105 protein-coding genes (2 of these 105 cut by a window edge) are annotated in these 113,332 nt (G+C 59.6%); 54 read left to right on the top strand and 51 right to left on the bottom strand.

Annotated elements, in window-relative coordinates; all coding sequences use genetic code 11:
- From MWH26_RS17885 to MWH26_RS17860, 6 genes are all read right to left on the bottom strand, one after another.
- A protein-coding gene (locus MWH26_RS17885) for a T9SS type A sorting domain-containing protein (RefSeq protein WP_247975346.1) crosses the window boundary here: on the bottom strand, positions 1-189 show its beginning. It extends 1,506 nt beyond the left edge of the window; only the first 189 of its 1,695 coding nucleotides appear in the window; the start codon lies at positions 187-189; its stop codon lies off the left edge, out of view.
- A gap of 402 nt (positions 190-591) precedes the next feature.
- Positions 592-3,519, bottom strand: coding sequence for a DEAD/DEAH box helicase (locus MWH26_RS17880; protein WP_311136873.1), 2,928 nt, complete (start codon positions 3,517-3,519; stop codon positions 592-594).
- Between the two features lie 509 nt (positions 3,520-4,028).
- The gene (locus tag MWH26_RS17875; RefSeq protein WP_247975345.1) at positions 4,029-5,258 is read right to left on the bottom strand and encodes an FtsX-like permease family protein; all 1,230 of its coding nucleotides are present in this window, start codon (positions 5,256-5,258) and stop codon (positions 4,029-4,031) included.
- A 51-nt stretch (positions 5,259-5,309) separates the two neighbouring features.
- Complete coding sequence (locus MWH26_RS17870; RefSeq protein WP_247975344.1) at positions 5,310-5,708, bottom strand: hypothetical protein; 399 nt, start codon at positions 5,706-5,708, stop codon at positions 5,310-5,312.
- A gap of 71 nt (positions 5,709-5,779) precedes the next feature.
- Complete coding sequence (locus tag MWH26_RS17865; protein WP_247975343.1) at positions 5,780-6,589, bottom strand: class I SAM-dependent methyltransferase; 810 nt, start codon at positions 6,587-6,589, stop codon at positions 5,780-5,782.
- 99 nt (positions 6,590-6,688) lie between these two features.
- On the bottom strand, positions 6,689-7,135 hold the full coding sequence (locus tag MWH26_RS17860) for a ribosome-binding factor A (protein ID WP_247975342.1): 447 nt from the start codon (positions 7,133-7,135) through the stop codon (positions 6,689-6,691).
- Between the two features lie 234 nt (positions 7,136-7,369).
- Between MWH26_RS17860 and MWH26_RS17855 the strand changes: the two genes are divergently transcribed.
- Complete coding sequence (locus MWH26_RS17855) at positions 7,370-8,785, top strand: hypothetical protein (RefSeq protein ID WP_247975341.1); 1,416 nt, start codon at positions 7,370-7,372, stop codon at positions 8,783-8,785.
- Between the two features lie 221 nt (positions 8,786-9,006).
- Here the strand turns inward: MWH26_RS17855 and rpiB are convergent, their stop codons facing one another.
- The 3 genes from rpiB to glyA all read right to left on the bottom strand — a co-directional run bounded on the left by rpiB (position 9,007) and on the right by glyA (position 11,866).
- Positions 9,007-9,435, bottom strand: coding sequence for a ribose 5-phosphate isomerase B (gene rpiB, locus MWH26_RS17850; protein WP_247975340.1), 429 nt, complete (start codon positions 9,433-9,435; stop codon positions 9,007-9,009).
- Between the two features lie 124 nt (positions 9,436-9,559).
- On the bottom strand, positions 9,560-10,417 hold the full coding sequence (gene tatC / locus MWH26_RS17845) for a twin-arginine translocase subunit TatC (protein WP_311136872.1): 858 nt from the start codon (positions 10,415-10,417) through the stop codon (positions 9,560-9,562).
- A gap of 156 nt (positions 10,418-10,573) precedes the next feature.
- Complete coding sequence (glyA, locus tag MWH26_RS17840; RefSeq protein WP_247975339.1) at positions 10,574-11,866, bottom strand: serine hydroxymethyltransferase; 1,293 nt, start codon at positions 11,864-11,866, stop codon at positions 10,574-10,576.
- A 477-nt stretch (positions 11,867-12,343) separates the two neighbouring features.
- On the opposite strand from glyA, the gene MWH26_RS17835 reads away from it, so the two are divergent.
- From MWH26_RS17835 to MWH26_RS17825, 3 genes are all read left to right on the top strand, one after another.
- On the top strand, positions 12,344-14,590 hold the full coding sequence (locus tag MWH26_RS17835) for a beta-1,3-glucanase family protein (RefSeq protein WP_247975338.1): 2,247 nt from the start codon (positions 12,344-12,346) through the stop codon (positions 14,588-14,590).
- Positions 14,591-14,823: 233 nt separating this feature from the next.
- The gene (locus MWH26_RS17830) at positions 14,824-15,336 is read left to right on the top strand and encodes a hypothetical protein (protein ID WP_244694237.1); all 513 of its coding nucleotides are present in this window, start codon (positions 14,824-14,826) and stop codon (positions 15,334-15,336) included.
- Positions 15,337-15,447: 111 nt separating this feature from the next.
- A complete protein-coding gene (locus tag MWH26_RS17825) occupies positions 15,448-16,251 on the top strand; it encodes a hypothetical protein (protein WP_247975337.1) in 804 nt (267 codons plus the stop codon).
- 201 nt (positions 16,252-16,452) lie between these two features.
- Here the strand turns inward: MWH26_RS17825 and MWH26_RS17820 are convergent, their stop codons facing one another.
- The 3 genes from MWH26_RS17820 to MWH26_RS17810 form a co-directional block, all read right to left on the bottom strand.
- Positions 16,453-17,151, bottom strand: a complete 699-nt coding sequence (locus MWH26_RS17820) for a metallophosphoesterase (RefSeq protein ID WP_247975336.1) — start codon at positions 17,149-17,151, stop codon at positions 16,453-16,455.
- Positions 17,152-17,233: 82 nt separating this feature from the next.
- Positions 17,234-17,449, bottom strand: a complete 216-nt coding sequence (locus tag MWH26_RS17815) for a hypothetical protein (RefSeq protein WP_247975335.1) — start codon at positions 17,447-17,449, stop codon at positions 17,234-17,236.
- Positions 17,450-17,525: 76 nt separating this feature from the next.
- On the bottom strand, positions 17,526-18,032 hold the full coding sequence (locus MWH26_RS17810; RefSeq protein WP_247975334.1) for a hypothetical protein: 507 nt from the start codon (positions 18,030-18,032) through the stop codon (positions 17,526-17,528).
- A 368-nt stretch (positions 18,033-18,400) separates the two neighbouring features.
- On the opposite strand from MWH26_RS17810, the gene MWH26_RS17805 reads away from it, so the two are divergent.
- Together MWH26_RS17805 and MWH26_RS17800 are read left to right on the top strand one after the other, a co-directional pair.
- Entirely contained in the window at positions 18,401-19,558 is a 1,158-nt protein-coding gene (locus MWH26_RS17805) for a zinc-dependent alcohol dehydrogenase (RefSeq protein ID WP_244694231.1), read from the top strand.
- A 12-nt stretch (positions 19,559-19,570) separates the two neighbouring features.
- A complete protein-coding gene (locus MWH26_RS17800; RefSeq protein ID WP_247975333.1) occupies positions 19,571-20,086 on the top strand; it encodes a hypothetical protein in 516 nt (171 codons plus the stop codon).
- A 93-nt stretch (positions 20,087-20,179) separates the two neighbouring features.
- On the opposite strand, the gene MWH26_RS17795 is transcribed toward MWH26_RS17800, so the two are convergent.
- Positions 20,180-21,406, bottom strand: a complete 1,227-nt coding sequence (locus MWH26_RS17795) for a multidrug effflux MFS transporter (protein WP_247975332.1) — start codon at positions 21,404-21,406, stop codon at positions 20,180-20,182.
- A gap of 270 nt (positions 21,407-21,676) precedes the next feature.
- On the opposite strand from MWH26_RS17795, the gene MWH26_RS17790 reads away from it, so the two are divergent.
- The 7 genes from MWH26_RS17790 (at position 21,677) to MWH26_RS17760 (ending at position 27,668) form a co-directional block, all read left to right on the top strand.
- Positions 21,677-21,937, top strand: a complete 261-nt coding sequence (locus MWH26_RS17790; protein WP_244694228.1) for a 4a-hydroxytetrahydrobiopterin dehydratase — start codon at positions 21,677-21,679, stop codon at positions 21,935-21,937.
- 157 nt (positions 21,938-22,094) lie between these two features.
- Positions 22,095-22,823, top strand: coding sequence for a 16S rRNA (cytidine(1402)-2'-O)-methyltransferase (rsmI, locus tag MWH26_RS17785; protein WP_247975331.1), 729 nt, complete (start codon positions 22,095-22,097; stop codon positions 22,821-22,823).
- Positions 22,824-22,830: 7 nt separating this feature from the next.
- Positions 22,831-24,540 carry an apolipoprotein N-acyltransferase gene (gene lnt, locus MWH26_RS17780; protein WP_247975330.1) on the top strand — a complete coding sequence of 570 codons (1,710 nt, stop codon included), beginning with the start codon at positions 22,831-22,833 and terminating at the stop codon, positions 24,538-24,540.
- 131 nt (positions 24,541-24,671) lie between these two features.
- Positions 24,672-25,466: an inositol monophosphatase family protein gene (locus MWH26_RS17775; protein WP_247975329.1), complete on the top strand. Its 795-nt coding sequence runs from the start codon at positions 24,672-24,674 to the stop codon at positions 25,464-25,466.
- A 142-nt stretch (positions 25,467-25,608) separates the two neighbouring features.
- Entirely contained in the window at positions 25,609-25,809 is a 201-nt protein-coding gene (locus MWH26_RS17770) for a FeoB-associated Cys-rich membrane protein (protein WP_247975328.1), read from the top strand.
- A gap of 133 nt (positions 25,810-25,942) precedes the next feature.
- Positions 25,943-26,281 carry a hypothetical protein gene (locus tag MWH26_RS17765; protein WP_244694222.1) on the top strand — a complete coding sequence of 113 codons (339 nt, stop codon included), beginning with the start codon at positions 25,943-25,945 and terminating at the stop codon, positions 26,279-26,281.
- Positions 26,282-26,372: 91 nt separating this feature from the next.
- The gene (locus MWH26_RS17760) at positions 26,373-27,668 is read left to right on the top strand and encodes an erythromycin esterase family protein (RefSeq protein WP_247975327.1); all 1,296 of its coding nucleotides are present in this window, start codon (positions 26,373-26,375) and stop codon (positions 27,666-27,668) included.
- 122 nt (positions 27,669-27,790) lie between these two features.
- Here MWH26_RS17760 and MWH26_RS17755 read toward each other — a convergent pair whose 3' ends face one another.
- The 3 genes from MWH26_RS17755 to MWH26_RS17745 form a co-directional block, all read right to left on the bottom strand.
- Entirely contained in the window at positions 27,791-28,765 is a 975-nt protein-coding gene (locus tag MWH26_RS17755) for a hypothetical protein (protein WP_247975326.1), read from the bottom strand.
- Between the two features lie 132 nt (positions 28,766-28,897).
- Positions 28,898-29,569, bottom strand: coding sequence for a helix-turn-helix domain-containing protein (locus tag MWH26_RS17750; protein WP_247975325.1), 672 nt, complete (start codon positions 29,567-29,569; stop codon positions 28,898-28,900).
- A gap of 315 nt (positions 29,570-29,884) precedes the next feature.
- Positions 29,885-30,910, bottom strand: a complete 1,026-nt coding sequence (locus MWH26_RS17745; RefSeq protein WP_247975324.1) for an SPASM domain-containing protein — start codon at positions 30,908-30,910, stop codon at positions 29,885-29,887.
- Positions 30,911-31,241: 331 nt separating this feature from the next.
- Between MWH26_RS17745 and MWH26_RS17740 the strand changes: the two genes are divergently transcribed.
- On the top strand, positions 31,242-31,604 hold the full coding sequence (locus MWH26_RS17740; RefSeq protein ID WP_247975323.1) for a hypothetical protein: 363 nt from the start codon (positions 31,242-31,244) through the stop codon (positions 31,602-31,604).
- 75 nt (positions 31,605-31,679) lie between these two features.
- On the opposite strand, the gene MWH26_RS17735 is transcribed toward MWH26_RS17740, so the two are convergent.
- Positions 31,680-33,134 (bottom strand): TlpA family protein disulfide reductase, encoded by a 1,455-nt coding sequence (locus tag MWH26_RS17735; protein ID WP_247975322.1) that lies wholly within the window; start codon positions 33,132-33,134, stop codon positions 31,680-31,682.
- Positions 33,135-33,426: 292 nt separating this feature from the next.
- On the bottom strand, positions 33,427-34,815 hold the full coding sequence (gene radA / locus MWH26_RS17730) for a DNA repair protein RadA (RefSeq protein ID WP_244694213.1): 1,389 nt from the start codon (positions 34,813-34,815) through the stop codon (positions 33,427-33,429).
- 184 nt (positions 34,816-34,999) lie between these two features.
- Between radA and MWH26_RS17725 the strand changes: the two genes are divergently transcribed.
- The 4 genes from MWH26_RS17725 to MWH26_RS17710 all read left to right on the top strand — a co-directional run bounded on the left by MWH26_RS17725 (position 35,000) and on the right by MWH26_RS17710 (position 39,854).
- A complete protein-coding gene (locus MWH26_RS17725) occupies positions 35,000-36,397 on the top strand; it encodes a sensor histidine kinase (protein ID WP_247975321.1) in 1,398 nt (465 codons plus the stop codon).
- 60 nt (positions 36,398-36,457) lie between these two features.
- Positions 36,458-38,113: an FAD-dependent oxidoreductase gene (locus MWH26_RS17720; protein WP_247975320.1), complete on the top strand. Its 1,656-nt coding sequence runs from the start codon at positions 36,458-36,460 to the stop codon at positions 38,111-38,113.
- Positions 38,114-38,364: 251 nt separating this feature from the next.
- Positions 38,365-39,192, top strand: a complete 828-nt coding sequence (locus tag MWH26_RS17715; RefSeq protein ID WP_247975319.1) for a metallophosphoesterase family protein — start codon at positions 38,365-38,367, stop codon at positions 39,190-39,192.
- A complete protein-coding gene (locus MWH26_RS17710) occupies positions 39,192-39,854 on the top strand; it encodes a hypothetical protein (RefSeq protein WP_247975318.1) in 663 nt (220 codons plus the stop codon). Before MWH26_RS17715 ends, MWH26_RS17710 begins: the two co-directional genes overlap by 1 nt.
- Before the next feature lie 452 nt (positions 39,855-40,306).
- Here MWH26_RS17710 and MWH26_RS17705 read toward each other — a convergent pair whose 3' ends face one another.
- The gene (locus MWH26_RS17705) at positions 40,307-41,677 is read right to left on the bottom strand and encodes a lysophospholipid acyltransferase family protein (RefSeq protein ID WP_247975317.1); all 1,371 of its coding nucleotides are present in this window, start codon (positions 41,675-41,677) and stop codon (positions 40,307-40,309) included.
- Positions 41,678-41,980: 303 nt separating this feature from the next.
- On the opposite strand from MWH26_RS17705, the gene MWH26_RS17700 reads away from it, so the two are divergent.
- The gene (locus tag MWH26_RS17700; RefSeq protein WP_247975316.1) at positions 41,981-42,793 is read left to right on the top strand and encodes a tetratricopeptide repeat protein; all 813 of its coding nucleotides are present in this window, start codon (positions 41,981-41,983) and stop codon (positions 42,791-42,793) included.
- A gap of 261 nt (positions 42,794-43,054) precedes the next feature.
- Here MWH26_RS17700 and MWH26_RS17695 read toward each other — a convergent pair whose 3' ends face one another.
- From MWH26_RS17695 to MWH26_RS17675, 5 genes are all read right to left on the bottom strand, one after another.
- Positions 43,055-44,128, bottom strand: coding sequence for a proline iminopeptidase-family hydrolase (locus tag MWH26_RS17695; RefSeq protein ID WP_247975315.1), 1,074 nt, complete (start codon positions 44,126-44,128; stop codon positions 43,055-43,057).
- A gap of 161 nt (positions 44,129-44,289) precedes the next feature.
- The gene (locus tag MWH26_RS17690; RefSeq protein WP_247975314.1) at positions 44,290-45,396 is read right to left on the bottom strand and encodes a chorismate mutase; all 1,107 of its coding nucleotides are present in this window, start codon (positions 45,394-45,396) and stop codon (positions 44,290-44,292) included.
- Between the two features lie 184 nt (positions 45,397-45,580).
- Complete coding sequence (locus MWH26_RS17685; RefSeq protein WP_244694204.1) at positions 45,581-46,426, bottom strand: prephenate dehydrogenase; 846 nt, start codon at positions 46,424-46,426, stop codon at positions 45,581-45,583.
- A gap of 232 nt (positions 46,427-46,658) precedes the next feature.
- Positions 46,659-47,858: a pyridoxal phosphate-dependent aminotransferase gene (locus MWH26_RS17680; protein ID WP_247975313.1), complete on the bottom strand. Its 1,200-nt coding sequence runs from the start codon at positions 47,856-47,858 to the stop codon at positions 46,659-46,661.
- 108 nt (positions 47,859-47,966) lie between these two features.
- Positions 47,967-48,800, bottom strand: coding sequence for a prephenate dehydratase (locus tag MWH26_RS17675; protein WP_247975312.1), 834 nt, complete (start codon positions 48,798-48,800; stop codon positions 47,967-47,969).
- Positions 48,801-49,763: 963 nt separating this feature from the next.
- Between MWH26_RS17675 and MWH26_RS17670 the strand changes: the two genes are divergently transcribed.
- The gene (locus MWH26_RS17670) at positions 49,764-50,543 is read left to right on the top strand and encodes a porin family protein (protein ID WP_247975311.1); all 780 of its coding nucleotides are present in this window, start codon (positions 49,764-49,766) and stop codon (positions 50,541-50,543) included.
- 359 nt (positions 50,544-50,902) lie between these two features.
- On the opposite strand, the gene MWH26_RS17665 is transcribed toward MWH26_RS17670, so the two are convergent.
- Positions 50,903-51,052, bottom strand: a complete 150-nt coding sequence (locus MWH26_RS17665) for a hypothetical protein (protein WP_247975310.1) — start codon at positions 51,050-51,052, stop codon at positions 50,903-50,905.
- A gap of 181 nt (positions 51,053-51,233) precedes the next feature.
- On the opposite strand from MWH26_RS17665, the gene MWH26_RS17660 reads away from it, so the two are divergent.
- Both MWH26_RS17660 and MWH26_RS17655 read left to right on the top strand, forming a co-directional pair.
- Positions 51,234-51,869 carry an RNA polymerase sigma factor gene (locus MWH26_RS17660; protein ID WP_247975309.1) on the top strand — a complete coding sequence of 212 codons (636 nt, stop codon included), beginning with the start codon at positions 51,234-51,236 and terminating at the stop codon, positions 51,867-51,869.
- Complete coding sequence (locus MWH26_RS17655; protein WP_247975308.1) at positions 51,856-53,220, top strand: TonB family protein; 1,365 nt, start codon at positions 51,856-51,858, stop codon at positions 53,218-53,220. Before MWH26_RS17660 ends, MWH26_RS17655 begins: the two co-directional genes overlap by 14 nt.
- Positions 53,221-53,401: 181 nt before the next feature.
- On the opposite strand, the gene MWH26_RS17650 is transcribed toward MWH26_RS17655, so the two are convergent.
- Positions 53,402-53,698 (bottom strand): hypothetical protein, encoded by a 297-nt coding sequence (locus tag MWH26_RS17650; RefSeq protein WP_247975307.1) that lies wholly within the window; start codon positions 53,696-53,698, stop codon positions 53,402-53,404.
- Between the two features lie 185 nt (positions 53,699-53,883).
- Between MWH26_RS17650 and fumC the strand changes: the two genes are divergently transcribed.
- The 8 genes from fumC (at position 53,884) to MWH26_RS17610 (ending at position 63,346) form a co-directional block, all read left to right on the top strand.
- Positions 53,884-55,290 (top strand): class II fumarate hydratase, encoded by a 1,407-nt coding sequence (gene fumC, locus MWH26_RS17645; protein ID WP_247975306.1) that lies wholly within the window; start codon positions 53,884-53,886, stop codon positions 55,288-55,290.
- 137 nt (positions 55,291-55,427) lie between these two features.
- Positions 55,428-56,486, top strand: coding sequence for a DHH family phosphoesterase (locus MWH26_RS17640; protein ID WP_247975305.1), 1,059 nt, complete (start codon positions 55,428-55,430; stop codon positions 56,484-56,486).
- 86 nt (positions 56,487-56,572) lie between these two features.
- A complete protein-coding gene (locus MWH26_RS17635; protein ID WP_244698560.1) occupies positions 56,573-57,169 on the top strand; it encodes a GNAT family N-acetyltransferase in 597 nt (198 codons plus the stop codon).
- Positions 57,162-57,569 carry a diacylglycerol kinase family protein gene (locus tag MWH26_RS17630; protein WP_247975304.1) on the top strand — a complete coding sequence of 136 codons (408 nt, stop codon included), beginning with the start codon at positions 57,162-57,164 and terminating at the stop codon, positions 57,567-57,569. Before MWH26_RS17635 ends, MWH26_RS17630 begins: the two co-directional genes overlap by 8 nt.
- A 112-nt stretch (positions 57,570-57,681) precedes the next feature.
- Entirely contained in the window at positions 57,682-58,149 is a 468-nt protein-coding gene (locus MWH26_RS17625; RefSeq protein ID WP_244698548.1) for a DUF6970 domain-containing protein, read from the top strand.
- 100 nt (positions 58,150-58,249) lie between these two features.
- Positions 58,250-58,753 (top strand): DinB family protein, encoded by a 504-nt coding sequence (locus MWH26_RS17620; protein WP_247975303.1) that lies wholly within the window; start codon positions 58,250-58,252, stop codon positions 58,751-58,753.
- A 103-nt stretch (positions 58,754-58,856) separates the two neighbouring features.
- Positions 58,857-59,480 (top strand): thioredoxin family protein, encoded by a 624-nt coding sequence (locus MWH26_RS17615; protein WP_247975302.1) that lies wholly within the window; start codon positions 58,857-58,859, stop codon positions 59,478-59,480.
- 404 nt (positions 59,481-59,884) lie between these two features.
- Complete coding sequence (locus MWH26_RS17610) at positions 59,885-63,346, top strand: Ig-like domain-containing protein (protein WP_247975301.1); 3,462 nt, start codon at positions 59,885-59,887, stop codon at positions 63,344-63,346.
- A gap of 82 nt (positions 63,347-63,428) precedes the next feature.
- On the opposite strand, the gene MWH26_RS17605 is transcribed toward MWH26_RS17610, so the two are convergent.
- Positions 63,429-64,277 (bottom strand): DUF4382 domain-containing protein, encoded by an 849-nt coding sequence (locus MWH26_RS17605; protein ID WP_247975300.1) that lies wholly within the window; start codon positions 64,275-64,277, stop codon positions 63,429-63,431.
- Positions 64,278-64,555: 278 nt separating this feature from the next.
- Positions 64,556-67,633 (bottom strand): AsmA-like C-terminal region-containing protein, encoded by a 3,078-nt coding sequence (locus MWH26_RS17600; protein ID WP_247975299.1) that lies wholly within the window; start codon positions 67,631-67,633, stop codon positions 64,556-64,558.
- A gap of 254 nt (positions 67,634-67,887) precedes the next feature.
- Here MWH26_RS17600 and MWH26_RS17595 point away from each other — a divergent pair, with 254 nt between their 5' ends.
- A complete protein-coding gene (locus MWH26_RS17595) occupies positions 67,888-68,946 on the top strand; it encodes a PorP/SprF family type IX secretion system membrane protein (protein WP_247975298.1) in 1,059 nt (352 codons plus the stop codon).
- Positions 68,947-69,014: 68 nt separating this feature from the next.
- Positions 69,015-70,280 (top strand): SUMF1/EgtB/PvdO family nonheme iron enzyme, encoded by a 1,266-nt coding sequence (locus MWH26_RS17590; protein WP_247975297.1) that lies wholly within the window; start codon positions 69,015-69,017, stop codon positions 70,278-70,280.
- Between the two features lie 92 nt (positions 70,281-70,372).
- Here MWH26_RS17590 and MWH26_RS17585 read toward each other — a convergent pair whose 3' ends face one another.
- A complete protein-coding gene (locus tag MWH26_RS17585; RefSeq protein ID WP_247975296.1) occupies positions 70,373-71,077 on the bottom strand; it encodes a ComF family protein in 705 nt (234 codons plus the stop codon).
- A gap of 209 nt (positions 71,078-71,286) precedes the next feature.
- On the opposite strand from MWH26_RS17585, the gene MWH26_RS17580 reads away from it, so the two are divergent.
- Genes MWH26_RS17580 through MWH26_RS17570 form a run of 3 tightly spaced genes read left to right on the top strand, consistent with a single transcriptional unit; the run spans position 71,287 to position 72,834 of the window.
- Positions 71,287-71,664 (top strand): carboxymuconolactone decarboxylase family protein, encoded by a 378-nt coding sequence (locus MWH26_RS17580; RefSeq protein WP_244698515.1) that lies wholly within the window; start codon positions 71,287-71,289, stop codon positions 71,662-71,664.
- Between the two features lie 2 nt (positions 71,665-71,666).
- Positions 71,667-72,020, top strand: a complete 354-nt coding sequence (locus tag MWH26_RS17575) for a hypothetical protein (RefSeq protein WP_244698513.1) — start codon at positions 71,667-71,669, stop codon at positions 72,018-72,020.
- 43 nt (positions 72,021-72,063) lie between these two features.
- On the top strand, positions 72,064-72,834 hold the full coding sequence (locus MWH26_RS17570) for an exodeoxyribonuclease III (protein ID WP_247975295.1): 771 nt from the start codon (positions 72,064-72,066) through the stop codon (positions 72,832-72,834).
- 94 nt (positions 72,835-72,928) lie between these two features.
- On the opposite strand, the gene MWH26_RS17565 is transcribed toward MWH26_RS17570, so the two are convergent.
- The 6 genes from MWH26_RS17565 to thrA all read right to left on the bottom strand — a co-directional run bounded on the left by MWH26_RS17565 (position 72,929) and on the right by thrA (position 81,183).
- Positions 72,929-74,209, bottom strand: coding sequence for a protoporphyrinogen/coproporphyrinogen oxidase (locus MWH26_RS17565; RefSeq protein WP_244698510.1), 1,281 nt, complete (start codon positions 74,207-74,209; stop codon positions 72,929-72,931).
- 79 nt (positions 74,210-74,288) lie between these two features.
- On the bottom strand, positions 74,289-75,098 hold the full coding sequence (locus MWH26_RS17560) for a toxin-antitoxin system YwqK family antitoxin (RefSeq protein ID WP_247975294.1): 810 nt from the start codon (positions 75,096-75,098) through the stop codon (positions 74,289-74,291).
- Between the two features lie 368 nt (positions 75,099-75,466).
- Positions 75,467-76,147 carry a c-type heme family protein gene (locus tag MWH26_RS17555; protein WP_247975293.1) on the bottom strand — a complete coding sequence of 227 codons (681 nt, stop codon included), beginning with the start codon at positions 76,145-76,147 and terminating at the stop codon, positions 75,467-75,469.
- A 113-nt stretch (positions 76,148-76,260) separates the two neighbouring features.
- Positions 76,261-77,565 (bottom strand): threonine synthase, encoded by a 1,305-nt coding sequence (gene thrC, locus MWH26_RS17550; protein WP_247975292.1) that lies wholly within the window; start codon positions 77,563-77,565, stop codon positions 76,261-76,263.
- An 83-nt stretch (positions 77,566-77,648) separates the two neighbouring features.
- Positions 77,649-78,593 carry a homoserine kinase gene (locus MWH26_RS17545; RefSeq protein WP_247975291.1) on the bottom strand — a complete coding sequence of 315 codons (945 nt, stop codon included), beginning with the start codon at positions 78,591-78,593 and terminating at the stop codon, positions 77,649-77,651.
- Positions 78,594-78,738: 145 nt separating this feature from the next.
- Positions 78,739-81,183, bottom strand: a complete 2,445-nt coding sequence (gene thrA, locus MWH26_RS17540) for a bifunctional aspartate kinase/homoserine dehydrogenase I (protein WP_247975290.1) — start codon at positions 81,181-81,183, stop codon at positions 78,739-78,741.
- A gap of 501 nt (positions 81,184-81,684) precedes the next feature.
- Between thrA and prfA the strand changes: the two genes are divergently transcribed.
- The 4 genes from prfA to MWH26_RS17520 all read left to right on the top strand — a co-directional run bounded on the left by prfA (position 81,685) and on the right by MWH26_RS17520 (position 85,528).
- Positions 81,685-82,755, top strand: a complete 1,071-nt coding sequence (prfA, locus tag MWH26_RS17535) for a peptide chain release factor 1 (protein ID WP_247975289.1) — start codon at positions 81,685-81,687, stop codon at positions 82,753-82,755.
- Positions 82,756-82,895: 140 nt separating this feature from the next.
- On the top strand, positions 82,896-84,407 hold the full coding sequence (locus MWH26_RS17530; protein WP_247975288.1) for a hypothetical protein: 1,512 nt from the start codon (positions 82,896-82,898) through the stop codon (positions 84,405-84,407).
- Positions 84,408-84,414: 7 nt separating this feature from the next.
- Complete coding sequence (locus tag MWH26_RS17525; RefSeq protein WP_247975287.1) at positions 84,415-84,837, top strand: secondary thiamine-phosphate synthase enzyme YjbQ; 423 nt, start codon at positions 84,415-84,417, stop codon at positions 84,835-84,837.
- 103 nt (positions 84,838-84,940) lie between these two features.
- Positions 84,941-85,528 (top strand): hypothetical protein, encoded by a 588-nt coding sequence (locus MWH26_RS17520; RefSeq protein WP_244698497.1) that lies wholly within the window; start codon positions 84,941-84,943, stop codon positions 85,526-85,528.
- Between the two features lie 4 nt (positions 85,529-85,532).
- Here MWH26_RS17520 and MWH26_RS17515 read toward each other — a convergent pair whose 3' ends face one another.
- Both MWH26_RS17515 and gpmI read right to left on the bottom strand, forming a co-directional pair.
- Entirely contained in the window at positions 85,533-86,114 is a 582-nt protein-coding gene (locus MWH26_RS17515) for a hypothetical protein (RefSeq protein WP_247975286.1), read from the bottom strand.
- Positions 86,107-87,654, bottom strand: a complete 1,548-nt coding sequence (gene gpmI / locus MWH26_RS17510; RefSeq protein ID WP_247975285.1) for a 2,3-bisphosphoglycerate-independent phosphoglycerate mutase — start codon at positions 87,652-87,654, stop codon at positions 86,107-86,109. Before gpmI ends, MWH26_RS17515 begins: the two co-directional genes overlap by 8 nt.
- A 145-nt stretch (positions 87,655-87,799) precedes the next feature.
- Between gpmI and MWH26_RS17505 the strand changes: the two genes are divergently transcribed.
- From MWH26_RS17505 to MWH26_RS17475, 7 genes are all read left to right on the top strand, one after another.
- The gene (locus MWH26_RS17505) at positions 87,800-88,201 is read left to right on the top strand and encodes a DUF4783 domain-containing protein (protein WP_244698491.1); all 402 of its coding nucleotides are present in this window, start codon (positions 87,800-87,802) and stop codon (positions 88,199-88,201) included.
- 199 nt (positions 88,202-88,400) lie between these two features.
- Positions 88,401-89,261, top strand: coding sequence for a carboxylating nicotinate-nucleotide diphosphorylase (gene nadC / locus MWH26_RS17500; RefSeq protein WP_247975284.1), 861 nt, complete (start codon positions 88,401-88,403; stop codon positions 89,259-89,261).
- Between the two features lie 99 nt (positions 89,262-89,360).
- Positions 89,361-89,981, top strand: coding sequence for a hypothetical protein (locus MWH26_RS17495; protein WP_247975283.1), 621 nt, complete (start codon positions 89,361-89,363; stop codon positions 89,979-89,981).
- A 68-nt stretch (positions 89,982-90,049) separates the two neighbouring features.
- A complete protein-coding gene (locus tag MWH26_RS17490; protein ID WP_244698482.1) occupies positions 90,050-90,430 on the top strand; it encodes a hypothetical protein in 381 nt (126 codons plus the stop codon).
- A gap of 10 nt (positions 90,431-90,440) precedes the next feature.
- Entirely contained in the window at positions 90,441-90,713 is a 273-nt protein-coding gene (locus MWH26_RS17485) for a heavy metal-binding domain-containing protein (RefSeq protein ID WP_247975282.1), read from the top strand.
- Between the two features lie 122 nt (positions 90,714-90,835).
- Positions 90,836-91,579 carry an SAM-dependent methyltransferase gene (locus MWH26_RS17480; protein ID WP_247975281.1) on the top strand — a complete coding sequence of 248 codons (744 nt, stop codon included), beginning with the start codon at positions 90,836-90,838 and terminating at the stop codon, positions 91,577-91,579.
- Positions 91,580-91,660: 81 nt separating this feature from the next.
- A complete protein-coding gene (locus tag MWH26_RS17475; RefSeq protein WP_244698477.1) occupies positions 91,661-92,392 on the top strand; it encodes a ZIP family metal transporter in 732 nt (243 codons plus the stop codon).
- Positions 92,393-92,775: 383 nt separating this feature from the next.
- Here MWH26_RS17475 and MWH26_RS17470 read toward each other — a convergent pair whose 3' ends face one another.
- The 3 genes from MWH26_RS17470 to MWH26_RS17460 all read right to left on the bottom strand — a co-directional run bounded on the left by MWH26_RS17470 (position 92,776) and on the right by MWH26_RS17460 (position 95,843).
- Positions 92,776-94,356 (bottom strand): OmpA family protein, encoded by a 1,581-nt coding sequence (locus MWH26_RS17470; RefSeq protein WP_247975280.1) that lies wholly within the window; start codon positions 94,354-94,356, stop codon positions 92,776-92,778.
- A 174-nt stretch (positions 94,357-94,530) separates the two neighbouring features.
- A complete protein-coding gene (locus MWH26_RS17465; RefSeq protein WP_247975279.1) occupies positions 94,531-94,863 on the bottom strand; it encodes a hypothetical protein in 333 nt (110 codons plus the stop codon).
- A 56-nt stretch (positions 94,864-94,919) separates the two neighbouring features.
- The gene (locus MWH26_RS17460; RefSeq protein WP_247975278.1) at positions 94,920-95,843 is read right to left on the bottom strand and encodes a DnaJ C-terminal domain-containing protein; all 924 of its coding nucleotides are present in this window, start codon (positions 95,841-95,843) and stop codon (positions 94,920-94,922) included.
- A 182-nt stretch (positions 95,844-96,025) separates the two neighbouring features.
- On the opposite strand from MWH26_RS17460, the gene MWH26_RS17455 reads away from it, so the two are divergent.
- A complete protein-coding gene (locus MWH26_RS17455; protein ID WP_247975277.1) occupies positions 96,026-96,445 on the top strand; it encodes a DUF6799 domain-containing protein in 420 nt (139 codons plus the stop codon).
- Positions 96,446-96,509: 64 nt separating this feature from the next.
- Here MWH26_RS17455 and MWH26_RS17450 read toward each other — a convergent pair whose 3' ends face one another.
- From MWH26_RS17450 to MWH26_RS17440, 3 genes are read right to left on the bottom strand one after another with little or no spacing between them, the layout of a single operon-like run.
- Positions 96,510-96,713, bottom strand: coding sequence for a hypothetical protein (locus MWH26_RS17450; protein ID WP_244698466.1), 204 nt, complete (start codon positions 96,711-96,713; stop codon positions 96,510-96,512).
- A 33-nt stretch (positions 96,714-96,746) separates the two neighbouring features.
- A complete protein-coding gene (locus MWH26_RS17445; protein WP_247975276.1) occupies positions 96,747-97,091 on the bottom strand; it encodes a septal ring lytic transglycosylase RlpA family protein in 345 nt (114 codons plus the stop codon).
- A gap of 56 nt (positions 97,092-97,147) precedes the next feature.
- Entirely contained in the window at positions 97,148-97,975 is an 828-nt protein-coding gene (locus MWH26_RS17440) for a glycoside hydrolase family 25 protein (RefSeq protein WP_247975275.1), read from the bottom strand.
- Positions 97,976-98,097: 122 nt separating this feature from the next.
- On the opposite strand from MWH26_RS17440, the gene MWH26_RS17435 reads away from it, so the two are divergent.
- Complete coding sequence (locus MWH26_RS17435; protein WP_244698462.1) at positions 98,098-98,370, top strand: VF530 family protein; 273 nt, start codon at positions 98,098-98,100, stop codon at positions 98,368-98,370.
- A gap of 113 nt (positions 98,371-98,483) precedes the next feature.
- Positions 98,484-98,807: a hypothetical protein gene (locus tag MWH26_RS17430; RefSeq protein ID WP_188557117.1), complete on the top strand. Its 324-nt coding sequence runs from the start codon at positions 98,484-98,486 to the stop codon at positions 98,805-98,807.
- Between the two features lie 89 nt (positions 98,808-98,896).
- On the opposite strand, the gene MWH26_RS17425 is transcribed toward MWH26_RS17430, so the two are convergent.
- The 3 genes from MWH26_RS17425 to MWH26_RS17415 all read right to left on the bottom strand — a co-directional run bounded on the left by MWH26_RS17425 (position 98,897) and on the right by MWH26_RS17415 (position 101,316).
- Positions 98,897-99,280 (bottom strand): Hsp20/alpha crystallin family protein, encoded by a 384-nt coding sequence (locus tag MWH26_RS17425; protein ID WP_244698460.1) that lies wholly within the window; start codon positions 99,278-99,280, stop codon positions 98,897-98,899.
- A 187-nt stretch (positions 99,281-99,467) separates the two neighbouring features.
- Positions 99,468-100,598 (bottom strand): acyltransferase family protein, encoded by a 1,131-nt coding sequence (locus MWH26_RS17420; protein ID WP_247975274.1) that lies wholly within the window; start codon positions 100,596-100,598, stop codon positions 99,468-99,470.
- Between the two features lie 145 nt (positions 100,599-100,743).
- The gene (locus MWH26_RS17415; protein ID WP_244698457.1) at positions 100,744-101,316 is read right to left on the bottom strand and encodes a GNAT family N-acetyltransferase; all 573 of its coding nucleotides are present in this window, start codon (positions 101,314-101,316) and stop codon (positions 100,744-100,746) included.
- Positions 101,317-101,421: 105 nt separating this feature from the next.
- Between MWH26_RS17415 and MWH26_RS17410 the strand changes: the two genes are divergently transcribed.
- Complete coding sequence (locus MWH26_RS17410) at positions 101,422-101,847, top strand: hypothetical protein (RefSeq protein WP_244698455.1); 426 nt, start codon at positions 101,422-101,424, stop codon at positions 101,845-101,847.
- Between the two features lie 172 nt (positions 101,848-102,019).
- Here MWH26_RS17410 and MWH26_RS17405 read toward each other — a convergent pair whose 3' ends face one another.
- From MWH26_RS17405 to MWH26_RS17390, 4 genes are all read right to left on the bottom strand, one after another.
- Positions 102,020-102,274, bottom strand: a complete 255-nt coding sequence (locus MWH26_RS17405; RefSeq protein ID WP_244698453.1) for a phosphopantetheine-binding protein — start codon at positions 102,272-102,274, stop codon at positions 102,020-102,022.
- Between the two features lie 57 nt (positions 102,275-102,331).
- Positions 102,332-102,916: an efflux RND transporter periplasmic adaptor subunit gene (locus MWH26_RS17400; protein WP_247975273.1), complete on the bottom strand. Its 585-nt coding sequence runs from the start codon at positions 102,914-102,916 to the stop codon at positions 102,332-102,334.
- A gap of 155 nt (positions 102,917-103,071) precedes the next feature.
- Positions 103,072-103,524, bottom strand: coding sequence for an Rrf2 family transcriptional regulator (locus MWH26_RS17395; protein WP_244698449.1), 453 nt, complete (start codon positions 103,522-103,524; stop codon positions 103,072-103,074).
- Positions 103,525-103,702: 178 nt separating this feature from the next.
- A complete protein-coding gene (locus MWH26_RS17390) occupies positions 103,703-104,557 on the bottom strand; it encodes a pirin family protein (protein WP_247975272.1) in 855 nt (284 codons plus the stop codon).
- A 370-nt stretch (positions 104,558-104,927) separates the two neighbouring features.
- On the opposite strand from MWH26_RS17390, the gene MWH26_RS17385 reads away from it, so the two are divergent.
- Complete coding sequence (locus MWH26_RS17385) at positions 104,928-106,001, top strand: NADH:flavin oxidoreductase/NADH oxidase (RefSeq protein ID WP_247975271.1); 1,074 nt, start codon at positions 104,928-104,930, stop codon at positions 105,999-106,001.
- A 193-nt stretch (positions 106,002-106,194) separates the two neighbouring features.
- On the opposite strand, the gene MWH26_RS17380 is transcribed toward MWH26_RS17385, so the two are convergent.
- Positions 106,195-106,593 (bottom strand): hypothetical protein, encoded by a 399-nt coding sequence (locus MWH26_RS17380; protein WP_247975270.1) that lies wholly within the window; start codon positions 106,591-106,593, stop codon positions 106,195-106,197.
- Positions 106,594-107,012: 419 nt separating this feature from the next.
- Between MWH26_RS17380 and MWH26_RS17375 the strand changes: the two genes are divergently transcribed.
- From MWH26_RS17375 to MWH26_RS17365, 3 genes are all read left to right on the top strand, one after another.
- On the top strand, positions 107,013-109,127 hold the full coding sequence (locus MWH26_RS17375; protein WP_244698446.1) for a M13 family metallopeptidase: 2,115 nt from the start codon (positions 107,013-107,015) through the stop codon (positions 109,125-109,127).
- 263 nt (positions 109,128-109,390) lie between these two features.
- A complete protein-coding gene (locus MWH26_RS17370; protein ID WP_247975269.1) occupies positions 109,391-111,541 on the top strand; it encodes a M13 family metallopeptidase in 2,151 nt (716 codons plus the stop codon).
- 94 nt (positions 111,542-111,635) lie between these two features.
- On the top strand, positions 111,636-113,332 hold the 5' portion of the coding sequence (locus MWH26_RS17365) for a M13 family metallopeptidase (RefSeq protein WP_247975268.1). 427 nt of this gene lie beyond the right edge of the window; the window shows 1,697 of its 2,124 coding nt (coding positions 1-1,697); the start codon lies at positions 111,636-111,638; its stop codon lies beyond the right edge, outside the window.

Below are 113,332 nucleotides of genomic sequence, written 5' to 3'. Positions count from 1 at the left end.
TGAAAATAGACCCGCTACCACGGTGTTGCCAGCGGCATCTACGGCGGCGGCATAAATAACGGAGCTGCCGGTGCTGCCCGCAGCATGAGCCGCGGCCCACTGCCAGGTTTGCGCTGATAATTGGGTAGGTAGGGCCATGCCAGCCGCCAAAGCGCCAATGCGTAGCCAACGTGTAGTGCTTGCAGTCATGGGTAGATGAACTAAACCGTGTGAACTACAAGTAAGATAGGGGGTAAATATTTATATTAATAATTAAAATTATGCTAATCTATAAATTGGATAGGAATTAGCTCAACTCAATCAGCGCAGGCAGAGCCTTCATGGTGAGTTAACCGACGTTCACTTAGGCATAAACCAGTGGACATAGTCACAATTGTCGCACTCGTAGCATACAGCACTGGAGTTGGCCCATTCCACGTCAAAAAACGTAGCCGCAGCCGAATGTAGCTGCGCCGAGCGCCGCCAAAACCGGTCGTGGCGGCAAACAACGCAATGCAGCACGTTTCCTTTTATTTCAACTCCTACCGGCTTCGGCGCGTCGAATAATCCCATGCAAGGGTGAAATTTATAACTAAGCCTATTGCCGTATTTCTAACCTAGCAGCTCCTCAATGTCTTCCTTGGTCAGGCTCTTGATGATGGCCTCGTCGGTAGTAATCAGGTCCGTGACGAGCTGAATCTTCTTGTTTTGCAGGGCTAAGATCTTCTCTTCCACGGAGTTCTGGGTGATGAACTTGTAGGTGAACACCGTGCGCTGCTGCCCGATGCGGTGGGCGCGGTCTACGGCCTGGGCTTCCACGGCGGGGTTCCACCAGGGGTCCAGGATGAACACGTAGTCGGCGGCGGTGAGGTTCAGGCCTACCCCTCCGGCTTTCAGGCTGATGAGGAACACGCGCAGCTCGTCGTTTTCCTGAAAGCGGGCTACCTCCTTATGCCGGTCGCGAGTATTGCCATCCAGGTAAGCGTACTCAATTTGCCGCTCATCCAGCGAAGCCCGCACAATATCCAGGTGCTTTACAAACTGGCTGAAGATAAGCACCTTGTGGCCTTCCGAAACCACGCTTTTCACCATCCGAATTACCTCACGCAGCTTGCCCGACTCGTGACTGTACTCCGCGTCGGCCATGCGGGGGTGGTTGGCAATCTGGCGCAACTTAGTTAGGCCCTGCAACAGCATAAACTGGGTGCTGGCCGTGCCGTGCTCCTCAATGCTTTGCAGAATCTTGTTGCGGTAGTAGCTCTTGGTTTCCTCGTAGCAGTGCTGCTGCTCCTCGGTCATGGGGCAGTAGCTCAGGTTTTCAATTTTGTCGGGCAGCTCCCGGGCCACCTGGGCCTTGTGGCGGCGCAGGATGAAGGGCTTGATGAGCGTGTGCAGACGGCGGGTTTTGGCCTCGTCCTTGCCCTTTTCAATGGGCTTCAGAAACTCCTTGCGGAAAAAGGCTTGGGAGCCCAGCAGCCCGGGGTTGATAAACGACATCTGCGACCAAAGGTCCATGGTGCTATTTTCCACGGGCGTACCCGTCAGAATCAGGCGGTGGCGGGAGTGCAGGCCACGTACGGCCTGGGAGGTGGTGGAACCCGGGTTTTTGATGGCTTGCGACTCGTCCAGAATGACGTAGTCGAACTTGTAGGTTTTGAGCAGCTCCGCATCCAGGCGCACAATGCCGTAGGACGTCAGCACCACGTCGTAATCAGCAAACTGCTCCACGTTTTTGTCGCGGTACGTGCCCGTATAAATGAGCAGGCGCAGGGTAGGCGTAAACTTAAAGGCCTCCGTCATCCAGTTGTACACCAAGGAGGTAGGCATCACCAACAGAGAGGCTGCACCCTTGGCAGCGCCGCTTTCCTTGCGTTGTAGCAGCATGGCCAGGGTCTGCACGGTTTTGCCCAGACCCATGTCGTCGGCCAGGCAGCCGCCGAAGTGGTAGTCCTGCACGAAGTGGAGCCAGTTGTAGCCCGCTTTCTGGTAAGGCCGCAGTTCGCCCCGGAACCCAGCGGGTAGGGGCCGGTCTTCTACGGCTTCAAACTCGCGCAGCTTTTCCAGCTTCCGGCTCATCACCACGGTAGCCAGGTTGCCGTTCTGCAGGTCCGATACCAAAGCCAAGTGGTGCTTGCGCAAGGTTAGCATCTGGTGGTGCTCCTCCACGAAGGCAAACAGCTCCAGGTACTGCGTAAACCATTCCTCCGGAATAATGGCAATCTGGCCGTTGGGCAGGCGGTACTCGGGGCGCTTGTTCAGGATGTAAGGCCGCAGTTTGATGAAGGGCACGGCAAACTCACCGAAATGCACCACGCCGTGCACGTCAAACCAGTCGTTGGATTCCGTGATGCCTACCTGCACCGTTACGGCTCCAATAAAGTAGTCTTTGCCCGAGGTAGGGCCTTGCTGCACCGTGAAGCCCAAGCGGGCCAGCTCGTCGGCGTGGTGGTGCAGCCAGCGGAAAGCCGTGGCTTTTTCCAGCACGGCCCGACCGTTGCGCACCTCCAGGGCCCGGTCGCGCAGCTCACTGATGATTTCCTGCTCCCGGTCGAGGTTGCGAATCAGGCGGTGAAAAATGTAGTTGTCTTCCTGCTTTTCCAGCTTCACGCACACGCGCTTGTTGTGGGCAGTGTGCACGGTATGGTCGCCGTAGCGGAAGCTCAAATCGAAGTGAATGTGCTCGGAAACAGCAGCTTCTGCCGTTATCTGGGTTGTGGCGGTACTACCCCGCCGGGCCGGCGCGGCCGCGCGGGTGACGGGCGCCGCTACTACGGTAGCGCCGGGCGCATCCGAGAACGTAAGTTGGGGCCGGGCCACGTAGCGCTCCGAGCGAATATCGAAACCGCGGGCGTGCACATCAAACGATTCCACCAGGGGCGCCACAAAGCGCTGGAAGTAGCTGTCTTCTACCTGCCGGGGAATTACAATGAATTTCTTGTTGAGGAAGGGCTTGATTTTTTTGCCGTCCACATCATTGTGGAAGTTGTGAAGCACATCGTCGAGCAGCAGCCAGGCGGGCTGTTCGCAAACGATTACGGCGTTCTTGTACTGAAAGTCCAGCTTCTGGCCTTGGTACTGAATAGTAGGGAAATAATGCGTGCTATCCTCGTTGCGGCGGAAGTGAAACAGCACGGAAGCCCGCTCCGGAGCCACGCTGATTTCTCGCCACGTCGGCTCGCCATCCTTGCCCATAATGAACACCTGCTTGCCCTGGAGGCGGTCCAGAATCTGGGCCATGCGCTCCTGCACGTAGTAGCAAATGGTTTCCTGCAGGTTCTTGTCGCCTTTCTCGGCGTCGTAAATCTTCAGGAAGAAATCAGCCGGGGTAGTCTTCTTGGCCCAGAACTCCTTAATCACCGCGTCCTGCTGAATCTGGTCGGTGAGGGCAATCAGTTCAAAATCAAGCTCATCCAAGCCATCGGCAAACTCCGGGGCATTCTTAGCCGATACGGTTTGGTGCTGAAGCGTGAGCTGACCCCGCTGATTCCGCTGCACCACGTACGATTCAAAGAGGTATCCTAGATACTCGTGTTCGAGCAATGAATAAACAATTTGAAAAGGCTGTGAAGTGGAAACCTTCATAGTCGACGACAATAATGCAGCGTTGAAAGTAGTAACAAATGCTAAATACCAGTTTTTTTACTAAAAAGTAAAATTAAATCAAAGAATAGTAATATTATTAAGATGAACGTATGCAAATTAGGTACCCAACCGGGCTTTGGCGTCTACGAAGGTAACAGTCTTCTCTTTTCAGAATTATAAATTCTGGCTTATGCACAACGCAAACAGGCAGCCCCCGTGCGGGAACTGCCTGTTTGCGTTGTGCTGATGAATACAGAGGAGCTACAAGGTTACCATTTACGCTCCACGCGGCCGACAGCGTGAGCGTAAATTCGGATCAACTTGCCGGTTATACTGAGTGTAAGCAAAGCAACTCATCCGCATCGTCTGGCTGATCAGGCAGACGATGCGGATGCGTGAGCTACGCCTTTGCCTAGCGCTTGTATTAAGCCAGAGGGACTTTTGGGTTCAGCCGGGTAGGTAGTAGGCTATAGGTTCTCGCGCAGGTCGAGGCTAGCGGCGTTCAGGGCTGGCCTAATGGATACGGCAACCGTAATCAGAATTATGGCCATGCCGGTCAGGGCAATGTCGGAGAACTGCATTTTGACCGGGTAGGAGTCCACCACACTGGTAGCCATACCCATGCCCACCAGATGGAAGGTTTGCTGAAGCCAACAGATACCCACGCCCAGCACTAGGCCCGTCAGGGCGCCCACCTGAGCCACAATAGCGCCTACCAACAGAAACACATTGCGGATGGTGCGGGAACTGGCTCCCATGGCCATCAGCACGGCAATATCCTTGTGCTTATCGATAACGAGCATCGAGAGCGAGAAGAAGATGTTGATGCTGGCAATGAGCAGGATGAAAGCAAAGGTGATGAACACAAACATCTTCTCCACCTTAATAGCCTTCAGCAAACTCAGGTGCTGCTCATCCGAGTCCAGAATTTTGAAGCCCTTACCCAGCTCCCGCTTCAGGTCGTCTTTTACCTGCCCAATATCCTGGCGGTCTTTTACCTTGACCTCCAGGGCCGTGCGACGGTTTTCGTAGTGCAGCAGGTTGCGGGCAAACTCCAGGGGCACGAAGATGTAGCTGTCGTCGACGTGCTGCTCAATCAGAAAAACGCCCCCGGCCAGGATGTTCTGCTCGTTAAAGGCCGTTTCGGGGTTCATGGAAAGGGTCTTCTTGCCCGTGTTGCGCGGGTAAAGCAAGCGCATGGGCGAGAAGCGGTTGTCGAGGGCAATGCTGAGCTCGTGCTGCACGCCGGCCCCAAGCAGGGCATAGTCCATGCCGTCGCGGTGGAGCTTGGAGCTGCCTTCCACCACGGCCGAGTCGATGTTGCTTTGGCGGTAGTAGTTATCCGAAACGCCCTTCATCTTCACCACCATCTGCCGGTCGCGGTACTGCAACAGGGCGTTATCCTCGATTACTTCCGTAACCAGGGCCACGTTGGGCAGCCCCTGGATGCGCTTGATGAGCGGAGGGCCTACCTCAAAGGATTTACCCTGCACGGCGGTAATCACCAAGTCGGGGTCCGATTTGCCGTAGAGGCTGCGCGCCACTTCCTCTAGCCCGTTGAACACGGACAGCACAATGATCAACGCCATCGTGCCTACCGCCACGCCTACCATGGAGATATTGGAGATGATGCTAATAATGTTGCGCTTCTTCTTCGAGAGAAAATAACGCCGGGCAATGAGCAAGGGTACGTTCACGTGCGGGGCGCGGAGGGGCGAGAGGTAGGGTAGGGGTAAAGTAGAAAAGGCTTAGCTAGCACGACGCATAAATTCCTCCAGCCGACGCAGGCGTTCCTCGTGGTTGTTTAGCACCACTTCTTTCAACTCCCGGACGTCCGTCTTAATCGTGCGAAGCTCACCCAGAATAGCTTGGTTGGCTTCCTGCTGCTGGGTGTTGAACTGCTGTTGCTCGGTATTGAAGCGTAACTGCTGGGTATTGAACTGCTCCTGCCGAGCATTGAACTGGATTTGCTGGGCGTTGAATTGTTGCTGATCCGTGTAGATCAACTCAATCTGATGCAGCATTTTGCCTTGCACCTCCGCTACCGTGCGCAGAATGTCATTGGTCTGCTTGATTTCGCCCTGCTGACGATCCATGCGAAGGAGCATTTCCGCTAGCAGTTCAGAAAAATCATTTTTATCAGCCATGGCAAAGGAAGATAGAGGGAAATGGTGCAGCTACATAATAGCAGCAAGATACGCCACCGGGCGGAAAAGGTCTATTTCCAGGCTTTCACAATCAGGCCAGTGCCAGAATCATGTTTGCCGTTAGCGTCGAACCAGTTCAGAATCAGGCAGAATGGGAACGTAACCAGGTAGTAAAACGGCAACAGCAGAAAGAATAGCTTGGATTTGCCCAGCATCAAAATGGGGTATTTCATGCTCAAACGCCACGATACCTGGCCCGGCTCCCCGTAGCTGTAGCGCGCCTCAATGCGTTCAAAACCGGCGGTGCGCAGCTTCTGCTGAATCTCGTGAATGTTGTAACCGTCGCGCACGTGTTCCTCAATAAAGGAGGTTTCGCCGTCGGCGTGCACATCGGAGCCACCTTGGTCTGAAGGGGTAGAGATGAGCAGCATACCGCCATCTTTAAGGGAGGCGTGAATGTTGCGAAACACTTCCACATCTTCCAGAATGTGCTCCATTACGTCCACGGATAGGGCCAGGTCAAAGGAGTTGGGTTGCTGGTACAGTACTAAATCCTGAACGGCGAACTGGGCATTGGTGCGCCCGATTTGCCGGAAGAACTGGTTGGAGTCGGCTACCTGCTCATCTTTCACATCCACGGCCAAAATCTGCCACTTGCGGCTCAGGCCCGACATCCAGTAGGTGTACTGCCCGTAGCCGGAGCCAGCATCCAGAATGTTCAGGCTTTCGTCGGTGCGGCCCTTGGACCACTGGCGCAACTCCCGGTGCACGTGCCAGGTGCGCAGCAGCAGCAAATCGAGCAGGTGATAGAAGAGGCGGCGCAGCAGCGGCGTACGGTTGAAGACTTCGCCAAGCGACTTCTTAATCGGGTCGTAGTACAAGGGGAAAAGGTGAAGTTGAGAAGTTGAGAAGTTGTGAGGCTGAAGAAAGGGAAGAGCATTTCTGCAACTCACCATTCCACAACTTCACAAATTCGCCGTTTACTCATCGTCGTCGGCGAAGAGCTTGGGGCGTTTCGGGCTGCTGCCTTCGGTGTCGGAACCGGGCGTTTCGTTATCGGCTGGGGCGGGCGGAATGTGCAGGTCGCCGAATACCTTGTCCATGTGGGCGGCGTAGGAAGCCGAGTCATCGACGAAGAACACGAGGTCGGGCACGATGCGCAACTGCTGGCGCACGCGCTTGGCCAGGGCCTGCCGGATTACTTTCACGTTATCCTCGACCAGGGTCTGCTGCTGCTCCGCGCTGGCGGTATTGGAGGCAATGAGTAAGCTCAGGTACACGCGGGCTATTCCCAAGTCGGGTGATACGCGCACCAAGTTGATGCCCGGCGGCAAACCCGGAAACAGGTGCGGCAGGTCGCGCTGAAATACGGCGGCTAACTCCTGTTGGAGCAAGCTGGCTACTTTTTGCTGTCGTTTACTTTCCATAAGAATCGGCAAAGATACCGGTTGAGGGTGATTAAGTCAGTAGGTAATTGGTGATGAGGGCGGAAGGAGCTGAAAATAGTTAGCCAGGCTAGCACCGCGGCAGTACTGTGAGCTTAAGGCAGGTAGAAGCCACGTTACTGACGCAACGCCGGGCCCGTGCCTAGCGCGACGCCGGATGCCGTACTTTTACTTTTCGCTTCGGTTTTCTCCGCCTACGTCTCAGGTCTTACTTCCTTGCTGCAATTCTTTAAAAGCTCCCTGCCCACCCGCCTGTTCGCCTTGCTGCTGCTGCTGCTGGCGCTCCGGCTGCCGTTGCTGTGGCTGGGCATTGCCCTTACCCCCGTGGAGCTGCGGGCCCTGCTGGTGGGCGAGCGGCTGCACGAAGGCGCCCTGCTCTACCGCGACTTATACGATAGCACCGCGCCTTTGTCGGCAGCGTTGTTTGGGGCGCTTGATTTTGTTGGGAGCCGGCCGGTGTGGCTCTACCGCATTCTGGCCCTGTTGCTGCTGGCGTTCCAGGCCCTGCGCTTCAACTTCGTGCTGAACCGGGCCGATGTGCACCCCGAGCGCGGCTACGTGGGGGCCCTCACCTACCTGCTCATCGGCAGCCTGACCACCGACCTGGACACCATGTCGCCGCTGCTGCTGGGCCACTCCTTTCTGATTGCTGCCCTGAGCGCCCTGCTGCCTACCTCCCGGGAAGGGTACGATAACCGCCGCCTGTTTCGGGCTGGCTTTCTGGTGGGCGTGGGGGCGCTGTGCTACCTGCCGCTGGCGCTGTTTCTGCTGGTAGGCTTGTTTGCCGTCATCGTGTTTGCGGCCAATTCCTTCCGTAGTTTTCTGCTGCTGGTGTGCGGCTTCCTGTTTCCGTACGCGGTAGCCACCACCTTTTTCCTCTACACGGAATCCTTGCCCGATTTTGCCCAGTTTCATTTGCAGCCTACCCTGCAGGGGCGGGTGCACGAAACCGACGGGCTCCCGCTCTGGGTGCTGCTGCGCCTGCTGGTGCTGCCGGGGCTGCTGGTGCTGTTGGGCATCGGGCGCAGCTTCACTACTTCCCTGGGCCTGGTGTTTCAGGTGAAATTCCTGCAGCTAATGCTGGTGTGGCTGGTGGTGGCGGTGGCTATTGCGGCAGTGGGCCGGGGCATGGCTACTGGCACGCTGGTGCTGCTGCTGCCGCCACTCACGTACTTCAGCTTGTTTCTCTGGCAGAAAGCCCAGCGACGCTGGCTGCCGGAGCTGCTGCTGCTGCTGGTAATTGGGGTCGTGGTGGTGGTGCGGTACCGGGCCGTGCTGCACCTGGAGCAAATTGTGCAGATTCCGGCCGAGAGCCGCTACGCCGTGCAGCCCAATCCGCGCTACGACTTCCTGCGGGGTCAGCGCCTGCTCGTGCTCGGCCCCGACCAACGGCCCTACCTGCATAACCGCTTGGCGACGCCCTACCTCGACTGGGGGCTGGCCCAGGTTGACTTCGGGCACCTGCGCGAATACGACGCCGTATTCCGGCTGGCGCACAACTTCCACGCCGCCCCGCCTCAATATCTCATCGACCAAGCCGGGCTGCTGCCGGAGCTGCAATACAAAGTGCCCGGCATCTTCAGCCACTACCAGCCCACCAACACCCCCGGCGTCTACCGCCTGCAGCGGTGAGATGGTGATTGAGTGAAGTAGGACATTATCATGGCGAGGGTACCGACACCATCTGTTTTATCCAGGGTACTACCCCTTCTACTGTGACAAGCCCTTGACATCCGTGCTGACGTCAAGGGCTTGTCTCGTTTCTAGGCTATTCACAGAAGAGAGGAAGGATAGCGTCGTCGTGCCTCCTCGCCATGACCTGCACTCATTCACCAACTCACAACCTTACCCTCTCACAAGTTGATTTTATCAACGCGGGTTTGGTGGCGGCCGCCTTCAAAGGCGGTGTTCAAGAATTGGCTGACGATGGCGCGGGCGGTTTCTGCGTCGACGAAGCGGGCCGGGACGCACAGCACATTGGCGTTGTTGTGCTGGCGGATGAGGCTGGCTACCTCCGGCTCCCAGGCCAAGCCGGCCCGGATGCCTTGGTGCTTGTTGGCCGTGATGCAGACGCCGTTAGCCGAGCCGCAGAGCAAAATGCCCTGCTCAAACTCGCCACGCTCCACGGCCGACGCTAGGGGATGCACATAGTCGGGGTAGTCTACGGAGTCAGCGGAATGCGTGCCGAAGTCCTGGACCTCGTAGCCGTTGTCGCGCAGCCATTGCAGCAGCATTTGCTTCTGCTCGAAGCCGGCGTGGTCGGAGCCGATGGCAATTTTCATATACTATCAGGGAAAGAGTGGAAATGAACAGGGCGCCGGTACCCAACCGGCTTAAACGAAACATGTGCTGATGCAGCCATTTTCAGAGCACATCAGCACATGGTAGCCACTAGCTTATGATGGGTTACGCTACCCCGTGATTTTCGGCTAACTGGGCATTGAGGGCCGCCGTACGGCCCCGGCTTACAACGCGGGCAATGTTGATGCTCAGCTCGTAAAGCAGAATGATGGGAATGGTTACAATAATCTGGGCCGACACATCGGGAGGCGTAATGACGGCCGCAATTACCAGGATGACCACGATGGCATGCTTGCGGTACACCCGCATGATTTCGGGCGTAATCAGCCCGGCCTTGGCCAGGAAGAACACAATCATGGGCAGCTCGAACACGAAGGCGCAGGAAAGCGACATGGTTGTGAGCGTACTGATGTAGCTCTGCATGTCCATCTGGTTTTCAATGGTAGGGTCTACCACGTAGTTGGCCAAGAACTGGATGCTCATGGGCGCGGCAATGTAGTAGCCGAACAGCAGCCCGATAGCAAATAGCACCGACACAAAAAACACGGCGCCCTGGGAGTTTTGCCGCTCGTGCGGATACAGGCCCGGCTTGATAAAACGCCACAGCTCCCAGAACAGGTAGGGAAAGCCCAGCACCAACCCCACGATAAAAGAGGTGCTGATGTGCATGGTCAGCTGCCCGCTCATTTCGCGGTTCTGAATCACGAAGCCAATTTTATCGATGCACAAGCTGGGCGCGTGCAGCCACTCGCCGGCCCGGCAAAACATCCGGTAGGTCCAGAAGTCGGCGCGGGAAGGCCCCAGAATCAGGTCGTGAAACAGGAAGTCTTTGGAGAAGAAAGCCACCAAAGCAAAAAGCACCACCGCAATAGCCGCCCGGATAATGTGCCAGCGTAGGGCTTCCAGGTGGTCGATAAAAGACATTTCCTGCTGGTCGCCCAGCGCGGGTTGAGTTGGATCCACTGAGTGAAATGGTGAATAGTGAAGTGGCGAAATGGTGAGTAAACCAGCCGGCTCGGAACAAGCGGCAAGAAACAAACGAAAAAACGGGGCAAGAAGATGGGTTCAGCCTGATTTCCCGGACCGAACCCACCACCTCACTATTTCACCATTTCACCGCTAAGCGAAAAGCGGATACTGCTGCATCCACTCGTTGATTTCGCCGCGCACCCGGGCCAGGCGGGCATCGTCGGCGTTGTGGGTCAGCACCTCATCAATGAACCCCACGATGCGGGCCATGTCGGTTTCCTTGAGGCCACGGGTAGTTACGGCGGCCGAGCCGATGCGCATGCCGCTGGTCACGAAGGGCGACTTGTCATCGAAGGGCACCATGTTCTTGTTGATGGTGATGTCGGCCTTGATAAGAGTGTTTTCGGCCAGTTTGCCGGTCAGGCCCTTGCTGCGCAGATCAATGAGCATCAGGTGGTTATCGGTGCCGCCGGAAATAATTTGGTAGCCGCGCTCCACGAAAGCGCCGGCCAGGGCCTGGGCGTTCTTGATAACCTGGTGGGTGTAGTCAGTGTAGGCGTCGCTCAGGGCCTCGCCGAACGCTACCGCCTTCGCCCCGATAACGTGCTCCAAGGGGCCGCCCTGGGTGCCGGGGAATACGGCGCTGTCGAGCAGGCTGCTCATCATCCGGATTTCGCCCTTGGGCGTTTTCAAGCCGAAGGGGTTCTCGAAGTCCTTGCCCAGCAAAATCAGGCCGCCGCGGGGGCCGCGCAGGGTTTTGTGGGTCGTCGTCGTTACGATGTGGCAGTAATCGAAGGGGTTATTCAGCAAGCCCTTGGCAATCAGGCCGGAAGGATGCGAAATATCGGCCAGCAGCAGGGCGCCTACCTCGTCGGCGGCTTCGCGCAGGGCCTGGTAGTTCCAGTCGCGGGAGTAGGCTGAGGCCCCGCAAATGATGAGCTTAGGCTGCTCCCGGCGGGCGGTTTCCTTTACCTTGTCCCAGTCAATGAGGCCAGTTTCGCGCTCCACCCCGTAGAAGGTAGGCTGGTAGAGCTTGCCCGAAAAGTTCACCGGCGAGCCGTGGGTCAGGTGGCCGCCGTGGCTCAGGTCGAAGCCCAGAATTTTGTCGCCGGGGTTGAGCACGGCCAGCATCACGGCCGCGTTGGCCTGGGCCCCCGAGTGGGGCTGCACGTTCACCCACTCTACCCCGAACAGCTCCTTGGCCCGGTCGATGGCCAGCTGCTCAATCTGATCCACGATTTCGCAGCCGCCGTAGTAGCGCTTGCCGGGCAGGCCCTCGGCGTATTTGTTGGTGAGAATGGAGCCCTGAGCCCGCATCACGTGCTCCGACACATAGTTCTCGGAGGCAATGAGTTCAAGACCGTGGGTTTGGCGCTCTTTCTCCTTCTGAATCAGGTCGAAGACGGCGGTATCGAGGGCGAGGGTGGGGGCTTGCGTTTCCATGGCTTCAAAGGTAAGCGTAAAACCTGATGAGGTAATGAGGTTGCCGAGCAGGGTAGCCTAGGCCCTTGGCTGCTCGGGGTGAAACGACCGGCCAGTAAGTACAAAATTTAGGCATGTGATGGTGAGGTAGTCGGCTCATAACGTGTGCAGTAACTGCAATTTTGGGCGTGCGCTTACGGCCCACGGCGCAAACAGAACGCCCCGGCTATGTGCCCTAACGGCAGGCGTAGGTGCGCAGTAAGCGTTGCAGGCTCGGTAGGCTGGAAAAAAGGGCGTTGTTCTTCCCTGCAAAACCCACCTACATTGCCATTGTCCTACTGCCCCGGAGTCACTGTCAACTCTGGGTAGTGGCGCCTGGCGCCCGGACCCTCTCCCGCTCCTGTTCTGCTCTTACACACCTGCTTGCCTCCTACCCTTTCAACGGGTAGTCGGGACCGGTGTGCTTGTTTCTCTCTTCCCACCACAACCATTTCATCTATGAAAAAGCGTACTCTCTATTCCCTCATTCTCCTCTGGCTGAGTGCCTTACTGCCCTGCGGGGCCTGGGCCCAGGGTAGTATTCCGTTTACCATTGCCAACAACTCACCCTTCCCCGACACGGACCTGTACGTGGCCATTGTGGGCATTGATGGGGCCGGCAACCACGTCTGGATAAATGCCGCCAACAGCCAGGTGCTCCCCATGAGCTCCTCCTACAATACCGTAACGGGCCCGACCTACAACGGCAACACCGGGCCCGGCAGCAACTCCAAGTACGCGGCCTGTTTTACCCGGCTGAGCAGCATTCCGAACAAGACCTTTACCCTGCCCTACATTGCGGGGTGCCGGGTGTTTATCTCGCGGGGGCAGCAGCTCTACCTGTACTTCTTTGGCTCGTCGGGGGCGCCCTCGGGCTACGCGGCCCCTAACCCCCTGAACCCGAATGATCCGAACCGGGACATCATGTACGAGTTTGTGGAGCTGACCAACAACCAGTACGGGTTCTTCGGCAATACTACCCGCGTGGATGCTTTCCGCTACCCCATGGGCCTAGAGCTGTTCGGGGCGGGCGGCTACCAGAAGCGCACCGGGGAACTGAAAACGGCCGCCGACATTGTGGCCGCCTACAAAGCCAACGTACCCGCTGAGTTTCAGGGCACGGTGAACAACGCCACCGGCGAAATCACCTTCCCAGCCAAAACGGCCGCCTTTGCCGATGGCACCAACGGCACTACCCCCGGCCCCTACGGCAACTACTTCAAGAGCTATATCGACGCCATCTGGAACAAGTACAAGACCACGGACCTGATTTTCTACGCCGGCAACGCGGGCGTGTTCAAGGGCCGCGTGGACGCCAACGACCGGCTGACGGTAGTGGGCCAGTCGGGTGCTTTTGCGGGCCGCACGGGCATTATCAACGGCCGCCCCACCACCCAAATGGCCTTTGAGGGCAAAGGCTTGCTCGACAACCGCGTCGGCGACGGGGACTGTGACCTAGTAGTGCAAGCCCAAATGACGGCCGCCATTAACCGCCACGTAGTGGACGTAACCACTGCCGCTCCCGGCCAGCAGAACTGGTACGATGCCAGCAAATACTACCAGGCCGCCCCGGCCAACTACTACGCCCGCTTCTGGCACCTGCCTGGCATCAGCGTGGATAACCTCAGCTACGGCTTTGCTTACGACGACGTGAACGACCAATCGGCGACCTTGCACACGCCCCAGCCCACCAAGGTTGTTGCCACCTTCGGCGGTTACGCCGGCACCACAACCACGCCACCACCCGCTACCGGCGTGGCTACCGTGTACAAGGACTGCAACTACACGGGCACGGCCGTGGCCCTGCCCGCCGGCAACTATAACCTAGCCGCGCTGCAAAGCCGGGGCATCCTCAATGATGACGTGTCTTCCCTGAGGGTAAATGCTGGCTACGAGGTAGTACTATATGAAAACGACAACTTCACGGGCGGCACCCTCACGGTGGGTAGCGCCGGCAACGCCTGCCTGGTAAACAACCCCCTGGGAACCAGCAACTGGAACGACAAGACCACCTCCTTGCGGGTGCGCGCCACTACCACTTCTACCTTTAGCGTACTGCTGCAGGCCGAAGCTGCTAACGTGAACAGCGGCATGACGGTAGAAACCACCACCGATACCGGCGGCGGACAAAACATGGGCTTCGTAGATGCCAATGACTACCTGGTATTCAACGCCATCAACTTCCCAACCACCGGTACCTATACCATTGAGTACCGGGTAGCCAGCCCCAGCGGCGGTACCGTGTCGTCAGACTTAAATGCCGGTGCTATTCAGCTGGGCAACACCACCATTCCGGCCACCGGCGGCTGGCAGAACTGGACGACCGTATCGAGAACCGTAACGGTGAATGCCGGCACCTACAACTTCGGCGTATTCGCCCAGACCGGCGGTTGGAACATTAACTGGATTCGGATTACGCGGGCCACGGCAGCCCGCCCCGCGACTATAACCGCGGCAGCGCCCGAAGCCGCTACGGCCGGCACCCAGCTCTACCCCAACCCGGTAGTAAACCGCCTGCGCCTAAGTGGCGGCAATCTAAGCCTGGCTGGCAGTCAGTACCGCATCGTAGACATGCAGGGCCGCACTGTAGCTACCGGCGCCTTCGATGAGGGAACGGCCGAGATTAGCGCCCTGCGGGCAGGCATGTACCTGCTGGTGGTGCGCACGAAAGACCAACAGACAATTACCCACCGCTTCGCGAAGTAAGGGGGCTTTGCGCTTCGGTACAGAAGGCTACCCGTGTGGGTAGCCTTCTTTTTTTCCGGGAAAGGGGTACCCACCGGCAGCCTCACTAGCAGCCAGAAAACTCAGCTATTACGGGCCGAGGGTAAGTGCTCCGGCAGATCGGCCTGCCCACGCTACTCCCTACCGAGTTGAATTGGTCCGGTCATTTTGTCGTAGTGCTTGCGCCGTGTGGCTACTTACGTGTTACTTGCCGAATGAACTCGCCCCAACAGCTTGCCGAAGTCCTGACCAGTCTGCGGATTGGTAATCAGTCGTACCTGATTACCTTCTATGAGCAGAACCGCGACTTATTCGCCCGCTGGGCTCGGCGGCAGCACCAATTGGCACCCGCCGCGGCCCATGAGTTGCTGCGCGCGGTGCTAGTTACCTTCTACGACCAGGTATCCGATGGGCGCCTGACCAAGCTACCCCCGGATGTGCGGGCCTACGTGTACGGACTGGCCGACGAGAAAATCCGCTCGGCCCATACCACTGAAATTCTGCCCAAAAACGAGGCCAGCCGGCGCCAACAACTATTGGCGCTGTTTCAGCAGCTCGGCCTCGACTGTCAGAAAATGCTGATGTACTTCTACTTCCGGGGCTACAACTTCGAGAAGGTGGCCGGTAAGATGGGCTTTGCAAACGCCAACGTGGCCCGCCTGCAGAAAGCCGCCTGCCTGCGCAAGCTCTACGAGCTGCGGGTGCGGGCCGAAGCGGCGGGTGCGTAGCCGCGGGCTGCCTGCTTCTGCGTAGCTTAGCCCCCGATTCGCCAACTTTGTTTTTCTGCTGACGCGCCGGCGGTTGTCTCTGGTGCGTTTGCTTCCCGGTTTTACTTTCTCATGACGCCGCCTGCCTTCGACCTGCGCCCTTACCTGGAAGAGCTGGAACGCTTCGCCGATGGCCAGATGACGCCCCCTGAACAGGCCGCCTTTGAAAAGCGCCTTGAGCAGGACCCAGACTTGTACCGGGCCTACCAGGCCTACGAGCAGTTGGCGGCCGACTTGCGCTGGGTGGCCGGCCACGAAACCCTGCACCAGCGCCTGCTAGCCCTCGACCGCCGCCTGGACCAGCGCCAGGATGCCCTAACCCGCATCCGGCGGCGCCAGCGCAAAACCCAGCAGCAGTGGGGAGCCGTTGTAGTGATGGGCGTAGTGGCTTTACTGGCCTTGTGGCTGGTGCTACGGCCCAGCGCCCCTTCAGCCGAAGCATCCTGGGCCCGCTACTACGTGCCCGAAGCCGGCCTGCCCGACGACGTAGTAAACGAGAGCCGCCGCCCCTTGCTGGCCGAGGCCATGCGCCAGTACCGCGACGGGCGCTACACGGATGCGTTGCACGCCCTGCGACGGGTGCCTACCAGCAGCCTGGGCCAAGATACCCTGCTTTACTACAGCGGCATTATGCTGCTAAGCCAGGAAGGAACAGAGGAAATCCGGGCGGCCCAGCCCTTCCTGCGGCGCGTGGCCATGCAGTCTGGCTCCCAATTAGCCGGCCGGGCCCGCTACCACTTGGGCATGGCGTACTGGCGCAACCAACAAATTACCGCCGCCCGCAACACCCTGCGCGCCGTCGCTAACGATACCCGCAACCCCTACCAAGATGCCGCCCGCCAGCTACTGCGCTCCGCAGCGCTGCCGCAGGAGTGAAGTGAGTGAGCGAAGCAAGGCTAGAATACTCGTATAAAAACCATCTGTCATCCCAAGCAACGCGAAGGACCTTGTCACGCCTGAACGAGTCGTTGTTACGAAGTCGTGCTGACGTGATAAGGTCCTTGGCGCTGCTTGGGATGATAGATGATTTTTAAGCTTATCAACTACTAAATCACCCAATCACCCCACTTCACTGCCTCACCTTACTCCAATGGGGTAGTCGGGCTCGATGTTGGGTTGCAGGTGTAGCTTGTTGGCGTCTAGGTCCAGCGCGGCCAGGTGGTGTAGCTCCGGGTTGTGGCGGTACACGCAGCCGGTATCGAGGCCGATGGCTCCGGCGCGCTGCTGAACCCGTTGCTCTACCTCAGTGGTAGGGGTAGGAACGTGGCCGTGCACCAGGCGGCGGCTCCCAGTACGGGAGGCATCGAACACAAACTCCTTGATGTTGAGCATGGTGTGCCAGTCCTGGCGCATCTGGGCGGGCGGCAAGTGGAAGTTGAAACCCGCATGCACCAGAATAAAGCCCGGAATTTCAAACTGGTACGGCAAGTCGTTGATCCAGCGTAGGTAGCGCTCCGGAATATCCTCGGGTTGCTCCACCCCGAAGCTGCGCAGGGTCAGCTCCCGGTCGGCCACGGAGCCCCAGGTTAGCGTCACTTGGCCTTGGGCCGCGTGCAGCAAGTCTTGGTCGTGGTTGCCGCGCAGGCACACCACCCGGTAGCCCCGCTCCGGCAGCTGCATGAGGTAGTCCAGCACGCCCCGGCTATTGGGGCCTTTGTTTCCGTAGTCGCCCAGCACATACAGCTCATCCTGAGGGCGGAGTTTGAGCTTCTCTTCTACTAAGTGCTGGAAGGACAGGAGGCAGCCGTGTAAATCGGTCGTGACGTAGCGGGCCATAACAATGGGGTAGCAACTGATTGATCGACAAATAAAAAGCACCTGCCCGAGGCAGGTGCTTTTCTTAAAGAAATAGGTTTGGCTACGCGTAAGGCGGCTTGCCTAAATCGGGTTTCTCCAGGTTGCGGTTGGGGTGGCGCTGGGGCGCATCCTGCGCTTCTTGCTCCAGTTGATCTTCTACCTGGTCATCCCGGTCGTTTACGGGTAGGTTGCCGGCGCCTTTGGGCTGCTCGGTTTGGGTAGGGCTGCCCGAGGGGCGCTTCGACTGCTGGTTGGTGTTATTGCTTTTGTACGGCATGGCGTTCGAAATTCAAGTTTGCTTTCGGAAAAGGTAGAGCGGAACATTCGAGAGCCGGGCTGGGCCCGGGCCTGCGCTACTGCACAATGGCCGTATCGGAGGCGTTGGGGTCGGTAAGGTCGGCGTTGGTACCTTGGCGGGCCAGCTCGTCGTTGTTGGGCTGGCGCTGCTCCATTTGGCCCATGCCCACGCGGGAGTTGGGGTTGCGCATTTCGTCGCGGCCAGGACGGTCATCATCGGCATCCAGCTCGTCTACGGGGCGGCGGGGCTGCAAGTCCGGGTCCCGGTCGTCAGGCATGTCGTTGTTTGGTTGGTCTCGGCGGCCTTCTTCGTTGCTCAGAAAGGTCTCCTGCCCAATGCGCTGGTTATCGTCGGCATTTTCATTCACAGAAACGGCCGTGATGCCGCCGCTGCTGTCAGTGCCGTAGCCCTGGGGGCCGCCCATCCGGTCGCCGAAGCCGCCGCGGGCTTCTTCGTTCTTGGGCGGGTTAGCTCCCGGAATGATGTGGCCAGCAGCCAGTTCCTCTTCGGTGGTATCGTCGTTGATGACGCGGATGGGGCGGTCGTTCGGGTCAATTGCCATGGTAAGGGTAGGTAGTGGGTTGGCAGAGAGTATAAGGCATTGTACTAGGGTTGATGCGTTTGGGTTTAGGTTTCGGCCCAGGCAGCAGGTGGCTTGTGCATCAACCAAGCATGTGAACCCTTCAAGGGCGCAATTAGTCAGCAGGCGCTTTTCCCGCTGAGTTCCCGCTGACTTCCTCCGTATTTACCCTCATCTTACTAGGGTATAAATACGGGTTTATATTGGATTTACCTCAGGGTGGCAACCTTGAACATAGAGGTCAGTACTACTTGAGGCCGCTGCCCGGCGCCTTTCCAGCCCACCCCTAACCTGGAAAAGCGCGGGGTAGCGGCCGCCACATCCCACCTGAACCTTAACGCAGGATTCCTATGCTAGCAATGGACTACCGGGGCCCGAAACGGGTCCGCGCCACTGAAAAACCAATGCCCGAAATCAAGCATCCCCAGGATGCTATTGTCCGGGTTACCCGCTCTTGCATTTGCGGTTCTGATTTGCACCTATACAACGGCAACGTACCGGACACGCGGGTTGGGTCGACCTTCGGGCACGAATTCACGGGTATCGTGGAGGAAGTGGGCCCCGATGTAACCAAGATTAAAGTGGGTGACCATGTGTTGGTGCCCTTCAACGTAGCCTGCGGCGAGTGTCACTTCTGCAAGCAAGGCATGTTTGGCAACTGCCATGAGTCGAACACCCAGGCCAGCGCCGTGGGCGGCATCTTTGGCTACTCCCACACGGCCGGCGGCTACAATGGCGGCCAGGCCGAATACGCCCGCGTACCCTATGCCAATGTGGGCCCCACGGTAATTCCGGAAGGCATGGACCCCGATGATGCTGTACTGCTCACGGACGTAGTGCCCACTGGCTACCAAGCTGCCGAAATGGCTGGTATTCAGCCCGGTGATACGGTAGTGGTGTTTGGGGCCGGACCGGTTGGCATTATGGCCGCGCGCTGCTGCTGGCTCTTTGGCGCGGGCCGGGTCATCATCATCGACAAAGAAGATTACCGCCTGGAGTTTGCCAAGAACTACGCTAACTGCGAGGCGTACAACTTCGAAAAGGACATGGACGACCCGGTGGTATTCATCAAGAAAGCCACGGACTTCATGGGGGCCGACTGCGTGATTGATGCCGTAGGCGCTGAGGCGGCCGGCAACGCCATGCAGACCATCACGGGTCGTAAGCTGCTGCTGCAGGCGGGCTCCGCCACGGCCCTGCACTGGGCAATAAACTCGGTGAAAAAAGGCGGCGTAATCTCCATTGTGGGTGTGTATGGCCCAACGGATAACCTGGTGCCCATTGGCAACGTGCTCAACAAAGGCCTTACCATTCGGGCCAACCAGGCCTCGGTGAAGCGCCTGCTTCCCCGCCTGATTGAGCACGTGCAGAATGGCGTCATTAAGCCCAAGGAGCTCATTACGCACCGCATTCCGCTGGAAGAAGTAGCCGATGGCTACCGCATGTTCTCCGCCAAGCTGGACAACTGCATCAAGCCGCTGCTGGTTTTCCCCTCCGCTAACATCTAACGCCGACTGACCATGGAAAATACCACCATTGACCCCAAGAAGCTACCCGGCTGGGGTATAGATGCAAATCCGGAAAACGACCCCACTTACCCCCTGCGTGTGCCGCGCATGAATGTGTCGCAGGACCCCGACCACAAGCACCGGCCGGCCTCCTCGCAACCGGTGGATGTAGAAGTGCTTAAGTCCATTGAGCGCCCGAACGTGTCGGCCGTGTTTGGCGAGTCGGCACCACCAGTGGGGCTGAGCGGTGCCCTGCGGCGCATGGCCTTTAAGTACAGCGAATCGCACTACGGGCACTGGCTGCCCCTGCTGCTCGCCGACCGTGTGAATGTGGTAGAAGGCATCATTGAGGACTTTGCCCACGGCAAGGTGCCCAACATTTTCGCCGAAAAAGGCTACGCCGTGGAGTGGAAGCACAACCGCTCGGCTTTCGTAACCAAAATGGCCACTATTGCCTTGGTAACAACGGGTGCCATTTTACTAATCACCCGCGACAAAGACAAGAAGCGCAAGAAGTACCGCTACTAGCGCCTGCTTGCTAACCGCATAGCCCTGTAAACGACAACGCCCCTGCTGCACAAATCAGCGGGGGCGTTGTCGTTTTTGAGTGAGTTTCGGGCTTTAATGAACCAGCACCCCCGCATCTTCGGCGGCGGCTACGGGCTGCCCGATAACCCGGCGGCCAACCACCTGAATCAGCAGGGCCAGTAGGGCCGAAGCTGCCATGATGGCCACCATGGGCACGGCCGTGTGGGTGTTGAACATGCTAACCCCAAAAGAGGCCAGGGCTCCCACGGCCATTTGGGTGGCGCCCATCAGGGCGGCGGCGCTGCCGGCATTCTTGGAGAACGGGGCAATGGAAAGCGCCGCCGCGTTTGGGTTGGCAAAACCTAGGCAGCACAAAAACAGGAACAGCATAACTACAGTCGCTTCCATCCCGAACCAGCCCAGGCTAGTGCCCAGCAGAAACACCAGCCCAATAACGGATTGGCAGATCATGGCCGCCAGCACAATTTGCTCGCTGCGGTAGTAACGCAGCACCAAGCTGTTCACCTGGCTGGAGCCGATAAAGCCCACCGACAACAGCGCGAAAATCCAGCCGTAGACCTTTTCGCTGGCTCCAAAAATGTCCATGAACACCAGCGGGGAGCCCGAAACGTAAGCCAGAAGTCCACCGAACGTCATGGCGCCGGTAAGGGCGTAGGTAAAGAACTGGGGCTCGCGCAGCACCGACCAGAACGTGGTGAGAATGGGCCGGGGGTGTAGGGAGTACGTCGGGTCGGGCTGGTAGCTTTCGGGTAGCCAGAAGATGCTGGCCAGCAGCATTAGGGCTCCCATGGCAAACAAAACCAGGAATACCGACTGCCAGCCGTAGGCGGCTATCATGTAGCTCCCAACGGTAGGGGCCAGCATGGGCGAAACGCTGATAACCAGGGTAAGCAGGGAAAACACCTTGGGCGCATCCTGCACCGGAAATAAGTCGCGCACCATGGCCACGGCCGCCACCGTGGCGGCGCAGCTGCCCAGGGCCTGCACAAAGCGCAAGGCAATCAGGCTGTCGATGCTAGGAGCCAGGTAGCACCCCACCGAAGCCAACACGTAAAGCAGCAGCCCCACGTACAGCGGCTTCTTACGCCCGAAACGGTCTAGCAGCGGCCCGTAGAGTAACTGCCCCGCCGAAACCCCAATAAAGAAGCTCGACAAGGATAGGGATACTTCGGCTACCGTGGTGTGCAGGTCCTGGGCAATGGCCGGAAAGCCCGGCAGGTACATGTCGATGGAAAAAGGACCCAGGGCCGACAAAGTGCCCAGGATCAGAATCAGAAAAAAGTAACGTTGCTTACTCATGCGAATAGGTAGGACAGGCCACCGAATACAGGCAGCTGTCCAAGAAAAAATCAGAGTTTCGGAAGCGGTTGGGGCTCTAAACCAACGAGAAGCCAAAAAGATTACCGGCCCACCCGGTATAGTGGTTCACGGCCCTACAATGCCCCAAAGGTAACGGGTGAAGGCCGGAGCCGCCTGGTTGGCCTGGCTAGTTGACGCCGGTCAGTCGTTGAATGACAATTTGCGGCGGGTGAAGACTACCTTGCGCTACCGCCTTTACCTGCCTTGCTTATGTGGACTGAACAAGACAACGCCCTTACGCGCACCTTCCGCTTTCAGGATTTCAAGATGGCCTTCAGCTTTATGAGCGACGTGGCCGAGGAAGCGGAGTACCAGGAGCACCACCCGTGGTGGAGCAATGAGTACAACCTCGTGAGCTTCCGCCTGCGCACCCACGACGCCGGCAACACGGTAACGGAAAAGGACCGCAAACTCGCCGAGGCCATCGACCAGCTAGCCGCGGAGTACGGTGGCACGGCGCAGGAGGGGTAGGGAAAGAAGTAAGAGTGAGGAATGACGCATCATGCAGCAGTAGAGCGGGGTGCCTGCCGCGTCCTGCCTGGCGTGCCGGCGGCTAGGTGGTTGGGCCCTCAACACGCTACTAGCAACCGGCAACTACCAACCGGCAACCTCCTGCTACCTTTGAGCTATGGCTGAACCCCAAGAAAAAACGCTTCTGTACCTCGTGCCCACGCCCATCGGCAACCTGGAGGATATTACCCTGCGAGCCATCCGGGTGCTGGACGAGGTAGATACGGTGCTGGCCGAAGACACCCGCACCAGTGGCCGCCTCATGCAGCACTTGGGCCTGAAAAAGCCCATGCTCAGCTACCACCTACACAACGAGCACCAGCAGGTACAGCGCCTGCTCGAACGCCTGGAGAAGGGCGAGACCATGGCCTTAGTGTCGGATGCCGGCACGCCCGGAATTTCCGACCCCGGCTTTTTGTTGGTGCGCGAGTGCCTGGCTCGGGGCCTGAAAGTGGAGTGCCTGCCCGGTGCCACGGCCCTGGTGCCGGCCCTGCTGAAATCGGGGTTTGGGGCGGAACGGTTCACCTTCGAGGGCTTTTTGCCGGTGAAGAAGGGCCGCCAGACCCGCCTCAAGGAGTTGGCTCAGGAAACCCGCACCATGATTTTCTACGAGTCGCCGCACCGCATTGTGAAAACCCTGGAGCAACTCGCCGAAGTGCTGGGCCCTGAGCGCCAGGCTTCTGTGAGCCGGGAACTGACCAAGCTGTTTGAGGAAACCGTAACGGCCCCGCTCGCCGAGCTGGCGGCCAATTTCGCGGCCCGCGCGGCCATCAAAGGAGAAATTGTACTAGTAGTGCAGGGCCACAAGGAAGAACGCACCAAGGAAGACCGTTATACCGAACAATAAGATCATAGTGCTAACGAAATCATCGAATCCCGTGGCCGGCGGCACGCCCGCAGCGGCACCTGCCCTACCCGTTGCGGGACTGAGCTACTGGCTGCCGAGCCTGCTGGCCTTGTTGGGGGCGGCGCTGCTGTGGCTGGGCTGGCCGGTGCACCCGGCCCCGCTGGCCCTGGTACTGTTGGTGGCCTGGGTGCCCTACCTGCGCCTGGAGCAGCTGCTTACGGCGCGCGGGGCCAGCGGCTGGAAGGTGTGGCGCTACAGCTACCTGCTGCTAGTGCTCTGGAACCTGTTCACAACGTACTGGGTGAGTTACAGCACCTTGGCCGGTGGCATTACGGCCGTTATCTGCAACGCCCTGCTGATGAGCTTGCCCCTTACGGCTTTCTACCACACCAAGAAGCGCTTCGGCCCGAAGCTGGGCTACCTCTCCCTACCTATCTACTGGATAGCCTTCGAGCAGCTCCACCTGCATTGGTTCCTGACCTGGCCCTGGCTGACCCTCGGCAATGGCTTTGCCCAGGCCAACCAGTGGGTGCAGTGGTACGAGTACACCGGCTTTTTGGGCGGTTCCATCTGGATTTGGCTGGTGAACTTGCTGGTGTTCTTTGCCATCACGAAGTACCAAGCCTCCACGGCAGCGGGCGCGGTGCCCTTGGCGCGGGTACCGCTTCAGCGCCTGCTTGTGCTACCCCTGCTGGCTGCGCTGGTACCCATAGGAATATCCAAGCTCATTGCCAGTCAGTATCAGGAAAAAGGCCCCATGGCCGAAGTGTTGGTGATTCAGCCCAACGTAGACCCCTTCAATGAGAAGTTTGAGGGCGGCGCTAACTTCATTTCCCATGACCTGCAGCTGCAGCGCCTGCTCACCCTCACCGAGCAGAACCTGACCCCGCAAACCAAGCTCGTGCTCTGGCCCGAAACCTCCCTCGATGAAACCTACTTCGAGGCTGCAATTGAAACCTACCCCAAAATTCAGCGCCTGCGCCAGTGGCTTAGCCAGCACCCCGGCGTGGAGCTGGTAACCGGCCTGACCACCGTGGGCCAATACGGTCCGGATAAAGGCAAGGCCAGCCCCACTGCCCGTTTCCGCGACGACCTGGGCTACTACGACATCTTCAACGCCTCCCTGCACCTGGGCAGCGCCTCCGGCCCCGCCGAATTCTACCATAAGTCTAGGCTGGTGCCGGGGGTAGAGGGCGTGCCGTCGTGGCTGTCAGCCTTCGTGATTGACTTGGGCGGTACGGCCGGCGGCCTGGGCTCCCAGCCCGAGCGCACCGTGTACCGCACGGCTACTCCCGGCCTAAGCGTAGCCCCCGTAATCTGCTATGAGTCAGTGTATGGCGACTTTGTGGGCGACTACGTGCGGCAGGGTGCTTCCCTGATCGGCATCATCACCAACGACGGCTGGTGGAGTGACTCGCCGGGCCACAACCAGCACTTGCAGTACGCCACCCTGCGCGCCATTGAAACCCGCCGCGACATTGCCCGTTCGGCCAACACCGGCATTTCGGCCTTCATCAACCAGAAAGGTGAAATCACGCAGCGGACGGGCTGGTGGGAGCAGGCCGTGAGTCGCGCCACTGTGCACCTGAACACCGAGCAAACCTTTTACGTCCGTCACGGCGAGCTAATTGGCCCCACCTGCCAGGTGCTGGCCGTGCTGCTGCTGGTGCTAACGGTGGTGCAGGCCGTAAGGAGCCGAAAACAATTGACCGCCTAATATCGTCTGTCATCCGGAGCCTACGCGAAGGACCTCTGCCGCCGTGCTACTTCCCAGAGGCAGCCCGTGGTAGAGGTCCTTCGCATAGGCTCCAGATGACACTCTTTTTCTGCGGATACTACCTTCGTTTCATGGATTACAATCAACTCAGCTTTCAGCTTGCGGCCGTCACGCGCCACGCGGGCCAGTTTATTCGTCAGGAGGCCGCCACTTTTGACCGGAGCCACATCGAAAGCAAAGGCGTACACGACCTGGTATCGTACGTGGATAAGGAAACCGAAAAGCTGCTCGTGGCCGGGCTGCGCGAGGTGCTGCCTGAAGCCGGCTTCATCACGGAAGAGGGTACCGAGGGCGCCCACCGGGCCGAAGAGTACAACTGGATTATCGACCCGCTGGACGGCACCACCAACTTCGTGCACGGCCTACCAGTGTACTGCGTAAGCGTGGGCCTGATTCACCACGGCGAGCTAGTGGCGGGCGTGGTGTACGAGGTAGTGCGCGACGAATGCTTCCGGGCTGCCAAGGGGGCCGGGGCCTTCTGCAATGAGGAGCCCATCCACGTTTCCGATGTGCCGGACCTGAACAACTCCCTGATTGCCACCGGCTTCCCCTACACCGATTTCACCCACCTCAACGAATATCTGCAGCTGCTGAGCGCCTTTATTCAACGCTCCCACGGGGTGCGCCGCGTGGGGTCTGCCGCCGCCGACCTAGCCTACGTAGCCGCCGGCCGCTTCGAGGGCTTCTTCGAGTTCAACCTCAACTCCTACGATGTAGCCGCGGGCATTCTGCTGGTGCGCGAAGCCGGCGGCCGCGTCACGGCTTTCCTGGAAGAAGGCGACCCGCTCTTTGGCCGCCAGGTAGTAGCCAGTAACGGCCACGTGCACGAGGAAATGCAAGCCACCATCCGGGAAACCTGGAAGTAAAAAGTATAGCAGTTATAGCTAGTTTCCCTCCTTGGAAAGGAGGAGAACTAGCTGTTGGCTCCATAGCATAGGTAGTAGGGGCGCCCCTGTATATACATGCAGCCGCAAACTTTTCCTGGCGCGTCGTAGTTTTGTGACCATCATGTGGATACAGTACCTCATCATCGCTTTGCTCTTTGCCGGAGCTGTGTTCTACGTCGGGCGCATCTTCTGGCAAGCTTTCTTTTCCAAGGATCAGGCGGGCTGCGCCAAGGGCTGCGGCGGGGCCTGCTCCGTGATTGATGTTGAGCGGCTGCAGCGCACCATTGAGCTGGCCGCCGCCCGCGAAGGCACCGGCCGCTAGCGGCGCAATATTCTTGCTACGGGATATAACCTGCCCCCGTGCTGGCTACGTATAGCCGGCACGGGGGCTTTCCGTTGCTGGCCCTGCCTACCCCCGGAACCTTCCCCTTCCCCGCTTATAAACGCCCCTCATTATGCAAGACAAAGAAGAAGAACGCTCGCTCGTTAACGTAGAAAGAAAACTCAACGAGGAAGGCTTTACGGCTGATTTTAGTGTGCAAAATGGCCGCCTGTACGCCATGAGCGACGAAAAGAAAACCTACGGTCCGGAAGACGTAACGATTGTGGACTTCTACCGCTTCGAAGGGGAAAGTAACCCCGATGATATGTCCATTCTCTACGCCCTGGAAACCGCCGACGGTGTGCGCGGTACGATTTCCTCGGCCTACGGTACCTACGGCGACTCTGATGCCCTGGAGTTTCTGAAGCAGGTAGAAGACTTGGGCAAAAACTTGAGCAAGCGCTTCAAGTAAGCACTGCCACCCTACCTATTCCTTCCCGGAGTGCGCCGCAACTGCTGTTGCGGCGCACTCTTCTGTTTCTGCCCCACCCAATCTCAACGCTATGAAAACTCCCTTGCCTACCCACCCGCTCCGTTCGGCACCCGACCTAGACCCGCTGTTGGATGCCATCGGCGACGCCCGCATTGTCTTGCTGGGCGAGGCCTCCCACGGCACCTCTGAGTATTACACCTGGCGCACGGCCCTTTCCAAGCGGCTAATCCAGGAGAAAGGCTTCCAGTTTATTGCCGTGGAAGGCGACTGGCCCGACTGCTTCAAGGTAAACGCGGCCATTAAGCAAGACGAGCCTACCTACGGCAGCGCCGCCCAGCTGCTGAGCACGTTTAACCGCTGGCCCACCTGGATGTGGGGCAACTGGGAAATTGCGGCCCTTGTGGAGTGGCTGCACCAGCACAACCGCCAGCAGCCGCTGGAGCAGCGCGTGGGCTTCTACGGCCTGGATGTGTATAGCCTCTGGGATTCCCTGCAGGAAATTCTGCGCTACGTGGAAAAGCAGGGCGATGGAGCCGTGCACGCTGCCCACCAGGCTTTCCAGTGCTTTGAGCCCTACGGCGACGACCCCCAGGAGTACGCTCACGCCGTGGCCTTCGTCTCGGATGATTGCCAGGATGAAGTGACGGAAATGCTGCGGGCCCTGCGCAAGCAAGTAGCCGCCGAGCATCCTGATGGCCTGCTGGCGCGGGAGCAGCAGTTCAACGCCGAGCAGAACGCCTTGGTAGCCGTAAATGCCGAGCGCTACTACCGGGCCATGATTAAGGGCGGCTCCGCTTCCTGGAACGTGCGCGACACCCACATGATGGAAACCCTCACCCGCCTGCTCGACCTGCACGGGCCTGATAGCAAAGCCATTATTTGGGAGCACAACACCCACATCGGCGACGCGCGCTACACCGACATGCGCCGGGAGGACATGGTAAACGTTGGGCAACTTGCCCGCGAAGCGTACGGCCGCGACCAGGTGTTTGCCGTGGGCTTTGGCTCCTACCAGGGCTCCGTTATAGCGGGTAAGAAGTGGGGTGCTACCCCCGAGCGCATGACCGTACCGGAAGGCACTCGCGGCTCCTGGGAAAACCTGCTTCACCAGCAATTGCAAGGAGAAAATGCTTTGCTACTGTCCCAGGAGCTGCGCGGCCACGAGGCCTTGCAGAAGTCCATCGGTCATCGGGCCATTGGCGTCGTGTACCGGCCGGAGTTTGAGCGGTTTGGCAACTACGTGCCCTCCGTCATCCCGGACCGCTACGACGCCTTTCTGTTCCTCGACCACACCCGGGCCCTGCACCCCCTACCTACCCCTCAAGACGAGCACACCCCGCCCGACCTGTACCCCTGGAATTATTAGAGCAGAGTTGGCAGCAGAGCATCTGCCATTATAAACGCCTCTGCATAACTACAGTTGTTGATGCGCCCGATAACAGCTTGAACATTACTTCACGGACGGTACTTGGTCTGGTGGGCTTTCACCTACTGCCGCACTACCCCGAAGCGTCCGCCCCGTACGTCGAGGATGATTGTTTGCTGGCTGAAAGGCTCGTTACCTAGCATGCCACCCATACCGGAAAAGCGCATCAGCAAGTTTTCCATCAGGCTAGTGCCTTCCACGTAGGTTACCGTGCCCAGAGGAATGGCGGCCTTACTCAGTTGCACGTCGGCTTCCGTGGCGGTTGTGTAGGTAGTCAGCTGCCGCCCCATGGAGTTGGAAGCAGCCGTTTGGACGGGCGCCTGCGGGCGGGCCATCTGCTGCCAGACAGCCTGACTGGTGAGTAGGGCGAAGGCGCTGCTACCGGAGTCGAAGAGCAACTTCTCAGTTTTGCCCAGCACCTGAGCCGTGAGTAGCACGCGGCGGCTGGCGTAGTCGAGGGGTACGAACTCGGTGCGGGGCAGGAGGCTGTCGGGAGCTTGGGTGCTGAGGCTGAAGCGTTGGCGGGCGTAATCCAGAACCATCACCCGGCCATCAAGCACATCGGCCCCTAGCGTACCAATGATAAAAGGTGCGGTGCTGTCGGCGGGCAACTCGCTGGCGCCGTACGGCAGGGCCCGCAGGCGGCGGGCTTGTACCCGCGCTTGGCCCAAGGTAAAGGCAACGTTATGTAGAGTGTCGGCCCGGGGTAGCAGTGTTTGGGCCGTGGCCGGGTAGTGCCGCCGAAGCACTGCTAGGGAGTTGGCGTAGAGCAGGGAGGTAGGGGCACCAGTATCAAACTGAAGGTAGCAGGTGCGCGGGCAGCCAGGCAGCGTTACGGGCACCAATAGCGCCGCATGGGGCACCACGGGGCGGGCTGAGCCGGCGTACCATACAAACGCACTGGTAGTAGGCAAGCCCGTAACGGCCAGCTGGTTGGCGGCTGGCTCAAACTTCTTGCGCATATAAAAGTAGCCCCCAGCACCACTAACCAGAAGCAGGGCAAGTACGGCGAGCAGGATGTTGCGGAAGAGTTTCATGGCGCATGAAGTGGAGGTGAGTTAATGAGCCAAAGTTGCCCGCTTTCCTACCTGGGTTCGTGCGTCATCTACCCGTCATTTAACCGCCATTTAAAGTAATGCACTGTAAGTCAACATGATGCATCTGGCGCTTCATAGCCGTATCCAGTATAGCTCCAGCCGGCCCTGGCGCAGCTGCCAGCTGTTGTAGCCGATTGTCAGCACGTTCAGGCCGTAGGTAATGGCTACCACGGCCACGTAAACTCCGGGCAGCACGGGGCGGTAGTTGGGGGCTACGCTCAGGTGCACAATTAGCACCAGCAGGAAGGCGAAGAAGCTGCAGACCTGCCACAAAATCTGGAAGCCCAGCACGCGTCGCCCTACCTCTGCCGCGTGCTCCACGGAGTAGCGCCGGGTCCGCCAGAGCCACCAGGGTACTACCAAGTTGAGAAGGGGCACCAGCAAAAAACTCAAGGCGCTTAGGTTCAGCAGCTGCAGAAAGTCGGGGTCGGAGCGCAGCTTTGGGCTAGGAGCCAGTTCCGGTTGGGCCACTAGCACCGGCGTAGCGGCCGCAGCGGGCGGCCCCAGCATGGGGCCGGGCGCGGTTACGGAAGCTACAACCAGCTCCGCGGGTTCCGTTCGGAAGGCTTCCAACGGTACTTCTAGGGCCGTAGCTAGTGCCTGCAGGGTAAAGCCGCGCGGCACCGTGTCGCCCTGCTCTACCCGCTGAATCGTGCGCAAACTCACCCCCGACTGCTCCGCCAGCACTTCCTGCGAGAGGCCTTTACTTTTCCGAATAGTAGCAATGCGGGCGGCCGAGAACATAGAAATCAGGTAGAAGAAGGACCGCCAGCAAGATAGACTTCTCTTGCTATAGTCAGAAGTAGGCCTACTGAGTCAAGGCAGAGCATCTGGTTCGTAGTCGCCCGGTTACTACTGCGCCGTCAGCTGGCAAAAAAACGTGTAATGTGCTCATTATGAGCTTGTTCTCTCTGTGTTACATAGCTCTACCTCAGAGAAGTCTGCTGCTTTCCGGTCTTTTTTGCTATCCGGCCGACCCAGAAGTAAGCCGCTACTACTACGTCTGCCGACTCACTAGTGCCTCAGGGCCCACCCGTTCACCACTTCACAAGTTCACTGCTACCCCCACACTTTGGTGCCTTCAGTGCAGTTGCGGCACATCTCAATTTGGTCGCGGCCTTTGAGCAGGGAGGCGCGGAAACGCTGGTACTTAGAGCCGTGCCAGAGCTGGCGGAAGGTTTGCTGCTTCAAGTCGCCGAGGCGGTACTCGGCGTCTTTATCGAAGCAACAGGGCACTACCAGCCCGTCCCAGGTGATGACGCAGCTGTGCCACATCTTCCAGCAGTGGTTCACTAGCTTGTTCTTGATGCTCCAGGTGCCATCAGTGGCGTTGTTCTCGTAGCGCGAATAGTAGTCGATGGTCGGGATAAGGGGGGAGCCATTGTGGTAGTCGTAGATCTGGGCGGTTTTAAACCACACGTCATCCACTCCCAGCTCCTTGGCCAGGCGTTTGGCTTCGTCAATCTGGTGCTCATTGGGGCGCACCACCAGAAACTGAAACACCACCCGCGGCGTCTGCGACTTTAGCTCCCGCCGCCACTTAATCAGGTTCTTGGTGCCTTCCAGCACTTTATCCAGCTTGCCGCCCACCCGGTACTGCTGGTACACGTCCTGGGTAGTGCCGTCCAGGGAAATAATCAGCCGGTCCAGTCCGCTTTCTACCGTGCGGCGGGCGTTGGTATCGTTGAGGTAGTGGGCGTTGGTGCTGGTGGCGGTGTAAATGCCTTTGCGGGAGGCATATTGCACTAGTTCCAGGAAGTTGGGGTGCAGGTAAGGCTCGCCCTGGAAGTAGAAAATCAGGTACCACAGCCGGGAGGCTACCTCATCAATAGTCTTGCGAAACAGCTCGTCGGGCAGCATGCCGGTGGGCCGCGTGAAGGAGCGCAGGCCGCTGGGGCACTCCGGGCAGCGCAAGTTGCAACTGGTCGTTGGCTCGAAGCTTAGGGCTACCGGCAGTCCCCAATGCCGGGCCTTGCCTGTCAGCTTGCTCAAGATGTAGCCTCCTACTACCTGCGCTCCGTTCCAGACGCGGCTGGGGGTAGCTTTGGAAAAGAAGTTGAGTCCGTCGGTGAGTAGGGAAGCCATGCGGGAAGTAAAGGTACGGCGCCTCGGCTGAGCCGGAAGCAGAGACAGAACAAGCAACCTCTGAATCTGGCTACAATCAGCAGAAATAAGTAGCCTCTCAAAGCTCTTGCCACGCTACAGGCGCCATCATAAGCCTGACATCAGCATCATTTCTGCGCTACCTGATTCTGGTGCCGTTGCTGCCGGCTAACTGCTTAATAAATTGATCTATGCGTGTCTTATTGGAATACTGTCTGCTACGGCTGAATATTGACTTTAGCCAATATAATTAGTTGTATAACCTAAAAATATTGGCCTGCGTTAAAGGGGTATCATCACTTTGCTATTCGCCATGAAAATACCAGTTGAAGCAGGTCAGGAAAAAGGCTTTCTACCCGATGGCCGCCACACGGTTGAAATCACCGATATCCAAGAAGGCACCAGTGAGCACCAGAACGTGCCCTTCTTCGCCGCCCGCATGGAAAATGAAGATGGCTTCATTACCCAGCGTTTTTATACCTCTCCTAACGCCATGCCTATTTTACTTTCCCTGTATTCCGCGGTAGGCATTCAGCCCGAGGCCGGCAAGGATTTAGATACCAAGCAGTTGCTAGGCAAGAAGGTGTCAATTGAGGTAGGGGAGCATAGCTACGCTGACCCGGCCTCCGGCAATGAGCGCACCATTAAACAGGCCACCGGCTTTCGCACAGCCTAATTGCTTGAACCTCATAACACAACAGCGCCGCCCGAATCTCCTTCGGACGGCGCTGTTGTGTTAGGGAGGCAGGAGCTATTTGCCCGTTGGTAGCGTGCTGCTATACGTATTGGCTTTGCCGAACGACTCCTTGATTTCGTCCACGGCGGCGCGGCTGCTCAGGCGCTTAGGCTTGGTGTTAAGAAAGGTGCCATCCTCGGCCAGCAGGAAGTAGCTGGGCACGTCCTGGACAGCGTAGGCGCGGGCAATAGCTGAGCGCAACCCGCCGGCCGTGCGCACGTGCACGCCCGGCAGCCGCTTGCTGACAACTAGCTGCTTCCAGGCGCCCTCATTTTCGTCCAGGGCCACGTTCAGAAACACAATGTTTTTACCCTCAAACTTCTTCGCTAGCTCCGCCGCGTAGGGCAGGTCGCGCAGGGCCAGGCCGCTCGTGGTACGCCAGAAATTTAGGTACACCAGCTTGCCAGCAAACTGCTTCAAACTCACAGTGTCACCTTTGGCTGAAATCAGCTTAAAATCGGGTGCTGGGGCCCCAATGGCAAACGCCTTGTGCGTATCGAAATCCTGACGCAGCAGGGGGTAGTAGTGGTTCTTCGCATCAACGGAGCGGAAATCCTCCAGCATAGCTGCCGACTGCTTCACGTGGCCGAAGCGGAAAGATTCCTTGAGCACTCGGCCCATGATGATTGGTTTTACCGGGCCATCGAGCTGCTTTTTGGCCAAGTCGTAGCACACCTGGTAGAAGTCAGGGTCGGAGCGGAGCTTGCCGTTGCTGGTGGCCAGGTAGTGCACGTAATTGAGCAGAAACTCCTGGTACTGTTCGCTTTGTGCCGCCGCTGGGTTGTTAATCAGGGCCTTGTCGTTGAGGAAGTCGTAGTACGTAGGCGACATTTTCAGGCGGCCCTCGGTGGCTACCACCTGCTCGCGCAGGTCCTGGAAAGTCAGCCGGTCGTTGGCGTAGCTGTAGGCAATTTCGGCCTTTAGGTACTCCTTGAACGCCGGGCTTAAGCCGTCCGTGCCGCCTTCCACAAACTTCTGCTCCTCTTTGCGGCGGTAGTCCAGGAAGGAAAGAAAGCCGGGCTCATACAGCATGATGTTATCGGGAAGGACCTGAAAGCCATCATTTTCCACGAACTTCTCGTCCATCTCCGACATGAACGTATTGGCTTCTGCGCCCCGGCCTTTGTAGCGCACGGTGCTAGCCAAGTCAGAGCCCTTGAAACGTACTTCCAGTTGGTTGCCGGGCTCCAGAAACAGATCCGTTACGTCGTCGCCGTACACAAGGTCGGCGCGGGTAGGGCCGTTTACCGTCAGGGCCAGTCGAAACTCGCCTTTGTCATCGAGCCGAGCATAGGTAATCTGCTCTTTTACATCGAGGGGATTCTCGCGCACCGACACGGCCACTGTGTCGGCCGTGCGTCCGCTGACCTTACCGGTCAGAACCACGGTGCCTTGGGCCCGGCCCAGCAGGGGGGCGGCTAGCACGGCTGCCCACAGCAGGGCGGCGGCGAAAGTAGATCTATTGGGCATCAACAAGGAGGCTACATCAGGAATAGACTGCTAAAAACGTTCAACACGGAAGCTGATTTCAGGTTCCCGTGTCAGGTGTTTCGCGGTAAAAGTCAATTTCTATACCGAAGATACGGCGGAAAGGTTGAGAAAGTCCAATCCGCTCGGTTACTTTTTTCGTAACCGCGTACCCAACCCCAAAGTTTTGTACACTCCAAGGAGCCCGGCCACGAAGGTATGCTTTTAGCAACTTTCGTGGCCGGGCTTCAAAATGAGTGGGTTACCTGGCAGCATACTGGTTATTAAGCTGCTTTTAGCCAAAAAGGCCCGTCAGCACCTCATCTAGCCTTCCCGCCGGATGCACCCGGATGCCGTAGCGGGCCAGGTCCAGCCCTTTGGCGTTGAATTGCGAAATGTACATTTCGGCGAAGCCCAATTTTTCCGATTCACTCAGGCGCTGATCCAGCCGGCTCACGGCCCGAATCTCCCCGCTCAGGCCAACCTCCGCCGCCAGGCAAATTTCGTTGCGAATGGGTACGTCATTAAGCGAACTTACTACCGCCGCGCACACGGCTAAGTCCAATGCTGGGTCTTCGAGGCGCAGGCCGCCAGCGATGTTCAGGAACACGTCGTGCTGACCTAGGCGCAGGCCGCTACGCTTCTCTAGTACCGCTAGTAGCATCTGCAAGCGCTTGCTGTCGAAGCCCGTGGAGGAACGCTGGGGCGTGCCGTAGGTAGCGGGCGTCACGAGGGCCTGCACCTCCACTAGCAGCGGCCGGTTGCCTTCCAGGGTAGCCCCAATGGCAATGCCGCTGAGCTGCTCCGTGCGCTGGCTCAGCAGAATCTCGGAGGGGTTGCTTACCTGGCGCAGCCCCGCGCCCTGCATTTCGTAGATGCCCAGCTCGGCGGTGGAGCCGAAGCGGTTTTTGATGGTGCGCAGAATACGGTAGGTCAGGTGCCGGTCGCCCTCAAACTGCAGCACGGTATCCACCATGTGCTCCAGGATTTTGGGGCCGGCAATGGAGCCATCCTTGGTGATGTGGCCGATGAGCAGCACTGGCACGCCCGTATCCTTGGCGTACTTGAGCAGCTCGGTGGTGCACTCGCGCACCTGGCTCACGGAACCGGGACCGGCTTCCACAATGGTGCTGTGCAGGGTCTGGATGGAATCGACCACGACCACGTTGGGCTGAAGCTGGTCGATTTGGCGGAAGATGTTCTGGGTGTTGGTTTCGGTGAGGATGTAAAGGCCCGGGTGCTGCTGCCCGAGGCGTTCGGCCCGCATCTTGATTTGCTGCTCACTTTCCTCGCCCGACACGTACAGGATGCGCAGGTTGCGCAACTGCATGGCAATCTGCAACATCAGGGTGCTTTTACCGATGCCCGGCTCGCCCCCGATCAGCACCAGGGAGCCGGGCACTAGTCCGCCGCCCAGCACCCGGTTCAGCTCCGCGTCGTGGGTGTTCAGGCGTGATTCTTCCTCGTAAATAATGTCGCCGAGGGGCTTGGGCTTGGCCGCTTTGGTAGTGGAGCCCACGGAGGTGGAGGCCTTCCAGGCGTTGGCGGCCGGGTTAGCGTCGGCCTTCTCAATCACTTCCTCCACGTAGGTATTCCACTCCCCGCAGCTGGGGCAGCGCCCGATCCACTTGGCTGATTGCGCGCCGCAGTTCTGACAGAAAAATAGGGTTTTAACTTTGGCCATGCCGCAGATGTAAGAGCTAGGGGAAAACTAAAGAATGCAGCTAGAAGCCAAAAAGTTTGGCAAGAAACATCTTTTATAGCCTCCGGTATATACTTGGGAGGCTCCCGCGCGCTGCCCGCGTATTTCCCCGTCGCGCCCCTACCTTTCATGGGTTGTCCTGCCTGCACGTTTTACTACCTCCGTTATGCTACCCCCTGATCTTGCGCCCCTGGTTGCCTTTGCCGGTCTGCCGCCCGCTACCCTGGAGTGGCTGGCGCAACACGGCGAACAGCGCACCTTTGCCCCCGGCGAAACCATTATAAAGCCCGGCGATGAGGCCGAGTACATGATGGGCGTGCTGGCCGGCGGACTGCAGTTCTACGCCGTGCGCAACGGGAGTCGGGAGCCAGCTTTTCGCATTGATGCGGGCCAGATTAGTGGGGTGCTACCCTACTCCCGCCTCCGGACAATCAGCGGGCACGGGGTGGCCGTTGGGGAAACAACCCTGTTTCTGCTGCACCGCAATCTGTTTCCGGAGTTGGAGCACGTGAGCCCCGAGCTGGTGCAGCGCCTGGTGGGCCTGATGAGTGACCGGGCCCGGCTAGAGGCCCGCACCCAGGAGCGCGACGACAAGCTGCGCGCCCTGGGCAAGCTCTCGGCCGGCTTGGCCCACGAGCTCAACAACCCCGCCGCGGCCATCATGCGGGCCGCCGAAACCCTTACCAACCTGCTGCAAGCCAAGCCGGCCCTGCTGCTGGAGTTCGTCCGCCACTGCCCTTCGCCGGAGGCGCTGGCCGCCCTGGCGGCACTGGCTACGGCCCCCGTTACGGCGGCCTCGCCCGCCGGCTCTGCGCTGGCCCGCGCCGATGCCGAAGACGAGCTGGCCGAGTGGCTGGAAACCCAGGGCGTGCCTGATGGCTACCAGCTGGCCGCGGGCCTGCTCGACGCCGGCCTGACCCTGACCGCGCTAACACCCGTTGCCGATGCCCTGCCCGAGGCAGCTCGCCCCGCGGCTCTGAGTTGGCTGGAAGGGCAGCTCACCACCCGCCGGCTGGTGCTAGACGTGCAGGAAGCCGGCACGCGCATCACTACCCTGGTGGCTAACGTGAAGACCTACAGCCACATGGACCGGGGCGGCGACTTTGCGCCCCTGGACGTGCACGCCGGCCTCGACAGCACCCTCAACATGCTGAGCTACTGCCTGCGCGAAGAAAAAGTGCAGGTACTCCGCGACTATGCTCCCCAGCTTCCCCTGATCAAAGGCCAAGTCAGCAGCCTAAATCAGGTGTGGACCAACTTGCTGGATAACGCCATTGATGCCTTGCCGCCGGGCGGTGAAATTACGGTGCGCACCCGGCAGGAGGGCGACTTTGTGCGGGTGTTCATCATTGATAATGGGCCCGGTATTCCGCCGGAAGTGCTACCCCGCATCATGGAGCCGTTCTTTACCACTAAACCCGCCGGCGAAGGAACCGGCCTCGGCCTCGACATTGCCCTGCGGATTGTAGAGCAGCACGGCGGCCGCCTGGAAGTGCAGTCGGGGCCCGGCCACACGGAGTTTGGGGTGTGGCTGCCGGTGCTGGCGCCCGCCGAACAGCACTAGCTTACCCTGAAGCTGACCTATACCCTACGTTAACTACCTGCCTTTCTAGTCCTTGCCTTCATGAAAAAACCTGTTCTGCTTTGTGTTGACGATGACCCGCAGGTGCTCAGTGCCATCGACCGGGACTTGCGCCAGGAGTTTCGGCGCGACTACCGGGTGCTGCGGGCTAGCTCCGGGGAGGAGGCCCTGGCCACCATTCGGGAGCTGAAGGACCGGGAGGAGCCGTTGGCCCTAATCCTGGCCGACCAGCGCATGCCCGGCCTGGAGGGCGTGGAGGTACTCAGCCAGTCCAGGGAGTTGTACCCTGATGCCAAGCGCGTGCTGCTCACGGCCTACGCCGATACGGAAGCCGCCATCCGGGCCATCAACTCCGCCCGCCTCGACCACTACCTGATGAAGCCCTGGGACCCGCCCCAGCAGCTGCTGTACCCTACCCTGCACGACTTGCTCCGAGCTTGGGAAGCTACTTACCGGCCCCCGTTCCGCGGCGTGCGCCTCATCGGGTTTCAATGGTCGCCCCGCTCCCACGACCTCAAGGACTTTCTGGCCGGCTACCTCATCGGCTACCAGTGGCTCGACTTCGAAACCGACTCCGAAGCCCAGGCCTTGCTGGCGCATAAAGGATTCACTCCGAGCGACTTGCCGGTGGTAGTGCTGGAAGATGGCACGGCCCTGGCGAACCCCTCGGCCACGGAAGTTGCCCTGCGGGTGGGCCTCACGGTGCAGGCCTCCCAGGAGCTGTATGATGTGGTAGTAATTGGGGCCGGTCCGGCGGGGTTGGCGGCGGGCGTGTACGGGGCCTCCGAGGGGCTGAAAACCCTGGTGATTGAGCGTCAGGCCCCCGGCGGCCAGGCTGGCACCAGCTCCCGCATCGAAAATTACCTGGGCTTCCCGACCGGCCTGAGTGGTAGCGAGTTGGCTCACCGCGCCTGGTCCCAGGCTGTGCGCCTCGGAGCCGAAATTCTGGCCCCCCAGGAAGTAACGGACCTGTGCGTGCAGGATGGCTACAAAGTATTGACCCTCAGTGATGGTAGCAAAGTGCAGACCCGCGCCGTGGTGCTGACCACCGGCGTCAGCTACCGTACCCTGGAGGCGCCCGGCATGGACCGGCTCAGCGGGGCCGGCGTGTACTACGGGGCCGCCCGCACCGAGGCCCGCACCTGCCAGGCCCAGGACGTGTACATTGTGGGCGGCGGCAACTCCGCGGGGCAGGCGGCCATGTACCTGGCTACCTACGCCCGCCGCGTGTTCATCGTCATTCGGGGCGAAAGCCTAGCCGCCTCCATGTCGGCCTACCTGATTGAGCAAATCGGGCAGACGCCCAACATTGAGCTGCTACCCTTCACGGAGGTAGCGGAAGTGTGCGGAGCCGACCATTTGGAGGAGGTCATCATTCGGCGGCAGGGGCAGATGGAGCGCCACCCGGCCCGGGCCCTATTCGTGTTCATCGGGGCCAAACCCAGCACGGAGTGGGTGTGCAACACCATCGTCTGCGACGGCAAAGGCTTTGTGCTCACGGGCCGCGACCTGGTAACGGACCCGCGCTACGCTACCTCCTGGAAACATCCGCGCCGGGAACCCTACCTGCTGGAAACCTGCGTGCCCGGCGTGTTTGCCGCCGGCGACAGCCGGGCCGGGGCCATGGCCCGCGTGGCCTCCGCCGTGGGTGAGGGCAGCATGGCCATTAAGTTTGTGCACCAATACTTAGATGAGTAGGGCCAGTTTCCGGGAATGGGAACACCTCTTTTTTTCCGGAAACTCGCTTTTTCTTCAGAATGCCTTTAGAATCTGTTTTGGCCTCGTAAGCGCTGCGTAAGGGGTTTAACCCGGAAACGCCCGCTCGAAAAGCGCTTTAGGGTAGCACACAACGCCTTTTCAGGCTTAACCAACCGCGGGCTTCAACTGTATATAGCGCCATGACTATTCCGCCGGATAGTCAGGCTTTTTGTCTTTTTGTGTCGAGGCGTATGCGCTCAATTTTCCGAAACTTTCCCCTTCGTACGCTCCTACCCGCTACGGCCGCGCTTCTGCTCGGCGGCTGTGAGCTGCTGGAGTTCAGCCCCAACGATCATCGCTCCTCCGACGAGCAGCAGGACCTCACGGCCAAGAACTTGGCTCGTTTGGCCCAAACCCCGCTGCCCGCTGGCGACACGCTGCGCTTTGTGTTTACCGGCGACTCCCAGCGCTTCTACGACGAGGCCGAGGACCTGGTCAAGAGCGTAAATCAGCAGGCCGGCATTCAGTTTATGCTGATAGCCGGCGACATTTCCGACTTCGGCTTTGGCCGCGAAATGCGCTGGGTTGACGACCATCTGCGCAAGCTGAAAATACCCTACCTCACCGTAATCGGTAACCACGACTCCGTGGGCAACGGCCGGAAGGCGTACGAGAAAATCTTCGGGCCTCTCAACTACTCCTTTATATACGCCGATACCAAGTTCATTCTCACGGACACCAACGGCCGCGAGTACAACTTCGATGGTAAGATTCCTAACATGCCCTGGGTGAACCAGGAGCTGCGGGATACCTCCACGCGGCGCCACGTCATCATTTCTCACATACCGCCCCAGGATGAGGACTTCGACCCGGCCGTGCGTGAGGCCTACGTCACGGCCCTGCGCAACGACCCGCGCCTGGCTTTCGAGATGAACGGCCACCGCCACGATTTCAGCATTGGCGAGCCGTTCAATGATGGCGTTACCTACATCAACTCCTACGGCTTCGAGAAGCGGCAGTACCTGATTGTGACGGTGTGGGGCGACAAGCAGTTTCGGCTGAAAAAAGTGACTTTCTAATGGTACAGCGACTACTACTGGCCGCCTTGGCGGCCGCGCCGCTGGCCGCTGTGGCCGGCCCTGGCGGCCCCACTTCCTCCCCCGACACCACAGGTGCCGCCCCTACTCCCGGCCTGACCCAAACCACCGCCCGCTCCGCCGATGGCCTGCCCTGGTACCGGCCCCGCCACGCGGTGGTGCAAACGGGCGGCGGCCTGGGCATGGTAGCGGCCGGCGTGGGCTACTCCTTGCGCGACCGGCTGGACTTGGATATTCTGGTGGGCTACGTGCCTAAGAAGTACGCTGGCTCTACCCTTTCCCTGGCTTCGGCCAAGCTACTGTACTCGCCCTGGACGCTGCCGGTGGGGGAGAAGTGGAGCGTGAAGCCGCTTTCGGTGGGCGTTTACTTCAGCTACACCCACGGCACGCTCAACGACGAGGAGCCCAACCAATACAGCCGTGGCTATTACTGGTTCTCGACGGATACCCGCGTTGGCCCCTTGCTGGGCAGCCGCCTGAGCTACGCCCTGCCGCCTACGACCACCGGCCGCAAGCGCAACCTGTCGGGCTACTATGAGCTGGGTACCAACGATTTGTATCTTATCAGCTACGTGCAAAACACCAAAGGCCTGTCACCAGCCGATATCCTAACCTTGAGCCTGGGCGTGAAGGTAGACTTCTAGCCGCATGAGCTACTGCTCGTGCGCGTGCCTCTCAGTGGCGAGAGGCAGCAATTTGAGTGCAGTATTGCCAAACCGCCCGGCGCAAATAGCTTATTTCATTTAGATAAACCGCCTGTCATCCTGAGCGCAGCGAAGGACCTTATCACAGTGGCACGACATCATAGCAACGACTCATTCTAGCGTGGTAAGGTCCTTCGCTGCGCTCAGGATGACAGGCGGTTTAAGTGTATTAGGTATGTGTTTACACGTAAGCTCGCTGGGCTGTGTGGATAGTAAGAACTTTTGAGTCAAAATAGCCCGTCATGCAGAGCCGAAGGCGAAGCATCTCGCGTGCTGACGTTGCAGTGCTAACTCAACGATTCGAGCGAGATGCTTCGCCTCCGGCTCTGCATGACAGGCTCTAAATTCGCTATCCACACAGCTTAAGTCACTACTTTATTCAATCACCACTTCTACCGCTGAGCTAGGTAGGTAGTGCGGGCTTCGCGTAGTAGGCGCAGCAGCTCCGTGCGCTGGCGGAGCAGCTTTTCAATGACCGGGCGATTTTGCCGGAATAAGCGCAGCACCCGCAGGCGGCGGAGTCGTTCTTCTAGATTGCCCCAGTAGCTGAGGGCGTAGAAGCCGGAGAGCGGTAGGCTGATAAAGTAGAGCAGCGTCCAGCCCCAACTCTGGGTGAAGTGGTGCACCAACGCGCACTGAATCAGGTAGAACAGCGTGAAGGTGAGCATGCCCGTGACCAGCATAATGGGCGCCACGAACTCCACGTCCTTGGTTGCCCGCCGGGCAATGACTGACGGGATGATGTAGGGTAGGTAGTTATTGACTGCGCCGTAGAGGTAAAGCGGGGCGCCCAGCACCAGCCGCAGCCCGGCCGAAATGGCGCGCTGCAGGCGGCTGCTCTCGTTGTTGCGGGTTTCCAGGGCGTCGTCGGTGAGGCGCAGTTCCCGCAAGTGCTGGTGGTAGGCGTGCAGCTTTTCGCGCAGGTCGCCTAGGCGGCCAGCGTCCAGCACCTCGAAGTAGCGCACGGCTTTAAGCAAGGTCTGGCTGAGCTGGAAGTTGTCGTAGAGCGTTTCCTCATCGTCCTGGATGAGGTGCTGGCCGAAGGTGCGCTCCACCTGCGTAACCAGCTCGTCTTCCTCGTCGGTACGGGTAATAACCAGCCGGGACTCCATGCGGCGACGGATTTCTTCGGTCAATACGTCGGCGGCGCCTTCCGGGTCCTGGCGGTAGTGCTCGGCGTAGTCGGCTACCCGAATGGGCTCGGCCAGGTCCATGAACACGTCGGAGCGGAAGCGTTGCGGATCGAAGTAGTTGATACCCAAGGGTAGAATGTGCAGACCCAACGTGAAGTTGTGCCGGGCTTCGGCGCCCAGAGCAATGCGGGCGGCGCCGGTTTTCAGGGGGCGCAGCCGCCGCTCCGACACGCTGGTACCTTCAGGGAAAATCATGATGGTGCCGCCCCGGTCAAAGTAATCGTAGCAGCGGCCGAAGGCCTTTTCGTTCTGAGCTTCCAGCTGGGCGGGCGTCAGGGTTTCGGCCCCGGTATCCAGGTCCTGGCGGCGGTAAATCGGGATGGAGTTGCCCGATTCCATGATGGCCCGCGAAATAGGGTTTTTGAAAAAGGTACTCTTGGCCAGGAAGGCAATGGGCTGGCGCCGGTTTACGGCCGCTACCAGCGGATCCATGAGGGTGTTGGGGTGGTTACTGGTGATGAGCAGGGGTCCGCGCATGCGTAGCCGCTCGGGGTGACGCACCTCTAGTTTCCGAAAAAACACGCGCAGGGCCACCTTCACGAGGGGCTTCATCACAGTATAAAAGAGCATGGGCGCAAGAAAGCGGTTTTAAGTGGGTTGGGAAGTGTACTGCCAGTGCGGGCCGGAAGTTGTTGAGCTTAAGCCAGCCAGGAAGCAACTTGAGTTTTTCGGGTGGAATAGCCATGCCAAAATAGCTTGGTGTCAGACTTTACAGGACGCTCCCCGCACCTTGCCGCGCCCCACGCCCGCCCAGTTACTGTACCAGAGTAAGGGCTGTTTCCGTTACGGGTTGCTAGTACCGTCGCCTGCCTGGCCGGCCCGCATCCTCGCAAATTCCGGCATCTTTGGGGCAGGTTCTACCGTTGCCGTTGTATGCGTCCGTTTATCTTGTTGCTGTCCTTCTTGCTCGCTCCCTGCGTGGGCCGGGGCCAAACCACGGCCGCCGCGGAAGCCGCAGCCCAAGCCACGGCCCTGCAGCGGGTGAATCAGCTGGTGCTGGAGCGGCGCTACGAATCGGCCTGGAAGCTGCTCAAGTTTCTGGATCAGATGAACACCGACCCCGCGGTAGCCCTGCAGAAAACGGAGGTAGCCCTGCACTACTACACGGCCACCGACGAGCTGAAACGCTTTAACTTTCGCGACTTAAAGCTGCTGGACCTTTCGCCCGACAGCCTGCGCCAGCTTGGGCAGGACTCCGTACGCTACTCTTTTCCGGTGCGCCGGGTGCTGGAAAAGCTGCAGAAGCAGTACCCCGACAACTACAAGCTCGACCGGGCCCTCGGCGACTATTACTTCACGGTGCAGCAGTGCGACTGTGCCGAATCGGACCTGAGCGAGGATGAGGTTTTCCGGCGCACCATCCGGCACTACCAGCAGGCCCACGACCACGGCCAGGGCGACTACCTCTCGTATTTTGCCTTAGGTTACTCCTATCAGCGGCTAGGGCAGTTCAAGGAGAGTCTGGCCCCCTTTGAGCGCTCCATTCAGCTGCGCAAGAATTACCCCACGGCTCACCTCAACCTGGCCTTTGTGTACCTGGAGCTCAAGGACTTCGAAAAGGCCCGTAACCACGCCCGCCGCGCCGTGGAGCTGTTCCCCGACGATGCCCACAAAGAGGACGCCGCCTTCCTGCTCAGCCAAATTGAGGAGCGAATGAAAACCGCTACCGCCGCCCAGCCAGAGTAAACCCCCATGTCATTCCGAGCGGAGCGAGGAATCTGGGTTAACTCATCCCAGCTATTCAGGAAGCCAAAAGAACGTCATGCAGAGGCGTAGAGCCGAAGCATCTCGCGTGCAGTCGTTGAGTTACTACCACAACATCAGCACGCGAGATGCTTCGGCTACGCCTCTGCGTGACGGACGTTATCGAGTCTTTTAATGCGCCTTTTAACGGCTCAATAAGTTAACCCAGATTCCTCGCTCCGCTCGGAATGACACGGAACCGTTTTACAGCGTGGTGCCGGCTTTGAACGTGCCGTCATTCACTGACTTCAGGAAGCGGGTGAGGCCGCGGAAGTAGGTTTGCTGATCGTCCCACATGCTCATGTGGCTGCCTTGGGGGCAGAGCAGGTAGTTGCCTTGCTTTACTAGCCGACTCATTTCCTCCATTTCCTTGGGGTTCATGGTGTCGAATTGCCCGCCTATCATGAGGGTAGGTACCGTAATCTGGTCCAGGTCGTTCCACCGGTCCCAGGTGAGGAGGCGGCCGGCGGTTTTGAACTCATTCGGGCCCTGCATCAGCTCGTACACGTGCTGATTGACGTGCTTGAAGGAGCGGGCCACTGGGTCGGGCATTTCGGGCAAGCGCAGCAGGTGCCGGGAGTAGTAGTTCTTGAACACCAGCCCTTCGTAGGTGGGGTTGTGGTAGTCTTTCACGGCCTCGAACTTCTCTAGCGAATCCAGGAGGGTAGGGCGCAGCTGGGCCCGCAGGGTTTTGTTGTAAGCGTCGTAGCGCGGGATGCTGGCTACCATGTTGGAGATGACCAGGCCCGCGAGGTGGTCCTGGTGCTTGAGGGCGTACTCCAGGGCCAAAATGCCACCCCAGGAGTGGCCCAGCACGTAAAACTTATCAATGCCTAAGGCCTGCCGCACCTGCTCCACTTCATCCACAAACCGCTCGGTGCGCCACAAATCGTCGTCCTTAGGTTGGTCGGAGTAGTAGGAGCCGAGTTGGTCGTACTCGTAGAACTCGATGCCTTCCTGCGGGAAGAAACTCTCGAAGCACTCAAAGTACTCGTGGGTCATGGCCGGCCCGCCGTGCAGGAGCAGCACCTTAATCTTGCCCGTCCCAAACCGCTTCGTCCACACGTTAAACGTGCCCTTGGGCGTCTTGATGAGAATCAGCCGCACCCCACCGCTGCGAATACCCGATTCAAACGGCTTCAGATACGCCGCGGAGGTAGTGTCCGGCGTGTCGTTGCCGGGGGCTGAGGCGGCGTCGGGTTTCTGCTGGCAGCCGGTGATAAGCAGGGTAGCGGTCAGCAGCAGGCCGGCGGCGCGGATGAGGGTAGGCAGGGGCATAGGGCGGGGTAGTTGGTTTTTCAATAGTAGAAAGAACTGACCGAAACCCTGCCAAGCCTGTAAAGCAAACCTGTTAAAAATCAGAACGTCATGTCTCGCGGGGCTCGACATGACGTTCGTTTACCACATTTTACCCCATCATCTCTTCACTTCATCACCTTCTACTCCAGATTCTCGCGGTTCATTACGCGGTTCTGGCGGTTGATGGACTCCAGGTGCACGGCGTCGAAGTACTTGAGAATGAAGTCGCGGGTGAGGCCGAGCTGGTTGCCCTTCTGGATGCCGCGCTCCAGAATCTCGTTCCAGCGGTTGGTTTGCAGGATGGTGATGTCGTTGTCCTTCTTGTACTGCCCGATGCTCTCGGCTACCTGCATGCGGCGGCCCAACAGGTGCAGAATCTCGTCGTCGAGCTGGTTGATTTGCTCACGCAGCTTGCTGAGCACCGTTAGGAACTCTTGCTGGTCGGTGGTTTCGTGGCGCCAGGTCAGGCCATCGAGCAGTTCCGCCAGGCGCTGGGGCGTTACCTGCTGCTTGGCGTCACTCCAGGCGTTGTCGGGGTCGATGTGCGACTCCAACATCAGCCCGTCAAAGTCCAGGTCGATGCTTTTTTGGGCCACGCTGGCCAGGCCCGTGCGGTTGCCGCAGATGTGGCTCGGGTCGCAGATGATGGGCAAATCGGGCAGGCGGCGCTTCATTTCGATGGGCAGGTGCCACATGGGCGCGTTGCGGTACTCGGTGTTGCCGTAGCTGGCGAAGCCCCGGTGAATCAGCCCAATTTTCTGGTTGCCGACCTTGGCCAGGCGTTCCACCGCGCCCATCCACAGCTCCAGGTCGGGGTGCACGGGGTTCTTGATAAATACCGGAATATCCACACCGCGCAGGGCATCGGCCACGGCCTGCACCGAGAAGGGGTTTACCGTAGTGCGGGCCCCAATCCAGAGCACGTCCACGTCAAAAGCTAAAGCGTCTTCAACGTGCTTGGGGGTAGCCACTTCCACGGTGGTCGGCAGGCCGGTCAGCTGCTTGGCGCGCTGCAACCAGGGTAGCCCCTTGGTGCCAATGCCCTCGAACAGACCAGGTTTGGTCCGGGGCTTCCAGATGCCGGCCCGCAGCATGTCTACCTTGCCAGTAGCGGCCAACTGAGTGCAGGTAGCAATGAGCTGTTCCTCGGTTTCCGCCGAGCAAGGCCCGGAAATAATAAGCGGCTTTTTAGCGAGGAATTTCGGGTGTTCGGCCGCGTCGGCGGGGGAAGTGAGGAGCTGTTCCATGAGGTATGTTGAGTTTGCGTTTTCTGTGGTTGGGGAAGTTGTCTGGGTGTCAGAACAATGTAGAGACGCGACACTTCGCGTCTCAATCGTTGCTGACGTTGTTTAGGCGGCGCGGTTCAGTTCGTTCTAGCGCCGAGACGCGAAGTGTCGCGTCTCTACATTGTTCTGGTACTGGCGGCCGGCGTTACTTCAGAATCTTCTTGATCAGGTTGGCTTGTTGAATTTGCTGGTACACAGCGGGGTAGTCTTCCTGGGCTAGTAGCTCGCGCAGGTGCTGGAGCTGGTGGATGTGCTCGTCGAGCACATCAAGCACGTTCACACGGTTCTGGCGGAAAATGGGCACCCACATGTCGGGCGAGCTTTTGGCCAGGCGCACCGTCGACTCAAAACCGCCGCTGGCCAGGGCAAAGATCTGCTGTTCTTCCTTTTCTTTCTCTAACACCGTGAGGGCCAAGGCAAAAGAAGTAATGTGCGAAATGTGTGAAATATAGGCCGTGTGCAAATCATGAGCGGCGGCATCCATGTACACCAGGTGCATAGTCAGGCGCCCAAACACGGCTTCAATCCGCGCCACGGCGTCTTCGGCGCTCCGGGCAGCGTCGCAGATAACCAGGGTTTTGCCCTTGAACAGGCCAGGCACGGCAGCCGACGGGCCAGAATATTCCGTGCCGGCCATGGGGTGCACCGCCACGAAACGGGCGCGGTTGGGGTGCCCGTCTACGGCGGCCAGCAGGGTAGCTTTGGTCGAACCCACATCCATCACCACTTGGCGGTCGGTAGCGGCGTCGAGTACTTGGGGCAGCACGCCAAGCATAGCATCCATGGGCACGGCTACTACTACCAGGTCGGCGCGGGTGACGGCGGCGCTCAGCTCGTTTTCTACCTCATCCACCAAGCCCAAGGCTACGGCCTGGCGCTGGTTTTCCGGGCTCCGATCCACCCCAATGATGTGATGGGCGAGGCCGGTTTCCTTGAGGCTCAGGGCGAGGGAGCCGCCAATCAAGCCAATTCCGATTATCGTGACTACCATTTGGTGAGGTGGTGAAATTGTGAAATGGTGAGTTGGTGATTGAGCGAGTTTAAAAGGCACTTCATCCTAACTGTTAGCCCGTCATCGGGAGCTTTAAATGGCCTTTACACGCCCGAACTGCTAGCAGCAGAGCGAGCAAGGCAACAACGACTTGCGCGGTCGTGATAAGGTCCTTCGTCGCCGCTTGATGCGCGGAATGCTCAGGATGACGGGCTAATTGGAGCGTGACGTGTTAGGTAGTAGAGGACGGGCTAGGAGTAGCCGGTAGTTGCCGGGCGGCTTTGATGCGGCCCAGGGCAGCCTGCAACACCTCCGTGGTCTGGCACAAACTCACCCGAATGAACCCGTTGCCGTTGCTGCCGAAGATGCCGCCCGGCGTGATGAACACATTCGCGTTATAGAGCAGCTCGTCGCTGAGGACGTAGCCATCGGCATAGCCGGCCGGCATAGCAGCCCACACGAACAGGCCCACTTGGTTATGCTGGTACGTGCAGCCGATGGTATCGAGCAGCTCAAACACCAACTCGCGCCGAGTGCGGTAGTGGGCGTTCAGCTCCTGATACCACGTGTCGTCCAGGTTCAGGGCTTCCACGGCCGCCAACTGCACCGACAGAAACATGCCAGAGTCGAGGTTGCTTTTGAAGCGAAGTACTTCCTGGAGCAAATCGGCGCGACCCGCCAGCAAGCCCACGCGCCAACCCGCCATGTTGTGCGACTTGCTTAAGGAATTCAGTTCCAGCACCACCTCCCGCGCCCCCGGCACGGCCAGCAAACTCTGCGGCTGCTCCGTGTTCAGGATGAAACTATAGGGGTTGTCGTGGACCAGCAGGATGTTGTGGGCGGTGGCAAAGGCAACGAGCTTGGTGAAAAACGCAGCATCGGCGGCGGTGCCGGTGGGCATGTGGGGATAGTTCACCCACATGAGTTTCACCCGGCTCAGGTCGCGCCGGGCCAGGGCGTCCAGGTCGGGCAGCCAGTGGTTCTCGGCGGTCAGGTCGTAGTTGATGGGGGTAGCGCCGCTGAGGTGGGCCGCGGCCCGGTAGGCGGGGTAGCTCGGGTTCGGAATCAGCACCTCGTCGCCAGCCTCCAGAAAGGTCATGCTCACATGGATGATGCCTTCCTTGGACCCCAGCAGGGGTAGGATTTCCGCCTCCGGGTCGAGCGTTACGCCGTACTGCCGCTGGTACCAACCGGCCATGGCTTGGCGCAGGGCCGGCACGCCCTTGTAGCTCTGGTAGGCGTGGGTATTTGGCTGCTCGGCCGCCCGCGTGAGGGCCGCTACCACGTTGGGGTGGGGCGGCATATCGGGCGAGCCAATGCCCAGGTTGATGATGTGCTTGCCGGCTTTATTCAGGCCATCAATTTCGCGCAGCTTCTGCGAGAAGTAGTACTCCTGGGTGTGCTGAAGGCGACTGGCGACGGAAACGTGCATGAGGTAGGATATTTGTCATTCCGAGCGGAAGCGAGGAATCTGGGTTAGACTGCAGATGGTAGACTCAAATTCCTTCTGCGTCGGAAGGACAGTTCGGGTTGATTTTATTTAGTGAGTGTCGCCTTTGTGGTAAACCCCCAGCACTTCCAGTCCTTCCGTGAGCGGGGCAATGGCTTGGAGGGCGGCTTGCAACTGTTCGGGCTGGTCGAATTCCAGATCGGCGTGGAAGTAGTAGTGCCAGGTGCTGCCCGGCTTGGGGCACGACTGCAGCTTGGAGAGGTTAATGCCCAGGTCGGCAATACGTACCAGCACCCGGGCCAGGCTGCCCTGGGTGTGGTTGGTATGAAAGTAGAGCGAGGCCTTGTTGGGCCGGGTTACCTCTTGGGCATTTTCGGGCCGGGCTACCACCAGGAAACGGGTGTAGTTCTTCTTTTCGGAGTGAATGTCGGCCTCGAGAATATCCAGCCCGAACAGCTCCGCGGCTAGGGTGCCGGCTACGGCCGCTACGCCGGTTCTCTGGCTTTCCCGAATGCGCTGGGCGCTCAGGGCCGTATCCTCGGTTTCCAGCAGGCGCCAATGCTTGTGGTGGCTCAGGTAGTCGGCGCACTGCAGCAAGGCCATGGGGTGGGAGTGCACTTCGGTAATATCCTCCACTTGCTGCCCGGGCAGGGCCATCAGGTGCTGGCGGATGTGCAGGTAGGTTTCGCCCATCACCCGCAGGCCCGACTTCCGCAGCAGAGTGTAGTTAGGCAGAATGCTGCCGGCAATAGAATTCTCAATGGCCATAACGGCCGCCCCAGCCTGGCCCCGCACCACCGAATTTACTACCTCCCCAAACGTGGCGCACGGCACTACATCTACCGCCTCAGAGCTAAAGTAGCGCCGGGCGGCTATCTGGTGAAAACTGCCTTCGAAACCCTGAATGGCAACGGCTGGGAGCATGGTACTGGTGATGAAAGGGTACTAAAAAAGGCCTCCGGGGTTCGGGGCCTTGGGTTTGCTGTGATGGCTGCGCTTCGGTCAGCTTCGGCAAATCAGGCCCGGCTTCTTGGTAAAGAAGAAGTAATAGTAGCCGTAGTAAAAGAAAGCCGAGGTGAGCATGAGTAACTGGAGTGTAAGCGTAAAAAAAGCGCCTCCCGAGGTTGTCGAGAGGCGCTGAACGTTTCGGTTTGGAAAGCTACAGGAGGGCCGCTCGACTACGTGGTGGCGTAGTAGAAGTAGTAGCTAAAAAAGAAGCGGCCGGTGTGCTGAAGCATGAGAATCAGGTGCTTTACGCTGGCAAGGTGAAACGCATCAGTGGCAATTCCAAATAATTTATTTGGAAAGATGTACGAACAAACGTTCGGTTGCGGCTTGATTTAAGAGAAAGTTACTACCTCTTATGTGCTGTAGTAGCCACCAGGTGAATATAATGTGATGCGCTAGGATGCAAGATGTCACCACCTATCATTCTGAGCAGCACGAGGAATCTGGGTTGTCCTCTGGAAGCTACCCCAGATTCCTCGCGCTGCTCGGAATGAGGGGTATTTGGAAGAGTTGCCAGGAAGCAAAAGGACCGTCATGCCGAGGCGGAGGCGAAGCATCTCGCTCAGCTGATGTTGTGTAACTCAACGATTCGAGCGAGATGCTTCGGCTCCGCCTCCGCATGACGTTATGCTACTCATAAGACCTTACTGGTAACGCAGCATATGCTGAAGTAGAAGCCAGGATGGTGGAAGGAAAGCAACAGGAGGTTAGGGGAAGCGGCACTTATTGGGGTTGAGAAAAGGCCATTTGCTTACGCCATATGGCCTTTCGGTGCTGAAAAGAAAAGTTGGCACGGTTTTGTAATACTACCCTTCCGAAGCCGGCAGCCACCCGCTGCGCACCCTTGGTAGCCGGCCCTTCCTTCCAACTTTTCCTGCCATGAATACGAAGCGACTTTTCGGCCGCCTGGCCGCTGCTACCCTTTTTGTTACTGCTTTTGCTACGGCCTCTGAGGCTCAGATTCAGCCCCACCGCGTGCCCGCTTACACCGGCAAAGCCCAGGCCCGCCCGGTGCGTTCTACGCCTTCCTACTCCACCTCTTCGGCCACCGATGGCGTGAAATTCGGTATCCGAGCTGGCGTAAACGTGGCCGACTGGTCGGGTGATGCGGTAAGCAGCGTGATGGACCTGGCGGAGTACACCAACGGGGCCGTGACCAAGGAAATGAAGACGGGCTTCCATGCCGGCCTCTACGCTACCCTGCCGCTGGGCCCGCGCTTTGCCATCGAGCCGGGTGTTGCCTACTCCGAGAAAGGAACCGCCCTGACCGGCCGCATTCCGCTGGAACAGTTCGACTTCCTGAATGCCAAGGTGAAAGCCACGGCCCGCATGGCCTACCTCGATATTCCGCTGCTGGCCAAGGCTTACCTCACCGATGGGTTCTACCTGTACGCTGGCCCGCAAGCCTCCGTGCTGCTCTCGGGGAAGGCCCGCGTGAATGCCAGCGCCTTGGGCTTCTCGGCCTTTAACAAGGACTTCGACATCAAAGACCAGTTCCGCCCCGTGGACTTCTCCGTGACGGGCGGCCTGGGCTACCAGTTCCAGAACGGCTTGGGCCTGAGCGCTGGCTACGACTACGGCCTCTCGTCCCTGGATAAAAACAACAATTTCGACGCTCAAAACCGCGTGATTAAGGCGTCCGTGAATTACTCGTTCTAATTCTCTCTCCTCCTACCTATTCCCCACACAAAGGCCCCACCGAACTTCGGTGGGGCCTTTTTTATCTACACTAGGAATAGCGCGAGTAATCATAAAGCACTTGAATCAGGATAAAGCCGAAGCTGCCCTGGCGGCGCATGCGGGGTAGCGAGGCTGCAACCAGCACTGCCCCGGCCGCAAGTGAGTGAACTAGGCGCAGGCTTCGGAGGTAAGGAAATAAGTGATTAGAAAAGCATAAGTGAACTGGGTTGCGCCGTGGCCCAACGGCGCAGTTTTCTCTCGCGGCGGTGGGCTTGGTGAGGCGTGGTGTGGGCTTCTGCGGTCCGGATGGCGGCACACTCTTGGGTAGTGGTCAGCCACTAGGGCAGAGCGGAGGAAGGCGGAGCCGTAGCCGGTGGCGGAGCCGCAGCGTGCAGCGTATCAGCGGGGGTAAGAAGCTGAGCCTGTGCGGAGCGGCTGCCTAGCAGAGCCAGTGTTGAACCAAACAGGAAAGGGAAACAAGGCGACATAACCGGGGCGTTAGGAGAGCAGCTTTTCTTGTAGATGCGCCCCGCTGCCGGATTCCACACGCGCCGTGAAAAATATTTTTCCGGCTTTTCTTTCCGTCTTTCGATTGGAGATGTTGGGGAGGCGGCTCCATGCTTTTCCGGCCCGAAAGTGTAGCTTTCGGTTCTAGCCTTTCGCCCTGGTATGTTCTTTCGTCGCTCCCGCCGTCCTGCGCCTGCTGCCGAGCTCTCCGATGCGGAGCTGCTTCGGCGCTACCACGCCCAGGGCGACGTGCACGATGTAGGCGCGCTCTACGACCGGCACATGACCCAGGTGCTGGCCATCTGTCGGCGCTACCTCCGCGACGAGGAAGATGCCAAGGACGCCGTAATGCAACTCTTTGAGCAATTGGTAAGTAAGTTGCGCCAGCACGAGGTAGAGAACTTCGCGCCCTGGCTGCACGCCACCGCCCGCAACCATTGCCTGATGGTGCTGCGGGCCCGGCAGCGGGCGGGCCCCGCAGCGGGTGGGGCGCTGGTGGTCCACTTTCCCGATGCCGCCGGTATGGAATTGGCCGCGGCCCGGCATCTGGCAGATGATGACCCCACCGAAGCCGACCTCCACGAACAGCAGCTCCAACAGCTAGAACACGCCCTGGCTGAACTACCTCCCGGCCAACGACAATGCCTGGAGCTGTTTTACCTCGAAAAGAAATGCTACCGCGACATTGCCGACCTCACGGGCTTCGACCTGAACGCGGTTAAAAGTCACCTCCAAAACGGCAAGCGCAACCTGCGCCGCTACCTCGAAACCACTGCTGCTTCCAATGCTTCTCCCTAATGCTGCTTCTGAGCCCACCGCTTCCCGGCACCTGCCGCTGGAAGTGCTGCGCCGCTACGTGGCCGGAACACTGGAGCCCTTGGAGCAGCACCGCGTAGAAGCCCATACCAGTACCTGCCCCCACTGCGCCGACGTGCTGGAGGGCCTGGCGCTGCAGCCCGCCGCCGTTACCGATACTAGTCTGGCTGACCTGCGCCAGCGCCTGCATGCCCGCGTAGAAGAATTAGCTATGGGTTCGAAGCCCAAGCCGCCCCTGGGTTGGGCCTGGCAACAGCTAGCGGCCGCGGCGGTGCTGCTATGTACAATAGGTGCTGCCTTGGTATGGTTGACTGCCAATCGTTTACAGAACAGAGCTACTATAGCCGCCAAGCCCGCTGCAGAAGTTATTGCATCTGCCTCTACCACTCCCGCACCCGCGCCATTACGCACTGCAGAGCCGGCCGTGTCTGCTTCCTCTGCTATAGCAACCGTATCGTCAGTTGCGCCAGCTTCGTCGTTGCGCCGTCGGCAGCTGGCGGCAAGGCGTCCGTCTTATTCGGCGCGCTCGGTGCTGGCCGATGGGCCGGCAATGGGTGAGCCCATGGAACAGGTGCACAGTGGGGGTGCACCACCTGATGCCTACGTTGTAGCTGCAATGGCAGCCTCCGCAGATTCAGTGCAGCCACCGGTTACTGCCGATGTAGCTGCAGCCTCCCTGGCGGTTAAAGCCAAAAGGCGTGTTGCGGAAGGTTCAGCTTCAGCTCCGCTCTTACCGCAGAATCTGCGTACTATCCAGGGGCGCGTGACGGACGCCGTTGGCGTTCCCCTACCCGGTGCCACGGTACTGGTGCCTGGCACGCAGCAGGGAGTCGTTACCAATTTCGATGGGTCTTTCTCCCTGCAAGTGCCTACTGCTACCGAGCAGCTCACGATTAGCTCCATCGGTTACACCGCCCAAACCCGCGCCCTGCGCCCTTCCGACTCCACGCTGGCCTTGGCCCTTTCGCCCAGTTCTAGTGCCCTGAGTGAGGTAGTCGTAGTGCGCCGCGATGCGCCGCCCGCGCCTATGTCGGTGGGGGCCATGCCGGCCGGGGGCTACACTAGCCTCAAAAAGTACCTGCGCGACAGCCTCGACTACCCCGAAAAAGCCCTGGAAGCTCGGCAGGAAGGCAACGTAAAGCTGCGCTTTGTGGTAGGCGTTGATGGCAAAGTATCAGACATTAAAGTAGTCAAGAAGCTGTCTGAGGAGTGCGACGCCGAAGCCATCCGGCTGTTGCAGGAAGGGCCCGCCTGGTTTCCCGCCATCCAGAACGGCCGCCGCACCGCCCGCACCGTCGAAATCACCGTGCCCTTTAAGATTGAGCAGCGGTAAAGTATACTGGTCATGGCGAGGGCACCGAAGCCATCCGTCCTGACCAACGCCCTACTCCTAAAACGTGACAAGCCCTTGACGGATAGTAGCGTCAAGGGCTTGTCACGTTAGGCGGTGTGTCACAAATGAGAGGAAGGATGGCTTCGGCTACCGCCTCGCCATGACACCTTGTCAATTCTCTCTACCCACTATAGCCGCCGCCGCTTTCGGGCTCGGTGGCGCTACCGCCGGGCGTTACTTCGCGGGGCAGGTCGGGTTCGGTTTTTATTTCCACCTGGCTGTAGTCGGGGGCACCGTTGCCAGCTACGGGTACTGGGGTTTCGTCGCTGTTAGAGCTGGTGCTGGCGGTGGAGGCTGAAGGGGGCGTAGGGGCCGTGTTTTCCTGGGCGGGTGGCGTTACGGCGGAAGGCTGGGCCGTGGTAGGTGTTTCGGACTGTACGGACAGGGCGTCGGATTCAGATTCGAAGGTCTTTTTCATGACGTAGAGTAGCTAGTAAGATGCTTGAGCTATCCTATACGTAGGCAGCGGGCAGGCAGCCGGGCGAACCTGGGGCAGAATTTTGGGGTAGCGGTGCGGGGCCGTACGCCGTTGCGTACTTTTGCGGCGTGCCGGCTTGCCGCGCGCTTTCTTGTCACCTTATTCTCTTCTCACCCACTAGAAGCATGACTCAGTTTCGCACCGAGAAAGACACCATGGGCACCGTGCAGGTGCCGGCCGACGCCTACTTCGGCGCCCAAACCCAGCGCTCCATCGATAACTTCCAGATTGCCCAGGACATCAACAAGATGCCCAAGGAAATCATCCGCGCCTTTGCCTACCTGAAGAAAGCCGCCGCCCTTACCAACCGCGACGCCGGCATCCTTTCGGCCGAAAAAGCGGAGCTGATCGGCCGCGTCTGCGACGAAATTCTGGAAGGCAAGCTGGATCAGGAGTTCCCCTTGGTGGTGTGGCAAACCGGCTCGGGCACTCAGAGCAACATGAATGTGAACGAGGTAGTGGCCTACCGCGGCCACGTCCTGAACGGCGGTCAGCTTTCCGACGAGAAGAAGTTTCTGGCCCCCAACGACGACGTAAACAAGTCGCAGAGCTCGAACGATACCTTCCCGACGGCCATGCACATTGCGGCCTATAAAATTCTGGTAGAGAAGACCATACCCGGTATTGAGAAGCTGCGCGACACGCTGAAGGCGAAGTCGGAGCAGTTCATGCACATCGTGAAAATCGGCCGCACCCACCTTATGGATGCTACCCCGCTCACGGTAGGGCAGGAGTTCAGCGGCTACGTGTCCCAGCTCGACCACGGCCTGCGCGCCATCAAAAACACGCTGGCTCACCTTTCGGAGCTGGCCTTGGGCGGCACGGCTGTGGGCACGGGCATCAACACGCCTCCCGGCTACTCCGAAAACGTGGCCAAGCACATTGCCGACCTCACCGGCCTACCCTTCATCACGGCCGAAAACAAGTTTGAGGCCCTGGCCGCTCACGACGCCATTGTGGAAGCCCACGGTGCCCTGAAAACCGTGGCTGCCAGCCTGATGAAGATTGCCAACGACATCCGCCTGCTGGCTTCGGGCCCGCGCGCTGGCATCGGCGAGCTGCACATCCCCGACAATGAGCCCGGCTCCAGCATCATGCCCGGCAAGGTGAATCCCACCCAGTCGGAGGCCATGACCATGGTAGCGGCCCAGGTGATGGGTAACGACGTAGCTATCAACATCGGCGGCATGAACGGCCACTTCGAGCTGAACGTGTTCAAGCCCCTGATGATCTACAACTTCCTGCACTCGGCCCGCCTCATCGGCGACGTGTGCGTGTCGTTCAACGACAAGTGCGCCGCCGGTATCGAGCCCCTGGAAGCCAACATCAAGAAGCACGTAGACAGCAGCCTGATGCTGGTAACGGCCCTGAACCCTCACATCGGCTACTACAAAGCCGCCGAAATTGCCCAGACGGCCCACAAAAACGGCTCGACCCTCAAGGAAACCGCCCTCCAGCTCGGCTACCTCACCGAGGAGCAGTTCAACGAGTGGCTCAAGCCCGAGGACATGGTCGGCGAAATCAAGAAGTAAAAGCTAGAAAACTAGCTCCCCTCCTTGGATAAGGAGGGAGTTAGTTTTCTAACCGTAGTCTCAGCTGCGCGCTACAACCCTAGCATCCTGCTTTACGAACAACGGGCAGCCGGCTACCATGCGGGCTGCCCGTTTCTATGCCCGCTTATCCGCAGTTTGTGGCGCCCTTCCGAGCCTTTCTGGACCAGGTTCCGGCCGGCGGCCGCGTGGTGGTGTTCTGTCATTTCGATGCTGATGGCCTAGCCGCCGGGGCGCTCTTCGGGCGCGGCTTGAACCGCATCAACCCGAGCTGGCAGGTGGAGGTAGTGCCTTCCGGCAAGGGCGAAAACGCCTTCCTGACGCCTGGTGCCCACGAGCGGCTGCTGGCTCTGAAGCCGGATGCTCTGATTGTCACGGACCTTGGTGTGCATGCCCACGGCACCCTGGAACCCCACGGCGTGCCCGTGCTCTACGTCGACCACCACATTCCGGAAGGTGAGCCACCGGCTGGCGGTACCGCGCTAACCGGGTACGGCTTGGAGCCGGTGCCCTGCTCGGCCTGGCTGGCTTACGAGCTGCTGGCCGCCGAAGCCGATATGGCTGACTTACAGTGGGTAGCGGCTATTGGTGTGCTGTCGGACCTCGGCGACCAAGCCGCCTGGGCCCCGCTGGCCGCTGTCAAGAAGCAGCACACCGCCAAGTGGCTGAAGGAAGCCGTAGCCATGTGCAACGCCGCCCGCCGGGCCGGCGAATTCGACCTGGACCGGCCCCTGCGCTACCTCCTCCGCGACGACAACCCCCGCGGCCTGGCCCAGGATGAAGTGCTAGCGGGTTACCGGGCCGAAGTAGCTGCCGCCTTAGCCGCGGCCCGCAAGCTACCCCCGAAGTTTCCGCCCAAAGGCCCCGATGCCGCACCCGTGGCCATCGTCACCATCAACTCGCCCTGCCAGATTCATCCCCTGATTGCCCAGCAGTGGATTACGCGGCTGTCAGACAGGGTAGTGCTGTGCGCCAACCTGGGCTACCTGCCCAATGGCATGGTGGCTATATCCGGGCGGGCGGCCGGCAACCTGCATATTCCGGACCTGCTGCGGGCCGCTTTTGCTAGGGTCGGCGCTACCCCGCCCGCCAACTTCGCCCACGGTCACCCCCAGGCCAGCGGCGGCCACCTTTCCGCCGCCGACTATGCCGTGTTGTTGCGCGGGCTGGGCTATTGAGGCCGTATAGGAATCCGGGGAAGGATATAAGGCGGCCGCGTGAAACTCTGCTTTATCTTTGACGCAACTTCCTGCCCAATCTGCCCATGGATTTCGCCCGCTGCATTACCCTGGAAAATAGCCGCGTCCGCCTGCGCCCCCTCGAAGCCACTGATTTCGAGGATTTAAAACGAGTTATTTTCGACCCGGAGCTGTGGCAGTTCAGCTCCATTCCTTACCCGGTTGATGCCGTGGGGCTGGCGGCTTACTTAACCAAGGCGGCGCAGGACCGGGCCCAGGGCATCCGCTACCCCTTTGCCATCATCGACCGCGCTACTGGGCGCGTGGTAGGTAGCACCAGCTACGGGAGCTTTGCGTTGGCCGACAAGCGGCTGGAAATTGGCTGGACCTGGCTGGGCAAGGACTTTCAGCGCACCGGCCTGAATCGGGCCGCCAAGCATCTGCTGCTGAAATACGCTTTCGGAGAGCTGGGCTGCGAGCGGGTAGAGCTGAAAGCCGACGCCCTGAACCAAAAGTCACGGGAGGCTATGCGCCGCATGGGCGCCACGGAGGAGGGCATTCTGCGCAGCCACATGGTTACCCAAAGCGGCCGCCGGCGCGACTCCGTGTACTTCAGCATTCTGAAGCCCGAGTGGGACCAACTGCGCCAAACCGTATTTCAGGAGTTCGACGCCCGTGGTTGAGCCCACGCCCCCACCTCCGCGCCGGCTGGCGGCCCTGGTGCGCCAGCGGGCCGCCAGCTTTGGCTATGCCTTCCGGGGCGTGTGGGCTGCCCTGCAAACCGAGGTGCACCTGTGGTTTCATGCGGCCGCTACGGTACTAGTTATTGGGTTGGGGTTGTACTTCGGGCTGGAACGGTGGGAGTGGGCGGTGGTGGCCTTGGCCGTGGGCGCGGTGTGGTGCGCCGAACTAGTGAATACAGCCATTGAAGCAGTCGTAAACTTGGTGTCGCCGGACTACCACCCGCTGGCTGGGCGGGCCAAGGACGTAGCGGCCGGGGCCGTGCTGGTGATGGCTATAGCCGCGCTGGCCGTGGGCTTGCTGATTTTTGGGCCGCGGGTCTGGGACTTGCTGAGCTGGTAACCCTAGGAGAGAGCAGAACCACTGGCGGCCACCTGCGTAACCAAGCTTTGTGTGCATATTTGCCGCCCCTTTAGCCCTCGGGCGCGGGGAAGTTCTACCTCTTGCCTTGCTCATGCGCTCTTCCCTGCTTCTGATTCCTACCCTGGCTGTGCTGCTCCATACCGCGGCCTGCCAGCGCAACGTGGCCGTCACGACGCCCACCGATGCTCCCCAGACCGGGCTGGCCGGGAGCGTGTCAACTCCCGCACCTACCAGCGCCAATACCATTGAGCCTACCCCTCGCCCCGATGCGGTATTCGACGCTACCAAGCGTCCGAAGTGGCTGGCCGACCGGATTCAGCAGCACAGCAACGCCGAAAAGCAGAATCCGCCCATTCATATTTATAGCTACCAGCTTGATGGGGCCACGGTGTACTACGAGAGCAGCCCCTGCTGCGACCAGTTCACCAACCTCTACGCCGCCGATGGCAAGTTGCTCTGCCACCCCGACGGTGGGCTCACGGGCAAAGGCGACGGCAAGTGCCCCGACTTTGTGAAAAACCGAACCGAAGAACGGCTGGTGTGGCAAGACCCCCGATAGCGGCGAAGTGGTGAGAGGCTGAAACAATGAGTTTCACTCACGGCTTTGGTACTCCTTCCACCTTCCGCGCATTCCCCAGATTTCTCACCTTTCTTTTATCATGATCAACACCATTGAAAAGCTGGGCGCCTACACCGTGTGGGCAAATGCTACCCTGCTGCGCCACCTCGACGGCCTCGTGGCCGAAGGCGCCACCATTCCCGCCGGAGCCCTGCGCCTGTTTAGCCACGTGCTGAATGCCCAGGCCATCTGGCTTGGCCGCATGACCAACGCGCCCAGCCCCGTGAAAGTGTGGCAGGAGCACGACCTGGCCACCCTGCACCACTGGCACGAGCAAACTTCCGAGCGTTTTCATCAGTACGGCATTCAGGCCGATGACACGGAAATGCAGCGCCTAATTACCTACACCAACTCCATCGGGGAGGGCTACACCAGCCAAGTATCCGACATCCTGACCCACGTGCCCGTGCACGGCAACTACCACCGCGCCCAGGTAGCCAAGGAGCTGCGCGCCGCCGGTCTGGAGCCCATTAACACCGACTTTATTACCTACTGCCGCGAATTGTCGGCTAAGGCGCAGGCGGCCGACGTGCCCAGCCTGTAACTTCCCTTTGCGTTTCCTTGTTAAACCCTTCCGCAGGCGGTTCGCCACCTCGCGGAAGGGTTTTTCGTTGTACTATCATCCGGCTTCCTACCCCATCGTTTCCATGACGACTTCCGCCTCACCTTCCCCGGTCCTGAGTCCTGAGCACCTGGCCCGAGCTTACTCCTATAGTGCTTATCGCCAACTGATTACTACCCTCATGGCCGAGGGTAAAACCACGGGTACTACTCAATCGGAGGCCCTGACTGCCTACGCCCAGCTCAATATCCAGCGCATGGAGCGCCTCGACAAGCAGGTGCAGGTGCAGCCGGAGCTGCTGGCTGCGGTGCAAGGGTTACAGCAGCGCTATGTGTGGCTGGTCCTGACTGAAGGCTGGTGCGGCGACGCGGCCCAAATTGTGCCCGTGCTGGAAAAAATAGCCCAGGCTAGCCAGGGCCGCATCACTACCCACTACTTGCTGCGCGACGAAAACCTGGACCTCATGGACCGTTACCTGACCAACGGGGGCCGGTCAATTCCCAAGCTCATTGTGCTGCGGGCAGATACCCTGCATGAGGTAGCGCAGTGGGGCCCCCGGCCCGCGGCGGCGCAGGAGCTGTTTCAGGCCATGAAGGCAGCCGGCGCTACGCATGAGGAATTTGCCGAAAAGCTGCACGGCTGGTATGCCAAGGACAAAACGCACCACACCCAGCAAGAACTGCTTCGCTTGATTAATGAAATGAGCTAAACGCAGCCCAGCTACGCCACTGCAGAAATCAGTTTTGTTACCTATCCGCTCTGGTAAAACGGGGCGATATAGGTAGCAGAACTGATTTTTTATTTTTTAACACGTATAAATATAGTACAATTTATAATGAACAAGTCGATATCGGCATAGTCTCCGAATTCCCACACTTAGAAAAACGGTGCCTTTTTTTGATTCATATTGAAATGCACTTCCCTGTTAGGGAAAACAAGCGGATTAAGTTTATGATTTAGGCTATTAATAGGTTTTAGTCGTAGCTGAACCGTACAGGTTGGTGAAGTGGTAAAAATGGAAAAGTCATATAATGTGCGTTAAATTTGTTTTGCTGGCTTACTCACCTGTGGGTAAGTCAGGCGCAATTGGCTCTTTTCTTTTTACTACTTTCTATGAAAACACATTTCCGCAATGCACTCCCCGCGAAGTGGGCAAGCCAGGTTCCGATTCGGAGGGTAGGGGGGCTGCTAGGAATGTTATTGGCGCTGCCCGCTACTACTTGGGCCGCGGCGCCAGTAGCAAATAATGATGCTGCCGTAGTGGTGATTACGGCTACATCAGCAACCATTAACATTCTGGCAAACGATACTCGCGGAGGCCTGGGCCTTGGCAGCGACGCCATTGACCCCGCAACCGTAAGGCTTATCGGAGCAACCGCCGGTACGACCAATATTGCCGGTAGTAACGGCGGCTTGTTTTCAGTGAGCAGCTCCGGGGTTGTTACTTTCACGCTGCCTACGCACCCCAAGCCCAGCACCAGATTCCAGACGTCCATCCGGTATACGGTGCGCGACGTTACCGCGGGGCTCGGCGACGGCACCTCCAACGAGGCCACGCTCACGGTAACGGTGAGCAGCCCTCCTACGGCCAGCAACGTGCGGGCAGCACTCATGCCCAGCAGCGCCGCTGCTACGCCTATTGCGGGTTTGGTGGGTAGTGTGGCCGCGGGCAACACGCTCAGCGGCTACACACTCAAGAGTCTGCCCAGCAACGGCACCTTGTATCTGAACACAACCGCCATCGGCACCGTGTCGCGTACGCTCTCGGTAGCCGAAGCAGCCCAGCTACAGTTCGACCCGGCCGGAAATAAGTCGGGGGAATTCACCTTTACTTACACCGCTACCAACAACGACGGGCTGGAGTCGGCCCCTGCTACCTATACTATTCCGGTGGCCAACGTACCCCCGGTGGCTGTCAATGACCCCGCGGTAATCATTGCCCGCAACGGCATTGCTACCATTTCGGTGCTCACCAATGACACCGACGCCGACGGCTCCATTCTGGCGACTACCGTGGACCTGAACCCTGATCTGGCAGGTATTCAGCAGGAGCGTACGATGGCGAACCAGGGGAAATTTACGGTGTCGGCCCAGGGCATCGTTTCCTTTACGCCCGTGCTAGACTACGCCGGCACCAGCACCATTACTTATACTGTGGAGGACAACCTGGGGCTGACATCAAACCAGGCCGCCATTCGCGTTATCGTCAACAATGTTACCTCTGCCTTCGATGACAGCAATGAGGTAGAAAAGGGCATGACTGTGTCGGGCAACGTGATTCTGAACGATACCGATCCGCAGAACACGGGCTTCACGGTGGCCCTGGTAACGGGCGTGAAAAACGGCAGCCTGGCGTTGAATGCCAACGGCTCCTACACCTACACGCCTACTGCTGGCTTCCTGGGGCAGGATAGTTTCGTGTACAGGGCCTGCGACAAAACGGGTACTCCGCAGTGCGCTACTGCCACGGTGCACCTGAATGTATATGACCCGGCCGTGCAGTGCATTGCCGCCACCGGCCCAAACCAGCTGGTGAACCCGGGCTTCACGAATGGCAACGTCGGCTTTAACACCAACTACGAGTACAAGGCCGACGATGCGGCCGTAGCAACGGAGCTGACCCCGGAAAACACCTATGCCATTGGCCCCGATGCCAGCAAGTATCATGGCACGTTCCGGGGCAATGGCCGCGGGGGCGCCGCCGATAACTTCCTGATGATCAACGCTACCTCTGCCATCCGGACGCTCTACACCCAAACGTTCAAGGTTCAGCCCAACCGCTACTACACCTTCTCGGCCTTCTTCAACAACCTGATTCCGGCGAGCATGAACATTGCCGACCCGATTGTGGGCTTCGTCATCAATGGCGAGTCGACTTCGGGGACTATCACGGTGCCGGAGTCGCCGGACCAGTGGGTGCAGTACTCCGACGTGTGGTATTCCGGCAATAGCACCACGGCTACCTTCGAAATTCGCAACCTGACCCTGGATTTGCAAGGCAACGACATTGGGATTGACGACCTGTACTTCGGTACCTGCAACGCCGTGCCCGTAGCCAACAACACGGCCGCAACTCCTCTGGCGGCTACGGCCACCGCTACAGCTCTGGCCCCCATGGACGCCACGGACCCCGACGGCACCATTGCCTCGTTCACCATTACGGCCCTGCCGCTGCCCGCGGCCGGCACGCTGTACGTGAACGGGGTAGCTGCCACGCTCAACCAGGTAGTGACGCCCGATGATAACAAGCGCCTCACTTTCGACCCCAGCGGCGCCGTGAACGGTAACGTCACGTTCACTTTCCTGGCCACCGACAACATTGGCTCCACCAGCAACACGGCTACTTACACCATTCCGGTTGGCAACACGGCCCCGCTGGCGGCCAACGTCCTGATGGCTCCGGCCATTCCGAATACGGCTGCGGCTACTACCCTCAAGCCGCTAGTAGCAACCGACGGCGACGGTACCATTGTGAAGTACATGGTTGTGACGGTGCCGAACCAGCAGGCCGGTACGCTGCTGCTAAGCGGCACGCCCGTCACGACGGTTCCGCTGGAAGTGCAGCCCGCCCAATTAGGCCAGCTCGCCTTTGATCCGTCGGGTGCGTATGCCGGTCCGGTTACCTTCAACTACTACGCTGTTGATAACCAAGGTAATACGTCTAACACGGCCATTTACACCATTCCAATCGGGAATGAAATGCCGGTGGCCAAGGACAAGTGGGCCCAGGGCATGCGCAACACCACCAATTCCACTCCGCTTAGCGCCCTGGAGTCGACGGATGCCGACGGCTGGATTGCCTCCTATACCATTGCCAACCTACCCTCCAGAGGCGCCCTAACGCTGAACGGAGTAGCGGTTTCGCCGGGGCAAACCATCCGGCCTGAGCAGGCTAGTGAACTGGCTTATGCTCCCCCGAAAACTGAAACCGGCCAGTATTCCTTTACTTACTACGCTACTGATAACCTGGGTGGTACCTCCAACCTAGCTACCTACGTGGTACCAGTGGCCGGGCCTCTACCCGTTAAAATGCTCAGCTTCACAACTCAACTTACCGGCACTACTGCTCAGCTTACCTGGACCACTGCCGCCGAGCTGGACAACGACCGGTTTGAGGTGGAGCGCAGCCTAGATGGCAAGCAGTTTCAGCGCATTGGGCAGGTGCGGGGGCTGGGCACCTCGGCCACCGGTGCTACCTACCGCTTCACCGATGCGGCCCTCCCGACTCCCGGAGCTGCGGCCCTACTCTACTACCGCCTCAAGCAAGTAGACGTGACCGGGGAATCAGCTTACAGCCAGGTGCGCACGGTTACGCTTGCAGCTGGTGGCTCCTTTGTGGTAGCGGTAACGCCCAACCCGTTCAGCTCTGAAGCTAGCCTGAACCTGCTGGCACTGCCTACTGCGGCTTACCAGGTAGTTGTAACGGATGCCACGGGCCGCCAAGTGTACAGCGCTACGCTGGGCGGCGGGCAGATATGGCCGCTGGCTGTAAGCAGCTGGCCCGCTGGCTTCTACACGGTGGTGGTGGTGCGGGGGGCTAACACCCGCTTTATCCAGCGCATCGTGAAGCAGTAGATTACCGGCTTTTCTCCACCACAAAAAAGCCCTGGCTATGCAGCCAGGGCTTTTTTGTTACATATAAACGTAAGTAGGGCAATTAGTTGAGCGTGGTCTGGCCTAGCTCGCTCACTTGGTTATTGGTAACCGTAATGCCCGTGCGGGTAACTACCCGGTAAGCGGGCTGGCCGGTAGGCGCGGTGGTTGTCGGGAAGAACTCTACCCGGTAAGTACCCGAAGGAATGCCGCTAAGCTGAAACGCGCCCGAAGCATCGGCGGCCGTGCTGAACGTATCGGGTACGGTGATGGACGAGCGGATGGCCAGCACCTGGGGCAGAGCCGCGGCGGGTGTTACGGTACCGCGCAAGCCGCCGGCAATGTCCTGGGCCACTACCCGAATAACGGGCTTGAGCAAGTAACGCTCCTTTTTGTCGTTGCCGGGCTTCCAGTTGCCGCGCTCCACAATAGATTTGGCCACATCAAAGTCCAGCAGGAGCTGGAAGGTCTGCCGGGCCTGCAGGGAGGCTTTATCCAGCTTGAGCTTTACCCCAGAAGTCTGGCCGCTGGGCGTTTTCAGGTCGTAGCGCTGGCCGTCGCGCCCAATCACGTAGCTGTCCGGGCCGAGCTGCAGCCGAATTTCCGATAAGTCGCCAGGGGTGAAATCGGTGCTGACCAGCAAGGCCGACTTGCCGTTCACGTAGTCCAACACGTTAATCGTCTGGGCCTTGAAGGGTAGCAGCTGATATACGGCCGGGTCCTTCTCTTCTTTCAGATGAACCTCAATTTTCTGCACGTCCAGCACCACTGTGCGGAAGTCGCCGGGGGCGTCCATCAGCCGTACTTCCAGCTTGGCGGAGTTGGCTGAGTCTGAGGAGTCATTGTCGTTGCTGCAGCTGGCGAGGGCCAGAGGGGCTAGCAAGGCAAGGGGTAGTAAACGAGCGAATTGCATGAATGAGTGGTTGTGGGAAACGAAAACGGGAAAGTCAGCCTACTACGGAGCTCTGACGGCGACGTTCGGGCAAGAAGTTAGCCAACTTTTGCCTTTCCTGAAATAAAAGAAGTTCTACCGTCTAGATTTTGTGCTAGAAACCTTCCGCTTACTCTCTAAAGCGTTTGGGACTACGTTGCACAGCCGAAGCTTTTGCTCTTACCCTCCGGCAGTGCTAAAAAACGAAGCCCGCCCCAGTCACTGGAACAGGCTTCGGTAGGGTAAATGGGCAGCTAAACTTAATTGCCGGCTTTAGTTGTATCGGTGGGTTCGGCTGGCTCGGCGGGTTTGGGCTGCTCAGCGGGCTTGGCCGGCTGGGGTTTGGGCTTGCCGAAAAGGATGTTGTTAAGGCCCTGCTTGGCTTTGTCCTGGAGTTTGGCCTGCGCTTCAAGGCGCTTTTTCTCTAGCTCTAGCTGAGCTTTCTGGGTGAACTCCTGCTGCTTGCGCTGCAGCTCCCGCTGGAGGCTGTCCTGAGCTACCTTGGCCTGGGCCTGCATTTTCAGCTTGGCGTCATCAACCTTAGCCTGCACAATATTGCTAACCAGGTCTTTGGCCTGAGCTTTCACGCTGCCGGTGGTCAGCTTTACCTGCGGGTTCGTGACGGTGCCCCCAATGTTCAGGCCCAACGTTACCCGGTCGGTACCCTGCAAATTGGAAACGCCGGTGAGGCGGGTGAGCTGGGAGTTAAGCTGGTTACCAAGCTTGCCGGTGGGCACATTCAGGGCCGTGACGTATTCCAGCCCGCCGCTGCTGATGTTGTTGGAGCCGCCCACCGTCATCTTGATCTGGCCCACGGTCAGGTCAAACGGCTTCACCACGAAGTTGCCGTTGATGATTTCGGCGGCTATGTCCTTGTTATCTACCGCAAACTTCTTCAACTCCTGAAACTGGGTCAGGCTGCTGATTTTGTCCAGCACCGAGGAGTTAGCCACGGCGGCGCGCACCACTTCAAACAGGCCCTTGCCCGTGAGCGTGCTGTACCTGGGCAGCATGTCGGGGCCCATTTCCCCGCTCACGTTGAAGTTGGTGGAAAATACGCCCTCCAGACTGCTGGCCAGCGGCACCATGGCCTTCACGGAGTTAAAGGCTTTGAAGGCGTTCTGGAAATTGAGATTTTTGATGTTTAGGCCCAGATTAAACTTGGGGTGAGCCAGGTCCTTGCTGCTGTAGCTGCCGCTGGTAGCAAACGCACCGCCCAGGGTGTTAAACGTCACTCCATTAAGAATGGCCGCCTGGTCGCGCACGGTCACAATGCCCTTTACGTTATCGAGCTTGAGGTTGTCGTAGACTACCTGCTGTACAGTGGTGTTTAGCACCAAGTCAAACTCCTTCGGAATCTGCAGCACGCCTTCGGCCTTGGCCGGCGCCGGGCCGGTAGCCGCCACCGTAGGCTTCTGCGACACCTCATCCACCATCCACTCGTTCACGTTGAAGCGGTTGCTGCTGACCGTCAGGTTGCCGCGCAAGGGCTGGCCGGGCACGAATAGGTAGCCCATGTAATTGCTGATGGTGCCCGAGGCGGCAATGTCGGAGGAGCCCACTGAGCCGGCCATGTTTTGCACCACAATCTTGTCGTTGTTGAAGGTGGCCGTGGCCCGGTTTACCTTCATGCCCTGGGGTAGGTCGGTGCTTTTGTAGGTGATATTCTGGGCGTTAACTGTGCCCGAGGCTACTACCGTCTGGTAGCGGCCGGCCTCAATGTCGGCCATGTTGCCCTTGGCAGCCACGTTGCCGCTCAGGCGGCCCGTCACGGTCATGCCCTGCAGCGGGAAGATTTTGGTGAGCTTGGTCAGGTCCACTACGCCGTGCACGTCGGTGTCAAAGCGCAACTTGTCCACGCCTTGGGTCGCCACCCGGCCCTGCAGCGGCTCCCCATCCAGCAGCATCCGAAACTGCGGAATGTCCACGTGGGTATCGTTGAGCTGGCCGGTGGGGTTCGTGATGGTGCCGGTGAGGGTCAGGTTTTCGATGGGGGCCGGAAACTGCTTGCTCTTCACGTAGCCGTTGGTCAGGTTCATCTTGGCCTGCACTACCGGCATCTGGGTTTTCGAGTAGATGCCGCGGGCCGTGCCGTCAATGAACAGCTTGCCGCGCAGCAGGAGGTCCTGCACCGGGTACACCTTCATCATTTCGGCCAAATCCACGTTAGCCTTCACGCGGCCGTCCACCTTCATGGGCTCCAGCCCGTCAATGGCTACGTTGCCATCAATCGGGTTGCTACCCAAGTCCAGGTGAAACTGCTTCACGTTCACTTTCACGTTGTTCGTGAAGCCCGAGGGGTTGTCCACCACCATGTCCACGTTGATGTTGCGGGCCCGCTGGGGCAGCTGGGGGTAGTGGAAGCTGCCCTCCTTTACCTGCAGGTTCACGCCGTAGCCGGGCATCTGCACCGCGTTCTGCACGCCCTTGAAGTAGCCATCAAACGCTACCTTGCCCGTGGCCTCTATGTCTTTGAACTGGGCCGTGTAAGCGCCGGGCACCAGACTCAGAATGTTCTTGAAGTCGGTTTCAAGGGCTTTGAAGGTTAAATCGTAGGTAATGTCCGTGTCGTTGGGCAGGCCAATGGTGCCCTGGAACGAAGCCGGGAAATCGTTCAGCTTCACCTGGTTGTCCTTGAACGTAAAGAGCATTTTCTCCAAGTTCATGGCCAAGGTCACGTCGGCGTCCAACTTCTTGTTGGTCACGTACTCCGTGCCGTCGTACTGCATGGAGAAGCTCTCGGCCGTGGTCTGGCTAACCATGTCAAACACGTTCTGCTCAAAGTCGCCGGAGCCGGAGTGGTTCACGCCCCGAAGCTGCATGCCAAACGGAATCGTTAGGTCCTCGTAGCGCAGGCGGCCGTTGTTAATCTGCCAGCCCTGAATGGCCAGGTTTACGGCCGTAGTATCCTGGCCTTTGGAAGCCGCCGCCGAGTCCGACACGTACACGTCCCAGTTGGCGCGGCCACTCTTGAGCACGCGCAAGCTTAAGTCGGGCTGCTCCAGGGTCACGTTCTTTATCTTGATTTGGCTGCCGCCCAGCACGCTCATCAAATCCAGTCCTACCCGCACCTGGGGCAGGTAGGCCAGCGTGTCGCGGGCAAAGGAATCCTGGCCGATGACGCGCAGTTGGTCCAGGCGCAAGGATAGGTCGGGGAAGGAGCTGAGCAGGGTGACGTCTACATTGGCGGGGTCGTAAAGCACGGTGGCCTTCACCCGCTGCGCCAGTTGCTGGTCAAAGGCCGCCTTTATTCTATCCTTAAACAGGAGCGGGGCCAGGGCCAAACCGGCTATCAGCACCACCAGAAATAGCAGTAGCCCGACAAAGAATTTGCGCATAATGGTAGAGAGAAAAGAGAAGCAACAAAAAGGGCTAGCGGCCCCAAAATCCAATCAGCACGAACGAGGCAAAAGTAGTGCGAAACCCCACCGGCCGCGGGAAAAGACCCTAAAAAATCGATAAGGTTGAGTTTGATAACGTTGCTACCCGCGGGGTTGGTGCCGCAAGTCAGGAAAGAAAATCCCATTTTAGACCCGTAGGCAGCGCCCAACGCGTACCAAAAGCTTGTTTCTCACCGTTAGGCACCATACTTATGAGGATGCTCCGCCCGCTGTACTTAGTTGTTACTCCGCGCCGCCCGCTGGGGCAGTGGGCTATGGTCGCCGGGCTGGCACTGGGCGCTTCCCTTACGGCCCAGGCCCAAGACTTGTACTTCGCCCAGCCCTACGCCAACCGCCTGCAGCTGAACCCGGCCTACGCCGGCCTACTCGACGATTATAGCCTCACGCTCAGCTACCGCAACCAGTTCCCGACCGTGGCGGGCACCTTTCAAAGCAGCCAGCTGGCCGCCGACTACCGCCTCGCGAACCAGCGGAGTGCCGTGGGCCTACTTGTAAACTATGACCGAACGGGCGGCATTGGCTACACCCGCTTTCAGGCTGGCGGCGTGTACGCCTACCATCTGCGCCTCAATGAGCAACTGAGTTTGAGCGGCGGCGCCTCGGTTAGCTACGGGTTGCAGCGGGTCAGCTACGGCAACCTGGTATTCGGTGACCAACTCTCCGATGAGGGTGTCACCCGGGACTTTAGTTTGGAAGTGGCAGACTATAAGCCCGTTCACTACGTTACTGCTAGCGTGGGCGGGCTGCTCTACACCGACCGGTTCTGGGTGGGTGCCGCTGCCCACCATGTAAATCAGCCGGATCTGGCGTTTGTCACCCAAACCACGCTGCCCCTGCGGCTAAACTTGCAGGCGGGCTACAAGCAGTATTTCGTGCGCTCTACTACTAAAGGAGAAAATAAGGAAGTTAGCCTCTCGCCTACCGTGAGCTACGCCCGGCAGGGCGGCTCCCAGCGGGCCGAGGCTGGACTGTACTTTACCGCGACGCCCCTTACCCTGGGGGCCGTGTACCGCGGGGTACCGCTGCCCGGGGCCCCCAAGCCCCAGCAGGTCCTGACGGCGGTGGCAGGGGTAGCGGTGGGAAGTTTTCGGCTCGGTTATAGCTACGATGTGAGCCTCAGTCAGTTCAGCCGAGATTTAGGTGGCGCCCATGAAATTTCTCTAGCCCTTCGGGAGTTTGATTCGCTGGAAGCCGCTTGGCGCCGGCTGAAACGACGGAATTACCCGTCAATTCCTTGCCCCGCCTTTTGATTTTTTGTATTATTGCAGCCGACTTGCCTTGTCTAAACGCTTTTCTCACAGGTAGTTTCAACTTGATCATGAATTTTTCCAAGTACCTGCGCTTTGCTGTAGTGGGAGCCTGCGCGCTGGCCGCCTGTAAAGGTGGGCCTCCCACCGCCACCAAACCCGGTAAGTACAGCTCCACTACGGGCATCGAGTACAACACCGAGGAGGGCATGAAGGTGTCTGATTACCAGGGTATCCCGGAAGGTCCCGGTCTGGTATTCATCGAAGGTGGTCGTACCGTGTTGGGCTCCGCCGAAGAGGACGTAGCCATGACCCACGACAACATCGAGCGGACCGTGACCCTGGCTTCCTTCTACATGGACGAAGCTGAGGTAGCCAACATCCACTGGCTGGAATACCTGCACTTTGTGCGCAAAGACTCCGCCGAGGAGTTCTACCAGTCGGCCCTGCCCGACACTACCGTATGGGCCCGTGAGCTGTCGTTCAACGACCCTTACGTGGATTACTACCTGCGCTACCCCGGCTTCCGCTACTTCCCCGTAGTGGGCGTAAGCTGGCTGCAGGCCAACGACTATTGCACTTGGCGCACGGCGAAAGTAAACGAGCGTTTGGCGGGTGAAGGCGACGAAGGCGACTCCGGCAGCAGCAAAGGCGGCGGGTTGTTTGGTCGTAAGAAAAAGAAAGGTGACGCCGGCGACGCCGCCGAAGGCACTTCTGAGGACGGCGGCAAAACCAAAATTGCCATCGAAAACGGTAACACCCTACCCAACTACCGTCTGCCCACGGAGGCTGAATGGGAGTACGCTGCGCAGGCTCTTATCGGTACCCAGGAAACTGGCAACGAAAACCAGGAAAACAAGCGCATCTACCCCTGGGACGGCCGCCAAGTGCGGAACCCCTACGGTAAAGGCATGGGCCAGTTCCTAGCTAATTTCAAGCGCGGCCGCGGTGACTATGCTGGTATTGCCGGCTCGCTCAACGATGGCGCCATGATTACAGAGTACATCTACAACTACCCGCCCAACGACTACGGCCTGTACAACATGTCGGGTAACGTAAACGAGTGGGTACAGGACATCTATCGTCCGCTTTCCTACGAGGATGTGGAAGATCTGAACCCCTTCCGTCGTAACGGCTTCCTTGACCCCTCGGAGAAGTACGACAAGAAAGGTTACCAGTCCCTCATCGACGACCACGTGCGCGTGTACAAAGGCGGTTCGTGGCGCGATGTAGCTTACTGGCTCTCGCCCGGTACGCGCCGCTTTATGGCCGAAGATTCTGCCACGGCTACCATCGGTTTCCGTTGCGCCATGATCAACGCCGGCTCGAACAAGTAGTACCGTTGGCCTCGGCCTGACATGAAAAAGCCGCTTCGCAAGGAGCGGCTTTTTTGCTTTACAGCTTTTTTAGCGGGAACCTAAGTAGCGCCCTATCGGTCCGCTGTGGCAATGGTAGCAATGCTAACGGTGGCGGCCCCAGCGGCTAGCAGCACGGCAGCGCAGGCTTCTAAGGTAGCGCCCGTGGTTAGCACGTCATCTACCATAAGAATCCGTTGGCTGGCTACCAGTACCGGCTGCGCTACCTCGAAAACTTCGGCCACATTCTGCCAACGCTCCAGGCGGTTTTTGCGGGTTTGTGATTCGGTACCGGTGATGCGGCGCAGGCCATCGGCTTGCCAGGGGCAGCCCAAGCCGGTAGCCAGACCCTGGGCAAAGCTGTCGGCTTGGTTGTAGCCGCGCTGGGCCAGCTTGCGGGCATGGAGCGGAACGGGCAGGATCAGGTCGAAGGCCGTGGAGAAGCCCGCTTCGGCTAGCTCCTGCCCGTACCAGCGCCCCAACACCCGCCCGACGTCCTGCTGACCGCGGTATTTGAGCTGATGGAGAAGGTGCTGCACGCGGCCGTGCTTCTGAAAGCGCAGGTAGCTAAAGGCGTGTTCAATGGGGAGTTTGCCCCAGAAGCGGCGGGCCAACGGGTTGTCTTCGGCGGGTAGGCGGTGGTAGTCTGTGTAGGGCAGCTGGGCCCGGCAGGGCGTGCATAGGTGGTCTTCGCCTCGGGTTAATGGGTCCTGACAAGCCAGACAGACCTGCGGAAATACGAGCCCAACAAAGTCAGCGAGCAGGGTAGGAAACGGCATCTAATAGGAGAAATAAAAATAGCGGAGTACGGGAATAGGTAGCCAGCGCACCAGCCCTTGGCAGGACGCTGGCGAACTTCTCCCTAATTTTAAGGTTTAAACCCGACTCCTCGAAATGCGTCCGGCCCTCAATGCTGGCAAACCGACGGGAGGTGCCCGCTGCCGTGCGGTCAAGCGGCGTTTTTGTTCATTTCAATCCTTGCCTTTCTATGAGCCTCGTCTCAGAATTTAACGACTACCGCCAGCGCATGAACGAAAAGATCATGGCGGCTGATAATAAGGTGATTAAGCGGTTTTTCAACCTCGATACCAATACCTACCAGGAGGGTGCCTTGAACGTAAAAACCAAGGAGATGCTGGGCCTGGCCTGCTCTATGGTGCTGCGTTGCGACGACTGCATCAAATACCACCTGGGCAAGTGCTACGAGGAAGGCATCAACGATGAGGAAATCTACGAGGTCTTTGCCATTGCCAACCTGATTGGGGGTAGCATTGTGATTCCGCACTTCCGCCGCGCCGTGGAGTACTGGGAGGTACTGAAAGAGGAGGCCGGCGCGCTGGCTCCACCCCACTCCCACGACGCGTAACCATGCTGGACCCCCAGGAAACCGAGGCCCAGTTCGAGCAGCGCTGGTGGGAGCTGATGAACCAGTTGCGGGAGCGGTTCGGCAAAAAGCCCGACCTGAACGCGCTACTGCTGCTCATTGGCGTGCAGGAACTGGGCCAGGGCGCCGGCCCGTTTACCAAGGAGCAGAAGCAGGACCTGATGCACATTGCTACCTGCCGCCTGTTCAGCCTCTCGGGCTACTACGAGCTGGAGCAGGTGGACGAGGAAGGCTGGCCCCACTACCGGCTGGTGCACCCCGTACCGTTTGCCAACCTCAAGGAGCAGGAACGGATGCTGAAGTGGCACATTCTAGAGTATTTCGATTCTCAGGAGTAAGCCTTAAGCAAGGCTTCATACCTAATTTACACAGTCCCTACCCTTGAATATCATTTCCTATAACGTGAATGGCCTGCGCTCGGCCCTGAGCAAAGGGCTGGTGGACTGGGTGCGCGAGGCTCAGCCAGATGTGCTCTGTCTTCAGGAAATCAAGGCTGGGCGGGAGCCGCTCGATGTATCAGGGCTGGTGGCTCTGGGCTACCACGCCTACCTACACCCGGCCCGTAAGCCCGGCTACAGCGGGGTAGCCACGTTCTCGAAACAGGAGCCGTTGGCGGTGGTAGAAGGCTGCGGAACGGCGCTGTATGATGACGAAGGCCGAGTACTGCGCCTCGATTTCCCGGAGTGCTCCGTGCTGAATGTGTACATGCCTTCGGGAACCAGTGGTGCGGAACGCCAAGCGTTTAAGGTAGAATGGCTGCATTTTTTCCGGCGCTACGTGCGCGAGCTACAGGCTGCCGGCACGCCGCCCCTTATCATTGGGGGCGACTTTAACTGTTGTCAGCGCGACATCGACCTGCACAACCCCAAGGCCAATCAGCAGAGCCCTGGCTTCACGCCGGAGGAGCGGCAGTGGTTCCAGGATTTGCTGGCCGATGGCTACACCGATTCCTTCCGCCACTACCACGGCGACGCTACCGGCCACTACTCCTGGTGGACCTACCGGGCCGGTGCCCGCGCCCGCAACGTGGGTTGGCGTCTCGACCACTTGCTGGTAGACCAGCAGTTGCAGCCCCGCATTCAGGAAGCCCACTTGCTCCCCGATGTAGTCCACTCTGACCACTGCCCGGCTCAGCTCGTGCTAAGCCTCTAAGCGCTACCCATATAGAATCACCAGAGCCGCTATTCTTACCTCGTTGGAGGCAGGAGTAGCGGCTCTGGTGGTTCAGGCGGCCTGAGTGCCGGAGCTAGGAACTCAGAATGGCTTCGGCTACTTCCCGGCCCGAAGCCATGGCTGCATTCAAGGAGGGGTAGGCCGTATGGTCGCCGCACCGGTACAGGGTTTCGCCGAGCTTCAGCATCTGGCGGGCGGGCTGGCCGGGCGCGTACACGGGCAGGCCGTAGGGAATAAAATAAGTACGCAGATGCCGCCACTGCGCGGCAGCCGGACCAAACCAAGCGGTTAATTCCTGCCGCAGTTGCGCGGTAAGCTCGTCTTCGGAAAGGCCATGTTCGCCGTGCGTGCTCACTGAAACGAGCTGCTGACCGGCCGGGGCGTAGTGCGGCGCCACGTCGGAAGGGAAGGCCACGTTATGCGCCAGGCCCGTAGGGGAGGCGTTGAGCCGCAGCAGCTTATCGGGGCGGGCGGCCGTAGCCGGGGCCGCAAAGTAGGTGCAGGTAGTGCGGCGCCACTGCCGGGCCGGGGCATCGGCCGCGGGCGGCAGCAGACGGGCGGCGGCTTCTCCATCAACGGCCACAACTACGGCCGCGCCTGCGTAGGTAGTACCATCGGCGAGGTGTACCGTAGTGCCGTCGATGGCACTCACGGGCGCCTGCAGCCGGACGCTGCCTTGGGGCAGGCGAGCCGCCAGTTGCTCCGGAATTTGCTGCATACCCAGGGCAGGTAGGGCAGCCTCGCCTTCCACAAATTGCTTGAACACGAACTCGAAGAAGTTGGCGGCCGTGCCCAGGCTCCGGTCGAGGTATACGCCCCCGAAAAAGGGCCGGAAGAAGTTCTGAATGATTTGCTCGCTCCAGCCATACTGGCGCAGAAACGTTAGGGTGTCGAGCTGATTGGTGCTGTTGCGGCTGATGAGCTGCCCGCTGCTGAAACCGCGCACGTGCTGCACCAAGCTGGCGAGTCGGAGCTTGTCAGGCAAAGTGCCAACCCGCGAGGTAAGCGCCGAAAACGCAGCGGTTGGCTGTTGCAGTGGGTTTACCAGGGTAGTCTGCTGACCATCGGGCAGGCGAATGACGGCCCCGGAGCGGAACGCCCGCAGTTGCAGGGCGCCGTAGTCCATGAGGTGCTGAACCTCGGGGTACTTGGTTTGCAGCACCTGAAAGCCCCGGTCGAGGCGGAAACCCTCCGGCGTGACATCCGTCCGGACGCGGCCTCCCACCGCATCAGCGGCTTCCAGCACCAGCACGGGCCGGCCGGCGCGGTGCAGGTAACAGGCGCAAGTCAGGCCGGCCATACCGGCCCCAATGATAAGAATGGGCAGTTGAGAAGAGGGAGCGGCAGTAGTCATACCCTGCCCAAACTAGAAAACAGCCCGGAAGGTTGGGCTCCTCAGTAGAACGCCGCCCGCACTTCCGCGCAGTGCGGGCTTACTTGGCCCCAGCTGCCGGCTCTGGTGGGCAGGCCGGGCGCAAAGAAAAGCGTTCGGCCTCGCTGTAGCTGTCCAGGTCCGTGATATAAATGCGCGACCGGTCGTAGTAGAACTCCCCGGAAGGCCGCGCGCTACCCCCGCGAAAGCGACCTTTGAAGAACAGCTCCTCTGCCTTAATACTCTGGCGCCCTGTTGTTTCGCGCACCCGCCAGCGGCCGGTGGGCAAGCCCTTAAGTACGCTGCCTTCTATGCGCAGGCCGGCGTCGGTGCGGTACCAGGTGCCCTGGCCATCCCGCACTAGCGGTTGCCCGTCTTCGGTCCAAAACTGCTGAATGAGTAGCGTATCGCCCGTCCCAAAGCTCAGAATCTGTCGTTTCTGGCCCGAAGCATACCAGTAGGCCCAGGTACCTACCGGCCGGCCCGCGCGGTAATAGGCTCGGGTGGCTACCTCCCCATTGGGGTGAAATACTTCAAATACGCCTTCCTTTTGCCCATTCTTATACGCGCCGACTAGGGCCGGCTGGGCCGTGTGCATCCAGTAGTCGCGCACGTACCCGAAAAACAGGCCGGTGCTATCCAGGCGAGCGTGGCGCCGGATGCTGGCGCAGCCCGGCGGACACAACTCATACTCAGCGGTATAAAACAAGGCTACGCTGTCGGGCCCAAGCACCCGGTAGGGCCTAGCCGCCGCCATGGCTCTGGTAAGTAGCGGGCGGCGGCTAGAATCGGGCTGTTGCGCCACGGCCGATAGGGTAGCACTGAGAATTAAAACGCTGGTTAGCAGGAAAAGCAGGCTTCTAGAATACATAACGCCTTTTCTGAGTACAGGAAAGATAAGTAAGGCAACGGGCTAATAAGCAAGTAATAAGCGCGGTAGTGTCTGCATGGTATTGCCAGTTGTTATTCCGAGCGGAAGCAAAGAACTTGGGTTATCATTAGGAGCCTAAGCTAGATTCCTCGCTCCGGCTCGGAATGACAATCGGCTGTTTTTCAGGTTTTTAGATGAAAATCAGGCTGACTAACTTTGAACAAGTTCTACCTCAACGTAAGGCCGTGATGCAGCATGGAGCCGCAGCATCTCGCGTGCTGACGTTGCCATGCTACCTCAACAATGCGAGCGAGATGCTGCGGCTCCGCTTCGGGCATGACAGCTTGTTCGGCTACCGTGCGCGCAGCCTAAAAAAGCGGTTTGCGCTTCTTCATCACCTTGCGGGTTTTCATGGTATAAAGTTCTGCCACGCCGCTGCGCTTGAAGCTGGCGCGCCACACGCCCATGCTCTGGCCCAGCCGGTAGCCAGTGGCTTGGTCCTGGGGGTACTGCTTCTGAATCAGGGCGTAGTCGGCGGCCGCAATGTCCTGGCCTACCTCGCCGTGGCAGCGCAAACACACGGCATCATTGAGTACCACGGGGCGTTGGTAGGTAAACTCCTCGGTGGCGGGGCGGGCTACGCGGCGGGTTGTAGTGTCGGCAGCGTTGAGGTCAGCGGGCGGGAGGGCGGCCCGGTGCGCGGGGTTGCGCGGCCGCGGGCTTCTCCAGCTCAGCGCGGCCTGCAGCACTGTGGCCAGCGAATCGGTGGCGGGCAGGGCGGCGGGCCGGCAGAAGGGGAGGGCCGCCGCTACGCCGCCTTCCTGCAGCTTGGCGGCCAGCACCTGGCGCAGCTCCCGCTCGGCGGTGCGCGTTAAAGAGTCGCCAGCCCAGCCGGTGGCGCGTAGTAAGTCTTTGGGCATGATGCGCTTTACCTGCCAGTTCTCGGCTTCCACGGCCAGCTCCTTGGTGTTGCTCAGGTGCTCTACCTGGTCGGAGTTACAGGCGGAAAGAGGCAGTAAAAGCAGGGCGGTGCGGAACAGCAAACGCATAAGACAACGGGTTTAAAGACGGCAGGCAAAGGGACGCACTTCCGGGCATTCAACCAACAGCTACCCCCAGATGATTTCAGCTGCTTTACGGGCCGGAGCGGGCGGCCGCAAACCTACGCCGTTTCCAGCAGGTAGGTGCGCAAGGCTTCGTACTCGGGGGCTAGCAAGGTGCTGCGCTTGGGTTGGCGCAACAGGGCTTGCAGCTCAGTGGGCACCGGCACGGGCTGGCCGATAGCCGGCTCCACGGCGGCCGGAAACTTCACCGGATGGGCCGTTTCCAGGAAAATACCGCGGGCTTCGGGCTGCTGGCTAAGGTAGTCTTCCAGGGCGAAATAGGCCACGGCGCCGTGGGGGTCCAGCAGGTAGCCCGTGTGCTCGTGTACCCGCCGGATGGTGGCGCTAGTGTCGGCATCCGAAACGGAGTAGCCGCTGAGCAGGTCCCGAATGACGGGATACTCGTGGCGGAACAGCTCCAGGATGCGGCCAAAGTTGCTGGGGTCGCCCACGTCCATGGCGTTGGAAAGGGTAGGCACGGCCGGCCGGGCGGCGTACTGCCCGCTGGTAAGGTAAGCCGGCACGGCGGCGTTGGCGTTGCAGGCGGCCAGAAAGTGCGCCACCGGCAGCCCCGAAACGTAGGCCAGCAGCCCCGCGCACAAGTTGCCGAAGTTGCCGCTGGGCACGGCTACCACCGGCGGCTGGTTGGTGGCCGCCAAGGTCTGGGCCACGCCGTAGCAGTAGTACACCTGCTGGGGCAGCCACCGCGCTACATTAATGGAGTTGGCCGAGGTAAAGCGCCGCCGCGCCAGCAGCTCCGGGTCGCGGAACGCCTGCTTCACTAGGCGCTGGCAGTCGTCGAAGTTGCCCTGCACCTCCAGGGCCCGGATGTTCTGGCCCAGAGCCGTGAGTTGCTGCTCTTGCACCGGGCTTACCCGGCCGGATGGGTAAAGAATCACAACTTCCACGCCGGGCACGCCCAGAAACCCGCTGGCCACGGCTCCGCCCGTGTCGCCGGAAGTGGCTACTAACACCGTAACGGGCCGGGTTTCGTGGCGGGAAAAGTAGCCCAGACAGCGGCTCATGAAGCGGGCGCCCACATCCTTAAACGCCAGGGTAGGACCGTGAAACAGCTCCAGGGCACTGATTCGTGCGGTAACTGGCACCACCGGAAATGGAAAGCTGACGGTTTCTTCGCAGATGCGGCCCAGCTCGGTGGCCGGAATGGTGCTGCCCACATAGGGCTGTAGCACCGTGAAAGCCACCTCGGCAGGAGCCAGCTGGGGCAGCTGCTCCACGAAGCCGGCCGGAAAGCGCGGAATAGTTTCGGGGAAGTACAAGCCCCCGTCCGGGGCCTGCCCGGCCACGGTAGCCGCGTCAAAGTCAACAGTAGCGGCCTGGCGGTTAAGGCTGTAGTAACGCATGGTAATCGGAGGTAGGAAGGAGAAGCTGGCCAGGATGATGGATAGGGTTTCGGAGGCCGGCCCGCGGCGGGAAAAGCAGCGTCTTAGTTTTCATCGACCAGCACCTGGCAGCCCACCGGGTTAATGGTGGTCAGGTAGGTGAGGTAGTCGAGGCCGAGGCGCTGGTAAGTGGCGTGCATGACGTTTTCTACGGCGCGGGCCGTGGCTTCGTCCTGGCTGAGCATAAACAAGGAGGGGCCCGAGCCGGAGATACCGCCGCCCAGGGCCCCGGCAATGCGGCTACCCTCCTTCACATCCTGAAAGCCTGGAATCAGAATGCTGCGCACAGGCTCCACAATCACGTCCTCCAGGGAGCGGCCAATCAGGGCGTAATCGTGCTGGAGCAGGCCGGCCACTAACCCGCCCACGTTGGCCCACTGCCGGATGGCGTCGCGCAGGGGCACTTCCTGCTTCAGAATCTTGCGGGCATCGGAAGTTTTTATTTCAATCTGCGGGTGCACAACCGTCACGAACAGGGGCGGGGCATCCAGCGCTACAATGTCGGGCGTGGGGGTAGTGGCCCGAATCAGGGTTACGCCGCCGTAAATGGCCGGGGCAATGTTGTCGGCGTGGCGCACTCCGGAGGCTACCTCTTCGCCGTACATGGCAAATTGCACCAGCTCGGGCTTGCTGAAGTGGTTGCCTAACAAGTAGTTAAGCCCCGCCACGGCGCCCGCTGCGCTGGCCGCGCTGCTGCCAATACCACTACCGGGCCGGATGGCTTTGCGAATGCGCACCTCCACCCCAAGCGGTTCCGGAATGGCATGAAGCATGGCCAGCAGAGCCGCGCCCGCCACGTTCTGGGTGGGCTCCGTGGGCAGGTTGAACTCGTCGTCGTTGATAAGCACCACCCCGGGCTGCTCGATCAGCCGTAGCTTCATCACGTCGTTGGGCTCGTGTAAAGCAAAGCCGAGCACGTCAAATCCGCACACCACGTTGGCTACGGTAGCGGGCGCTAGCACCGTAATAGAAGCTGAAGAAAAAAGCATGAAGCAAGTAAAAGGGGTAGGGTAACGCGAAGCTAGAAATCTGGCGGCAGCTTCGCGTACGGGTAAACAGCTTACGGAGCTGAAGCGTAGCCCACCGCCTGTCGAGAAGGCGCGGTAGGCTGCGGTTCTTCAGCCGCCTGCCTAATCAGGACTGTACGGCGCGCAGCACATCGGCAAATACGCCGGAGGCCGTTACCTCGGCGCCCGCGCCGGCGCCTTTGATAACCAGGGGCTGCTCCACATAGCGGTTGGTATAGAATAGCACGGCGTTGTCCTTGCCTTGCAGCGAGTATAGGTCGTGGGTGGGGGGTAGGGCCTGCAGACCTACCCGGGCCTGCCCCGCCCCGAAACTCGCCACAAACCGCAGCTTCTCCCCGTTGGCCGCGGCTGCGTCATACAAGGCCCGGAAGTGGGGCTCGTGCACGGCCAGTTGCTCGTAGAAAGCCGGTACGTCGCCTTCCAGGCAGGAGGTGGGCAGAAACGCTTCGTTGTGAATGTCGCTCATTTCCAGCGCGTACCCGGCCTCGCGGGCCAGAATCAGGATTTTGCGAGCCACGTCCACCCCCGTCAGATCGAGGCGGGGGTCGGGCTCGGTGTAGCCTTCGGCCTGGGCCTGGCGCACTACCTCGGCAAAGGGCCGGGAGCCGTCGTAGTTGTTGAATACAAAGTTCAGGGTGCCCGACAGCACTGCTTCCATGCGCTGCACCTCGTCGCCGCTACGCAGCAGGTCGCCCAGGGTCCCGATGACGGGCAGGCCCGCGCCCACGTTGGTTTCAAACAAAAACTGGGTATTGAACTCCTGAGCCAATGACTTCAGGCGCGCATAGTTCTGATAATCAGAGGAAGCCGCTACCTTGTTGCAGGCTACCACGGCCACGCTGCGCGCCAGCAACTCGGCGTACACCTGCGCTACCTCCGCGCTAGCCGTTACGTCCACGAACACGGTGTTGCGCAGGTTTAGGGCCAGCAGCTGCTCGGTAAGGGCCTTCAGGCTCAGGGGCGGTCCGGCGGCCAGGGCCGTTTGCCAGTCCGCGAGGTCGATGCCTTCCTCATCGAGCACGAACTGCCGGCTGGTGGCCAGGCCCACTACCCGCAGGTTCAGGCGCAGCTTTTCGCGCAGCCAGGGCTGCTGCCGGGCCAGCTGTTCCAGCAGCTTGCGGCCCACGTTGCCCACGCCGGTAACCACCACATTCACCTGCCGAGTAGTGGCCTCAAAGAAGGTTTCGTGCAGCACGTTAATAGCCTTGCGCACATCCTGCTGGCGGATAACAGTGGAAATGTTCTTCTCCGAAGAGCCCTGCGCAATGGCCCGAATGTTCACCCCATTTTGCCCCAGAGCCCCAAACAGGCGCCCACTGATGCCGGGGTGGTTTTTCATCTGCTCCCCCACTAGGGCCACAATGGCCAGCTCCTCCTCACAATACAAGGGGTCGAGGCGGCCGGCGCTGATTTCGGCGGCAAACTCCGCGTCGGCCGCCTGCCGGGCCTGCTGCGCATCGGTAGCGCGCACGGCCACGGAAATCGAGTGCTCCGAAGAGCTTTGGGTAATGAGAATCACGTTGATCTGCTCCTGGGCCAGGGCCGCAAACAGCCGCCGCGAAAAGCCCGGAATGCCCACCATGCCGTTGCCCTCCAGCCGCAGTAAGGCCACCGGCCCGATGCTGGAAATGCCGCGCACCATAGCGTGGTTGGCGGGCGGGGCTACTTCAATTAGGGTGCCGGCATCTTCGGGGGCAAACGTGTTCTTGATCCAGAGCGAAATGCCCCGGTGCATAACCGGTTGAATGGTAGGCGGGTAGAGAACCTTGGCTCCGAAGTGCGACAACTCCATGGCCTCTTGGTAGGAGATGTGCGAAATGGGACGAGCGGCCCGCACCAGACGCGGGTCGGCCGTCATCATCCCGCTCACGTCGGTCCAGATTTGTAGCTGGCTGACCCCCAGCGCCCCGGCAAAAATGGCGGCTGTGTAGTCGGAGCCGCCGCGGCCTAAAGTGGTAGTGGTGCCATCCGGGGCTGCGGCCACGAAGCCCGGCGCCACGTACAGGGCCGTCTCGGCCCCATTCACGGCGGCCTGAATCTGGGCGTTGGTGGTAGCAAAATCTACGGTGGCGTGGCCGTAGCGGGCATCGGTGCGCAGAAGCTGCCGACTGTCCAGCCACTGATGAGCCGTACCCCGCGCCCCCAGCCCCGCCGCTACCACCTGCGAGGACAGTAACTCCCCGTAGCTCACTAGCCGGTCCAGGGTGCGGGCCGAAAGTTCGCCCAGGGCAAAAACACCGTCGCAGAGCCGCTCTAGTTCATTGCAGTAGCTTTTCACGAAGCTCAGCACCGCGCTCTGTCCCGTAATCGGGAGCAGTTCGCGCACTACGTCGAGGTGGCGCTGTTCCAGTTCCTGCAGTTGCTCCCGGTAGCCGGCATCAGCGGCGGCAGCGCGCCGGCCGGCACTAATCAGGGCATCCGTCACGCCACCCAGGGCCGAAACGACTACCACGGTGGGCTGCTGGCGGGCGGCGGCTTCGACCAGCGCTAAAACGCGGTTAATGTTGGCGGCCGAAGCCACGGATGAACCTCCGAATTTGAGAACCTGCATAAGCGTCACGTCAAGGGCACTACCAGTGAAAAGGACAAGAAAAAGCCCGCGTCGGTCCGGCAGCTCCCTCAGGTGGGGCTTACCGGCGAAGCGGGCGGCGAATACGAGGTGAAAAGGAGTTCCGCGGCCCGCTTAGCGGGTTGTAGTCACGGTTGTCCCGGTGGCAATCGGGCTGATTGTCAGAGCGCAAGGGGTAGCATGGAAGGCACGAAGCAAAGCCATGAGCGCGGGGTTGAGGGCCGTAAAGTAGGAATTTTTTGAAACGATAACTGTTTAGGATAGAAATAATTTGACTGCTAACTGACCCTCGTTGGCGCGCTCCGAGCTGGCAGCGCCTACCGCAGGTGGCGCGCTTACGGGGGCGCTATTAAGGAATTATCAGGCACAGAAAGCGCGCAAACAGGAAGGCTTTTACCACTTCTGATCCAAGCGGTTCAGCCCTGTTTAAGGTCGGCATTGATTCCGTACCTTTGCACTCCCAATACATTTTCTGAAGGCAAGATGCTAGACAAACTGGAGGCCATCCAACGGCGCTTTGAGGACGTGAGCGAGCAGCTCACCCAGCCCGAAGCCATGAGCGACATGAAACGCTTCAAGGCCCTCAACAAAGAATATAAGGACCTCGGCAAAATCGTGACCGAGTACAAGGCCTACCAGAACGTGCTGGCCAACATTGATAGCGCCAAGGAAGTTATTGCGACCGAAAAGGACGAGGACTTCCGCCAGATGGCCAAGGACGAGCTGGAAACGCTGTACCCGGAGCAGGAGCGGCTGGAAGCCGTTATCAAGGAGCTGCTGATTCCCAAGGACCCGAACGACAGCAAGGACGTTATCATGGAAATCCGGGCCGGGGCCGGGGGCGACGAGGCGGCTATTTTCGCTGGCGACTTGCAGCGCATGTACATGCGCTACGCCGAAAAGCAGGGCCTGCGCATGGACCTGATTGATGCTACCGAAGGCACCTCAGGCGGCTACAAGGAAATTATTCTGGCCGTGAAGGGCGAGGACGTATACGGCAAGCTCAAGTTCGAGTCGGGGGTGCACCGCGTGCAGCGCGTGCCGGCCACCGAAACCCAGGGCCGCATTCACACCTCGGTAGCCTCTATTGTGGTAATGCCGGAGGCGGAGGAACTGGACGTAGAAATCGACATGAACGATGTGCGCAAGGACCTGTTCATGTCGTCGGGGCCGGGCGGTCAGTCGGTAAACACTACCTACTCGGCCGTGCGCCTAACCCACTTGCCCACCGGCATCGTAGCCCAGTGCCAGGACCAGAAGTCGCAGCTCAAGAATTTCGACAAGGCCCTGGGCGTACTTCGCTCCCGCCTCTACGAAATTGAGCTGGCCAAGAAAAACGAAGCTGAAGGCGCGGCCCGCAAGAGCATGATTGGCGGCGGCGACCGGTCGGACAAAATCCGGACGTATAACTACCCCCAGGGCCGCGTCACCGACCACCGCATCGGCTACACGGTGTACAACCTGAGCTCCGTCATGGACGGCAACATCGACGACTTTGTGGAGCAGCTCCGCATTGCTGAAAGCGCCGAGCGCCTGAAGGAAGGCGTCGGCTAGGATACGTTAACGCTCTCAGCCCCGTTTGTCATCCTGAGTGCAACGCAGGACCTTATCACGTAACAACGACAGCCGTTTCGGCGTGATAAAGTCCTACACTGCGCTCAGGATGACGTTTTTAAGTTAGCTTACTGCCATCTATGCGCTTTTTACTCCCGCTGCTTCTGCTGCTCTCGGCCGCTACGGTGCTGCTACCCGGCTGTGAGCCCAAGGAAGACCTCGTAACGACCGACAGCAGCGCCCGGCTGGAGTTTTCCCTTGACACGGTGAAGTTTGATACCGTGTTCGTGACGGTAGGCACGGTAAGCAAGCGCCTGTGGGTGTACAACCGCAACCCGCGGGCGGTACGCGTGTCGGAAATCAGCCTGCAAAACCAACCCGGCATCACCTACAACCTGCTCATTAACGGGGATGCCGGCAGCGTAGCCCGCGACGTGGAAATCCGGGGCAAGGACAGCCTGCTGGTGCTGGTGCGCGCTACTATTGACCCCACGCCCAGCGACGGGAAGCCTTTCCTGCTGGCAAGTGACCTCCGGTTTCGCACCAACGGCAACGACCAGCAAGTGAAAGTGGTCAGCTACGGCCAGAATGCCTACTTCCATGATCGGGATGAAATTAAGGCCAACACCACCTGGAAGGCCGATAAGCCCCACGTTATCTACAATTCGGTGGTGGTAGGGCCGGGCGTCACGCTCACCATTGCAGCTGGTGCGCGCATCTACTCGCACGCCGGTTCTTTTCTGGTCGTGAAAGGCCGGCTGCTGTGTAACCCCACGTACCAGCCTACCGGTCCCATCAAGCCGAATGATCCTAACCTGGTGCGCTTCGAGGGTGACCGACGCGAAACCGAATATGCCGAGCGGCCTGGCCAGTGGGGCGGCCTGGAGTTTGATCTGGGCAGCCAGGGCAACGTGCTGCGCTACACGCTCATAAAAAATAGTACGCTGGGCGTTTATCTGTACAATCCCTTCAATGAGCAGCCCCGCCCGCAGGTGCAGCTTGAAAAAGTTGAGCTACGTAATATTTCTACCCTCAACAGCGGTTACCCGTTTGATGGGGCAGCCTTACTGAGTTTGTGCGGTGACGTAACGGCCAATAATACACTGATTAGTAACTGTGAGCAGTATGCGGTTTATGCCGTGCAAAACAGCCAGGTTCAACTTGATTACTGCACCATTGCCAATTATACCTTTGGCACCCGCAACCAGCCGTCCGTGTTGCTCTCGCCCGAGGCACCCTTCAAGGCTATTAGCGGCCGGCCGTTGCCCGCCCTTGCTCCGCGCCTGACCATGCGCAACTCCATTGTGTGGGGCAATTCCCGGAACCTGGAGGAGCTGGCTTTTATGAACGGGGAGCAATACGCGGGCAACATCAACATCAGTACCAGCGTGTTGCTGACCAAGAAGTACAACAACACGGGGCCGCTGGGACAGGCTAAAAACGGCAACATCCTGAATCCGCAGGAAGGCCCGACCTACCTTTTCTATAGCACCCCCTCCCGCCCCCGAGGCAAAACGCTGGACTATCAGCTCGACACCCTTTCACCGGCCAGCAACAAAGCCGTGGCCTTGCCGGGTATCAGCACCGATCTGCTCAACCGCCCCCGCCTCAGCCCGCCCGATATTGGGGCCTACGAGCGGAAAAATCCGTAAGCAGCCTATGCACTTTATTCAGAAGCGGTTGCGCCTGCCGGCCGTAAGCCGGGGCTTTCATTTGATTACCGATTTGCTAGTAGCTGAACTACCGGAGCTGGAGCAGCTGCAGGTCGGAACGGCTCACTTTTTTATTCAGCACACCTCAGCCAGCCTGAGCATCAACGAAAACGCGGACCCCACCGTGCGCCACGATTTCGAGCAGTTCTTCAACCGCACGGTACCAGAAAACGCCCCCTACTTCCGCCACACCCAGGAGGGACCAGACGACATGCCGGCGCATATCAAAGCCAGCCTGCTAGGCCACGCCGTGAGCGTGCCCATCAGTCAGGGCCGGCTGGCGCTAGGTACCTGGCAGGGTATTTACCTGGGCGAGCACCGTAACCACGGCGGTCGGCGGTGGGTAGTGGCTACCTTAATGGGCAAGTAACAGTAGCTACAACTAGGGGTAAAAGGCACTGCCTAAGCGGAATAGGCAGCGTAAGCAAGCCATGCGCCTGAAGTTTGCGTATAGGGCAGAAAGCCTCCCTATCATGTTTGCCGCCCTGTTTCTGTCATCCGCCAAAGTCGCCTCGGCTACCTCGCTTTACGCCGCGGTACTCCTAGGTATGTGCGGTATGGATGCGAAACGCAACGAGCCACCCGCTACCCGGAAGGCTACCACGCAACAGGCGCGGCCGGGGCGTGCTGCCCGATATAGTGCGCCTGCTGCTACCCGCGTGGTGCGCCTGACGAATGATTCCTTGGCCGGCCAGCCGTTCGGCGAGGAGCCGACAGTACAGGAGCTGCTGGCCACCGGGGCAAAGGTAGTGGCACGCCGGCCCCACAAGAACTTGCACGAAGCCGGCCAGATAGACACCATTCTGCTGGTGCGGCACCAGGGCAATGTATTTGAGTTCTACCGGGCCCCGGAGAAAGACCTACTGCGCGACGCTACCATTACCAACTTTCAGCCAGCTTATGGGCGGCGCCTGCGCACCCGTCTGGAGCCGGCTTGCCGCTCGGCAGCTTCCACCACTGATAAGGTCCGGATTGGCGACACGGAGCGCACCAACTACGTGTCCGTTATCTACCAAAGTGGCCGCCTAAGCGCCGTGCACGTGGAGCCCTACCTGGATTAGGAATTTACCGCACCACGCGACTCTGCACTGAATAGCGCACCGAGTCGAACAGCACGAGCTTCTGCACGCCGCGCACCTGGTAGCTGGCTACCTGCCCGTTCTGGCAACGTAGGGTCATGGTTTTGGCCGAGTATACCAGCGGGTTATCCTGGGCTACCGTGGCGGTAAGCTCCCGCACCGTGGAGCCCTCACTCAATACGGTAAGTTGCTCTACCGGGTGCTCGGTGCCGGGCTGACGACGGTAGCTGCGGCGAGTAAAGCCTTCGGCTGTCGCGGCAGAATCTACTTGGTATAAACCACGGAGGGCAGGTTTATTGATGTCGGCCTGCTGGAAAATCTGTAGTTCCTTGGCCCAGTCCAGTTGGGTTACCCGGGTGGTTTCCTGCTGGCCGTCACGGAGCAGAACCTGCTTTTCCACGGCGGGCTGGCGCTGATTCAGCAGGGTAGCCTGCGTTTCTAGAAAGCCCAGTAAGTTGAAATACGCCGGCTTCCGATTTGCCGGGTTGGGGCGCACGGTAGCATCCTCGCCGGCCTCACAGGCGGCAAGAAACACGACCATGCTAGCCAGCCAGAATGAACTACGCATTCGGGACTGTTTCGGGGCGCAACAGGCTTTGACCGCCCATAACTTCGGGTTGGGGCAGGCCCATGAGCTGCAATACCGTAGGGGCAATGTCGCCGAGCTTGCCATCGGTGAGGGTGCCGCGGTAGTCGTTGGAAGCCAAGATGCAGGGCACCAGGTTGGTCGTATGGGCCGTGTTGGGCGTGCCGTCCGGGTTAATCATCATATCGGCGTTGCCGTGGTCGGCAATGATGATGCAGGCGTAGTCGGAGGCCAGGGCCGCTTCAACAACGCCGCGGGCGCACTCGTCCACAGCTTCGGCAGCCTTCACGGCGGCGGCAAACACGCCGGTGTGGCCTACCATGTCGGTGTTGGCAAAGTTCAGCACCACGAAGTCAGCCGACTTGGCTTGCAGCTCGGGCACCAAGGCGTCGCGCAGCTCGTAGGCGCTCATTTCGGGCTGCAGGTCGTAAGTTGCTACCTTGGGCGAAGCGCGCATGATGCGCTTCTCGCCCTCAAACTCCACCTCGCGGCCCCCGGAAAAGAAGAAGGTTACGTGCGGATACTTCTCCGTTTCGGCAATGCGAATCTGGGTTTTATGGTTCGCCGCCAGCACTTCGCCCAGGGTTTCTTCCAAGTTGTCCTTCTCGAAGATGGGCGTGACGCCGGTAAAAGTGGCGTCGTAGTTGGTCATGGTGAGGTAGTGCAGGCTGAGCCGGCGCATCTCAAAGGCGTGGAAATCCTGCTGGGTTAGGGCCTGCGTGATTTCCCGGCCCCGGTCGGTGCGGAAGTTAAAGCACAGCACTACGTCTCCTTCCTTGATGGTAGCCAGCGGCTGCCCGTCGGCCCCTACTTTGATGATGGGCTTCAGGAATTCATCCGTTACTCCTTCTTTATAGGAGTCCTGCATGCTCTGGATCAGGTTCTGCGACGGGGTGCCCTTGCCGTTTACCAACAGGTCGTAGGCTACTTTCACCCGTTCCCAGCGGTTGTCGCGGTCCATGGCGTAGTAGCGGCCCACGATGGAGGCAATCTTGCCGCTGGCTCCGCGCTGCAGGTGCTGCTCCAAGTTATTCACGTAGCTGACGCCGCCCTTGGGGTCGGTATCACGGCCATCGGTGAAGGCATGAATGAACACGTTGTGCACATCAGCATCATACGCTAAAGTGCACAGGGCTTTCAGGTGCTCAAGGTGGGAGTGCACGCCACCATCGGAGAGCAGGCCCATCAGGTGCACGGGCTTATTGTTAAGGCGGGCGTATTCAAAGGCTTTCACCAAAGCAGGCATGGCGCCCAGCTTCCGCTCCCGAATGGCTTTGTTGATGCGCACCAGGTCTTGGTACACCACGCGGCCGGCCCCGATGTTCATGTGGCCCACCTCGGAGTTGCCCATTTGCCCGTCGGGTAAACCCACGGCCTCGCCAGAAGCTTGCAGGCGGCTGTGGGGGTAGCGCTGAAACAGCGAATCGACGAAGGGCGTACGCGCCTGATCAATAGCCGATACCTCTTTGTTCTGCGCCAGACCCCAGCCGTCCAGAATCACCAACAATACCTGTTTGTTCATGGCAGCAAAGATAGGCCAGATGGGCCGAAACGCCCGCATTTTCCCTAACTTGGCTGCCAGGCCAGGCAGTTAAAGGTGCCAACCTGAAGGCCAGCTCAGGTTGGCATAGTTTTGGTGAGCTGCATGACGAACTCTTTACACTAACATGAAACGCAACTTCTTTTTGGCCTTCGCCCTGGTGTGGGGCCTGTTGCTGTCGGTGGGAGCCCTGGCACAGGGCGAAGCTTTTGGTCCCGTACGCAATGCCATCCGCAGCTCCTCCTCGCGCGATTTGGCCGAGTTTTTTGCTCCTACCGTGGAGCTGAGCTTCGACGGGGACAAGCAAAGCTACAGCGCTACCCAGGCCGAGTTCGTGATGAAAGACTTCTTCGCGAAACACTCCCCGGCTTCTTTCGATTTCATTCACTACGGCGGCAGTAACGAAGGTACGCCCTATGCCGTGGGCAAGTACACCGGAAAAGATGGCGCCTACCGCATGTTTGTGAAAATGAAAGCGGCCGGCGGCAACCTCAAAATTGCTACCATCGACTTCACTAAGGAGAACTAGCTTCTCTTCCCATTGCCTCTCTCCCAGCGCCGCGAAGCTTCTTCGCGGCGTTTTTTTGTGCCCGGTCGGGCCGGCAATTCGCTTTGTGTAACTTCGTAAATCCCGGGGGAATAGCGGAAAATTCTGTCCCGTGGTTTCTGTGGAAGTCACCGGAAACCATTGATGGTTAAGTAGGGGCATTTTTGACTATTTTTGCCCCGTGCAAACGCCCTCCTACCTCACCCCGGAAGCTCTATCCACCTTTATTCGCACGGCCCTGGCCGAAGATGTCGGCGACGGCGACCATTCGGCGTTGTCGGCCATTCCGGCAACGGCGCGCAATCGGGCCCACTTGCTGATCAAGGATGAAGGCGTACTGGCCGGTGTGGAATTGGCCCGTCACATCTTTCGGAAGGTAGATGCCGACCTACAGGTTGCGCCGCGCCTCGAGGATGGTACTCGCGTAAAGCACGGCGACATTGCCTTTACCGTGGAGGGCCGCGCCCAAAGCATTCTGACGGCGGAGCGGCTGGTACTCAACTGCATGCAGCGCATGAGCGGCATTGCAACCCGCACGGCCCACCTCACTAGCCTGCTGGCCGGCACCCAGGCCCGTCTGCTCGACACCCGCAAGACAACGCCCAACTTCCGCATGTGCGAGAAGTGGGCGGTCCTGATTGGGGGCGGCGTCAACCACCGCTACGGCCTGTTCGACATGATTATCCTGAAGGACAACCACGTGGACTACGCCGGCGGCATTCGGCAGGCTATTGAGGCTTCCCGCGCCTACCTGGCAAGTACTGGCCGGCAGCTACCCATTGAAATAGAAACCCGCAGCCTGGCCGAAGTGCAGCAGGCCCTGGAGGCCGGCGGCATCGACCGGATTATGCTTGATAACATGGCCCCGGCGCAACTGCGCGAGGCCGTGGCCCTGGTAGCGGGCCGCTACCCCCTGGAAGCCAGCGGCGGCATCACTGAAGAAACCATTGCCGAGGTAGCCGCTACCGGCGTCGATTACATTTCCGTTGGGGCCCTTACCCATTCCATCCGGAGCCTCGACATGAGTTTGAAAGCCTTTTAATAAGTGGCTAGTTGTCAGGTGCCGGTTACCAGTTTGTTCTTCGGAATAGTACAACTGTTAACTGGCAGCCGGCACCTAGCAACTGACAACTAATACTCCATGCAACTTCCCAACCAACGCGGCGGCTACCGGCAGCAGCAACAGCAGCAAGGCGCTTCGCCGCTGGCCATTCGCACGAAAAAGCACCAGCTCGACACCGATACCTACACCAAAATGGCCATGGCCCGGGTGTGGCGCCGCGAGTGGTGGTACGCCCTCATTCCCTTCGTTATTGGGTTGCTGCCCGCCATTATCTGGCCCTCGTGGTGGTGGCTGGCCGGGGCTTTGCTCCTAACGCTGCTGTACGTGCTGTTCCGCTCGGCTCAGGTAACGGGCGTGACGCAGGTTGAGCAAACGAAGCCTCTGTTCGAGAAGTTGGGCTATGAGTTTGACAATAAGAAGATTGTGCTGCGTCGTAACGAAAAGGAGGGCATGCGCCTGACCTGGGACATGATTGGCGACGTAAAGCGCCAGGCCGATGGCTACCTACTGTCCTTGCGCGCCCCGGAACTGCCCCAGGAGCTGAAAGGCTGGCGCCTGTGGCTGGCTAAAACCTTTGATACCCCCATTTTCCTGCAAGTGCCGGACCGCATCTTCAACTCGCCCAACGACCAGAAGCTGTTTGATGCCATGCTGCGCCGCAAAAACCTGCTGCCCGGTGGCGGTCCGGTAGCTGCCTAAAGCCCGGCCTTAACTTGCCCGGTCGTTTTTTCGTCATACCTCTTATTCAAGATTCCGTTTTCCTTCTCATGAGCAAGCAACTCGTACTTTCTGCCCTGGCCCTGGCTACGCTGGCCCTGAACGCGTGCAGCAGCGAACCTTCAGACTGGCGCGCCGACAAAAAAGTATCGGTAGACATGGTAGAGCCTGGCAGCCGCTCTTCTGACAACTTCGACCAGAACACGGAAGAAGCCGCCCACCAATCGAAGGGTGGAGCAATTGAGCGCCCCATCAACTCGGAAGTAACCCTGGACGAGCCCAACGCCCGCGACCGGGTAACGGCCGAGGAAGTTCGTACGGCCGATGCCAAAGACGCTACCCATACCAGCAGCGCCGAGGCCATTCAGAGCGACAAAAAAGCCACCAGCGACCAAAAGGCTGAAACGGCAGAGCCTACGCCCAAAAACTAACGTCGGGCTTATGGTATCTTTTTGGAAATCAACGGTAACGGCTGTTTTGCTGGCCTCCGGAGCTGTACTGGCCGGCTGTCAGTCGAAGCCCGCGGAGCAGGCTGCCACTACGGCGGCTGCCGCCACCGCACCTGCCGATAGCACGGCGCTGCCCGTGGCCACGGCTGCCTACCTCTGCCCCATGGGCTGCGAGGGTAGCGCCAGCAACAAGCCCGGCAAATGCCCGGTTTGCGCCATGGACCTGGAGCCTAACCCGGCCGCTACGCCTGCCAAGGCGCTTTGATTTAAACAAACGGGGGTTCATATTTGCAGCGCTGTTGCAAATATGAACCCCCGTATTTGCTCATAAAACGAGAAGGGGCGTGTAAGCGCCCTTTTGTCGTTTTAGTACCTGCTCTGTTACTTATGCTGCCTGCGCCCCCCCAAGAATGGTTTAGTACCTGGTTTGACTCGCCGTACTATCATCGGCTCTACCGGGCGCGAAACGACGAGGAGGCCCGCGCTTTTCTGGCGAAATTGCTACGGTACCTGCACCCTAAGCCAGAGGCTCGCCTCTTGGACCTGGCCTGCGGCAAAGGGCGGCACGCGCTCTACCTAAGTGAGCAGGGCTATGACGTAACGGGGTTGGACCTGTCGCCGGAAAGTATTCGTTACGCCCAGCAGTTTGCCCATGAGCACCTGCACTTTCAGGTGCACGACATGCGGCAGCCTCTGCTTACTGGGCCCTTTGACTTCATTTTCAACTTGTTTACCAGCTTCGGCTACTTCGCGCAGGAGGCCGACAACGTAGTGGCTCTGCGTAACGCGGCCGCCGCCCTGCGGCCCGGGGGCAAAATGGTCATCGACTTCCTGAACACGGACCTGACCATCCGGCAGCTGGTAGCGCACGAAACTAAGCGGGTGGAAAACACGGAGTTCCGGCTGTACCGCCATTTCCAGCACGACTTCATCGTGAAAGAAATCCGCTTCCAGGACGATGAGGGCCGAGAGCAACACTTTGAGGAGCGGGTGCGCGCCCTCAGTCAGGAGCGGTTCGAGGAGTACTTCCGAATGGCGGGCCTGCGCCTGGTGGAAGTGTTAGGCGACTACCACCTCACTGCCTTCGATGCCGCTACCAGCCCCCGCATGATTTTCGTGCTCAAGAAATAAACTAGTCAGGTGGCGGCCAGGGGCAAGATCTATTAGGTCTTTCCTCCTGAGTCTGCTGCCTCACCCCTCACTTTACTGCCCATGTGGTTTGCCGTTTTTGCGTTGTTTCTGACTGTGCTGGGAGCCGGCTGGCTGACCCGACTGGTCCCAACGGCCCGCACCACCTGGATGAAGCCGCTGCTGGCTTTTAGCGGGGCCTACTTGTTCACGCTCACCGTTACGCACCTATTACCAGAGGCCCTACAGATGCAGCCCGGGCACCGAGTAGGTTACTTCGTGCTGGCGGGTTTTTTTGGGCAAATGCTGCTGGAGGTTTTCTCGCAGGGCGTGGAGCATGGACACGTTCATCATCATACTGAGCACGCGGGTAGGGTGCCTTTCCTGCTGCTGTCGTCTTTGGTTTTGCACTCGTTTCTGGAGGGTAGCATTTTGGTGAAAACCCCGGCGGCCGGCGACGTAAGCCAGAATTTCTACGCCATTCTGGCTGGGGTAGCTCTGCACCACATTCCGGCGGCCTTTGCCCTGATGGCGGCCTTGCTGCTGCGCCTGGGCTCTTTCCGGCGGGCGTTGCCCTACCTGCTGGTGTTTGCCGTGGCGGGCCCGGCCGGTATTATTGTAAGCAACTTCGTAGTGTTGGAGCAACTCCTGACCGGCGGCCTGTACGCGGCCCTGCTCGGGTTAGTAGCCGGTAACTTCCTGCACGTTTCTACTACCATTCTCTTCGAAACCAGCCCTGACCACAGCCTGAATGTGCGCAAGCTGGTAGCCACCCTGGCCGGCTTGCTGCTGGCCCTGCTAGTGGATGTGGGGTAGGAGGCCAATGGTGGCTAGTGTTAGAGTTGATTTTAGAGACGCCCACGCTAGCACTATAAATACAGAGAAGAGCTTATTTCGACCCCAAAGTCAAAGGCTGTCTTACAGAGCGCCGCCGCAGCATCTTGCATGCTGATGTTGCCATGCTACCTAACAATTCGAGCGAGATACGGTGGCGGCGCCTTTGCAAAGCGGCCCGGTAATCTGTTACCCGCTTACGCCGGAACAATAGCTACTTCAGCAGACAATTTGAGACTAGAGCAGGTACAGACTCAACACGTAACCTTAGCAAAACGAGTTAACATACTGGATTAGCTAGGGCCACAAAAAAGCGCCTTGCTCAGCTGAGCAAGGCGCTTTTTGATTTATGAACCAGCTACCAGTTAGCGGCGTGGGGTGGTCCGGCGAACCGGGGCCTTTGCAGGAGCTTTCTTGGCCGGAGCGGCGGCTTTCACCGGAGCGGGCGGAATAGCAGGAGCGGGGCCGTACTTGGTTTCAGCGGGGTTCGGGTCGCCGGGCAGGTACACGTCGAACTCTACGCGGCGGTTGAGGGCGCGGCCGGCCTCCGTGGTGTTCGGAGCAATCGGCTTGCTTTCCCCGTAGCCATGCGATACGATGCGGTCCTCCGGGATGCCTTTGCGCAGCATGTAAGCACGGGCCGAGGCAGCACGCTCATCCGAGAGACGCAGGTTGTACTCGTCGTTGCCTACGTTATCGGCGTGGGCCGAGATGCCGAGGAAGTAATCTGGGTAGTCGTTCAGGATTTGCACCAGGCCGTCCAGAGTCGGGAACGAAATCGGCTTCAAAGTCGCCTTATTGAACTCGAACTGAATGTACTTGGTAGCCTCCTGCAGACGCTTTTTCTCCTCAACCTTCATTTCCGGGCAGCCTTTGTTGGAGGCCGGGCCGGGGCGCTGCGGGCAGCGGTCCTGGTAGTCGGGTACACCGTCACCGTCGGAGTCAACGGGGCAGCCATTGGCGTCTACTTTCACGCCGCCGGGCGTGTCGGGGCACTTATCATTCTGGTCGATTACCCCGTCGTTATCGGAGTCGGGGCAGCCTTGCAGTTCAGCCTTGCCAGGAGTGTCGGGGCACTTGTCGTCGCCGTCGCGCACACCATCACCGTCCCGGTCGGGGCAGCCTTCCAGGGCCGCGAGGCCTTTCTCAGTGGGGCATTTGTCTTGGTAATCCGGAACACCGTCGCCGTCACCGTCGAGGGGGCAGCCGTTGGCATCCACAGCCACACCGGCGGGGGTACCGGGGCACTTGTCTTTGCGGTCGGAAACGCCATCCTTGTCCTCATCCTTAGCCTGACCTAGGGCAAAGTTCAGGCCCACAGTGTGCTGCAAGAACCGGTCGTCGATGCTGTTGTCGTCGCGGGCAGGGTCACCGTCAATGTTGGCATTGAGCGGGAAGTGCTGGCCGGTCTGCACAAACAGGTGCACGGCCTCGCCCAGGCGAAAGTCAATACCGGCGGCCCCGAACAAGTCAAAGTAGTTCTTGTCCTGGTCGGTGGGCTCGGTGCGGTTGTTGCGGAAGATGGTGCCCTCGCGGCTGGTGTAAGTCAGGCCCGGGGCGGCCAGCAGGTAGGGGCGTACGGGCGAATCCTCACTCAGCAGCTTGAACTTCAGGCCCAGGTTCACATTTACCACGTTGGTGGCGAAGTTGCTGCCGAAGTAAGGGGCGCCGGCCGGGGCCGTCTTCTTCAGCTCCACGTAATTGCCGCTCAGCTGCAGGTCCAGGCCGCTGGTCAGGTAGCGGCTGATCGTCAGGCCGGGCGCGTACTTGTTCTCGCTCCAGTTCCAGTAGTCAGAACCGAAGTTGCCCTTGTACTGCATGGCACTCACGTTGAGGCCGATGGCCGTCTTGCGGTCGGCAGTTTGTGCGTGCGAAGCCAGCGGGGCCAGCGCCCAGGCCGTAAGGCCGAGGGCTAACGCCTTTTGGAGGGGAATGCGTGGAGGCATAGGAAAGGGAAAAGGGTGACAAAAAAGGCAATTGCCACAGCGGGCAAGCTGGGGCTTTATACCCTGGTTAGGGGGAAAAGTTGCCCTGCTGCGTCCAAACCCGCCTACGAATCCTCCAAAACAACCAGCCAGACGCTCTCACGAAGCTGAGCGCTAGCCAGGAGGAACAAAATTTTACCGCAGGTCAATGTCCAGCATGGGCCCAGTGCCGCGCAGGAATACTTCCAATTGCCGGACTCGGGCCCGCTGCTGGCTGAGCTCCTGCTGAAGCTGCTCCAAGCGCTGACGCATGGCCAGAATTACCTCCAGACTGTCCTTGCTCAAGCCCAACTCGTGGTGCAGGCGAGCCAGCAGGGCCACATGGTCGGGCTCTTCGTGCAGGGCGTTGGGCGTGTCTGGGGCCGCATGCAGAAGCCCAAGCTCCAAGAACTCCCGCACATCGGTTTCGCTTAGCCCGTAGCGGGTAGCGCACTCGTGAAAAGAGAGGATGATATGATGCGTTTCCATGAGAGGTAGCAGTTTTCGAGACTCAAGGACAAACAAAAGGGCTAATACGGCTGTGGTTATTTCCGTAGCTCAGCCAGCTGACGAAACAACTCCTTTTCCTTCTCGCTCAGGTTCTGGGGTAGCGTGAGCGTTAGGCGCAGGTATAAGTCGCCGAACTGCCCGGACTGGCGGTAGACTGGGAACCCCTTGCCGCGCAGGCGTAGGCGGGTGCCATTCGGCGTTTCGGGCTTGATGGTGATTTTCACCGGGCCCGACAAGGTTTCTACTACCTGCTCGCCGCCTAGCAAGGCCGTGTAAATGCTCACGGGCACATCCATGGTTAAATCGTTGCCGGCGCGGGAATAGCGGGCGTCGGGCTGAATGCGCAGGGTAATGTAGAGCGAGCCGGCGGGCCCGCCGTTGCGGCCCGGCCCACCCTGGTCGCGCAGCCGAATGACCTGCCCATCTTCCACGCCTGGGTGAATGGTAAGGCGCAGATTTTTGCCATTAACCGTGAGCGTGCGGGGGCCGCCGTGGTAGGCCTCGGCCAAGGTCAGTTCCAGCTCGGCCTGGTAGTCCTGGCCGGCGCGGGGCCGGGTACTGCTCCCCTGGCTACCCCCACCCATGCCCCCAAACATGGAGCTAAAGAAATCGGAGAAGTCGGCGCCTCCAAACGGGTTGTCTTCGCCCCCGAAGCTGCCGCCCTGGGCGTACTGCGACCAGTCGAAGCCAGCTCCGTTGCCCTGGCTGCCCCGGCCCGCGCCCGCCTGCTGATAACGCTGCCAGTCGGCGCCCAATTGGTCGTACTTCTGGCGCTTGTCGTCGTCGCTAAGAACTTCGTGGGCCTCGTTGATTTCCTTGAACTTGCGTTCGGCCTCGGCGTTGTTGGGGTTCACGTCGGGGTGGTACTGGCGGGCCAGCTTGCGGTAGGCTTTCTTGATCTGGTCCTTGGTGGCCGATTTATCGAGGCCCAGAATCTGGTAGTAGTCTTTGTAATCCACGGGGCAGGTGATAACAGGGGAGAGCCAAGGCCCGCTACCGGGCGTTTGGAAGCTACTGCTAAAACGAATCCGGCTCGGGCGAGGTTACCCAACCAACATTGCGAAATTCGGCCCGTATTTTGTATTTTACAGCTACCGTACCCAGCGGTGTTTTTCTCCAATTCTCTCATTTTCCACCCACTATGAAACGGTATCCTACTACTATTTTGGCCACGCTTTTGCTAGCCGCAGCCGCTACCCTCAGCGCCCAGGCGCAAACCAAGCTGCCTCCCCGCCGGCCCGTGCAGCCCCGGGCCAAAGCCGCCGCTCCGGTGGGCCTGACCATGAAGGATGGCTTCCTGATGAAGGGGGGCAAAGTAATGATGACGCGCGACGCCCACACCGAGGCCCTAACCTCGGAAACGGCCCTGGTAAATGGTACTAAAGTTCGGGCCGATGGCACCGTGACCCTGGCTGACGGCACAACGGCCATGCTCAAAGAAGGCGACTACATGTCCTTGACAGGCCGGATGACCACCAAAGCCATGCGCGCCGAGCAGGACAGCCTGTTGCAGCTCGCCAAAAACGGCGGCAAGGTCAAAATGAAAAAGAAAGTCAAGTAAGCCAGCCCCTGGCCTACTACCTACCGCGGGGCGGTCTGGCACAAAGCCGGGCCGCCCCGTGGCGTTAGCGGCGGCCGGTTTGGGTGTAGTCCTGGAAAATGAGGACCACCTCGGCCTCGTCGCGGGCTTCCACTACCTCGTCCATTACAAACTGAATTTCGGTTTCCGACCAGCCCTGGGCTTCGGCCGCCTTTACAAAGGCACCGAGCTGAACGAAGCGGTTGGCCTCGGCCGGAATGGTCCACTGAACTTTCTTACGAATACGCATGGGCTAAGCGAGGCACCGACGAGCGGCGCGGGATTATTTGGCTTTCCGGACAACTTTTAACTCTACTGGCGCTACGCCGGCATCCACGATACCAATCTTGCGGGCCGCCTTGCGCGAGAGGTCAATGACGCGGCCTTTGGCGTGGGGCCCCCGGTCAGTAACTTTCACTTTTACGGAGCGGTGGTTGCGCGGATTAGTGACGCGCACAATGGTGCCAAAAGGCAACGTGTTGTGCGCCGCCGTGCGTTTGCCGCCCCGGTACACGGTACCGCTGGCCGTTTTGCGGCCTTCAAACTTATCAGCATAGTATGAGGCCTTGCCAGATTGGGTAAAGGTATTCGCGCCCCCGGCGCAGGCCGTAACCAATGCCAAAGTCAAAAGCAGGAACCCAGAGCGGAGGTAAGAAAACAAAGCAAAACCCATAAAATGGCAGATTAGTTGGCCCTGGCGCTACGGCCGCGGGGCGGAATGCGCAGGGCCAACAGGCGCTGAAAGTTGCCCTGAAATACGTTAAAGTCGACGGTACCCCGAATGCCGGGCACGTAAGCCTCGTCGGAATGCTGCCAGATAATCCACTTTTCGCGGGGTAGCACGGGGCTTTCTACCTCATAGTGCGCTAGCCAAAGCGGGTACTTATCGAAGTGCCCAGCCAGGTGACGCTTGTAAAAACTGTAGTTGGAGTACAGAATGGGCCGCACCCCGTAGTGGCGCTCCACCAGCCGCAGCCAGGTAGCCACGCCCCGCCGCATCTGGGCCACGTCGTGAAACTCGGCGTGTTCCACGTCTAGCACCGGGGGTAAGTCGCCGGGAGCCAGGGGCACGGTACGCGTAAACAGGCTGGCCTGGCGGGTGGCGTCGTAGTTAGGCTGGAAATAATGGTAGGCCCCGCGGTAAATGCCCGCCGCCTGGGCACCCTGCCAGTTTCGCTTGAAGCGCGCGTCGTGCAGAGTAACGCCCTCCGTGGCCTTAATAAAGGCAAACCGCACCTTGTGCCCGGCCACTTGGCCCCAGTCGATGCGGCCTTGGTAGGCCGACACGTCGATGCCGTGCACGGAGTAGCCGGCCAGCAGCGGGGTACGTTCGCGGCCCGTTAGGTGGGGGCTGATAAAGGAGGCGTACACGCGCCGGACGTAGCGGTTGAGCTGGCGCTGGTGCCGCCAGTAAAACACGAGGCTCCCAACCAGCAAGGCCAAAAAAGCCAGCGGCAGCACCCGGCGCCATACCAGGCGAAAGCCAGAACGAGAACGGCGGGAAGCAGTCATAGAACCAGGGCAAGTTGCCAAAGGTAACGTTGGGGAAGGACGATGTGGTGCCTTAACCGGGCGAAACCACCCGAAAGACGCCCGCTTTTTCGCACTTTTGTACTTACACGTTGCCTTTTGCCATGCCCGATTTGCCCAACCTCCCCGATGCCCGCGACGAGTCCGGCCACCTTATTCGTGAGCTGCACGGCGTCACGCTGGCCCAGATTCTGGAGTACCTGGTGGCCGCGTACGGCTGGCCCGAGCTGGATAACCGGATTCGGATCAACTGCTTCGCCGTAAATCCCAGCATCAAGTCCAGCCTCACCTTCCTGCGCCGTACGCCCTGGGCCCGCGCCAAGGTCGAGGAGCTCTACATTCGTACCCGCACCGCCGAGGTGTTGGGCAAGAAGTGAACAGGCGAGTTAGTGAAATTAGGAAGCGGTAAAATCAGGTAGTCAAAAAGTACGCTCGATTACCACCTCACTTCATCACCCAATCACCCTCCATCTCACCATTTTACCGCCTCATGGCTGACGTGTCGCAGAAATCCGGGCCGCTGGCCGTGTTGGCAGGAGCCGGGCTGTTCGTGCTCTTTGAACTAGTGGCCTACCAGGTGTTGCGCCTAGCTACTTCCGGCTTGGGCATGAGCAACCAGATGCAGCCGGAAAACACGATTGTCAGCAATTGGGTGAAAACGGTGGTGTTTCTGTTGCTGCACCTCGCGCTGGTGGTGGTAGCGGTGCTGGTGCTCAGCAACCGCCTACCCCGGCGCTACCGGGGGCAATTGATGGGCTGGTTCTACCTGTCTTTACTCACGGGTTTTCTGCTGCTTTGGCCTCTATTCGACTAGTATGAGCACAAAAAAGCCACTACCAGGCGGCAGTGGCAGGTGAAACCATAGGGCCGGTCGGTCCCGGCGTTATAGTCGGCTAACGGCAATTAGCGCTGCTTGATGTTGATTTCGCGGGGCTCCGTGGCCGCGTTGTGGTACGGGATGCGCACGTGCAGCTCCTGACCTTCGAACACGGCATCAATGCGGCTCAGGTCGAGGGTAGCCGGCAAGGTAAGCGTGCGGGTGAACAAGGGAGCCGCCAGCTTATCCTCCGCCGAGTGGCGGTACTCGGCAAAGACCGTCAGCACGTTGTTGTTAAGCACGACATGGAAGTTCTCGGGGCTCACCGAAGGAGCAGCAACGCGCACGACCACGCCCTTCTCCTGCTTGTCAATCCGTAGCATGGCCTGGGCAATACCTCCGCCCAAGGTGTTAAGCAGGTCGAGTTGCGGGGCAATGTTCCGGATAAAATCCTTGCTGATAAGATTCATGGTTGGGTTCCTCTCTAGATTGTGTATCAGGCTTATTTCAAAACCTGTACCAACCTGAATACAACCGCCTCCAGCGCTAGATAGTGACGAATTGGCCGTTTATAGTCGGTTTATGGATGCTTTAGCAGCCATTGTGTCCGAAACAGGTTGTGTGTTGCTTTTCCTATCTGGGTGAAACTGCCAATGCCTACACCTGCCTAGCTGGCCGATCAGCCGAGGGAGCGTAGGAAAAGTACCGCTTGAGGTTGTTGAAGGGGCGCTCCAACCACCGCCAAGAAATGCCGGCCAAGGCCAGTGTTATCGGCGTCAGCACTAAGCTCATTCGCCAGGGGTTCATCCAATAGGCCAGGAGTGTTTGGCTGGCGGGTTCTGCTGCCCACAGCCGGTATATCAACCGTTGGTACACCACCACCGCAGGCAAGTGATACAGATACAAGCCGTAACTGCGCGTACCCACCCACTGAACAACTGGGTGCAGCAGCAGTGCTCGGGTGAAACGATAGGGCGTGTGTAGTACCCAGCCCAGCAAGCCAGCAGCTCCCAATGCCGCGGCACCCAACCCCACCACCAGGAAAGATGCCTCCCATTCAGACGGGGAAACCATGTGCAACAGGCTGATAGCTAGCCATGTACTCCAGCCCAGAGCCGCCAGCCAGCCGTAACCCCACCAGCGGGCCGGTAGGTGCGTTTCCAGCAGCCGCAGGAGCCCGCCCGCCGCAAAGGCGTCCAGATTGGCCGGCATGAGCACGAAGGTGAACGGTAACGGCGCGTTTCTGATCCATACCAACCGAAAGACGAAAGCCCCCACCATAAGGCCAGCTAGTAACCAGCCTTGTTTCCGGGTAGGCCAGAAAAGCAATAGCACCGGCCAGAGGGCGTAGAATTGCTCCTCAACGGCCAACGACCAGAAGTGGCCGACGCCTTCGCCCCATTGTTGTAAGCGGTAAAACAGCACGTTGGAGCCGTGCAGCACGTACCAGGGCCAGTACTGCCGTATGCTTGCCAGAGGCAAGAGGGCGCAGAGCACCAGAGTGAAGTAGTAGCCCGGCAAAATCCGCAGCGCCCTTCGACAATAAAACAGCACCAATGCCCGGCCGGTACTCATAATGCCGGCTTCCACCTGGGCCCGCTGGTGCCAGACAATGCCCGTAATTAGGTAGCCGCTCAAAACGAAAAACGTAGTGAGACTGGCCTCACCGAATGGTAGCGACATGGGCAGCCAGTGTTGGGCTACCACTAGCACAACTCCAATGGCCCGAATGCCATCCAGCTCGGGGCGAAACGTAAGTCGGGAACCGGTCGGGGAAGGTAGCATCATGCAGCAGGAAGGGGCGCAAAGTACGGCATCAAGCGCCGCATTGCTGACGCCGTACCTGCCACCTGCGGGGCGCATGGTGGGCACGTTAGCAGTTGGGGCCCCAGCAATGCGGCGCTAGTTACCAGGCGCAACTACCCACATTGCCCTAAGCTTGTTGGGCCCCGGTGGTTTTATCCGTGGCCATAATATCCCGCTCAAAATGCAGGTAGCCTTCCGCATCGGGGGTAGGGGAAGTGAGGCGGAAGGCGTTTTGCTGCAGAATCCGCTGGGCTCCCAAGTTATCGAGGGTGGTACGGGCGGTGAGGTGCCGGACCATCCCGGTATCGGCGGCGTGGCGCACCAGGCCAGCTACCAGTTCTGTGCCCAGGCCCCGGCCCCGCCAGTCGTCGGCTATGGAAAAACCGATTTCGACGCTACCCTCCACGGGTGGGCCATGAAAGCCCCCGGTGCCGATCAGCACGTTGGTCGGAGTTTCCGCCCCCGCCCGCAGGATGGCGTACCACCCGTACCACCCCGCCGCGGTGCGGCCCCCAGCCGTGAGCTGGGCCAGGAAGTAGCGCATGGCTTCCTCATCGTACTCGCCCGGGGGCCAGTGGGCCGGTAGCTGGGCGCCCAGCAGAATAGGAAAATACTGGGGCTTAGTAAGTTCAGCGGTGAGCAGGGCCCGGCTGGCGGCTACCAGCGTTAGCCGGGAGGTATAGGCAATCAGAGCAATCATGGGAAAAGATACGGAGTTCGTCGAATAAGGGCGTAAATGGAGGCGGCCGCCCGATGGGTTGCCCGTCTTGGCGCGTATATTTGATTTCTCCCTGCCTCCTGCCTGATGCTGCCAGCCGCCCCAGAGTTTGTTGAAGTTACCCACCGCGCCGACCTGGATGTGTTGCTAATCCGGTGGATGCGGAAAGTGACGCTGGAAGAAATGTGCGCGGGCTACCACTACGTGCTGGAGCGCGCCGCCGAGCACCGCTGCCGGCAGTGGCTGCTCGATGCCCGACGCCGCTTCAATACCGACCGGGACGGGGCCCACTGGATGATTACCAGCTTCCTGCCTACCCTGCACGCCCGTTTGGGTGGCCGGACCTACCTGGCCTACCTGCTCGTGCCCGTCATTATGCGGGATGTTGAAGCCGATGCGGCCTTTCCGCCCGCCAGTTTTTTTGAAGGCAAGCCCTTTGCCGCCGAGCGCTTCATTGATGAACGGGAGGCTGTTGCGTGGCTGCAGGAGGCTCGCCAGCAGCCCGTAGCCTAGTGTAGGCCGGGCAGTCACTAGCGGCTAGTACCCGGAAACAAATGTTGCGCTGGTCGTGCTGAGCGAAGGGAAAAATATGGGCTACTGCTTGGGTGGTAAGTCCAGATTCCGTGCTTCACTTGGCACGGCCAGCGCCGCAACCAGTACGCTAGTGAACGTCCAGTTCACTTACTTACTCATTCACCAGCTCACTTAAATGGGTGTCCACGCAGTCGAGCACGTCCTGGACGGTGCGGAGGTCTTCCAGTTCGGGGTCGGGAATTTCGATGTGGAACCGGTGTTCGAGGTTGATGACCAGCTCGACCATATCGATGGAGTCCAGGCCTACGTCTTCGTGCAGGCGGGAGGTAGGAGTGAGGTGCAGGGCGGGGTTGCGGTGTTTTTTGCGCAACATGCGCTCTACCTGGTAGCGGATGAGCTGTTCCATAGTCTGGTATGAAAGCAGGTAAGAGGGAAAAAGTAAAGAGCAGCGTTTGCAGCCGAGCTACTCAACGCTAGACAGCAGCAAGGTGGTATCGGCCGCAACCAGGCCCGAGGCAAGCTGCGCCACCACCGTCTGGGGCGTGAGGTAGTCGCCGGTAGTCACGGCCGTGCCCGTAATAACGCCATCGGCCGGGGCCGTCACGAACACGAAGCTGAGCATGGGCACGGCCCGGGCTAGCTGGGCGCGGGTGTCCGTGAGTTGGGTTTCGGCCGCCGTGAGGACCGCCGCGGCCGGATGAGTGGCTTGCAGAACCTCGTAGGCGCGCAGCTGTTGGGCAAGGCGGGCCTGCAACTGCTGCTGGGTTACGCTGGGCAGCTTTTCTACCAGCTTCAGCAGCAACTGCCCTTTGCGTACGCGCTGGCCTTCGTGGAAATACACTTCCCACACCCGCCCGGCGGTGGCGCTACGAACTGCCTGCGCGGTGGCATAAGTTGGGGGCTCCGCGGACGTGGCTGCGGAGAAGTGGGAGGTAGCTAGTAGGGGTAGGCTCGCGCCCGGCGCTTCGGCCGGGGTAAGCCACAGGGGCAACAGGAAGCTTCCTGCCGCGACGAGGAGCACGAGCCCCACGCCAAGTATCTTTTTCATGGGTAAAACGCCGGCACATCCGACGAAGCCAGTTGCCACTACCGCAGCAAGCCGGCCGATGCCTTCTGGGCGCGCTAGGGGGTAGCGCGGGCAGAAGACGGTGAGAAACAGTGAGTAACCAGGGTGGTTACATTTTTGGTTAAATAAAAAAGGCTCTAGCCCGAAGCATCCGTGCAACCGCCGGGCAAGCGCTTGCCCAGTTCCTGCATCACCTGCTGTACCGTCACGGCGGCCAGGGCAGCCCGCATGGCTTCAATGGCCGGCCCGAACAGACCCTCCAGCGTTTCCTGCATCACGCTGCCCAGGTCGCAGTGGGTGTTGGGGTTGGTGCTTCCCACTTGAAACAGGTCGGGCTCACTGGCCTGCATGGCCCGAAACACATCGAGCAGGGTGATTTCGGCGGCGGGCCGGGCCAGGACGGTGCCCCCGCCCGCGCCGCGCTGGCTTTGCACCAGGCCCGCCTCGCGCAGTGTGCTCATAAGCCGGCGCACAACCACTGGGTGCGTACCCGCACTGCTGGCCAGCACCTCCGACGAAACTGGCTGCCCCGGCTGGGCATGCGCCAGGTAGGCCAGAATGTGCGTGGCAACTGCAAAGCGAGTGTTCATGAGGAATTAGTAACAGATTCGGTTACAAATGTACGACGAGAAAAGATTGGGCGCAATCTTTTCCGTGAGGCACCTGAGTACGAACGTAAATTGGAAGCCATGGGGTAGGTGGGGCCGCATCAGCACAGCCCACTGCAGCAGACGATTACCGAGCCCGATTACTTTACGCCGACCCCAGTTATTCTTCCCAGCGCCCAAACTTCCCAGCCTGATAATCCTGGTAAGCCTGGCGGATTTCCTGCTCGGTGTTCATCACGAAGGGGCCGTAGGACACAATGGGCTCCTGGAAGGGTTGGGCGTGGCCCAGCAGCAGCACGGCTTCTTCCAGGGCTTCAATGTGCAACTCGTCGCCGTCGTAGTTGAACTCGACCAACTGGCGGGCCTGGGTTTCCTGGCCGTTTACGCGCAGGCGGCCGCGCACGGTGTAGAAGAAAATGGTATGGCTGGCCGGAATGGTTAAAGCGAGTTTGCCGCCCGCCTGGAAGTTAATGGTAGCCAGCTGAATATCGGCCAGCGGCGTTACGGCTCCGGCCGTGCCGGCCCAGTTACCCGATACAGCGTGCACCACCACCCGGCCCTCATCCAGGGAAGCCGTCGGAATTTCTGGCTCCTGCAACCCGATGTAGCGCGGCTCCACCATCTTATCCTTGGCCGGCAGGTTTACCCACAGCTGCAGAATTTCCAAGGGTCCACCGGTGCGCTTAAACTCCGGCGAGGAAACCTCCGCGTGAATCAGGCCCCTACCTGCTGTCATCCACTGAATGCCGCCCGGCCCGATGATGCTCTGGTGCCCGCCCGTGTCCTGGTGCATAATGTCGCCCTCCAAAATGAACGTCACCGTCTCGAAGCCGCGGTGGGGGTGGGGGCCGAAGGGTAGGCCCTGGTTGTTCGGTCGGTACACCTGGGGGCCGTGGTGGTTCAGGAACAGAAACGGGTCGAGGTGCTCTACGGAGTTCGTAGGTAGCGCCCGGTAGGTAACCAGATCGGCAATGGGCGCATTCTGGGCGCGGTGCTGGGTGTTAATAGTGCGCATGGCAAGCAACGGGTAAGGAAAGGTGCACTTGCATACCAGCAGCCCCCAGGAATGGTTTTAAAAACCTGTTCGGCCCGGCCGGGGGCTTCTTCCCGGCGGATAGAAAGCAACAGTTCCTGAAATAATCGATTCGTCTTACAAAGGCGCCACCACCGCATCTCGCGTGCTGGCGTTGCCCTACCCCTAACAATTCGAGCGAGATGCGGCGGTGGCGCCTTTGCAGGACGGCCTGATTGTTCGCTACCAAGCCACCTAGCACGGCAGCCCTGGTGGAGTAAGGCCACGGGTAGCTCAGGCATGAAAACCCCAAGGCCACGCGGGTGGTTTAAAAGTCTTTCCCGCTTGCTTCTCCCGACTTCTTTCCTGTAGCATGGCCCACCTCTTCACGCCGCTCACCCTGCGCGGCCTCACCCTGAAAAACCGCATCGTCATTTCGCCCATGTGCCAGTACAGTGCCCAGGACGGCTTCGCTAACGACTGGCACCTGGTGCACCTAGGCTCCCGGGCCGTGGGCGGCGCGGCCCTTATTCTGCTGGAAGCCACGGCGGTAGTACCCGAAGGCCGCATTACGCCCGACGACCTCGGCATCTGGAAGGATGAGCACCTGCCTGGCTTGCGCCGCATCGTTGATTTTCTGAAAAGCGAAAACTGCGTCCCCGGCATTCAGCTAGCTCACGCCGGCCGCAAAGCCAGCCACCGCAGCCCCTGGCAAGGCGGCACCGTAGTGCCCGAAACCGAAGGCGGCTGGCAAACCGTGGCTCCCAGCCCGCTCTCCTTCAGCCCCGATGAACCCGCCCCGCGGGAGCTAAGCCTGGCCGACATTCAGGAGGTAGTAGAAGCCTTTCGGGTAGGAACGCGCCGGGCGTTGTTGGTTGGTTTTGAGGTGATTGAGTTGCACGCGGCCCACGGCTACCTGCTTCACCAGTTCCTCTCCCCACTCAGCAACCAGCGCACCGACGAGTACGGCGGCTCCTTCGAAAACCGCATCCGGCTGCTGCTGGAAGTGGTAGCCGCTACCCGCGCCGAGCTACCCAACCACCTACCCCTGTGGGTGCGCATTTCCGCCACCGACTGGACCGAGGGCGGCTGGACCGCCGAGGACTCCGTGGCCTTGGCCGCCATCCTGAAAAACCACGGCGTAGACCTACTGGACTGCTCCACCGGCGGCAACGTGCCCCGCGCCGATATTCCCATCGGACCCGGCTACCAAGTGCAGTTTGCCGAGCAAATCAAGCGCGAAACCGGCCTGCCTACCGGCGCCGTGGGCATGATTACCGAAGCCCAGCAGGCCGAAGCCATTATTGCCAGCGGCCAAGCTGATGTAGTGCTCCTGGCCCGCGAGTCCCTCCGCGACGCCTACTTCCCGCTCCACGCCGCCCACGAGTTAGGGGTAGACATAGAGTGGCCTGAACAGTACGAGCGAGCCAAGCCCCGGCGGCGGTAAGGGGTATTATGTTTAGAGTAACCTCTAAACGAGAGCGGGAAGCATTGCTGCTCTCGTTTAGAGGTTACTTGCTGAATGAAGGTTTGCTGCCGTTTTAAGGTAAGCAGCTTCCCATTTTATCTACCCTAATATGGTCTTGTAGTGTAGTCTAGGTTACAAGCGAAGTAAGTTGCACCCGGCCTTGCTTACCATCTTATTTGTCTAACAACACCGCGTCCGATACTTCCAGGCAGGTGATAGTAGCTTCTCTTAATCCATCTACATTGGGCGGTACCTCGGGGCCAAGCTGGTAGCCTACCCGAAGCACCTGCCCATTTATTTGGTGCGCCTGATAAGCTTGCCATTTCGGCCCAACCGGAAGCACATGATAGCCAGCCGGTAACCCCTCGCGGCTGTTCGCTAATTGCAGTGTTGTGTGCAGGGTCTTACAATTGGGTGAATCGCCATAGCTCGGGCAGAAGCGCACTGTGGCAAGCTCACTGCACTCGGTAATAGCGGGAGCAACACTATCCTGGTTGGTGCAGCCGTTTAGGCCAAGAAAGAATAGTAGGCCGAAGTTTGCCAGATGGTAAAGAGGAATAAGGGTGCGCATGGTAAGGGAGAATTTGTTTTAAATAAAGGCGTATGATTGGGCGTCTAGGCTTTTGCTAGCCTCATCTACTAGCGATGCCTTAGGGGTAGCTCAATAAGAAGTAGATGAGCGAAAAAGGAGGAAGGAATAAGCTCCTCAAGCTTACGAGTGTCGCAGCTGGGTTAAGGTTGCATCAGACTGCTTAGTGAATAGCATAAGTTGACGAGCAAGAGAGCGTTACAGAGTAATCCATCCATGTAAGCTAACTCATACTGTGAGGCTAATTGTCGCCATTGCGGTATTACAACATGGTCCATAGCGGCACTTCGGGGGGCAGACGCAGCCATTCTGGAAGCGTCACTATAACAGGAATCATATAGGCGCAACCTTCCCGGCGCAAGCTGCGACCTTAGCGAAACCACCGTTCTGTATTTCGCTGAATGAAAAACCGTTCTGCTTCCCCGCGCGCTGGCGCCGCGGCCTTACTCCTGACGCTGGCCGGCTGCGCTACCAGCCAGCCCACAACCACCGCTACTACTGCTACCCCTGCTGCCGCTTCAACTGCTACTCCCGTAGCTTCTACCTCGGGCGGGCGCAGCATTAACCCCCAGGACGTAGACCGCTCGGTGTCGCCGTGCGAAGACTTTTTTCAGTTTTCGGGCGGTAACTGGCTGAAGAATAATCCGGTACCGGCCTACGCCTCCAGCTGGGGCCCGCGCAACCTGCTCGGCGACCGGACCCAGGCCACGCTGAAGCGCATTCTGGAAGAAGCCGCGGCCAACACCTCGGCAGCGAAAGGCTCCAATGCCCAGAAAGTCGGCGACTTCTACGCTTCGGGCATGGATTCCGCGGCCATCGAAAAGGCGGGGCTGACGTATTTGCAGCCCGAACTCAAGCGCATCAGTGCCGTGAAGGACTTGAAAAGCCTGCAAACGGAGCTGGCCCGCCAGCAGCGGCTGGGCACGGGTGCATTCTTCCGCGCTGGGGTAGGGCCCGACCGCAAGCAAAGCACCGTGTACGCCGTGAACCTGAGCCAGGGCGGCCTGAGCATGCCCGACCGGGACTACTACCTCAAGGACGATGCCCGCTCCAAAACCGTGCGCACGGCTTACGTCGCCTACATGACCAACACCTTTAAGTTGATGGGCGACAGTGAGGCTACCGCGGCCCAGAAGGCGGCTACCATTTTGCGGCTGGAAACCCGCCTGGCCAAAGCCAGCAAAGACCGGGTTGCCCTGCGTGACCCTAATGCCAGCTACAATAAGATGACCCTGGCCGAGGCTAACACGCAGTTTCCCAACATCGGCCTACCCACCCTGCTGGCGCAGAATGGCTTGGGTGCAGCCAAGGAAGTAATTGTGGGTCAGCCAGATTTCTTCCGGGAGGTGAGTGCCCTGCTGAAGGAAGAGCCCCTGTCGGATGTGAAAACCTACCTGACCTGGCAGCTGGTTAGCTCCCTACCTTCGGCCTTGCCCAAGGCGTATTCCGATGAAGCCTTCCGTTTCCAGCAGGTGCAGAGTGGGGCCAAGCAGCAGCCCGTACGTTGGAAGCGCATGCAAGCCGCCACCGATGCTACCTTGGGCGAGGCGTTCGGCCAGCTTTACGTAGACAAGGCGTTTTCGCCAGAAGCCAAGCGCAAGGCCCTCGAAATGGTCGCCAACATCAAAGCCAGCATGGCCGAGCACATCCAAACCAACACCTGGATGAGCGACGCGACCAAGGCCGAAGCCCTGAAAAAGCTCAACGCCCTGCGGGTAAAAATCGGCTACCCCGATAAGTGGAAGGACTATTCTGAGCTGTCGATTTCGCGCGAATCCTACCTGAAAAATGTGCTGGCGGCCCGCGAGTGGGGCTACAAGCAAAACGTGAAGAAATTTGGCGGGCCGATTGACCGCAACGAGTGGGGCATGACGCCGCCCACCATCAACGCCTACTACAACCCGCCGATGAACGAAATCGTGTTTCCGGCGGGCTACCTCCAGCCGCCCTTCTTTGACCCCGAAGCCGATGACGCCGTGAACTACGGGGCCATTGGCGGCGTGATGGGCCACGAAATGACCCACGGCTTCGATGACCAGGGCCGGCAGTACGACTCGGAGGGCAACCTGCGCGACTGGTGGACCAAGGCCGATGGGGAGGAGTTTACCAAGCGCGCCGCCGTGGTAGGCCGCCAGTACGACGCCTTCTCGCCCCTGGACTCGGTGCACGTGAACGGCAAGCTGACCATGGGCGAAAACCTGGCTGATTTCGCCGGCCTGACCATCGTATACGGCGCCCTCCAAAAGCAGCTCGACAAGACCTACGGCAAAGGCAACCGCCCGCTTATTGACGGCTTCACACCCGAGCAGCGCTTCTTCCTGAGCTGGGCCCAACTGCGCCGCCAGAACATCCGGCCGGCCGCCCTACGCCAGCAGATCCTCACCGACCCGCACTCGCCCGGCCAGTACCGCACCATCGGCCCCCTGATGAACATGCCTGCCTTCTACCAGGCTTTCGGCTGCCAGCAGGGCCAGAAAATGGTGCGCCCCGATGCGGAGCGGGCGGTAATTTGGTAACTGTACTAGCGCTGAAAGCCAGTTGCCTTGCTTGAGTTATGCCGCGCCCCAAACGCTGTGAAGTAGGGGCAGTTGCTTCAAACAAGAACGACACTAGAACTCTCCCTCTGCAGAGGGGGGCTAGGGGTGAGGCGAACTAGCGCTAAAACCAAAAGGACGTGCTACCCTCATCAACCACCCCTAGCCCCTGCTTGCCAAAGAGGGGAACTAGTTTCTAGGCTTTAGCTTAACTTAGAACTCCACACATCCCACATTTTCCTTTCATGACCTCGAAAAGCTACCTATTGCTGACCTTGGGTACGGCGGCAGGCCTCGGGCTGGCCGGCTGCGCCACCAGCACTCCCGCTACCACGGCTACCTCCGCTACTACTACCACCACAACCAGCACTGCTACTGCCTCAACGGCTGGCGCTACCGCTACGGAAGCCCCCAAAGGCCCGGTAATGCCGGGCGTGGGCCTCGACCTTTCGGCCCGCGACTTGGCGGTTTCGCCCTGCGAGAACTTCTTCCAGTACGCCAGCGGCACCTGGCTCAAGAACACCCCCATTCCGGCCACGGAGTCGTCGTGGGGTTCCTGGAACACGCTGATTGACCAGAACAACGCCGTACTGCGCAACATTCTGGAAGCCGCTGCCGCCAATAAGTCGGCGGCCAAAGGCACCAATGCTCAGAAAGTAGGCGACTTCTACGCCTCGGCCATGGACACCATGGCCATTGAAAAAGCTGGCCTGAAGTACCTGCAGCCGGAGTTGGCCCGCATCAACGGGGTAAAAGACCTGAAAGGCCTGCAGAACCAGCTGGTGCGCCAGCAAATGCTGCAAACCCGCTCGGTATTTGGGCTGGGCGTGCGCCAGGACTCCAAGAAAAGCACCGAGTACGCCCTCTACCTGGGCCAGGGTGGCCTTACCCTACCCGACCGGGACTACTACCTCAAGGAGGATGCCCGCTCCAAAACCATCCGCTCGGCCTACACCACTTACCTCACCAACCTGTTCAAGCTGTTGGGTGATGCGGAGGCCACGGCTGCCAAGAACGCCGCCACCGTACTGCGCCTGGAAACCCGGCTCGCCAAAGCCAGCAAGGACCGCGTAGCCCTGCGCGACCGGTACGCCAACTACAACAAGATGACGGTGGCTGAGGCCAACAAGCAGTTCCCAAATCTGGGCCTGACCACCATGCTGCCCCAGGTGGGCCTGGGCTCAGCCAAGGAGGTGATTGTGGGTCAGCCGGAATTCCTGAAAGAAGCCAGCGCCGCCCTCCAGCAGGAGCCCGTGGGCGACTGGAAAACCTACCTGCGGGCTCACCTAGTGAACTCCGTATCGTCGGCGCTGCCGAAAGCTTACGTGGACGAGTCCTTCCGTTTCCAGCAGGTGATGAGCGGAGCCAAGCAGCAGCAGCCCCGTTGGAAGCGCATGTTGCGCGCCACCGATGGTACGCTGGGTGAGGCATTCGGACAGATTTATGTGGAGAAGGCTTTCACGCCGGAAACCAAGCAGAAGGCCCTGGAAATGGTAGCCAACATCAAGGAGGCCATGGGGGAACACATCCAGGCCCTGGAATGGATGAGCCCGGCCACCAAGCAGGAAGCCATGAAGAAGCTGAACGGCTTCACGGTGAAAATCGGCTACCCCGATAAGTGGAAGGATTATTCTTCGCTGAACATCTCCCGCGAGTCGTACCTGAAAAACGTGCTGACGGCCCGCGAATGGGAGTTCAAAGACAACGTAGGCCATTACGGCAAGCCGATTGACCGCACCGAGTGGGGCATGACGCCGCCCACGGTAAATGCCTACTACAACTCCACGATGAACGAAATCGTGTTTCCGGCCGGCATCATGCAGCCCCCGTTCTTCGACCCCAAGGCCGACGATGCGGTAAACTATGGCGGCATGGGCGCCGTCATCGGCCACGAAATCACCCACGGTTTCGACGACCAGGGCCGGCAGTCGGACGCCGAGGGCAACCTGCGCGACTGGTGGACCAAGGAAGATGCGGCCGAATTCTCGAAGCGCACCGACCTGGTAGGCAAGCAGTACTCTGCTTTCCAGCCCCTCGACTCCGTTTTTGTGAACGGCAAGCTGACCATGGGCGAGAACCTGGCCGACTTCGGGGGCACAGCCCTGGCTTACTCGGCCCTGCAAAAGCAACTGCAGAAAAAGTACGGCTCGGAGCCCCGTCCGCAGTACGATGGCCTCACGCCCGAGCAGCGTTTCTTCCTGGCCTGGGCCCAGATCTGGCGCACCAGCGCCCGGCCTGAGTACATCCGCCAGCAAGTGCAGACCGACCCGCACTCCCCGGCTCAGTACCGCACCAACGGCCCCCTGATGAACATGCCCGAGTTCTACCAGGCCTTTGGCTGCAAGGAAGACGCCAAGATGGTTCGTGCGCAAAACGTGCGCGCCCGGGTATGGTAGTGTTTGGCAAAAGCTTGTAAATAAGTAGATTGGAAAGCGGGTTGCCCAGGTAGCCCGCTTTTCTCTTTTTCAGTTCGCCGTATTTTCCGCATCCATGAAAACCCACAATACGCTAACGTTGGCTGCCCTGTCGGTGGCAGGTTTGGCCGCCACCAGCTGTAATTCCTCGAAGCCCGCTGCCACGGCCGCTACCACCTCTGCCACGGCCGTAACAGCTACTACCACTACTACCCCAGAGGCGCCGAGCGTACCAGGAGTAGGGCTGGCCGTAGCCAACATCGACCGGTCCGTGGCGCCCTGCGACGACTTTTTCCATTTCGCCAGCGGCACTTGGCTCAAGAACACGGCCATTCCGGCCAGTGAGGTCCGGTGGGGAAGCTTCCAGCAGCTCGCCGACCAAAACAACGCCGTGAGCCGGCAGATTCTGGAGGAAGCCGCCGCCAACCGCAACGCCCCTAAAGGCAGCAACCTGCAGAAAGTCGGTGACTACTACGCTTCGGCCATGGACTCCGTGGCCATTGAGCGCGCCGGCATCACGCCCCTGAAGCCAGAGCTGGCCCGCATTGCCGCCGCCAAAGACCTAAAAAGCCTGCAAGCCGTAGTGGCCCGCCACCAAGCCCTGGGCACGGGTGCTTTCTTCCGGGCCGGCGTGAGCCCCGACCGCAAAAACAGCACCGTGTACGCCGTAAATATGAGCCAGGGCGGCCTGGGCATGCCCGACCGGGACTACTACCTCAAGGACGACGCCCGTTCCAAAACCGTGCGCAACGCCTACGTGGCCTACATGACCAACACGTTCAAGCTCATGGGCGACTCGGAGGCGGCGGCGGCCAAAAAGGCGGCGGCTGTGCTAGCTATTGAAACGCGCCTGGCCAAGGCCAGCAAGAGCCGCGTGGAGCTGCGCGACCCGTACGCGAACTACAACAAGATGACGGTGGCTGAGGCCAACCAGCAGTTCCCCAACATCGGCCTGCCTACTCTGCTGGCGCAAAACAAGCTGGGCGCGGCCAAGGAGGTCATTGTGGGGCAGCCGGCTTTCTTTCAAGAAGTTAGCACGCTGATGAAGCAGGAGCCGATGGCCAACCTCAGAAGCTACCTCGACTGGCAGCTGGTAAGCTCCGTTAGCTCGGCTCTGCCCAAAGCCTACGCCGACGAAGCCTTCCGATTCCAGCAAACCCTAACGGGGGCCAAGCAGCAGCAGCCCCGCTGGAAACGCATGCTGGGTGCCACCGACCAGGCCCTGGGCCAGGCCTTCGGTCAGCTTTACGTGGACAAGACCTTCACGCCCGAAACCAAGCAGAAGGCCATGGAAATGGTCAACAACATCAAAGCCTCCATGGCCGAACACATTCAGCAGCTAGACTGGATGAGCGACGCGACCAAGCAGGAAGCCTTGAAGAAGCTGAACGCCTTCACCGTAAAAATCGGCTACCCCGATAAGTGGAAGGATTACTCGGCCCTGACCCTTTCGCGCGAGTCGTACCTGAAAAACGTGCTGGCCGCCCGGCAGTGGGCTTACAATGACAACGTGAGCAAGTACGGCAAGCCCATTGACCGCACCGAGTGGCGCTTCACCCCGCCCACGGTGAATGCCTCCTACAACTCGTCGATGAACGACATTACCTTCCCGGCCGGTATCATGCAGCCCCCGTTCTTCGACCCGAAAGCGGATGACGCGGTAAACTACGGCGGTATGGGCGCGGTCATCGGCCACGAAATCACCCACGGTTTCGATGACCAGGGCCGCCAGTCGGATGCCTCGGGTAACCTGCGCGACTGGTGGACCAAAGA

Origin of the sequence: Hymenobacter sublimis (assembly GCF_023101345.1) — a bacterium.
In the GTDB taxonomy this organism is placed as follows: domain Bacteria; phylum Bacteroidota; class Bacteroidia; order Cytophagales; family Hymenobacteraceae; genus Hymenobacter; species Hymenobacter sublimis.
Note: the sequence above shows the minus strand (reverse complement) of the source record. Positions and strands in the feature narration are given on the sequence as shown.

Excerpts from the sequence above, each read along its gene's own strand:
- MWH26_RS17870 (WP_247975344.1), bottom strand. The coding sequence starts at position 5,708 with ATGGCTGATAAAAATGATTTTTCTGAACTGCTAGCGGAAATGCTCCTT.
- MWH26_RS17860 (WP_247975342.1), bottom strand. The coding sequence starts at position 7,135 with ATGGAAAGTAAACGACAGCAAAAAGTAGCCAGCTTGCTCCAACAGGAG.
- rpiB (WP_247975340.1), bottom strand. The coding sequence starts at position 9,435 with ATGAAAATTGCCATCGGCTCCGACCACGCCGGCTTCGAGCAGAAGCAA.
- glyA (WP_247975339.1), bottom strand. The coding sequence starts at position 11,866 with ATGGAAACGCAAGCCCCCACCCTCGCCCTCGATACCGCCGTCTTCGAC.
- MWH26_RS17835 (WP_247975338.1), top strand. The coding sequence starts at position 12,344 with ATGAAAAAGCGTACTCTCTATTCCCTCATTCTCCTCTGGCTGAGTGCC.
- MWH26_RS17830 (WP_244694237.1), top strand. The coding sequence starts at position 14,824 with ATGAACTCGCCCCAACAGCTTGCCGAAGTCCTGACCAGTCTGCGGATT.
- MWH26_RS17825 (WP_247975337.1), top strand. The coding sequence starts at position 15,448 with ATGACGCCGCCTGCCTTCGACCTGCGCCCTTACCTGGAAGAGCTGGAA.
- MWH26_RS17820 (WP_247975336.1), bottom strand. The coding sequence starts at position 17,151 with ATGGCCCGCTACGTCACGACCGATTTACACGGCTGCCTCCTGTCCTTC.
- MWH26_RS17815 (WP_247975335.1), bottom strand. The coding sequence starts at position 17,449 with ATGCCGTACAAAAGCAATAACACCAACCAGCAGTCGAAGCGCCCCTCG.
- MWH26_RS17810 (WP_247975334.1), bottom strand. The coding sequence starts at position 18,032 with ATGGCAATTGACCCGAACGACCGCCCCATCCGCGTCATCAACGACGAT.
- MWH26_RS17805 (WP_244694231.1), top strand. The coding sequence starts at position 18,401 with ATGCTAGCAATGGACTACCGGGGCCCGAAACGGGTCCGCGCCACTGAA.
- MWH26_RS17800 (WP_247975333.1), top strand. The coding sequence starts at position 19,571 with ATGGAAAATACCACCATTGACCCCAAGAAGCTACCCGGCTGGGGTATA.
- MWH26_RS17795 (WP_247975332.1), bottom strand. The coding sequence starts at position 21,406 with ATGAGTAAGCAACGTTACTTTTTTCTGATTCTGATCCTGGGCACTTTG.
- MWH26_RS17790 (WP_244694228.1), top strand. The coding sequence starts at position 21,677 with ATGTGGACTGAACAAGACAACGCCCTTACGCGCACCTTCCGCTTTCAG.
- rsmI (WP_247975331.1), top strand. The coding sequence starts at position 22,095 with ATGGCTGAACCCCAAGAAAAAACGCTTCTGTACCTCGTGCCCACGCCC.
- MWH26_RS17775 (WP_247975329.1), top strand. The coding sequence starts at position 24,672 with ATGGATTACAATCAACTCAGCTTTCAGCTTGCGGCCGTCACGCGCCAC.
- MWH26_RS17770 (WP_247975328.1), top strand. The coding sequence starts at position 25,609 with ATGTGGATACAGTACCTCATCATCGCTTTGCTCTTTGCCGGAGCTGTG.
- MWH26_RS17765 (WP_244694222.1), top strand. The coding sequence starts at position 25,943 with ATGCAAGACAAAGAAGAAGAACGCTCGCTCGTTAACGTAGAAAGAAAA.
- MWH26_RS17760 (WP_247975327.1), top strand. The coding sequence starts at position 26,373 with ATGAAAACTCCCTTGCCTACCCACCCGCTCCGTTCGGCACCCGACCTA.
- MWH26_RS17755 (WP_247975326.1), bottom strand. The coding sequence starts at position 28,765 with ATGAAACTCTTCCGCAACATCCTGCTCGCCGTACTTGCCCTGCTTCTG.
- MWH26_RS17750 (WP_247975325.1), bottom strand. The coding sequence starts at position 29,569 with ATGTTCTCGGCCGCCCGCATTGCTACTATTCGGAAAAGTAAAGGCCTC.
- MWH26_RS17745 (WP_247975324.1), bottom strand. The coding sequence starts at position 30,910 with ATGGCTTCCCTACTCACCGACGGACTCAACTTCTTTTCCAAAGCTACC.
- MWH26_RS17740 (WP_247975323.1), top strand. The coding sequence starts at position 31,242 with ATGAAAATACCAGTTGAAGCAGGTCAGGAAAAAGGCTTTCTACCCGAT.
- MWH26_RS17735 (WP_247975322.1), bottom strand. The coding sequence starts at position 33,134 with ATGCCCAATAGATCTACTTTCGCCGCCGCCCTGCTGTGGGCAGCCGTG.
- radA (WP_244694213.1), bottom strand. The coding sequence starts at position 34,815 with ATGGCCAAAGTTAAAACCCTATTTTTCTGTCAGAACTGCGGCGCGCAA.
- MWH26_RS17725 (WP_247975321.1), top strand. The coding sequence starts at position 35,000 with ATGCTACCCCCTGATCTTGCGCCCCTGGTTGCCTTTGCCGGTCTGCCG.
- MWH26_RS17720 (WP_247975320.1), top strand. The coding sequence starts at position 36,458 with ATGAAAAAACCTGTTCTGCTTTGTGTTGACGATGACCCGCAGGTGCTC.
- MWH26_RS17715 (WP_247975319.1), top strand. The coding sequence starts at position 38,365 with ATGCGCTCAATTTTCCGAAACTTTCCCCTTCGTACGCTCCTACCCGCT.
- MWH26_RS17710 (WP_247975318.1), top strand. The coding sequence starts at position 39,192 with ATGGTACAGCGACTACTACTGGCCGCCTTGGCGGCCGCGCCGCTGGCC.
- MWH26_RS17705 (WP_247975317.1), bottom strand. The coding sequence starts at position 41,677 with ATGCTCTTTTATACTGTGATGAAGCCCCTCGTGAAGGTGGCCCTGCGC.
- MWH26_RS17700 (WP_247975316.1), top strand. The coding sequence starts at position 41,981 with ATGCGTCCGTTTATCTTGTTGCTGTCCTTCTTGCTCGCTCCCTGCGTG.
- MWH26_RS17695 (WP_247975315.1), bottom strand. The coding sequence starts at position 44,128 with ATGCCCCTGCCTACCCTCATCCGCGCCGCCGGCCTGCTGCTGACCGCT.
- MWH26_RS17690 (WP_247975314.1), bottom strand. The coding sequence starts at position 45,396 with ATGGAACAGCTCCTCACTTCCCCCGCCGACGCGGCCGAACACCCGAAA.
- MWH26_RS17685 (WP_244694204.1), bottom strand. The coding sequence starts at position 46,426 with ATGGTAGTCACGATAATCGGAATTGGCTTGATTGGCGGCTCCCTCGCC.
- MWH26_RS17680 (WP_247975313.1), bottom strand. The coding sequence starts at position 47,858 with ATGCACGTTTCCGTCGCCAGTCGCCTTCAGCACACCCAGGAGTACTAC.
- MWH26_RS17675 (WP_247975312.1), bottom strand. The coding sequence starts at position 48,800 with ATGCTCCCAGCCGTTGCCATTCAGGGTTTCGAAGGCAGTTTTCACCAG.
- MWH26_RS17670 (WP_247975311.1), top strand. The coding sequence starts at position 49,764 with ATGAATACGAAGCGACTTTTCGGCCGCCTGGCCGCTGCTACCCTTTTT.
- MWH26_RS17665 (WP_247975310.1), bottom strand. The coding sequence starts at position 51,052 with ATGTCGCCTTGTTTCCCTTTCCTGTTTGGTTCAACACTGGCTCTGCTA.
- MWH26_RS17660 (WP_247975309.1), top strand. The coding sequence starts at position 51,234 with ATGTTCTTTCGTCGCTCCCGCCGTCCTGCGCCTGCTGCCGAGCTCTCC.
- MWH26_RS17655 (WP_247975308.1), top strand. The coding sequence starts at position 51,856 with ATGCTTCTCCCTAATGCTGCTTCTGAGCCCACCGCTTCCCGGCACCTG.
- MWH26_RS17650 (WP_247975307.1), bottom strand. The coding sequence starts at position 53,698 with ATGAAAAAGACCTTCGAATCTGAATCCGACGCCCTGTCCGTACAGTCC.
- fumC (WP_247975306.1), top strand. The coding sequence starts at position 53,884 with ATGACTCAGTTTCGCACCGAGAAAGACACCATGGGCACCGTGCAGGTG.
- MWH26_RS17640 (WP_247975305.1), top strand. The coding sequence starts at position 55,428 with ATGCCCGCTTATCCGCAGTTTGTGGCGCCCTTCCGAGCCTTTCTGGAC.
- MWH26_RS17635 (WP_244698560.1), top strand. The coding sequence starts at position 56,573 with ATGGATTTCGCCCGCTGCATTACCCTGGAAAATAGCCGCGTCCGCCTG.
- MWH26_RS17625 (WP_244698548.1), top strand. The coding sequence starts at position 57,682 with ATGCGCTCTTCCCTGCTTCTGATTCCTACCCTGGCTGTGCTGCTCCAT.
- MWH26_RS17620 (WP_247975303.1), top strand. The coding sequence starts at position 58,250 with ATGATCAACACCATTGAAAAGCTGGGCGCCTACACCGTGTGGGCAAAT.
- MWH26_RS17615 (WP_247975302.1), top strand. The coding sequence starts at position 58,857 with ATGACGACTTCCGCCTCACCTTCCCCGGTCCTGAGTCCTGAGCACCTG.
- MWH26_RS17610 (WP_247975301.1), top strand. The coding sequence starts at position 59,885 with ATGAAAACACATTTCCGCAATGCACTCCCCGCGAAGTGGGCAAGCCAG.
- MWH26_RS17605 (WP_247975300.1), bottom strand. The coding sequence starts at position 64,277 with ATGCAATTCGCTCGTTTACTACCCCTTGCCTTGCTAGCCCCTCTGGCC.
- MWH26_RS17600 (WP_247975299.1), bottom strand. The coding sequence starts at position 67,633 with ATGCGCAAATTCTTTGTCGGGCTACTGCTATTTCTGGTGGTGCTGATA.
- MWH26_RS17595 (WP_247975298.1), top strand. The coding sequence starts at position 67,888 with ATGAGGATGCTCCGCCCGCTGTACTTAGTTGTTACTCCGCGCCGCCCG.
- MWH26_RS17590 (WP_247975297.1), top strand. The coding sequence starts at position 69,015 with ATGAATTTTTCCAAGTACCTGCGCTTTGCTGTAGTGGGAGCCTGCGCG.
- MWH26_RS17585 (WP_247975296.1), bottom strand. The coding sequence starts at position 71,077 with ATGCCGTTTCCTACCCTGCTCGCTGACTTTGTTGGGCTCGTATTTCCG.
- MWH26_RS17580 (WP_244698515.1), top strand. The coding sequence starts at position 71,287 with ATGAGCCTCGTCTCAGAATTTAACGACTACCGCCAGCGCATGAACGAA.
- MWH26_RS17575 (WP_244698513.1), top strand. The coding sequence starts at position 71,667 with ATGCTGGACCCCCAGGAAACCGAGGCCCAGTTCGAGCAGCGCTGGTGG.
- MWH26_RS17565 (WP_244698510.1), bottom strand. The coding sequence starts at position 74,209 with ATGACTACTGCCGCTCCCTCTTCTCAACTGCCCATTCTTATCATTGGG.
- MWH26_RS17560 (WP_247975294.1), bottom strand. The coding sequence starts at position 75,098 with ATGTATTCTAGAAGCCTGCTTTTCCTGCTAACCAGCGTTTTAATTCTC.
- MWH26_RS17555 (WP_247975293.1), bottom strand. The coding sequence starts at position 76,147 with ATGCGTTTGCTGTTCCGCACCGCCCTGCTTTTACTGCCTCTTTCCGCC.
- thrC (WP_247975292.1), bottom strand. The coding sequence starts at position 77,565 with ATGCGTTACTACAGCCTTAACCGCCAGGCCGCTACTGTTGACTTTGAC.
- MWH26_RS17545 (WP_247975291.1), bottom strand. The coding sequence starts at position 78,593 with ATGCTTTTTTCTTCAGCTTCTATTACGGTGCTAGCGCCCGCTACCGTA.
- thrA (WP_247975290.1), bottom strand. The coding sequence starts at position 81,183 with ATGCAGGTTCTCAAATTCGGAGGTTCATCCGTGGCTTCGGCCGCCAAC.
- prfA (WP_247975289.1), top strand. The coding sequence starts at position 81,685 with ATGCTAGACAAACTGGAGGCCATCCAACGGCGCTTTGAGGACGTGAGC.
- MWH26_RS17530 (WP_247975288.1), top strand. The coding sequence starts at position 82,896 with ATGCGCTTTTTACTCCCGCTGCTTCTGCTGCTCTCGGCCGCTACGGTG.
- MWH26_RS17525 (WP_247975287.1), top strand. The coding sequence starts at position 84,415 with ATGCACTTTATTCAGAAGCGGTTGCGCCTGCCGGCCGTAAGCCGGGGC.
- MWH26_RS17520 (WP_244698497.1), top strand. The coding sequence starts at position 84,941 with ATGTTTGCCGCCCTGTTTCTGTCATCCGCCAAAGTCGCCTCGGCTACC.
- MWH26_RS17515 (WP_247975286.1), bottom strand. The coding sequence starts at position 86,114 with ATGCGTAGTTCATTCTGGCTGGCTAGCATGGTCGTGTTTCTTGCCGCC.
- gpmI (WP_247975285.1), bottom strand. The coding sequence starts at position 87,654 with ATGAACAAACAGGTATTGTTGGTGATTCTGGACGGCTGGGGTCTGGCG.
- MWH26_RS17505 (WP_244698491.1), top strand. The coding sequence starts at position 87,800 with ATGAAACGCAACTTCTTTTTGGCCTTCGCCCTGGTGTGGGGCCTGTTG.
- MWH26_RS17495 (WP_247975283.1), top strand. The coding sequence starts at position 89,361 with ATGCAACTTCCCAACCAACGCGGCGGCTACCGGCAGCAGCAACAGCAG.
- MWH26_RS17490 (WP_244698482.1), top strand. The coding sequence starts at position 90,050 with ATGAGCAAGCAACTCGTACTTTCTGCCCTGGCCCTGGCTACGCTGGCC.
- MWH26_RS17485 (WP_247975282.1), top strand. The coding sequence starts at position 90,441 with ATGGTATCTTTTTGGAAATCAACGGTAACGGCTGTTTTGCTGGCCTCC.
- MWH26_RS17480 (WP_247975281.1), top strand. The coding sequence starts at position 90,836 with ATGCTGCCTGCGCCCCCCCAAGAATGGTTTAGTACCTGGTTTGACTCG.
- MWH26_RS17475 (WP_244698477.1), top strand. The coding sequence starts at position 91,661 with ATGTGGTTTGCCGTTTTTGCGTTGTTTCTGACTGTGCTGGGAGCCGGC.
- MWH26_RS17470 (WP_247975280.1), bottom strand. The coding sequence starts at position 94,356 with ATGCCTCCACGCATTCCCCTCCAAAAGGCGTTAGCCCTCGGCCTTACG.
- MWH26_RS17465 (WP_247975279.1), bottom strand. The coding sequence starts at position 94,863 with ATGGAAACGCATCATATCATCCTCTCTTTTCACGAGTGCGCTACCCGC.
- MWH26_RS17455 (WP_247975277.1), top strand. The coding sequence starts at position 96,026 with ATGAAACGGTATCCTACTACTATTTTGGCCACGCTTTTGCTAGCCGCA.
- MWH26_RS17450 (WP_244698466.1), bottom strand. The coding sequence starts at position 96,713 with ATGCGTATTCGTAAGAAAGTTCAGTGGACCATTCCGGCCGAGGCCAAC.
- MWH26_RS17440 (WP_247975275.1), bottom strand. The coding sequence starts at position 97,975 with ATGACTGCTTCCCGCCGTTCTCGTTCTGGCTTTCGCCTGGTATGGCGC.
- MWH26_RS17435 (WP_244698462.1), top strand. The coding sequence starts at position 98,098 with ATGCCCGATTTGCCCAACCTCCCCGATGCCCGCGACGAGTCCGGCCAC.
- MWH26_RS17430 (WP_188557117.1), top strand. The coding sequence starts at position 98,484 with ATGGCTGACGTGTCGCAGAAATCCGGGCCGCTGGCCGTGTTGGCAGGA.
- MWH26_RS17425 (WP_244698460.1), bottom strand. The coding sequence starts at position 99,280 with ATGAATCTTATCAGCAAGGATTTTATCCGGAACATTGCCCCGCAACTC.
- MWH26_RS17420 (WP_247975274.1), bottom strand. The coding sequence starts at position 100,598 with ATGATGCTACCTTCCCCGACCGGTTCCCGACTTACGTTTCGCCCCGAG.
- MWH26_RS17415 (WP_244698457.1), bottom strand. The coding sequence starts at position 101,316 with ATGATTGCTCTGATTGCCTATACCTCCCGGCTAACGCTGGTAGCCGCC.
- MWH26_RS17410 (WP_244698455.1), top strand. The coding sequence starts at position 101,422 with ATGCTGCCAGCCGCCCCAGAGTTTGTTGAAGTTACCCACCGCGCCGAC.
- MWH26_RS17405 (WP_244698453.1), bottom strand. The coding sequence starts at position 102,274 with ATGGAACAGCTCATCCGCTACCAGGTAGAGCGCATGTTGCGCAAAAAA.
- MWH26_RS17400 (WP_247975273.1), bottom strand. The coding sequence starts at position 102,916 with ATGAAAAAGATACTTGGCGTGGGGCTCGTGCTCCTCGTCGCGGCAGGA.
- MWH26_RS17395 (WP_244698449.1), bottom strand. The coding sequence starts at position 103,524 with ATGAACACTCGCTTTGCAGTTGCCACGCACATTCTGGCCTACCTGGCG.
- MWH26_RS17390 (WP_247975272.1), bottom strand. The coding sequence starts at position 104,557 with ATGCGCACTATTAACACCCAGCACCGCGCCCAGAATGCGCCCATTGCC.
- MWH26_RS17385 (WP_247975271.1), top strand. The coding sequence starts at position 104,928 with ATGGCCCACCTCTTCACGCCGCTCACCCTGCGCGGCCTCACCCTGAAA.
- MWH26_RS17380 (WP_247975270.1), bottom strand. The coding sequence starts at position 106,593 with ATGCGCACCCTTATTCCTCTTTACCATCTGGCAAACTTCGGCCTACTA.
- MWH26_RS17375 (WP_244698446.1), top strand. The coding sequence starts at position 107,013 with ATGAAAAACCGTTCTGCTTCCCCGCGCGCTGGCGCCGCGGCCTTACTC.
- MWH26_RS17370 (WP_247975269.1), top strand. The coding sequence starts at position 109,391 with ATGACCTCGAAAAGCTACCTATTGCTGACCTTGGGTACGGCGGCAGGC.